Consider the following 114,142-nt stretch of genomic DNA (forward strand, 5'->3'; position numbering starts at 1 on the left):
CCGGACGGCCGACCGTCCTGGGAAGCGGCGACGCCAGATTCGGCGGGGGCTGGGGCCCGGAACGAACGATCCGCGGCGAGGTGCTCCGCCGGCTGCTCACCGACGCGGGGCTAGCGCCCAACCTGGTTCGGCTTCGCCTTGGCGGAGCCAGAATCACGGGCTTGCTGGACCTCGAAGCGTCCACTCTCAACGGCACCCTTGAGCTGACGGGCTGTCATGCGGATGAGGCAATCAACCTTGAGCAGGCCACTGCCCAAGGGGTCTACTTGGAGACCTGCTCGCTCGCCGAGCTCCGTGCGGCACAGCTGCACACCGTGCACAGTCTGACCCTGAGGGACACCTCCTGCGGGCGCATCCGGCTGACCGAGGCCAAGATCGATGGGCGGCTGGTACTGCGCGGGGCCACGGTGGCGCCGGCCGGAGATGTGAAGTACGCCCTTGACCTGGCTGGAGTTTCGATCGGCGCCTACGCCTCGTTCTCCGACCTGACGGTTGCGGGAACCACACATCTCACCGGAGCTCACATTGGTGGCCGGCTCAGCCTCCGAGGAGCACAGCTTCGGAACCGAGGCGGGCAGGCGCTGCTGGCCCTCGATCTGGAGGTGCGGGAGACTGCACTGCTCGACCGGGGATTCGTCTCCGAAGGCAGCGTCGATCTCACCGGCTCGGTCATCGGCGGGTCGCTCGAGCTCAGTGGTGGCACCTTCGAACACGCTGGGGCCACACCCGCGTTGGACCTGGCCAGGATCACCATCAAACAGAACATGCTCTGCCAGGACGGATTCACCGCGCGCGGGCGGGTGCTGCTCGCAGGGGCGACCATCAGCGGGAACCTCATGTGCGACGGCGGCCAGTTCCTCCACCCCTCGGACACGGCGATCGATGCCGCTGGCCTCACCGTCGGGCGGGACGTCTTCCTGAGACGGGCCCAGTGCGAACAGGAGACCGACGGGGCCGCTTTCCTGGCGGAGGGGAAAGTGCTGCTGGCCGACGCCGTCATCCACGGAACCCTCGACTGCCGTGGCGGTACGGTCACGCAGACTGGCACGGGAGAGGCTGCCCTCAACGCCCGGGGAATGAAGGTGACCAGAGACCTCCTGCTCGGCCACGGCTTCAGCGCTGCCGGAAAGGTCGACCTGGTCGGTTCAGAGGTCGGGGGACGCGTTGTTCTCAGCAAGGGTGCGTTCCACAACCCCGGAGGAGTAGCCATCTCCGCTCGGCAACTCATCGTCAGAACCAGTTTGCTGCTGACGGACGATTTTCTCGCACACGGCCAGGTCGACCTGTCGGGCGCCTTCGTCGCCGGGAGACTGGTGGTCGGCGGCAAGATCTACAGCCCGGGCGAGGAGGCGCTGATCCTGGACCGGGTACGAACAGGGCAGGACGTGGAGTTCGAGTCGGGCCTGCTTGTCGAGGGAACGCTCTGCATGCGGATGGCGCAAGCCGGCGCGGGGCTCACAATGAAGTCCCCGAGCCTGAGCCAGGGGCGCGAGGGCCTGGCACTGACTCTGCGGGGAACGGTGATCGAGGGGGCACTAACCCTGGTCTCCATCGAGTCTTTGGAGGGCCGGGTCGATCTGCGCCAAGCGAGAGCCCAGACTCTGATCGACAATCCGAAGTTCTGGCCCGACCGCAACGTGCTGTTGGCGGACTTCATCTACCAGTCCCTCGCTGACATCGACACCCTGGCGGTGGACACGCGGATCAAGTGGCTCACGCCGCCGGATCCGGACGGCTACTCATCTCACACGTATCAGCAGCTCGCATCTGTCTACCGCGCGGCAGGACGGGACGACCGGGCCCGGAAGGTCCTCTACGCCGGCAAGAAGGCGCGCCCGGTGCACGGCTGGGCAAAGGTCGGATCGAAACTGCTGCGCTACACCGTGGGTTACGGCTACTACCCGGCACTCTCACTCGTCGTTCTCGGGCTGGCCGAGATCGCGGGATGGATCTTCTTCTCGTTGCAGCACGAAGCCCTCAGACCTGCCGCCGCGCTCATGTCCGCCTACGGCAGTGCCACGGAGGCCAAGGTCCACTTTCAGCCGTTCCTCTATACCCTCGACCTCCTGCTCCCGGTGGTGAGTCTGGGCCAACGTGGCATGTGGCTCCCCCAGGGAGCCGCCAGCTGGGTGGTCGCGGCACTTACGGTCCTCGGATGGGTACTGGGAGCCGTACTGGCCTATGGACTCGGCACTGCCTTTCAGCGCCGGTCGAGCTGAGCGGCAGGAGCCTCGCTCCGTCTCCAGCCAGAGACGCCCGCACCGGCCGCAACCACGGCCTGGCCGTCACCCGGGTCCGCACCGAGGACGGCCGGGAGCTGGGCGCCACCGAGTCCCTCACCCATATGGGCAGCTACCTCGCCGAGCGGCCCTGACCGAGCACCGGCTACCAGGTCCGCACCCGGGCCGCGACGGCCCGCGCGACCAGGGCGTGCGCCACCAGCGCGGCGCCGATTCCGGCCACCACGCCGAACGCGGTGGTCGGGATCAGGTCCCAGCCGGAGGCGCCGGGGTAGGCGTCCGTCCAGCGGTCGATCCGCAGCGCCGCACCGACCACCGCGCCGGCGGTGACCACGCCGAGCACCGCGAGCCGGGTGGCCCGGCTGTACGCGGGGGCGGGCAGCGGCGCGACCCGCTCGGCGTCGATCAGCCGCAGTTCGCGCACCAGGTACCAGCCGAGCCCGGCCAGCGCGACGGCCGAGGAGCCGTACTGCAGCACCGTGAACAGCGGCTGACCCGCCAGCCGCCACTCCGCCAGGAACGGCAACAGCCGCACCCCCGCCCGGTCGTGGTGGGTGAAGGCGTCCCAGCCGACGTGGGTGGCCGCGCCGATCGCGCAGGACAGCAGCAACCAGCCGGTCTCCCTGGGCAGTTCGGACCGGGGACGCTGCGCGGCGGTCAGCCGGTCGGCCGCCCAGGCCCAGCGCACCGGCAGCAGCGCGACCAGCGGCGCCCGCAGCAGACCGTGCCAGAGCAGCACCAGCAGCGCGGCCAGCAGCACGTCCAGGGTGGGCACGCCCCACCAGGAGTGGGTCTGCTCGCCGAAGCCGTACAGCTCCGGGGCCAGCGAGGCGAGGAAGTAGGGGAGGTCGGGGACGAGCGACCCGGCCACCAGCCCGGAGGCGATCAGTCGGCCTCGGCCTCGCCCCTGGGACAGCAGGGGAAGGATGGCGGCGGGGTGACTGAAGGTGAACGGCACGGCCATACCGTACCCAACTTGCCTGGTCAGCCCAAGGGGTGAAGCCGGATTACCTTGTTCCGGAACAGCCTCCGGAACAGCCGGAGGGCGGGCCGGAGTTCCGGCCCGCCCTCCGTCGGATCAGAAGTTGATCATGTGCCCGGCCAGGCCGTGCACGGCTTCCTTGACGGCCTCGCCCAGGGTCGGGTGGGCGTGCACGTTGCGCGCCACCTCGTGGACGGTCAGGTCCCACTGCTGAGCCAGCGTCAGCTGCGGGAGCAGCTCGGTGACCTCGGGGCCGATCAGGTGGGCGCCGAGCAGCTCGCCGTGCTTGCCGTCGCTGATCACCTTCACGAAGCCGACCGCCTCGCCCAGGCCGTGCGCCTTGCCGTTCGCGGTGAACGGGAACTTCGCCACCTTGACGTCGAAGCCGCGCTCGCGGGCCTGCGCCTCGGTCCAGCCGAAGCTGGCGATCTGCGGCTGGCAGAAGGTGGCGCGCGGGATCATCACGAAGTCGAGCTCCATGGTCTCCGCGCCCGCGATGGTCTCGGCGGCCACCACGCCCATCGCCTCGGCCGCGTGAGCCAGCATCAGCTTCGCCGTCACGTCGCCGATCGCGAAGATGTGCGGCACGTTGGTGCGGCCCCGCGCGTCCACGTCGATCGCGCCGCGCTCGGTCAGCGCGACACCGGTGCGCTCCAGGCCGTAGCCGGTCACCCGGGGCGCGAAGCCGATCGCCTGGAGCACCTTGTCGGCCTCCAGCACCTCCTGCTGCCCGTTCCGCGAGACGGTCACCTTGACCTTGGCCGCCGGGTCGCTGTCGTCGATCCCGTCCACCCGGGTGGAGGTGAGGATCTGGATGCCCAGGCGGCGGTACCGCTTGGCCAGCTCGGCGGAGACCTCGACGTCCTCCAGCGGCACCGGCCGGTCCTGGAACTCGACGATGGTCACCTTGACGCCGTAGTTGTGCAGCACGTACGCGAACTCGACGCCGATCGCACCGGCGCCCGCGATGATGATGCTCTCCGGCAGCGTGTCGGTGAGGATCTGCTCCTCGTACGTCACCACCCGCTCGCTCAGCGAAGTGCCGGGCAGCAGACGGGTGGTGGACCCGGCCGCGATGATGCAGTGGTCGAAGGTCAGCGTCTCGGTGCCGCCCGCCGTGAGCGCCACCGACAGGGTGCGGTCGTCCAGGAAGGTGCCCCGGCCGTTGAACTCGGTGATGCCGTTCTTCTTCATCAGGTAGTGCACGCCGGCCGCCCGGCCGTCGGCCACCTTGCGGCTGCGGCGGTGCGCGACCCCGTAGTCGAAGCTGACCGTGCCGTCGACCTTGATCCCGAAGGTGTCGGCCTCCTGCTGGAAGATGTGCGCCAGCTCGGCGTTGCGCAGCAGCGCCTTGGACGGGATGCAGCCGACGTTCAGACAGACGCCGCCCCAGTACTTCTCCTCGACGACCGCCGCGCGCAGGCCGAGCTGGGCCGCGCGGATCGCTGCGACATAACCACCCGGGCCGGCCCCGAGGACGACGAGATCGAAATGCGTGCTCATGTTTCCTTCTCCGTGCCAAGTGCGTCTGTGAGGGTGAACCGGGTTCGGTGCCAACCCGTGGGGTCAGCCTGACACACCGGCGGTCGGCGCTTGCGGGCCAGGGCCGCCATGATCGCCGCGACTGGATCCGGACCTGCCCGCACCGCTTGTGCAGAGGAGCGGATCGGCGGTACGGACCACCCCCGACTGTGCTGGAGTGGCGCCAACACTTCACGGGGGAAGGACGTTTCCGCATGTCCGAAAACATGTCACGCCGCAACCTGCTGGGCCTCGGCGCCGCCGTCGGCACCAGCGCCCTGCTCGGCGCCACCCTGCTGGGCTCCACCGCGCACGCGGCCGACCGGACCGGCGACCGTTGGCCGGACGAGTTCGCGCTGCCCAACGGCTTCCGGCCCGAGGGCATCGCCATCGACTCCCGAGGCCGGGCCTACTTCGGCTCGCTCGCCGACGGCGCCGTGCACCGGGTCGACCTGGCCACCGGCCGGGGTACGGCGTTCAGCGCCGGACCCGCCGCCGGCACCCCTTCGCTCGGAATGAAGGTGGACGGCCGCGGCCGCCTGTTCGTCGCCGGTGGCCCGGGCGGCGACGCCCGGGTGCTCGACACCAGGACGGGCGAAACACTGGCCTCGTACCGGCTGGCCGCCGGGGACGACACCTTCGTCAACGACGTGGTGCTCACCCCCGAGGCCGCCTGGTTCACCGACTCCTCCCCGGCGGTGCTGTACGGGCTGCCGTTCGGCCCCGGCGGGCGGCTGCCACGCCCTGACCAGGTCGTGCACCTGCCGCTCACCGGCGAGTTCGACCAGGCGCCGGGCACCTTCGGCGCCAACGGCATCGAGACCACCCCCGACGGCTGCGCCCTGCTCGTGGTCAACATGACCACCGGCAGCCTCTTCCGGGTCGACCCGCGCAGCGGGGACGCCCGGAAGGTGGACCTCGGCGGGGAGAGCCTGACCCGGGGCGACGGCCTGCTCCGGCAGGGCCGCGAACTCTTCGTGGTGCGCAACACGATCAACGAGATCGCGGTGCTGCGACTGGACCACACCGGGCGCAGCGGCCGGCTGACCCGCCGGATCACCGACCCGCGGTTCCGGATCCCGACCACCGTCGCGGCCCTCGGCAACCGGCTCTACCTGCCGAACGCCCGCTTCGACACCGAGCCGCTGCCGGGCACCGACTACAACGTGGTCGCCGTCCCGCGCGGCTGACGCCGGGCTAGGCCGGCCCTCGGCCCCGCCCTCGATCCCCGACCCACCGGAGTCACCGGCCGTCCGGCGTAACCCGTGGGCCGGGGATCGGTTGTGCTGGTACGGAGTGCGGGCACCGGTTCCCCGCGGCGAGTCGGCACGGAGGTACATCAGCAGTGAGCAGTGAACGTGGTACCAGGAGCGCCCCGGTGGCGTTCCCGTCCCAGGGCAACGGCAGCGCCGGTCAGCGGGCGGCCGCCCAGATGCTGGGGCTGCGCGACGTGGTGCTCCCGGCGGCGGTGGTGACGGCGGCGGTCGAGCTGCTGGCCGAGCGCCTCGACGACCCCGACCCGGTGACCCGGGAGGCCACCGCGGTGGTGGTGGCCCGGCTGCGGGCGGCGGTCTCCGCCTGACGGGCCGTCCGCTCGTACGTACCCGGGAACGAACCGTCAGGTGCACGAGCCAATCCGACCCCCGGCACGCGGTCAACCCCTGCCCCGCGGCCAGGGGTCACCTGGTCAAGTAGCAGGGGGGCACCCCTCGTTGACTGGGTCGCGTGCCCTTGGCATGGTCGAATGTCACAAGGCGGCAACGGCGACCGGAGGGCTTCCCTCCAGCGCGTCGTACCCGGTCCCGCCCCTCCCTCCCACACCCCCTGTGAAGGAGCGCCGAGCCATGCCCGGAACCAGTCCGGCCTTCTGCGTCCTGGTCGGCCCCGACTACGCAGGCAAGTCCTCGGCGCTGTCCCGGCTGCGGAGATCCGACCTGCCCTGGCGGACCCTCTCGGTCGACGACGACCGCCTCGCCCCCGAGCACGCGCTGCTCGCCCGGCTGCGGCGTGACGTGGTCCGCGAGGTGGCCGGGCAGGCCGGGGCCTGGTCGCCGGACTTCCTGGTCACCATGCTGCAGACCGCCGTCGTCCACCTGCGGGACCGGCTGGCCGAGGACCCGACCGCCCCGGCCGTGATCGACTCGTACTACTACAAGCTGCTCGCCAAGGCCCGGCTGGCCGGCGCGGACGGCAGTGAGCTGCTCGGCTGGTGGCGGTCCTTCCCGCAGCCCCGCCGGGTGCTCTACCTCGACGTGCGGCCCGAGACCGCCTGGCGCCGCAGCCGGGGCGGCGCCGCCCTCAACTGCCTGGAGTACTACGGCGACCGGCCCAGCTGGGACGGCTTCCGCCGTTACCAGAGCGACCTCGCCAAGACGATGCACGACGAGATCTCCCACCTTCCGGTCACCGTGATCGAGCAGCAGGACGACCCGGACCTGACCGCGGAGTCGATACGAAAGGTGCTCGCAGATGAACTCGGCTGAGGCCTGGCAGGACCCCGACCGCCTGCTGCGCTACCGCGAACGCGTCTTCCTGGAGCGGGCCCGGCTGCGCACCGCGCTCGCCGACGCCGACGGTCACCGGCGCCGCGTACTGGCCGACCTTCTGGAGTTCAACTCCGGTACCCAGTACGGAAAGCAGCACGGCTTCGACCGGATCCGCACCCTGGACGACTTCCGCAAGGCCGTCCCGGTGCAGGACTACTCCACCCTCGGCCCGTGGATCGAACGGGCCGCCGCCGGTGAGCCGAACGTACTGACGGCCGATCAGCCCGCCGTGTACTTCACCAGCAGCGGCACCACCGGGGCGCACAAGAAGATCCCGGTCACCCCGCGCTTCATGCGCACCACCTTCTTCCCGTTCTACTTCGCCGCCTGGGCACCGCTGCTCGAACACTTCCCCGACGTGCTGGACCGGCCGGACGCCGTGCTCAACCTGAAGCATGACCCGCTCTCCGCACCGCCCACCACCGGCGACGGCCGGCCCCATGTCGGCGCCAGCCAGGTCGACTTCGGGTCCCGGTTCGGCGAACCGCTGTCGGCGGAGCCCGGCACCGGCGCCCCCTGGGCTACCCTGCCGGTGCACGTCGAGCCCGGGGCGCACCTGGAGCGGATGTACCTGCGACTGCGGCTCGCGGTGGAGAGCGACGTGCGCTGCGTGATCGGGATCAACCCGGCGATGATCGCGGCCCTGCCGTACCAGCTCGACCTGTGGTGGCCGAGGATCGTCCAGGAGGTCGCCGACGGCACCCTGGGCGGCGTGCCACACCGCGCGCCCAACCCCCGCCGGGCGGCCGAACTGGAGCGGCTCGCCGCCCGGCGCGGCACCGTCCGCCCGGGCGACGTCTGGCCGCACCTGCGGGCGCTGTTCTGCTGGACCACCGGGCTCGCCTCGCTCTATCTGCCCAGGCTGCGCGAGGAGTTCGGCGCCGGGGTGACGGCGCTGCCCGCCCCGGTGGCCGCCTCCGAGGGGCCCACCGGCGTGGCCCTGGACCGGCACGGCAGCGCGGGCAGCCTGGTGGTGACCGCCGCCGTCCACGAGTTCGCCGACGCCGACCAGGACCTCGGCCCCGACACCGCCACCCTCGATCCGCGGGAGCTGGAGGTGGGCCGCGACTACCACGTGGTCTTCAGCCACGTCGGCGGCCTGTACCGGTACTCCGTCGGCGACGTGGTCCGGGTGGTCGACCGGGTGGACGGGGTGCCCCGGGTCGAGTACACCGGCCGCAGCACCCGCTCGAACGCGGCCGGTGAACGCCTGCGGGACGGCCAGGTCACCCGGGCACTGGCCGGCGCGCTCGACCGCACCGGCCTGGAGCTGCGCAACGTCGCCTGCCGGGTCAGGACCCAGGACCCCTCTCCCGCCTACGAGTTCGCGATCGCACCGCGCACCCCGTGGAGCACCGAGGAGACCACCCGGTTCGCCGCGCTGCTTGACGAGGGCCTGCGCGCCGAGTCCGCCGACTACCGGGCCGCCAGGTCCGGGCCCGGGCCACGGCTCGGCGACCCGACCGTGCTGCGGCTCGACCCGGACGCCTTCCTGCGGGACTGGCAGCACACCGTCGGCACCGGAATCCGGCCGACCCAGGTGAAGGACCGGCTGTTCCGGCAGGACCCCGAGCAATGGAACCGACTCACCGGCCGCCCGGCCGCCGAAGGGAAGCCCGCATGACCACCGCGCCCGACACCACGTCACCTGACACCGTCTCGGCTGAGGCCACCTCACTCGCCATCGCCGCGCTGGACGCGGTGGAGCGCACCTCGCTGCTGACCGCCGCCCTGCGGGCCACCGAGACCCAGCGCGCCGACCGCCTGTACGAGGACCCGTACGCCGCCGCCCTGGCGGGCGAGACCGGTCTCGGGCTGCTCGCCGCGGTCCGGGCCGCCACCTTCCCGCCCGCCGGGGCGCGGACGGTGCCGAGCACGCCCGACTACAACGCGATCCGCACCCGGTTCTTCGACGACTACCTCCAGGCGGCGGCCGCCGACCCGGAGACCACCCAGATCGTGCTGGCCCCGGCCGGGATGGACTCCCGGGCCTACCGCTTCGACTGGCCGTCCAGGGTGCGCTGGTTCGAGGTGGACCGGCCGGCCGTGCTGGCCTACAAGGAGCAGCAGCTCGGCGAGTTCACCCCGCGCGTCGACCACCGCCGGGTGGCCGTCGACCTGACCTCGCCGGACTGGGAGGAGCAGCTCATCACGGCGGGCTACGACCCGTCCGTCCCGTCCACCTGGCTGCTCGAGGGGCTGCTCTACTACATCCCCGAGGCCGACACCCACCGCATCCTCCAGCGGGTGGCCGCGATCTCCGCGCCCGGCAGCCGGATCGCCGCCGACATCGTCAACGCCGAAGCGCTGACGCACCCTCAAATGAAGGCGCTGCTCGACGTGTTCGCGGGCTGGGGCTGCCCCTGGCTGTTCGGCAGCGACGAGCCCGAGGCGCTGTTCGACACCTACGGGTACACCGCCGAGGCGGTCCAACCCGGCGAGTCCGGTGCCGACTTCGGCCGCTGGCCCGACCCGGTGCCGCCGCGCGAGGAGCGCGGAGTGCGGCGGGTATTCTTCGTCCACGGGAGGCGGAACTGACATGCCGACCGTCGTGATCGCCGGGGCCGGCATCGCGGGCCTGGCCGGCGCGCTGGCCCTGCACGGCACCGGCCACCGGGTCCTGATCCTCGAACGCGGTGACGCGCCGCCCGAGGCGCCGGGGCAGGAACGCCCCACCGTGCCGCAGGCCGTACACTCGCACACCCTCACCTCGCTCGGCCTCCGGGTGCTCCGCGAACGGGCGCCCCGGGTGCTCGACGCGCTGCTCGACGCCGGCGCCCAACTGCTCGACCTGACGGCGGCGTTACCCGCGGCCGCCACCGACTCGGGACCGGAGCCGGGCGACCAGGAGCTGGTCGCGCTGGGCTGTCGCCGCAGCGTCCTGGAACTCGTCCTGTACCGGGCGGTCCGCGCGCTGCCCCGGGTCTCGATCCGGCACCGCAGCACGGTCGAGCGGCTGGAGCTGGACGACCATCGCCGGGTCCGCGCCGTGTTCACCAGCACCGGCGAACGGCTGGCCGCCGACCTGGTGGTGGACGCCACCGGCCGCCGGGCCGCCCACCGGGCCTGGCTGATCGAGGCCCGGATCCCGGCCCCCGACGACCGCACCGCGCCGTCCGGGCTCACCGGCTACACCCGGTTCTACCGCCTGCTCGGCGAGGCACCGGCAGGCCCGCCCAACCGGGGCAACGCGGCGGGCGGCATCTGGGACCACTACGCCGCGGTCCTGCACCCCGCCGACGCCGGGACGTTCTCCGTCGCGCTGGCCACCCTGCCCGGCGACCACGAGCTGGCCGGGCTCCGGACCGAGGCCGGGTTCACCGCGGCCGCCCTGGCCTCGCCCGAACTGGACCGCTGGCTGGCGCCCGGCGTCAGCGCCCCGATCTCCCCCGTCCACGCCATCACCGTCCCGCCCAACTCGCTGCGGTCGGTGGCGCTTTCGAGTCCGGTCGACGGGCTCCACCCGGTCGGTGACGCGGCCTGCCTGACCAACCCGCTGTTCGGCCGGGGCATGTCGCTGGCGCTGGCCCACGCCTTCCGGCTGGCCGATCTGCTCGCCGTCTCCACTGATGCCACCTTGGCGGCCGGTCGACTCACCGAGGAGCTGTACCTCCCCTGGTACGAGCAGTCCGCCGCGGCCGACCAGGCCCGGATCGCCCGCTGGCGGGCCGTCCGGGACGGCGTCGTGCCGCCCGTTCCGCCAGCGCCGTCCGGTACGGGCGTCGGCCTCGCCGAGATCGCGGCGGCCGCCGCCACCGACGGCGTGGTCTGGCGCGGTCTGACCAGAATGCTGATGACGCTGGCCACCCCGGCCGAGGTGCTGGGGGACGAGAAGTTCCTGGCCCGGGTCCGGCAGGTCGCACCGGCCGTTCCTTCGGCTCAGCGGGCGCCGACCCGCGCCGAGCTGGTCCGGCTGGTCGGGGCGGCGGCGACGGGGGCGGGCCGGTGACCGTCGATCTCCTCGCGGCTCCGCCGGCCGCTCCGGCCACCGCGGCCGTCCGCCGACGGGTCCTGCTGGCACCGATCACCATCACGCCGTCCAAGCCGCTGACCCCCAGTCACCTCAAGGGACTGCTCTGGACGGACGTGATGTACCGGGCCACCCGCCCGCTCGCCGACGTGCACTACCGCTACAGCCACACCACCTACCACCCCACCGAACAGACCCTGGGCTTCTGGGAGTTCCTCGACCGCACCCGGGGCGACGCCGACTACCGGAGCCTCACCGAACAGGAGATCGGCGACCACTACGTGGCGTTCCGCGCCGCCGGGCAACGTGCCTCCGCCGGTTCGCTCCGGCCGTACGCCGACGCGGTCGAACAGGGCTGGGTGCATCCCGCCAGCGCCCGGATCCTGGACCTGTGGTCCGAGCAGTACCGGGCGCTCGGCCTGCACGACCCCGGCCTGCGGGCCCACCAGCCGCCGGGCCTCGGCCTGGACGAGATGCTGGCCGGTCTCGAAGCGCGCGGCATGTGCCTGGACCACCGCCGGATCGACGGCCCGGTCCACCTCGACCTGACCCGGCACGGGCTGCCGCTGCGGCAGATCGTCACCCCCGACGGACGGCCCAACTACCTGGCCTGCGCACTGCGCGAACTCGTGCCGCTGGCCGGTGACTTCGACGAGATCGTGCTGCTCTACGACCCCGAGCTCGACCCCGACTACCAACTGCTCGAGCGGGTCCTGACCGCGCTCGGACCGACCGTCCGGCGCGTCCCGGTCGGCCGGGTCCCGATCGACGGCTCGATCCGCTCCGCCCGGCACGGCGGCTGGGGTCACCACCACACCGGTCCGCTGCTCGCCGCCGCGCTGGCCGAGTACGACGAACCCGCCGTCCGGCTCGGGATGCGGCTCTACTTCATCGCCGTCCTCGGGCCCGGGCAGGAGCAGTCCTTCCGCCCCGAGCTGCTCCGCCAGTGCCTGGGCCGGGCCCAACGCCTGCTGGCCACCGGGGAATCCGCCGACCGGGCCGTGCTGGCCGGCCGGCTCGGCCGTCACCGGCGCGACCACACGTACGTCGACCCGTACCGGCTCACCAGCTCGCTGCTCGGCAAGCGCGCCGCCGCGCCCGGCCCGGAGCTGCTCACGGAGGTGTTCCTGTGAGCCCGATCCAGGAGCAACTGCTCGACCAGGCGAGCCGCCGGGTCCGGTCCGCCCGGCCCGACCTGGCCGAACGCTTCGACCTCGGCACCCTGGCCGGCCTGCTGGACGCCCAACAGGCTGTCACTTCATCGGCCGAGGAGACGCTCGTGGTGGCGGTGGTCCACCGCCTCGAACTGGCCGAATGGGCGCGCGCCACCTGCGAGTTCGCCTTCGCCCTCGACCCCGCCGCCGGCGCGCGCTGGCGCCGCTCGTTCACCCGCACCGTCTTCCTCGCGGGCAACCCGGCCAACCTGCGGGAGCGCTTCCGGTTCGCCCACGTGGCCGCGGGCTCCACCGCTGCCTGGACCGCCCCCGGCCCGGGGTCGAGTGCCACCACACTGCGCCGGCTGCTCAAGCTCCTCGACGCCCCGGCCGGGCCACCGGCCCGGCCGGACACCCTGATCCAGCTGCCCGGACCGCCCACCGCCCGCCACCGCGACCTGTACCTGGCCACCGAGGGGTGCACCCTCGCCGAGGCCCTGGTGCACCTCAACCACGTCCTGGTGGAAGCCGTACTGGACGGCCTGCTCTCGCCGGGCGACCGCTTGACACTCCGTCAGGTACCGCGCCTGATCGGCATTTCCACCCCCTTCGCCGCTCTCCGGGTGGTCACCGAACCGCACCACCCCGACCGGCTCAAAGCCGCCGCCGGCCTCACCGAGGAGACTCCCGTTGTCTGAGACGACAACCGCGCCACCGCTCACCCGGACCGTCCGCCTCGGCTACCACGGCTCCGCCGAGGTGGCCCACCGGATCACCGCGCTGGCCGCACTCACCGACGTCGCGGTGGAGTTGAGCCAGTACGACATCGCGGACCCGTTCCGCGGCCTGCGCCAAGGGGAACTCGACGTCGCCATCGTCAAGTTCGGCCTGCGTGAGCCGGATCTGGCGATCAGCCGGGTGCTCGGCTGGGACGCCCGCGCGGTGGTGGTCGGCGCCGAGCACCCGCTCGCCGCTTTTGCCTCCGGCTCCGTCTCGGTGGAGGACGTCGCCGAGTACGAGGCGTTCCACTGCCCGGGCCTGCTGCCCGGCTACGTCTGGGACGAGGTGGTTCCCCCGTACACCCCGGGCGGCCGCCCGATCGTCCGGCGCCACCAGGTCGACGCCATCCCGCAGATGCTGGCGCTGGTCGCCTCCGGCGTCGCCGTCCACCTCTCGCTGGCCTCCCTCGCGGACATCGCGCCGCCCACCATCCGGGTCGTTCCGGTGCACGACCTGCCGCCCGCACCCGTCGCCCTCTGCTGGCACCGTGGCACCGATCTCCCGTTCCACGTCCGGAAGTTCATCACCAGCGCGGAAGCGGAGGCGTCCCGATGAGCACCACCAAACCCCCCGTGGTCCTGCTGCACGCGCTCTCGCTGCACTCCTCGATGTGGGAGCACCACACCGAGGCGCTGCGGGCCAGGGGGCACCAGGTGATCGCCTTCGACCAGCGCGGCTTCGGCTCCGCCCCGCTCGGCACACCGGAGCCCACCCTCGACGTGGTCGCCGACGACCTGGCCCAACTCCTGGACGCCCAGGGCCTGGCGCAGGCCGTACTGGTCGGCTCCTCGATGGGCGCCTATACCGCGATGGCCTTCCTCGCCCGCCACCCCGGCCGCACCGCAGGACTGGCGCTGCTCTCCGCCCGCGCCACCGCCGACAGCCCCGAGGCACTCGCCCAGCGGCTGCAGTTCGCCGCCCTGATCGAGGACGACGCCGCCCGGCCGACCGTCATCGAACGCACCACTCCCCTGCTGGTCGGCCCCGCCGCCCGGGAACAGCAGCCCGACCTGGTGACCCGACTGCTCGCCGACGCCCGCGCCGCCGATCCGCAGGCCCTGGCCTGGGCCCAACGCGCCATCGCCGCACGGCCGGACGCCACCGCCACCCTGCGGGCCACCGACGTGCCCGCCGTGGTGATCGCGGGCGCGGACGACGTACTGGTCGGCCCCGACGAGTCCCGGCACACCGCCGACTCGCTCCCCCAGGGCCACCTGGTCACCGTCCCCGGCGCCGGGCACCTCCAGCCGCTGGAGTCCCCCGCCGCCGTCACGGCTGCCCTGCACGAACTCCTGGACCGGATCGAGGCCGCCGCGTGCTGACCGAGGACCACCAGCGCTGGGGCCACCACTCCTCGACCGGCCTGGGCTTCACCCACCACACCATCGTCGACACCCACTTCCGGGCCTGTCGCGAACCGTACCTCGCCCTGCTCGCCCAAGCCGGCCTGCAACCCGGCTGGCACGTCCTCGACGCGGGCACCGGCACCGGCGACTTCCTGCCCGCGATCGCCCAACTCCTCGGCCCCACCGGGCGGATCACCGCCCTCGACCTGGCCCCCGAGAACGCCTCGCTCGCCGCCTCCCGCTTCCCCTCCTCCCAGCTAGGGCTCCCTCTCGACGTCCGGCAGGGCTCCGTCCTTCAACTCCCCTACCCCGACGACTCCTTCGACGCCGTCTGGTGCTCCAACACCGTCCAGTACCTCGACGACACCGAACTGGCCACCGCCCTGGCCGAGTTCACCCGAGTGGTCCGCCCCGGCGGCCTGATCGCCGTCAAGGACCTCGACGCCCACCTGATCACCGCCCGCCCCAGCGACCCTTACCTCTTCACCGACTTCTTCCGCCTGGCCGGTGCCACCCCCGGCTACGCCCGCCAACTCCTCCGCACCCGCGACCTCTACCGCCACCTCCGCACCGCCGGCCTCACAGCCGTCCACCAACAGGCCGTCCTGATCGAACACCACGCCCCACTCACCCCCGACGCCCACACCTTCTACACCACCGCCTGCACCCAACTCGCCCACCAGGCCAGGGCCCTGGACCTCCCCGAGACCTGGCTCGACTACCTCCGCTCCCCCGAAGACCCCGCCCACCCCCTCAACCACCCCGACGCCTACATCAGCGAGGGCAACGTCCTCGCCACCGGCCGGGTACCCGGCTGAGCTGCACCGTTGAGTCGGGCCGCGTATTCGTCGGTGACGATGCTGCAGGTGCACCAGTCGCACGCCGGGAGCGGGCGGAGACCGTCGCTTAGGGAGGGGGCACCTGGACACGCTCTAAGCGTGGGCGCCGACGGTGATCGTGCCGATGGCGAGAGTGGGCCGGGCCTCGATGACGGTGCCGATGCGCTGGGCCTGTTCATCGAGCTGCTTGTGCTGCCGGGCGGTCAGCTCGCCGAACGGCTCGACAGTGATGGCGACGGTCCTGCCGGTCTTCTTCTGGTGCCAGACTCCCGCCACGACGCCGTCGACCAGGAGCACGGGGTAGTTGCCCGCCTGTCCTCGGGCCAGCGCACGGTCCCATGCCCGGCCGGGAAAGAGCAGTTCCCTGGGCTGCGAACCGACCGCGAAGGCGTCGAAGTGCGGCAACAGCACGACACCCTGAGCCGGGTCGCCGAATTCGGTGTCTCCGTCGGCGACCCAGGCACGGGCACCTTCGAGTGAGACCTCGGTGAGCTCGCTGTTCTCGAACAGGCGGCGCGCCCAGCCCGGAGTGGTGGCCAGCCAGCGGGCGAACTGCTGGGGCGTGGCGGGTCCGTACGCGTGCAGGTAGCGCCCCAGCAGCCAGTCCATCGCGTCCGCGTGCGGTGCGGGAGTGAAGCCGGGCAGCCAGCGGGCGGGGTTGGTGTAGGTGACCTTGCGGCCTCTGTTCGGCCCGAAGCACAGCACCCCCCGATGTGCGGCGATCTCGGTCATCTGCCGCCAACGCGGCCACTTCGTCTGGAAGGCCGGTACGACCGGGTCGACAGCCCAGGAACCGACTCGGTCGCCCAACGCCTCGGTCAACTCGTCGACGGTCAGCTCCGCGTCGGCGAGGATGACCCCGATCGCCGTGACGAGCTCCTCGGTCTGCTCCGCCGTCACCCGCACGTCAGCCGCGAACCGGCTGCCTGCCGTGAGCCCGCCGAGCGCGCCGCACCACCGGGCCAGGTCGGCGGCGGGCAGGAGATGGACCGTGCCGCGGGGGCCGAAGGTCTTGACCAGACTGTGGTCCGACCACAGCGCGTCCAGCACATCCGTGCGCGTCGCGCCGGACAGCCGCAGCCCGATCGACACCTCGGCAGCCGACAAGACCTGCGCGTGCGCGCCGCACATCGCACCTGCGGCGGCGGCCGGACCACCATGCGCCAGCGGCGGCGTCAGCCCATGCCGGCGCAGCCGCCGCCCACACACGTTCCTCCACGTCAGCTCCACGGACAGGTTCCTCCATGCGTCGGTGTTCTCGAAAGAGCCGAAGTAGCCGCCTTGTGGTGTCCTCGGCCAAGCGCGCTCACCAACCACGCTATGCACCATTGCGGACAGCTGGCGTCCTAGATGCTGGCACCTGGACGGGCTAACGCCCCCGGGGCGCCTGCGGGCCACGGAGCGGCAGCATCCGGCTGAGCACGAGGTTGGTGGTCGTGCTGCCGAACTGGGCCAGGGCGTCGACGAGTTCCTCCAGGTGGGACATCGAGGTGGCCGCCACCTTCAGGACGTAGCAGTCGTCGCCGGTGGTGCGCAGGCACTCCAGGATCTCCGGGCGTTCGCCGATCAGGCGGCGCAGCGGTTCGTGCCGGGTTCCGGGGTACTTCAGGCGGATCACGGCGAGCACGGCGTGCCCGGTCCGCTCCAGGTCGACCTCCGCCCGGTAGCCGGTGATCACCTGGGCCGCCTCCAGGCGTCGGACCCGTTCCGTGGTCGCCGAGGCGCTCAGGTTCACCCGGCGGGCCAGCTCGGTGAAGGCGATCCGGCCGTCCTGCTGAACTTCCGTCAGGATCGCCCAGTCCGTCGCGTCAAGACTCTCGGTCATCCGCTCAGATTACCGGTGAATCCACGGGCGAACCGCCGCTGAACAGGCAGGAATCCCTTCTGGCGGCGGACCAGCGCTGGCTAGGCTCGACGGTGTGAAGATCGGCGTGAACGTCCTCAATTTCGGCCCCGGCACCGACCCGGGCGCCCTGCGCAGTTGGGCCCAGACGGTGGAGGGCCTTGGCTTCGACCTGTTGATGGTCTCGGACCACGTGGCCATCACGCCCGACGTCGCCGAGCGCTATCCGGCACCTTTCTACGAACCGTTCACCACCCTCTCCTGGCTGGCCGGCCTGACCACCCGGGTCCGGCTCGGCACGACGGTGCTCATCGCGCCGTACCGGCATCCGCTGCTGACCGCCCGGATGGCGGCCAACCTGGACGAGTTGAGCGGTGGCCGGCTGGTGTTGGGGGTGGGGGTGGGCTGGGCGCGGCAGGAGTTCGCCGCGCTCGGGATCCCGTTCGAGCGGCGTGGCCGGCTGACGGACGATCACCTGCGGGACGTCCGGGCGGCCTGGGCGGACACCGCCTCGTACGGGGACCGCCGGATCCCGGTCTGGGTCGGCGGTAACAGCGACGCGGGGCTGCGCCGGGCCGTACGGCTCGGGGACGCATGGCATCCGCTCCGCTGCACAATGCCGTGGCTGCGCGAAGCGGCCGTCCGACTGGCGGAGTCGGCGGCGGAGCAGCGGCTGCCCGTGCCCGCCCTGGCTCCCCGGATCGCCCTCAGGATCACCCCCGCACCGGTCACCGGGCCGCAACGGCTCGCCGGTGAGGGCACCATCGACCAGATCATGGACGACCTCGACCAGCTGCGGCGGATCGGCGCCGAGACCGTCGTCCTCGACCCGTACCAGGGCGACCCCCGCGAGACCCGACGTCCGCAGACGGCCTGGCAGGCGCTCGCCACGGTGGCCGCCCACCTCGACCCGACGACCCGCACCGGAACGGAGCAGTCATGACCACGCCGGAGGACCACACCCTGCTCCGACGGGCCATCGCCCTCGCGGCCACGGCACGCGAGGGCGGTGACCCGCCGTTCGGGTCACTGCTGGCGGCGCCGGACGGGACGGTGCTGGCGGAGGCGCACAACACCACCCGCACCGACCGCGACATCACCGCGCACCCGGAACTGAAGCTGGCGCGCTGGGCCGCGAGCGAACTGGACCCGGCCACCGCGGCGGAGACCACGATGTACACCAGCTGCCAGCCGTGCGGGATGTGCGAGGCCGTCATCCAACAGGCCGGGCTGCGGCGGGTGGTGTTCGCCCTGTCGAACGATCAGCTCCTGGACATCCGGCCCGGCAGCGGCCGGCTGCCGGTGCCGCAGGACGGCCCCGCGCTGCTCGACGAGGTACGGGCCGTGGTCGAGGGGTACTACAGGTGACGCTCAGGGAGCGATCGGCAGCTGCCGCTTGTGCTCGGTGAGCCGGTAGCGGCGGACGATGATCTCGGCGGCGGCCTCGCCGACCGGCTTGCCCTCCAGGAAGTCGTCGATGTCGTCGTACGTGACGCCGAGCGCGTCCTCGTCGGGCAGGCCCGGGTTCAGGGTCTCCAGGTCGGCGGTCGGGGTCTTCCAGACCAGCTCGGCGGGCGCGCCGAGTGCCTCCCCGAGGGCGCGCACCCGGCGCTTGGTGAGGCCGGTGAGCGGGACCACGTCGGCCGCGCCGTCGCCGAACTTGGTGAAGAAGCCGGAGACCGCCTCGGCGGCGTGGTCGGTGCCCACCACCAGACCGTCGTGCGCGCCCGCCACCGCGTACTGCGCCACCATCCGCTGCCTGGCCTTGATGTTGCCGTGCACGAAGTCCTGGTGGCGCGCGTCGCGGAAGACCGTGCCACCGGCCAGCGCGGCGTCCAGCGCGGCGTCGCCGGCCGCCTTCACGTCGACCGTCAGCACCCGGTCGGGCCGGATGAACTCGAGCGCCAGCTGCGCGTCCTTCTCGTCGGCCTGGATGCCGTACGGCAGCCGCATCGCGAAGAACGTCGCCTCCTGCCCGGCGGCCCGGACCCGCTCGACCGCCAGCTGGCACAGCCGGCCCGCCGTCGTGGAGTCGACGCCGCCGCTGATGCCGAGCACCAGGGAGCGCAGCCCGGTGGAGGTCAACCGCTCGGCGAGGAAGGCCACCCGGCGCTCGATCTCCTGCTGCACGTCGAAGGACGTACCCACCTGGAGATCCCGGGCGATCTCCTGCTGCAGGGAAGTGGACGCCAGGTCGGTCACGGTTGCTCCTAGATCGGGCCCGCGCGGGCGGGGTCGGCACGCACCGCCGGGCCGGGCGGCCCCGGGCGCGTACAGGGACGAAAAGCACTCTAGAGGAAGCCCGCGACGGGCCCGACGACGCCGCCTCACCTGCGCGGCCTCGACTCCCGGGCAAAGTCGGTTGCCCGGTGTCGGCGGCGGCCCTACGGTCGGGGCATGCCGACCGACCCGACGTCCTCTGCCTCCACGGCCCCGCTGCGCGAGCGGCTGCGGGCGGCCCTCCCCGCTGCGATGAAGGCCCGCGACAAGGTGGCGACCAGCGCGCTGCGGTCGGCCCTCGCCGCGATCGAGAACGCCGAGGCGGTCGACGTCCCGGCCGGGGGCGGCGGTTCGGGGTTGGCGATCGAGCGGATCGCCGTGGGCCTGGGCACGGCCGAGGCCGAGCGCCGGGTGCTGACGGAGGCTCGGATCGAGCAGATCGTCCGGGCCGAGATCACCGAACGCGAGGCGGCCGCCGCAGGCTACGACCGCACCGGCCCGGCCGAGCGGGCCGCGCTGCTGCGGGCGGAGATCGCCGTGCTGTCGGCCCAGGTCGGGTAACTCCAAGGCCCCGAGACCTCGAAGGTTTGACGATCACTCACCCCTTCCATCACCCTTTCACTATTCCAATAGTGAAAGGGTACTACTCGGATGCACCCAGCCCGACTCCTCCGCCACCCGACCGCACTGGCCTGGACCCTCGCGGCGGCCTTCGCCGCCGCCTACACCTGCGTCGCCGTCAACCGCCACCGCCGCGGCCTGACCCAGGCCTACGACCTGGGCATCTTCGAGCAGGCGGTCCGCGCGTACGCCCAGGGCAACGCGCCCGTCGTACCGCTCAAGGGGCCCGGCTTCCACCTGCTCGGCGACCACTTCCACCCGCTGCTCGCGGTGCTCGCCCCGGCGTACCGGGTGTTCCCGACCCCCGTCACGCTGCTGGTCGCGCAGGCGTTGCTACTCGCCCTCGCGATCGTCCCGCTGACCCGGTGGGCGTACGAGGTGGGCGGCCCGCGGACCGCACTGGTGGTCGGGTGCGGGGTCGGGGCGTCCTGGGGCATCGTCAACGCAGCTGCCGACGACTTCCACGAAATCGCCTTCGCCGTACCGCTGTTGGCCTTCGCGGCCACCGCCCTCGGTCGGGGCCACCACAGAGCCGCCGCTCTCTGGGCACTGCCGCTGCTGCTGGTCAAGGAGGATCTCGGACTGACCGTCGCCGCCGTCGGCGCACTGCTCGCGCACCGGGCCCGCCGAGCCGGACGCAGCCCAGGAGCGGGGGTCGCGCTGGCCGCCGGCGGGGTGCTCGCCACGCTGCTGACCGTGCTGGTGCTGCTGCCCGCCTTCAACCCGCAGGGCAGCTTCGACTACTGGCACCAGCTCTCGGACGCCGGCCGGGACCGGCCGCTCTGGTCGGCCGCCCTCCATCTCGGCTGGCCTCCGGTCAAGTGGCTGCTGCTCTTCCTGCTCGCGGCCACCGCCGGGTTCCTCGGCCTGCGCTCACCGCTGGTCCTGCTCTGCCTGCCCACCCTCGGGTGGCGGCTCGTCTCCACCAACTCGCACTACTGGGGCGTCAGTTACCACTACAGCGCGGTCCTGATGCCACTGCTGTTCGCCGCCCTGGTGGACGCCCTGCGCCGGGCCGGACCGCTGCGCGCCCGGCGTGCCCTCGCGGTCAGCGCGCTGGTCGCCGTCATCACCCTGCCGCTCTACCCGCTGCACGAGGTCGTGATGCCCGAGGCCTGGAGGACCTCACCTCGACTGGTCGCGACCCGCTCGATGCTGGACCGAATACCGGACGACGCCCGGGTGGCCGCCTCCAACCGGCTGGCGGCGCAGCTGACGGCCCGTACGACGGTGACGCTGGTCTGCCGGGACGACGGACCGGCGCCGGACTGGGTGGCGGTCGACCTGACCGACCCGAGCGTCAAGGCCCCGTGTGCGATCACCGACACCGTCCGGATGCTCGCGACGTACGAAGAGCGGGGCTACCGCCGACTGGTGGAGCGGGACGGCCTGGTCCTGCTGCGCCGCGACTGACCCTCCCCCTGTTCGACTTGACCGCGGCGAAGCGGTCCGCCACTATTCCACTACTTCACTAGTGAAAGGTTGATTAGCGCTTGATCGAGTACCGCATCGAGCGGCGCAGCGGCGTCTCCACTTACCAGCAGATCGTGCAGCAGACCAAACAGGCCCTGCGGCTGGGCCTGTTGCAGCCCGGGGACAAGCTGCCGACCGCCCGCGAGGTGGTCGAGCTCACCGCGATCAATCCCAACACCGTGCTGAAGGCCTACCGCGAGCTGGAACGCGAGGGGCTGGTGGAGCCCCGGCCGGGGCTCGGCACCTTCGTCCGACGTTCGCTCGCCCGGCCGGAGGCGGCTGCCGACGGACCGCTGCGCGCGGGGCTGGTCGGCTGGGTGGACGAGGCCAGGGCCGCCGGACTGGAGCGCGAGGACATCGCCGCGCTGATGGCCTCCGTGCTGGAGCAGCGTTTCGACACCGGGGTGGCCCCGGCCGCAGCACCGAACGAGAACAAGGGGAGGAACGAGTGAACTCGACGGACAGTCAGTCGGCGCAGGGGGGCCTGGCCCTGGAGGCGGTGGGCCTGGGCCTGCAGCACCAGGACGGTTGGGCGTTGCGGAACTGCGCGTTCGAGCTCCCCGTCGGGCGGGTGTGCGGGGTGGTGGGGCCGAACGGGGCGGGCAAGAGCACCCTGCTCGCGCTCGGCGCCCGTCTGCTCACCCCGACCGAGGGCGAACTACGGGTGCTGGGCGAGTCCGGGGACACCCCGGAACTCCGGCCCCGGGTCGGCTTCGTGGCCCAGGACAAGCCGCTCTACCCGAGCTTCACGGTCGCCGAGACCCTGCGACTGGGCCGCGAGCTGAATCCCCGCTGGGACCAGCAGCTCGCCCAACGGATCGTCGATCAGGGCGAATTGAGCGGCAAGGCCCGGATCGGCTCGCTCTCCGGCGGCCAGCGCACCCGGGTCGCCCTGGCGCTGGCGCTCGGCAAGCGGCCCGAACTCCTGCTGCTGGACGAGCCGATGGCCGATCTCGACCCGCTCGCCCGGCACCAGCTGATGGGCACCCTGATGGCGGAGGCGGCCGAGCACGGCACCACCATCGTGCTCTCCTCGCACGTCCTGGCCGAGCTGGACGGGGTGATCGACCACCTGCTGCTGGTCCGGTCCGGCCGGATCATGCTGGCGGGTGAGCTGGACGAGCTGCTGGACGCCCACCTGCTGCTGACCGGCGGCGGCGACCCGGCCCAACTCGCCGGGCACACCGTGGTGGAGAGCCGTTCCACCGGCCGCCGGACCACCGCCCTGGTCCGTACCGGCACCAACACCGACGCCACGGACGCCTGGGAGAGCAGCCGCCCGAGCCTGGAGGACCTGCTGCTCGGCTACCTCCGCTCCCCGTCCCCCGCCGACACCACGACCAGCACGTACAGCGAGGCCGCCGCATGAGCACATCCGTCCTCACCAAGACCGAGCCCGAAGCCGGCCCCGGAGCAGGGCCGAAGCGCACCGCCCCCCGCCCGACCGGCCTGCTCTGGCTGGCCTGGCGGCAGAGCAGGCCGGCCGTCCTCGTCCTGGCGGTCGGGCTGCTGCTCGCGACGGCTGCGCTGCTCGTCACGCATTTCGCCGTCTCCAGCACGGTGGAGACCATGCGCGCGACGAAGTGCTACTCCCCCGGGGCCTGGGACCGGGAGAGCTGCTACGCCCTGGTCCAGAAGGTGGAATGGTCCGCCACCCTGTACCTCGACGTGCTCCAGCCGGCCCTCACCTTCCTGCCGCTGCTGATCGGGATGCTGCTCGGTGCCCCGTTGGTGGCCCAGGAGTTGGAGCGCGGCACGCACCGGCTGGTCTGGGTGCAGTCGGTCACCCCGACCCGCTGGCTGGCCGCCCGGATCGGCGTGCCGATGGTGGCCGTCACCCTGACCACCGGCGCGCTGGCCCTGCTGTCCAGCTGGGTGTGGTGGACGGACATCGTTCACTCGCCGGCGCTGTTCGACCCGCCGTTCCAGGGTTTCACCTACCCGGTGCTGGGGCCGGCACTGCTCACCTGGTCGCTGTTCAGCTTCGCGCTCGGCCTGGCGGTCGGGCTCTGGCGGCGCCGGACCGTTTCCGCCATTCTGCTCACCGGCCTGCTCGGACTGGTCGGCATGGGTGTGATGCGACTGCTCCGGCCCGCCCTGTACCCGGTGCTGAGCGGCTTTCAGCCGTTCGACCGCGTCCACGGCGGCTTCGCCCAGCCGACCAACGCCTGGCTGGTGGAGTCCGGCCCGGTCCTGGCGGACGGCACCCGGCAGGCCACCTTCTGCACCAGGGACTGCGACAGCCTCACGGGCTGGTGGGGCGAGTACCACCCCGCCTCGCACCTGGTGCCGATCCAGCTGATCGAGTCCGGCATCCTGCTGCTGCTCACCGCCGCGCTGGTCACCTGGACGGTCCGCCGGATCGGACGGCCCGACAGCTGACCGAGCGCGGCGGCGGCGGTCAGCCCAGCACCGGGCCCGGGTACGCGAGGGCCAGCCGCTGCCGGACCTCCTCGGCGGTGCAGGTGTACCCCTGACTGCCCGTCGACTCCAGGGCGTAGCCCGCCAGCAGGCAGCCGAGCCGGGCTGCGGCCTCGTCGTCGAGACCGTCGGCGATCCCGGCCACCAGCCCGGCCCGGAACGCGCCGCCCGCGCCGCTGGTCCCGCCGCCGTCCCGCCGCTCGGTCAGCGCCGCCGGCACGGCCACCGAGGGCCGGTCGCCGTAGTCGATCCAGGCCCCGTCCGGGCCCAGGGTGGTGACCCAGCAGCCGACCTGCCGGAGCACCTCGGTGGCCGACCAGCCGGTGTGTTCCAGCAGGTGGGCCCGTTCCCGACGGTTGGTGACCAGGTGGGTGGCGCCCGCGAGCACCGCCTCCGCGCCGAACGCGGCCAGCTCGGCGCTCCGTCCGGTCGGGTCGACCAGGAAGGGCAGCCCGAGCCGTCGGCACTCCGCCGCCCGGCCGGCCATCACCTCGGGATGGGCAGGGCCGAGGAAGACCAGCTCCGCGTCGTCGGCCCAGCCCGGCGGGGCCTCGGTCTCCTCGGCCTGGGCGCCGGGGTGGAAGGAGGAGATCCGGCCGTTGGCCGCGTCCACCGTGCTGGTGAGGCGCGCGGTGGTGAGCCGTTCCGAGACCAGGACCGCCGAGGTGTCGACCCCGACCCGGTCCAGCCGGGCCCGGTAGGTGCCGAAGTCCCGGCCCACCGCGCCGAGCAGCAGCGGCCGGTGGCCCATTCTGGCCAGGCCGTACGCGACGTCGGCGGCCACCCCGCCCTCGTGCACCCCTAAGTCGTCCACCAGGAAGGAGAGCGACAGGTGCGCGAGCTGATCCGGTAACAGCAGGTGGGTGAACTGCCCCGGAAAGGTCATCAGGTCGTCGATCACGATCGGTCCGGTGACGGAAATTCTCATGGGAACCGCCTCGCGAGAGAAGGAAGTTGACGAACTGTCAGAGTACCCACAACACCCAGCCCAGCAGCAGCAGATTCGCCGTTCCCTGCGCGACGGCGCAGGCCAGCGCCGAGCCCGTCCAGGCGCGGCAGACCCCGAGCGCGAGGCCCATCACGAAGACCGACGGGAGCACCCCGCAGATCACCCGGGCGTTGAACGGCTGGAGCCCGTAGTCACCGAGGTGCACCAGCGCCCAGGCGCCCGAGCTGACGGCGATCGCCGCCACCCCGCCGTGCGCCCGCTCGACCGCGCTGTACAGCACGCCCCGGTAGCAGACCTCCTCGACCAGCGGCACCAGCACGCCCATGCAGAGCACCATCGCCACCGCGCCGACCACCGGCGCCCCGGGTGCCAGCTGACGGAACAACTCCGGCACCAGGGCTGCCCAGTTGTCGGTGCCGCGCCCGAACGCCACCCGGGAGACCGCCATCGTGTCGGCGTACGCGAGCACCACCAGCGCGGTGCCCGCCACGGCCGGCCAGGGCCGGAACCGGCGGACCCCGGCGGCCGCCCAGTCCCGCCGGTCCAGCACCAGCAGGGCCAGCGCGCTCAGCCCGACCGAGAGCACCATCAGCGGCAGGGTGAACGCGCCGCCGATCCGGACCGCGGCCAGCACCGCGTACAGCCGCACGGCGGAGTCCACCGGCGCCGCGCGGTGGTGCGTCCGCACCCGGTGCACCGTCCGCCGACGGGTGCTCAGCGGCAGGGGCATCGCGGGCTCACCCGGCCTTCGCCGGGCTCGGACGCCGCCGCAGGGTCGGCATCCACCAGTTGTAGCGGCGGAACAGCAGCAGGGTGGCCGGCACGAACAGCATCCGGATCAGCGTGGCGTCCAGCAGGACGGCCAGGCCGAGGCCGACGCCGTACTCCTGGAGCATGATCGTCGAGGACAGTGCCATGGTGCCCAGACTGCCCGCCATCACCAGCCCGGCCGCGTTGATCACCCGGCCGGTGTCCACCACCGCGCCGATGGTGGCCGCCTCCTGGTCCGCGCCGCCGCGCACCAGGTCGCGGACCCGGGTGACCAGGAAGATCTCGTAGTCCATCCCGAGGCCCATCATCAGCACGGTCAGGAAGATCGGCAGGTCGTCGATGATCGCCCGGTCCAGCCAGAAGTGGAAGATCAGCACCGTCAGACCGATCGCCCAGACGTTGCTCATCATGATGGTGAGGATCAGCCGGATCGGAATCAGCAGCGACCGCAGCGCGATCACCAGCATCACGAAGACGCCGACCGAGACCAGGCCGATCATCTGCCAGAAGCTGTCGGTGAGCGCGGCCCCGTACTGGCGGTCCACCTGGGTGGCGCCGCCGACCTCGAGCCCGCCCACCTCGGTCGCCGCGGCGGCCACCGCCTGCAGCCGGTCCACGGTCTCCACCGCGGCCTCCGAGTACGGCGGGTCGCCGAGCTCGACCACGATCCGCAGACTGCCGTCGTCGGCCAGGTAGTCCCGGCGCAAGTCGGCGGGCAGGGCCGCCACCTGGTCGGCGGGCAGCGGGGTGCCGAACGGCCTGGTCACCGCGTCCACCCGGGCCACGCCCGGGACGGCGGCGATCCGGTCGGTGAGCCCGGTGACCAACCGCTGTCCCTGTTCGGTCAGTTGCCTCCCGGTCACCACGCCGGCGGCCGGCCGCGCGACGATCAGCGTGGGCAGTACGGTCGCGTTGCCCCACTCCTTGGCGATCAGTTCGAAGCCGGCCCGGGAGTCGGTGGCCGGGCTGAGCGCCACCGGGTCGGCGGTGGACCGGTGTTGGGCGGTCAGCACGGCGAACGGGATCGTCACGACGGCGAACACCAGCACGATCGCCACCCGCCGGCGGCGGGCCAGGTCGGCCGCGCGGGCCAGATGGCGCCCGAGCGCGCTCTCGTGCTCCAGGTCGGACAGCGGGCGCCGGCCGAGGGCGAAGAACCGGTCCCCGAGCAGGGTCAGCAGACTGGGCGTCAGGGTCAGCGCGGCCAGCAGCACGATCGGGATGCCGATCAGACCGCCGTAGCCGAGCGGCGGGATCCAGTCCACCGGCGAGAACAGCGTGGCGCCGAAGGCCAGCACCACCGCGACCGCCGCGAGCAGCATGCTCTCCCCCGCGTGCGCGGTGGCGTGCACCGCCGCCTCCCGGGGCGGCCGCCCGGCCAGCCGCTCCTGCCGGTACCGGGAGGAGAGCAGCATGCTGTAGTCCACCCCGGCCCCCAGCATCACGAAGTTCATGATGGTGATGGTGAACTGGGTGAGCGTCACCCCGTGCCCGAGCGCGAACAGCGCGGCCTGCGAGACCGTGGTCGCCAGGCCGATCGCGAGCAGCGTCAGCACGGCGGGCACCAGGGCTCGGAAGAACAGCAGCAGGACCACCAGGATGATCGCGTACGCGACCGTCTCCATCAGGGCGTTGTCGTCCTCGGCCTGCTTGTACGTGTCGTGGATCAGCGCCAGTTCCCCGGTGACGTGGGTGGCCACCCCGGGACCGGCGTTCGCCGCCTCGGCCGACTCCTTGACGGCGGCCCGCAGCCAGTCCACGTCCGGGTCGTGCCCGGCGCCGCCGGTGAAGCTCACCGAGACCAGGGCCGCCCGGCCGTCCTCGGCCACCAGCCGACCGACCGCCTCCGGCGGCACCGGCAGCGGGAAGGCCCGCCAGTCGGCGCCCCGGACGAACTTGCCCGCCAGACCGGTCAGTTCCTGGTCTCCGGCCGCCACGGCCGCCTTGGCGAGCGCGGTCAGCCCGGCCGGGAGCTGACCCGCCGTCACCGCCGCGTCCACCGCCGCGCTCCGCGCCGCCGGATCGGCCGGTACGCCCTGCTGGTCCAGCCGGGCGCGCAGCCCGCGCAGGAAGTCGGCGGTCAGGTCGCGGTACAGCGTGTACGCGGAGGAGGACTGCCGGACGTCACCGGTCCGTACCCGCTCGGCGATCCTGGTGTCCAACTCGGCGAGCAGTGACCGCAGTTCGGAGGAACGGACATCCGGGGCCGCGATCACCACGATGGACTCGCGCTGCGAGCGGTGCGGGAAGGACCGCTCGATCAGCTGGTCGGCACGGGCACTGCTGGTGCCGGGGACGAGCTTGGACGCGCCCTGCTTGGTGAGCACGTCGTTGAGCTGGGAGGCGAACGGGAAGCAGACCGCGATGACCAGCACCCAGACCGCCAGCACGGTCTTCGGACGGGCGGTGAGCAGCCGGGCCATCCGCAGCAGCCGGGACTGCATCGGGCCGTGCGCGGTCTCCGGTGGAGCGGGAGCGATGGTGCCGGTCATGCGCTGCCGACTCCCTTGCGCTGTGCCTCGGAGGAGCCCTGCGCCGCGGTCGAACGCGGGATGCCCGGGCTGCGGCCGGTGACCACCACGAAGGTGTGCCGCAGCTCCAGCGAGCCGTGGCGGGCCACGTGTTCGGCCAGACCGGAGCGGATCAGGTCCAGCGCGTACTGCTCGCGGCTCTGGTCCACGGCATCCTTGAAGCCCGCCGCGGCACCGGAGCGCTGGACCCACTCCAGGGCCGCCTCGGGGGTGTCGGCGGGGAGCACCTGGTGCCCGTCCCGCTGGATGTCGACGGTCAGCCCCGCCTTGGTGAACCAGCGCGCCACGGTGGCGGCGTCCTTCGGCAGGCTGACCCGGATCAGTCCGGTCAGCAGGGACGGGTCGGCGGCGAAGACCTTCTCCAGCTGGGTGATCAGGGTCTTCAGCGCGTCTCCCCTGGTCTCGATCACCACCACCTGACCGCCGGGCCTGAGCACCCGCTTGACCTGCTCCAGCAGCCGGGCCGGCTTGCTGTAGCAGATGGCCCAGCCGATCACCACCAGGTCGGCGCTGGCGGTCGGCCTGGACTGCAGGAACTCCTCCATGTCGCCTTCCTCCAGCGACAGTTCGAGCTCCGGGCTGTACTGGACCTCGGGCTCCACCTTGGCCCGGGCGACCGCGAGCATCCCGGGCGACTTGTCGACCGCCCGCACCGATCCTCTGCCGCCCAGCCGTCGGACGATCTCATGGGTCAAGTGACCGGTTCCGCAGGCGAGTTCGAGTACGTCGTCGCCGGGGGTGATCAGGGCCTCGTCCAGCGCGGCCAGCGAGTGGACCCCCATCACCGGGCTGAAATAGGTGTCGTAGCTGGGGCTCGCGGCGTCGTAGTCGGGGGTGGGGTCCGCGTGCGTGCGGCTGATGGTCAGACGCAGGGCGCGGGCGGCGAGTCCGATGCGACTCATGGCTGGCTCCTTGGCTCGGGTCGGGACACGGTCGGGTGCTGCGAGGTCAGGTGCTGCGAGGTCAGGTGATGCGAGGTCAGGTGCTGCGGGTGTTCAGGTGGTACGGGTCGGAACGCGAGGAGCGAGGTCCGCCTCGCAGGCGGCGGCCGCCAACAGCAGCAGCCCGTACGTGCTGGCCAGCCCGCCGGCCACCGCCGCCGTCAGCGCCGGTGCGGCGGCCCCCGCCACCGCTCCGGCCAGGGCCCCAGCGAGGGCGGCCCGGCCGGCGAACCGGGCGGCGGCTGCCCCGGCGAACACCGCGACGGCGACCACCGGGCCCACCACGAGCGGGCTGTCCAACGCGACCGCGGCCGGCACACCGCAGCCGACCAGCAGCAGACCGACGGCCGACCAGGGCCCGGCGGCCCACGGTGCGGCCGCCCTCGGTGCGGCGGGACGGGACCGCAGGACCAGCAGCAGCGCGACCGCCACCGCGAGGCCGAGCAGCGCCGCCCCGCACCAGGGCCGGTCCGGCGAGCCGGGACCGCCCGGCGTCAGCCCGGCGCCCAGCAGGGTGCCCGCGCTGCCCGCCGCGACGAACGGCCGCAGCAACCCGGCGGGGCCGGGCCGGCCCGCGGTCACGACCGGTGCGGCGCGCTGGCCAGCGCCGGGCCGGCCGCGAGCTCCGCGAGCCCGGCGGTCTCGTCGGAGCCGTCGGGCTCGTCCGCGCCCAGGAACATGTCGGCCTCGGCCGCCAGCGCCTCCAGCACCCGGTCCAGGTGGTCGGTGGTGTGGGTGGCCATGAAGCTCAGCCGGAGCCGGGGCGAGGCGGCGGGCGGCAGCACCGGGTTGGTGTAGACACCCCGGTCCACCAGACGGCGCCACAGCAGCAGCGTCTCCACCACTCCCCTGGTCCGCAGCGGCACCACCGGGGTGCTGCTGGCACCGGAGCTGACGCCCAGTCGGGCCAGGCCGCGCCGGATGTAGTCGGCGTTCTCCTGCGCCCGCTCCGCGCGCCAGGGCTCGGCCCGCAGGATCCGCAGGGCCGCCAGCGCGGCGGCGGCACTGGCCGGGGTGGCGGAGGCGCTGAAGATCAGGCTGCGGGCGTGGTGCTTGAGGAAGTGCACCACCTCCTCGCTGCCGACCACCGCCCCGCCGAGCGAGGCGAGCGACTTGCTGAAGGTCACGGTGATCAGGTCGACCTGGTCGGTGAGGCCGAAGTACGAGGTGGTGCCGCGTCCGCCGTCCAGCACGCCCAGGCCGTGCGCGTCGTCCACCACGATCCGGGCGCCGTACCGCCGGCTGGTCGCCACCAGCTCGGGCAGCGCGCAGAGGTCACCCTCCATCGAGTAGACGCCGTCCACCACCACCAGCCGCCCGGCACCCTCCGGGGCGGCGGCCAGCCGGCGGCCCAGCGCGTCGGCGTCGTTGTGCCGGAACCGGCGGAGCTTGGCGCCGCTCAGCACGCTGCCGTCCACGATCGAGGCGTGGGCGTCGCTGTCGGCGAACACCATGTCGTGCCGGCCGGCCAGCGCGCTGATCACGCCCAGGTTGGCCTGGTACCCCGTGGAGAAGACGGCGGCGGCCGGCTTGCCGTAGAAATCGGCGAGCTCGGCCTCCAGCAGGTCGTGCAGGGCGAGGTTCCCGTTCAGGAAGCGGGAGCCGGTGCAGGAGGTGCCGTACAGGTCCAGTGCCTCGGCCGCGGCCTTCTTGACCCGGGGGTCGGAGGTCAGTCCGAGGTAGTTGTTGGAGCCGCACATGACCAGCTCCTGGTCACCCAGCGTGACCGTGGTGCCCTCGTGGCCGGTCAGCGGCAGGAAGTACGGGTAGAGCCCGGCTGCCATGGCATCACGGGCCGATCTGTAACTCGTCACTTTGGAGAAAATGTCCACCAGAGATCCCTCGGATTCAATGAGCGGAAATTCGGCATGTCGGGCCGGTGTATTTTTCTCGAGCCACAGGAATGACCCGCCCGGGGGCAGCCGGAGGCGGGGCGTGGCGAAATGGCCGACGGGCCGATGGAAGTCCCTCGGGCGGTGGCCTGCGCGGCGCTGCGCGACTCGCCCTGGAGGGCAGGAAGGTGCGGGGGTCGGTCACCGGGATCCCCGGTGCTCCTGACGCCCAGCAGTGAAGCGGTGCTGACGATGGCTCAGTACTGGCCGCGCCGTGGCGCCGGCTGGAGCAGACATCGTGCGGTCCGCATGGTCCGCATGGCTTGCATGATCCCCCGTGGATGACGACAGCGTTCCCCCGACGGCCGACGGAATGCCGGCTGCCGCTTTCGTTCATCGTGCAATTGAATCTTCAGGCGGATCCCCCGGGCATCGAACAATCGCTCCGGGCGGGGCCGAGGAAACGTAAACACGCGCCATTCCGAGCTGTCAACCCATCGTCTCGGGACGAACAATTTCGACCTCGAACGCGCCGCTCCGCTCTGCTAGCATGGGACCGACCGTCTGGACGGTCCGCAACTGTACGAGAGGGAACCACCCGTGCGTGATCAACTGCTCGACGCCGTGGAACGACTGCTGGTGAAGGACGGGGTGGACTCGGTTCGCCTGGACGCGGTGGCCGCCGAGGCCGGCGTCAGCAAGGGCGGGCTGCTGCACCACTTCCCCAACAAGCGGGCGCTGGTCCAGGGCGTGGTCGGGCGGCTGGCCGACCGGTTCGAGGCGGTCCTGCCCGGTCCGGACGCACCGGCCGGTGCCTACTCGCTGGCCTGGCTGGACGCCAGCATCCCGCCCGAGTCACCGGCCGGTGACACCAGCGGCGCCTCCCAGGTACCGGTCGCGCTGCTCGCCGCGGCCGGTGGTCCCGAGGTGCTCGACGTGCTGCGCGAGCGGTACCTCGGCTGGCAGCAGCGGCTGGAGCAGGACGGCCTGAACCCGGCGGTGGCCACCCTGGTCCGGATGGCGGTGGACGGCTGGTGGTCGGCCCGACTGATGGACCTCAGCCCGCCGCACGACGCCCTGCACCGCGAGCTGCGTGAACTTCTGGTGAATCTGATCCGGGACAACGGGGGAGAGACATGACGGCCTATCTGCTGGTGGGTGCCGCCATCGGCGCCGAGGTGACGGCGACGCTGGCACTCCGGGCCTCGCACGGCCTGACCAGGCTCATGCCGAGCCTGGTCGTCGCGGTCGGCTACATCGCGGCCTTCGTGCTGCTGGCCCAGGCCCTCAAATCGCTCAACGTCGGCCCGGTGTACGCGATCTGGTCGGGCCTCGGCACGGTCGGCGCCCTGATCGGCGGGGTGGTCGCGTTCAACGAGCCGATCAAACCCGCCACCGCCGCCGGGGCGGTCCTGGTCGTCCTCGGGGTCGCCGTGATGTACCTGGGCGGCGGCCTCGAACACGAGTGACGGCGGGCCGGCTTCACGACGAGGGAGAGACGGATGAACGCCGACGGACGGATCCTGCGGCTCACCAAGGCGTCGATGGCGGTCACCGACATCGGCTTCCTGCTCTACTGGGCGGTCACCCTGCTCGCGCTGGTGCCCGCCCGGTACGCGTACAAGGACTACGAGAACCCGGTGCTCAGCGCCTGGAACTACTCCTTCGTGCTGCTCGACGTGGCGGCCAGCCTGACCGGCCTGGCCGCCCTCCGGCTCAGCCGCCGGGGCGGCCAGGCCGCGGCCCTGCCACTGATGCTGGTCTCGCTCGCGCTCACCAGCACGGCCGGGTTGCAGGCCATCGCCTTCTGGGCGCTGCGCAACGACTTCTCGCTGACCTGGTGGCTGCCGAACCTGTTCCTGCTGCTCTTCCCGCTCCCCGGCGCGGTCCTGATCATCCGTCAGCTGACGGCCGGCCACGGCAAGCAGGTCTAGGCCCTCTCTTTCGGGTCACGTCGGATAGCGGGCGGCGTTGGGGTGCGTGGCTCGGCGGTGCCGAGGAGGGAGCCTGATGCAGCGCATCGGCGACCGACGAGAAGCCGGCGAAGGGCCCCTCCTGCCCGATGCCGGGCAAGGAGGGCGCGTGCCCCGGCGGCGCCCGCCCGGCGTGATCCGAAAGAGAGGGCCTAACGTCAGGACAGCTCCGCCAGGCCCGCCACCCGGTCGTACGACGGGACCTCGGCCCGCACCGGCCGCCCCGCCCGGACGTCGTCCAGCACACCGAGCGCCGCGCCCAGCGCCGCCCGGTACAGCAGCGACCCCAGGCTGACCCGGCTCACGCCCAGCTCGGCGAGCTCGGGCAGGGTGAGGCCGTTCGGCGAGTGGAGCACGTTCAGCGGGACGTCGATCCCGGCCAGCACCGCCGCGATCTCCGCCCGCTCCGTCAGGCCCGGCACGAACACCCCGTCCGCACCGGCCAGTTGGTAGGCGTCGAGCCGCTGCACGGTCTCGGCCTGCCGACCGCCCAGCCAGTGGGTGTCGGTCCTGGCGTTGACGAACAGCCCCGGCACGGCGGCCTTCACCGCCGCGATCTTCGCGGCGTGCAGGCCGACCGGGGCGAGCGTACCGTCGGCGCGGCCGTCCTCCAGGTTGATGCCCACCGCCCCGGCGGCGGCCAGCTCCCGGGCCAACTCCGCGACCTCGTCCGGGTCTTCGCTGAAACCACCCTCGACGTCCACCGACAGCAGGAACGCGCCACCCCCGAGCCGCCGGGCCAGCCGCAACGTCTCGGCCCGGGTCGCCCCGGTGCCGTCCGGCAGCCCGCTCGCCGCCGCCACCCCGAGACTGGTGGTGCCGATCGCCGGGAAGCCCCGCTCGGCGAAGAGCGCCGCCGAGGCGTGGTCCCAGGCGTTCGGCAGCAGCAGCGGTGCGCCGGCGCGGTGCAGCGCCGCGAAGGCTTCGCACGGCTCAACTTCCTGCTGCGGAGCGAGGATTCCGGCAGCCAGCGCGAGCGCCTGCTCCCGGCCCGGGCAACGCCTCGGCGCACCGCCGAAGGTCAGGGCCGACGGGCCGGACCGGAGCGGGTCGAACCGGTCGGGCTCGGCGAAGAGTCCGGGATCCCGGTTGGCGGCGGCCAGCTCCAGCAGCACCAGATCGCCCTCGGCGACCGGCACCCCGGCAACCAGGGTCGGCCGGACCGCCACCCGCCGCATCACCCGGACCGGCGGGTCGTGCCGCAGCGTCTCGGTGAGCAGCGCCCGCACCGAGCCCGAACCAGCCGGTGCCGTACGGGTGTTGTCGACCAGTGTGCCGGTCGCCTCGAAAGCCTGCAGCAGCAGGCCGATCCGCTGGGCGGCGGTCTCCCGGTCCGCCCCGCCGACCCGGGGCAGCAGCCAGGCCACCGCCGCGTCGGCCGCCGGATCCGCACCGCCGAAGTACGTCCGCGCCGCCGTGCCGACCGCGGCCGCCACCGCGTCGGGCTCGGCCAGGCCCATCACCTCGGCCAGCGCCCGGACGGCCAGCACCCGGGCGTCGCCCTCGGGCCCGGCGGCGGCCGACCGCCGCAGCGCAGCCGGGTCGAGCCGCGCCAACTCGGCCTGTACCAGCGCCCGTCGGCGGGCGTGCTCCGCACCGCTGCTGAACCGGGCCACCGTCGCGCGCAGCCACGCCATCGTGCCGACCGGGCCGGATTCGGCGGGCAGCGGGCCCAGGTGCGGGTCGGCCAGGGCGGCCCGGACGTCGGTGTACCGGTCGAAGCGGTGCTCGGTGCTGTTCATACCCCGCAGGCTAGGGCCGGGACGCTTCGGCCGCCGCCGAACTGTGCCCGGGGCATCATGGAGGCATGTCGCTCGCCGAGATCGCCGGACTGCTCGCGGACCGTACCCGGGCCGCCTTCTGCCTCGCCCTGTTCGACGGCCGGGCCTGGACCGCCGGGGAGCTGGCCCGACACGCGGGGGTCTCCGCCTCCACCGCGAGCGAGCAGCTGTCCCGCCTGATCGCCGGCGGTCTGCTGACCGAGGAGCGCCAGGGCCGCCACCGGTACGTCCGGTTGTCCGGCCCGGCCGCTGCCCAACTGATCGAGAACCTGGCCTCCTTCGCCCCGGACGCCGCCGGCCCGGCCAACCTGCGCGAGTCCACCCGGCTCGGCGCCGAGGCCCGCGCCCGCACCTGCTACGACCACCTGGCCGGACAGCTCGGCGTGAGCGTCGCGACCGCCGCGCTGGACCGCGGGCTGGTCACCGAGGAGGCCGGGCTCGCGGTCACCGAACCGGGCCGCCGCTGGTTCGCCGACCTGGGCATCGACCTGTCGGCGCTGCGCGGCTCCCGTCCGCTGCTGCGCACCTGCCTGGACTGGACCGAGCGCCGCAACCACCTGGCGGGCGCGGCGGGCGCCGCCCTCTGCGCCCGGGCCCTCGACCGGCGCTGGGTCGAACGGATCGGCTCGGGACGGGCGTTGCGGATCACTCCGGAGGGCCGGACGGCCTTCCGGGACCTGCTCGGCCTCGACCTGACCGCCGCCTGACGACCCGACAGCTGGGCGGCCCTTCCCTTTTCCCCTGAGGAACTGCACTGTGGTGACGCGGATCCGTCGGACGGGGTGGGTGGTTTGGGCGATCAGCACGACACACAGAACAGGATCAGCCGGAGCACCATCCACGGCAACGTGTTCATGGGCGGCATCATCACGCTGGTGACGGGCCCGAGACAGCGCCTGCTGGTAGCCGTGGTGTGCGTGCTGGCCCTGCTGGGCGGCGGCACGACGTACTGGGCGCTGCACGCGAGCGAGACGGGCAGCGACCCGGTACTCAGCGCCCGCTACGATCCCGAACACGGTGGTGTCGGCGCGACCGCAGTCGTCCCCAGGGTCGTCAAGCCGGCCGACCTGCCCACCGTCGCCGACTGCGGCGCCGTCCGGACCTGGTCGCACGCGCAGGGCGGTACGGATGTGGGAGCGTCGCCACTCACCGTCTCGATGGTCGGTAACGGCCACACCGTGGCGATCGAGCAGGTGCGGGTGGCCATCGTGGGCGAGCCCCGCGATCCCGTGCCCGGCACGGTCGTGAACTGCAACGAGCAGGGAGTGGGCAAGAAGATCGACATGGGCGTCGACCTGGACTCCAGCAATCCGATCGCGCTGATCGGGGCCGCCGGACCGGTGTCGTTCGCCCCGTACTTCACCGACAAGTACCTCTACCTGGAGAACCAGAAGCCCGAACTCGTCAGCCTCACGGTGCTCGCGGCCCGGCACAGCTACAACTACGTGGTCATGGTTGAGGGCTCGGTCGACGGCAAGCGCCACACCTGGACGCTGAAGGACGGTGATCGCCCGTTCCACATCTCCGGGGTGCGAATGGAACGTGGCACCGAACTGTCGACCCAGGGGAACGGCTGGGAGACCACCTACGGCAGAGGCGCCGGTGAGCGCATCCGTTGCAACCCCTGCGTCGATCAGGACGAACAGCGGATCCCCGGCACCGCGGTCGCCGTCGCTCCGGCTGGTTACTCCTTCACCTCCACACCGGGGGCCGATCCCACGGCGCCACTTGCCCCGCCGAAGGAGCGACCAGCCGCGGTGACGCCGCCGCTGACGGTCGACGAGCACGACGCGGAGTCCATCGCGATCGCCTGGGCGGTCACCTCAGGCAGCTTCGACGCGTCCCGTGGCGACACGGGACCGGCGGCCGTCCTTGGCCGGGTCCGTAGGTATCTGACGCCCGAACTGGCCGCCGCCGGCGGCGGGTTGAACGCGTGCTCGGCGCACGGCTCGGCCTGGCCCGCCGAGCTGACCGCCCACCGGGGCTGGTCGGTGGTCATGCACGCGATCGCGAGACCCGTAGAGGGCCACGAGGGTCCGAGCGACCTCACCGCTGCCAAGGTCGAGCTGGAGGTTCCCGTCAACTGCGCCTACGTCGCGGAGGACGGCTGGTCCCGGATACCCAGAGGGGGGCTCACTGCCCGCCTGCAACTCCAACGCGGGCCCGACGGCCGCTACTTGATCTCCGACATCGGCGAGGTGAAGTACGACTTCCCGGCGCTGACCGACCAGCCTTGACACCCGCCGTCAGGGCAGCTGCTCCAGCTCGATGCCGAAGTGTGTCCGGTACGCGGCCAGCGCGCCGGCCTCGTCGAGCTCCTGCCCGGTCCGCGAACCGTCGGCGGCGGTGCGGATCAGCCTGGTCCCGCTGAGCGTGATCCGGCCACCCTCCGCCAGGCGCGAGCAGGTGACGGAGCGTCGGAAGTGCGAGTCCGGCGAGGTGGCCTGCCACCAGCAGGTCGGCACGAAGTCGGTCAGCTCGTAGGCCCGCTGGTCCAGCCGGTACTGCGGCGCGCCGTTCTGTCGGACGTCGAGCTCGTCGCCGTGCGGGACGATCGTGAACACCCCGGCGGGATCGGCCTGTTCACCGCGCTCGTCCAGCCGCAGCGGCAGCTCGCTGAACCGGCCGAACCCGACGTCCGCCAGCCAGACCTCCCCGTCCAGGTCCACCCGCAGCGCCATGTGGTCGAACGGCGGCCCGATCCGTTCCGGCCCGAACACCCGCGCCGCCAGCAGGGTCACCCGGAAGCCGAGCGCACGCAGCAACTCGGCGAACGCACCGTTGAGTTCGTAGCAGAACCCGCCCCGGTGCCGCTCGGTGATCTTCGCCACCAGCGCACCGGGCTCGAGCACGATCGGCTCCCCCAGCCGCACGCTCAGGTTCTCGAAGGGGACGGCCTCCAGGTGCGCCCGCTGCAGCTCGGCCAACGCCGCCCGGTCGGCCCGGCCGGGTCGCGGCAGGCCGATCCGGGCCAGGTAGGCGGCCACCTGCTCATCGGTCAGGACACTGGGTGCTGAGACATGATCCACACCGCCCATTCCACCCGACCCCACTGACACGAGCAAGTCCCGGCCGGCTCAGCCCTGACGTCCAGCCGGTTCCGGCCGGCCGGGGTGATCCGGGCCCGGAGCGAACGGCGGTCGTGCCGGTCCTGGACCCGCTCCAGTCCGGACCCGCAGCTGCCGCGCGCCGCCCCGGAGATGCCGGGACGGCGCGCGCCAAAGGGCGGACGTCAGTTGGTGATGATGCCCGGGTCCGAGAGGCCGGGCGCGCCGGTCTCGACGTGCCCCGCCAGCCGTCGGACGAAGTCGGCGGTGCCGGCCGCGGTGACCGTGACGTCGTACCAGTTGCGGCAGCCGCTCAGGTCCACCGGGACGGTGACGGTGGCACCCTTGCGGACCGTGACGGTCTGCGGGGTGCCGCCGTAGGCATTGGCCACGGTGAGCCGGGCGTCGGCGGTGGCGGCGTTGGTGAGGGTCAGGTCGAGGTTGCCGGTGGCCGCGTTGTGCCGGGCGGTGACCTCGGGGCCCGCCGTCTTGCCGGGGTTGCGGAAGCGGCGCAGGAAGCCGTTCGGGCCGTGCACCGTCAGATCGGTGACGCCCTTGGAGTACTTGGTGTCCCAGGTGTCGGCGATCGTCTTGCCCGCCTCGGTGGTGTAACTCCACGGCGCGTCCGTGCGGTTGGCCGAGGTGACGTAGAAGTGCGCACCGGCCGCCGCCCCGCCGCTGAAGGTCAGCCGGTACTTCCCAGCGCTGGTGTCCGCCGAACCGTCCACGTACGGCGCGTACTTGAGCGGGCGGGTCGGCCGGCTGCCCGGCTCCTGCTTGGGCATCGTGCCGACCGCGGGGGCGGGCGCCTTGAAGTCGGGGTGCCGGTCCCGGTCGGGCGGGTAGTACCCGGCGGTGGGCGGCAGCGCGACCGGGGCGGTCGAGGTCCGGGCGAAGTCGAAGGCCGCGGTCAGGTCGCCGCAGACCGCCCGCCGCCAGGGCGAGATGTTGGGCTCGGTAACCCCGAAGCGCCGCTCGATGAACCGGATCACCGAGGTGTGGTCGAAGGTCTCCGAGCAGCTGTACCCGCCGGTGCTCCACGGCGAGACCACCAGCATCGGCACCCGGGGGCCGAGACCGTACGGACCGGCCACGTAACCGGTCTTGCCGCCGAAGTAGTCCAGCGCGGTGGAGACCGTGGACAGACCCTGGGCGCTGCCGGACGGCGCGTACGGCGGCACCACGTGGTCGAAGAAGCCGTCGTTCTCGTCGTACGTGATGAACAGCGCGGTCTTCGCCCACACGTCCGGGTTGGAGGTCAGCGCGTCCAGCACCTGGGAGATGTACCAGGCCCCGTAGTTGGCAGGCCAGTTGGCGTGCTCGGAGAACGCCTCGGGCGCGACTATCCAGGACACCTTGGGCAGCCGGCCGGCCTGCACGTCGGCGCGCAGCTGGTCGACGTAGCCCTCGCCCGCCTTGGCGTTCGTGCCGGTGCGGGCCTTGTCGAACAGCGGGTTGCCCGGCTGGGCGTTGCGGTAACTGTTGAAGTACAGCAGCGAGTTGTCGCCGTAGGTGCCCCGGTAGGCGTCGTTGATCCAGCCCCAGGAGCCCGCCGCGTTCAGCCCGTCGCCGATGTCCTGGTAGACCTTCCAGGAGACCCCGGCCGCCTCCAGCCGCTCCGGGTAGGTGGTCCAGCCGTACCCGGCCTCGGCGTTGTTGAGCACCGGGCCGCCGCCCGTGCCGTCGTTGCCGGTGTGGCCCGACCAGAGGTAGTAGCGGTTCGGGTCGGTCGAGCCGATGAACGAGCAGTGGTACGCGTCGCAGACCGTGAACGAGTCGGCGAGCGCGTAGTGGAACGGGATGTCGTCGCGGGTCAGGTACGCCATCGTGGTGGCGGTCTTCGCGGGCACCCACTGGTCGTACTTGCCCTTGTTGAACGCCTGCTGGCCGCCGGCCCAGTCGTGGTTCAGGCCCTGCAGGAACTCCATCCCGAGGTCGTCGCCCGGCGGCCGGAACGGCAGCGTCACCTTGCCGCCGCTCGCCTGGTTCCAGACCGACTTGCCGCTGGGCAGGGTGACCGGACGGGGGTCGCCGAAGCCGCGGACGCCCTTCATCGCACCGAAGTAGTGGTCGAAGGAACGGTTCTCCTGCATCAGGACGACGATGTGCTCGACGTCCTGGATGGTGCCGGTGCTGCCCTGGGCCGGAATGGCGGCGGCCCGGGCGATGCTCTCGGACAGCAGGGTGAGCGCGGACGCGCCACCCGCGAGCTGGAGGAAACGGCGACGGTTGAGTTCAGCCATGGGTGAGTTGACCTCTGCGAGTGAGGGGCGGGCAGTGGGCGACCCCAGAGAAGCGGCTCAGGGGTACCTCCTGGCGGACTTGTCATGTCTGCCCGCCGTACGTCAGGCGAACGCCTCACCCAGTTGTCCGGCCAACTCCGGCTGCGCGACCGTCAGGCCGCGCGACCGTCAGCTCCAGCGGTAGCGGCGGCGCAACGCGTGCACCACCAGGTCGAACCGCGCGCGGTCCAGCGCGCAGGCCTCCCGGCGCATGCCCCGGTCGTGCACCCGCATCACCCGGTCCAGCGCCACCCAGGAGTCGCGCCCCGAGCGGTCCCAGGGGCCCGCGCCGATCGGCACCCAGTCGGCGTCCCGGTCGTGCCCCTTGCTGGAGAGCATGACCGCGAGCAGAGTCCCGCCGGGCTCGCGGGCCACCACCAGCACCGGGCGGTCCTTGCCCCGGCCGTCCCGCTCCTCGTACGGCACCCAGGTCCAGACGATCTCGCCCGGGTCGGGGTCACCGTCGTGGTCCGGGGCGTACTCGGTGTGCACCCGGCCCACCTGGTGGGCTTCGACCTCCACGGTCGCGGACGCGCCGAAGCGGCCCGGGGTCTGCTCGTCCTGCTCGGTCAACTCGGCCATACCCGCAGGCTAGTCACGCCGGTCCTGGCCGTTCAAGCTGTGCGGGACGCGATTCGGGGCCGACCGCCCGGCAGCCGCCGAAAAGGGGTTGGGCGGGGCGTCGGACAGCTGATACGGTCCGGGCAACCGCGAAGCCGCAACCAGGAGGTGAGTCCCGTGTCCGCAGTAACCCATGGGTACTCCCCCAGTCCTTCACGGTTGGGCGACTGACGCAGGCGTCGCCCGGAGTGCCCGAAAGCAGAGCACTCCGAGAGGCAGACACCCATGAACACCACGCAGCCCACCCCCGGCCCGACCGGGCACCCCCTGACGGTCCTTCAGGTCTCCGAACACCAGTGGCACGCCGTGCAGGACGACCGGGTCGTCGGCCGCGCCGACGCCTGGCAGAGGCCCGACGGACGCACCTTCGTCAGCACCGACGCCTGGGACGGCGCGGTCCTCGACCGGCTCACCGCAGCCGCGGCCACCGGCCTGCCGACCCCGCTGTACACCCTGGTCGACGAGAACGACCCCGATCTGTTGGCGAGTTGGCAGCGGGCCGGCTTCACACTCCACCGCCGCGAGTGGCAGTACGCCGTGCCCACCGATCCGAACAGCACGGGGCTGGACGCCCTGCGGCCGCCATCGGACCTGCGCATCCTGCCCGCCGGCCAGGCGGCGGAGGCGCCGCTGCGCGCACTGGACCGCGTGATCCGTGCGGAGGTCGCGGCCGGCGCCGGCTGGCAGACCATGCCGGCCGAGGTCATCCCGCTCCCGGACGGGGTCACCGTGCCGGACCCGTCGAAGTTCGCGGTGGCCGTCCAGGCCGGCCGGTACGTGGGCCTGCTCCGGCTGGCCCCGGTGCCCCGGCAGCCCCGGATCGACCTGATCGCCGTCCGGGCCGACCACCAACGGCAGGGCGTCGCGAGGGCGTTGCTGGCCCAGACGCTCGGCTCACTGCACCGCTCCGGAGTCGCCACGGCGACCGCCGAGGTCAGCGAGTCCAACCACGCCGCACAGCAGCTCTTCGAGCGCATCGGCGCCCGACGGGTCGGCGGGAACCTGGAGTTGGTCCGCCGCTGACACCCCACCAGCTCACCCCACGTCCGAACAGAGTCGAGGAGACCGTATGCCCAAAATTTCCAAGGGAATCGAGATCGACGGCACCATCGTCGAGTGCCTGCGCAACGCCACCTTCAAGGTGGAGCTCCAGAACGGGCACCAGGTGCTCGCCCACATCAGCGGGAAGATCCGCAAGCACCACATCAAGGTCCTGCCGTACGACAAGGTGCTCGTGGAGCTCAGCCCGTACGACCTGACCCGTGGCCGGATCCTGTTCCGCTACCGCTAGCCGTGAGCGGGGCCGTCACCGGCTGAGGTGGCGGCCCCGTCAGTCCCGGACCCAGCCCCGCCGGTGGGCCTGCCAGCCGAGCTGGATCCGGGTGTCGGCCCGGACCAGCGCCATCAGCCGGCTGATCCGGCGCTGGACGGTGCGCAGGCCGAGGCCGAGCTGCTTGGCGACCGCCTGGTCGGTCGCCCCGATCAGCAGCAACGAGAGGATCCGGCGGTCGAGTTCGTCGGGGCTGCCGCCCGGGGCGGGCTCGGCCAGCAGAGCGCCGTCCTCGTCCCGGCCGAGCGGGTGGGCCCACTCCCAGGTCTGCTCGAACAGTGTCACCAGCAGCCGGACCAGCGCGGGGGCGCGCACCGAGAGCACCACCGGCTCGGCGCCGTCCCGGACCTCGGAGAGCGGCACCAGGGCCCGGGCCCGGTCGGCCACGATCAGCTTGCCGGGGACCTTGTCCACCACCCGGACCTGCTGGTCCCGGTCCAGCGCCTCGAACAGGGCCTCCACCGACTCGGGGGTGTCCAGGGCCTGCCGCTCCAGCACCACCCGGTAGTTGACGCCCCGGGCGACCGCGTCGGTCTCCGCGCCGGTCGCGTCGGCCCGGACCACCTGGTGACGGCCCGTCACCAGGGCGAGCAGCTCGGTGGTGGCACCGAGCTGGAGCTGGGCGACCCGGTGGCCGACGGCCGCGTGGCCGGTCACCACCTCGACCAGGTCTCGGCGACTGTGGTCGGCGGCGGCCACCCGGTACGCCTCGGCCAGTGCGGCGGCGGACAGTTCGGCCTCCCGCAGGGCGTGCCGCTGGCCGGTGAGCAGCGCCTCCAGCGCCACCGACGGCGGCGCCGCCGCGAACCGGGCCGAGCCGTCGGCCTGCGGGGCGATCAGCCCTCGGGTCTGCAGCAGCACCAGGGCCAGCCGCGCCTCGGTCACCCCGGTGCCGCAGCCCGCCGCCAACTCCTCGGCGGTGGCGGCACCGTGTGCCACCAGCCGGCTGTAGAGCCGCTCGGCCCGCTCGTCCAGCCCGATCGCCGCCAGCATCGACGCGCCTCCCTCCTGACCCGGCATCAGCCGTCACCGCTTGGCGGGTACCTGCCCAGGCGGTGATCCGCCAGGCACATCATGACCGGTCAGGGCCCCGTTCTGCCAGGCTCACCGGCCAGATCATCGACACCCGAGGAGTGTTCATGGCATTGCCGACCCGCGTCCGTCGGGCGCTGGCGGTCGCGGTCGCCGGTCTGCTCGGCAGCACCGCGCTGACCGCCCCACCCGCCGCCGCAGCGACCGGCCCCGGCCTCACGGGCGCGACCGCGCCCGCGTCCCGGCACACCGTCACCCTGATCACCGGCGAGAAGGCCGACCTGGTCACCGACGCCGCCGGCCGGTCCCGGGTGTCCCTCCAGCCGGACGAACAGGGCCGGATACCCGTCCACTTCACCCGCCAGGTCAACGGCGACCAGTACGTCTTCCCGCAGCGGGCCGCCGCCGCGCTGGCGGCGGGCTCGGTCGACAAGGCGCTGTTCAACATCAGCGCTCTGGTCCGCCAGGGCTACGACGACCAGGGCGCCAAGGCCCTCCCGGTGATCGCGGTCTACCGCGACCAGCAGACCGCCGACCTCAGCGCCCCGGCCCGCAGCCGGGCCGCCGGGGTGAAGTCGCTGAAGGCCGTGCACGGCGTCGCGTACCGCGCCGACAAGGCTGCGGCGAACCGGACCTGGGACACCCTGGTGGACCGGGCCGGCAACGGCCGGGACGGTCTGGCCAAGCTCTGGCTGGATCAGAAGGTCAAGGCCACCCTGGAGTCCGAGACCGGACAGATCGGCGCCCCCGCCGCCTGGGCCCTCGGTCTCGGCGGACAGGGCGTCAAGGTCGCGGTGCTGGACACCGGCATCGACGCCGACCACCCCGACCTGGCCGGCCGGGTGCTGGACGCCCGCAACTTCACCTCCGAAACCACCGGGACCCCCGACACCGACGTCCACGACGCGGTCGGCCACGGCACCTTCGTCGCCTCCGAGATCGCCGGCACCGGCGCCGCGAGCCAGGGTGCCCAGCGCGGCGTGGCCGCCGAGGCCGGGCTGCTGGTCGGCAAAGTGCTGGACGACTACGGCTCCGGCACCGACTCCCAGATCATCGCGGGCATGCAGTGGGCCGTCGACTCCGGCGCCGACGTCGCCTCGATGTCACTCGGCAGCGCCGAACCCACCGACTGCACCGACCCGATGTCGGTGGCCGCGCAGAACCTGGCGAAGAGCTCGAAGACGCTGTTCGTGGTCGCGGCGGGCAACCTCGGGCGGTACCAGTCGGTCTCCTCGCCCGGCTGCGCGCCGGACGTGCTGACCGTCGGCGCCGTCGACTCGGTCGACCGCACCGCCTCGTTCTCCAGCCGGGGTTCGGTCACCGGCGTGCACACCCTCAAGCCGGAGATCGCCGCCCCCGGCGTGGACGTCACCGCGGCCGCGGCCGGCGGCCGGGGCGTGTACGCGTACACCGCGATGTCCGGCACCTCGATGGCCACCCCGCTGGTGGCCGGGGCCGCCGCGCTGCTGAAGCAGCGTCACCCCGACTGGACCGCCGACCGGCTCAAAGCCGCGCTGGTCTCCTCCGCCGACCCGACCCTGGCGGGCGACGTGCAGCAGATCGGCGGCGGCCGGCTCCGGGTCGGCCAGGCCGTCCGGCAGACCGTGCTCGGCTCCCCCGCCGTCGGCTTCGGCCGGTTCGGCTGGCCGCAGGTGAAGGCCGACACCCGCACCGTCCAGCTCCCCTACACCAACACCGGCGACGCGCCGGTCAGGCTCCGGCTGACCGTGCAGCGCACCGACGGTGACGACGACTCGGCGATCGGCTCACGGATCGTCCGGCTCGGCCGGGAAAGCGTGACCGTCCCGGCGGGCGCCACCGTGCAGGTACCGCTCACCCTCGACCCGACCGCCCGGCTGACGGGTGGTCAGTACGGCGACGTCACCGGCCGGGTGCTGGCCACCGACGAGGCCGGGCGCACCGTCTCGACCCCGTTCAACGCCTACGTCGAGCCGGAGACCCTCTCCGTCCGGGTGAAGCTGACCGACCGGGACGGCCGCCCGGCCACCGGCGACACCGGCAGCTCGGTGGACCTGATCGACATCAGCCAGTCCACCGGGCAGCGCGCCGCTCCGGACGCCAACGGTGACATCACCCTGCGGCTGCGCCCCGGCGTCTTCTCGCTCACCGGCTTCGTGGTCACCCCCGACCACCGGGACGCCACCGGTGAGGCCGCCCCGCGCTCGGTGGCCGCGATGGCGATGCCCGAGTTCCGGCTGACCAAGGACACCGTGCTCACCCTGGACGCCCGCAAGGCCGACCGGGTCGAGGTCCGCGCCGACCGCACCGTGCGCACCCTGGACGCCACCCTCGAACTCTCCCGCTGGTGGGGCGACAAGTGGGTGGACGCGATCGGCGCCCGGATCGGCAACGCCCCGGTGGAGCTGTACAGCTGGGGCTCCGGCAAGGCGAGCACCGGCGGCTTCGAGGCCGGCAGCTACCTGCGGCTCGGCGCCCCGCCGGTGGTGTTCACCGGCGCCGGGGTGACCCTGGAACCGAACTACCTGCCGTACGCCGCCGAGGCGCACCTGCCCGCCGCCGGTTCGGCCGGACTGGTGGCCGCCCGCAGCGCCTCCGCCGCCGACCTCGCGGCGGCCGGGGTCACCGGACGGCTGGTGCTGCTGCCGGACGACGGCACCGACGCGAACCAGGTGAGCGCCAACGCCCAGGCGGCCGGAGCGGTCGCGGTGCTGACGTACCGTCCGACGCCGGGCTCGTTCCGGAAGAACGACATCAGCACGCAGGCCCCGGTCTTCCAGATCACCGCCGACCAGGCCGCCGAGCTGACCGCCCGACTGGCCCGGGGCACGGTGACCCTCGACTGGGTCTCCACTCCGGACAGCCCCTACGTCTACAACCTGGCCTTCCACGACGCCCAGCAGGTGCGCGGCAGCCAGCGGCGCACCGTGCGCGACCGCGAGCTGGCCACCGTCACCGAGACCTGGCACTCGCTGGGCGCCGCGACCCACATGTTCGAGTACGCCGACGCGGTCCGGCCATGGAACCCCTACGCGCAGATCCCGGCCTTCCAGGGCCTGGTCGCCGCGCCGCTGACCCGGACCGCGTACTACACCGCCGACGACGGGCAGTGGGCGCACGCGGTGCAGAGCAGCTGGCCGTTCGCCGAGTACCTGACGGACCTCAACCGCTCCTACCGCAAGGGTGAGAGCCGCACCGAGGAGTGGTATCGGGGCGTGCTGCGCCCGACCGCCGGCACCGGCACCGACGGGGCCGCCCGGCTGGTCGGCGAGCGGCAGGGCGACCGGATCGGCGTCGACTTCTCCCGCTCGCTGTGGAACGACGCCGACCCCGACCACACCGGCACCATGTCGAACTTCGGCGACGCCGCCGGGGTGGAGCTGCTGGCCGACGGCACGTCACTCGGCGAGTCCTGGTACGGCCCGTTCAACGTCTGGGAGCTGCCGACCGGCGACGCCCGGTACCTGCTGAGGCTCACTCAGCAGCGGTTCCACCACCGGGACGTCTGGCAGCGGTCGAGCGCGGTGCGGACCGAGTTCTCGTTCCGCTCGCACGGCGATCCGGCCGTGTACTCGCAGGCGCTGCCGCTGCTCTTCCCGTCCTACGACCTGCCGGTGGACGCGGACAACACGGTGGCGGCCGGCCCGCTGCGGATCGGCCTGTCCGCCACCGGCCAGGCCGGATGGACGCCCGGACCGCTCGGCTCGGCCACCCTGGCGTACTCCTACGACGACGGCAGCACCTGGACGCCCGGCACCCTGACCCGTAGTCAGGGCCGGTGGACCGCCGCCGTCGACCACACCGGCGTGGCGGCGGGCACCAAGGTCGCTCTGCGGGTCACCCTGACGGCGGCCGACGGAGTGTCGGTGACCCAGACCGTCGCCGACGCGTACGCGGTGCGGTGAGTCGTCGTCAGTAGCCCGCCGCCCTGATCAGGGCGATCCGCTCCAGGGCTTCCTGGAACGCCTCCGGCATCACCCTGATGCCGGAGGCGTAGGGGTGGTCGATCTGCACCACCAGCCAGATCGAGAACGCGAAGACCCCGCCCACCACCGCTATCGCGACCAGCCCCCGGGCCCCCTTGGGCCAGCCCAGCAGCACCAGGAAGACCACCGACAGCACCGCCGCGCCGGCCAGCGTCAGCAGCAGGAAGGCGGGGGCGCCGTCGTTGGCGGTGGCCGTCCGCACCCGACGCTGCGTCAGCAGCGCGGCCATCGCGTCGTGCGCGTCACCGGCCGCGAGCGCGGGCACCTCGGGCGGCAGGTCCTGGACGATCCGGTGCATCCGGTACGGCGTGCCGAAGGTCCGCACGTCCGTCTCCTCCCGCTCCAGCTGCGCCCACTCCACCTCGATCACCTGGTGCAGGTACGCCTCGGCCTGCTCCCGGAGCTGCCGCCCGGCCGGCTCCGGGAGCCGCTCGGCGGCCAGGTAGACGTCGACGGTGGCCGCCGCCTCGGCGTAGTTGGCCTGCCGCGCGGTGGCCAGCGCCCCGGTCGAACTGACCAGCAGGAACGCCATCGTGACGACGAAGAAGGAGAACACCGCGCCCGCCGCGGTTCCGACGGCGGGCCCGGTGTCCGGCAGGCCCCGACGGTGCAGGACCACATGGCTCAGCCAGGCCAGCAGCGCGGCGGCTCCGGCGGCGGCGAGCGAAACGACCAGCGCGGACAGTGCCATCCGGGCTCCTCGGCGATCGAGCGGTCGGCCCGTCAGACCGCCGAGGCGGCTTCCTCGATCAGGTCGGCGACCGGCCCGGGCAGTGAGGCGAGCGAGGCGTGGCCCGCGCGCAGCTCGACGGTCTTGCGGGTGCCCATCCGCGCGGCCATCCGGCGCTGGTTGTCCGGATGGATCATGTGGTCCTCGGTGGAGACCTGGTACCAGCTGGGCTTGGCCCGCCAGGCCGGGGCGGTGACCTCGTCGCCGAAGGTGGAGGCCAGCGGGGCCTTCTGGGTGACCGCCATCACCAGGGCCTCCTCGGCGCTCAGGTCCTGGCAGAAGCTCTCGTGGAACTTCTCGGGCTTGACCCACAGGTAGCCGTCGGAGTCCGGAGCGAGGTTCTCGAAGGCGGCGGGCGGGAACTCCTGGGTGATCGCTCCGGGGCTCTCCCCGGCGTCGGGGGCGAACGCCGCGACGTAGACCAGGCCGACCACGTTCGGCAGGTCACCGGCCTCGGTGATCACCGCGCCGCCGTACGAGTGGCCCACCAGCAGCACCGGCCCGTCGACCTGACGGACCATCCGGCGGGTGCGTTCGGCGTCCTCCGCGAGCGAGGTCAGCGGGTTCTCCACCGCCCGCAGGTCGGTGAAGCCGCGCCGGTCCAGCTCGACGATCACCTTGGCCCAGTGGGCGGCGCCGCCCCAGAAGCCGTGGACCAGGACGATGGTGGGCTTGACCGACATGCCCTGCCTCCAGGGTGCTCCGGGGAGGCCCGGAGCCGGGCCCCACAACCGTGAGCGACGATACCGACACCTACCGTGACGCGCCCGGCAGTGGCGGCAGCAGCGGGTCATACAGCCAGGCGTGGAACAGCCCGTCCAGCGGCGCGCTCGCGTAGCGGTCGGCGTGCGCGGTGAAGTCGAGCGTGGAGACCACCCCGTGACGGTGCCTCACCGCCCAGTCCTTCACCAGCCGGAAGAAGGCCTCGTCGCCGAGCTCGCAGCGCAGCGCGTGCACGGTGAGCCCGCCGCGCTGGTACAGCCGGTCGTCGAACATCAGCTTCCGGCCCGGGTCGCCGAGCCGCAGGTCCTGCGGCAACCCGGCCAGCAGGGCGTGCGCGGCGGCGGCGTGCTCGGCGGCGGTGCGGCCGCCCGCGTGCTCGGCCCAGATCCACTCGGCGTACTTGGCGAAGCCCTCGTTCAGCCAGATGTGCCGCCAGTCGGCGATCGTGACGCTGTTGCCGAACCACTGGTGGGCCAGCTCGTGCGCGACCAGCCGCTCGGAGGTCCGGCTGCCGTCCAGGTGGTTGGTGCCGAAGGTGGCCAGGCCCTGCGCCTCGACCGGCACGTCGAGCTCCTCGTCGGCCACCACCACCGCGTACTCGCCGAACGGGTAAGGACCGAACAGCTCCTCGAAGTGGTGCATCATCCAGGCCTGCCGGCCGAAGTCGATGGTGAACTCGGGCACCAGCCGGGCCGGCAGGTAGGCGGTCTGCGGCACCGTCCGGTTCGGCCGGGGGGTCGAGGAGCCCTCGATCAGCCGGACGGTCTGGTACTGGCCGATCGAGACCGTCACCAGGTAGCTGGCGGTGGGCGCGGACTGCTCGTACACCCAGGTGGTGCTGGAGGACCGGGTGGTCTTGGTGAGCAGCCGGCCGCTGGCCACCACCGTGTACGGGGACGGGGTGGTGACCGAGATCTGGTAGCTCGCCTTGTCCGCCGGGCGGTCGTTGCACGGGTACCAGGACGAGGCGCCGATCGGCTGACTGGCCACCAGGGCACCGTCCGTCAGTTCCTCCCAGCCCAGGCCGCCCCACTGGCTGCGGACCGGCTTCGGGTTGCCGGTGTAGTGCACCTCGACGGTGAACGCCGCCCCGGCGGCCAGCGCCTTGGCCGGGCGGATCCGCAGCTTGCCCGCCCGGTGGGTGTAGTGCGCGGCCTTGCCGTCCACCAGCACCCGGCCGATCCGGAACTCGGCCAGGTCGAGCGCGAACTCGGCCAGCGCCGCGCCGCCCGCCACCGCGCTCAGCCGGGCCGAGCCGCCCAGGCGGTTGGGCCCTGGCCGGTAGTCCAGCGCGAGTTCGTAGCGGTGCACCCGGTAGCGGGCGTCCCCGTGGGTCGGGAAGTAGGGGTCGACGCCGGGAGGCGGCACCTGCTTGGGACTCACGGGTCGTACGCTCCTGCGTCTGTGCCTGCCGGTCCGTCAGGACTGCCAGGATTCGATCGGGTTGCCCAGCCAGCGGGTGTCGGCCGGGACGGACTCCGCACGCATCACCAGCGAGGCGGGCCCCAGGGTGCTGCGCGCGCCGACGGTGCTGCCGGGCAGCACGATGCCGCCCGGGCCGAGGGTGGCTCCCTCGTGAAGGATCACAGTATCCATCCGCATGATCCGGTCGTGGAAGAGGTGGGTCTGCACGACGCAGCCCCGGTTGACGGTGGCCCCGTCCCCGAGCGTGACCAGGTCCGCCTCGGGCAGCCAGTAGGTCTCGCACCAGACGCCCCGACCGACCTTGGCGCCGAGCGCGCGCAGCCAGAGGTTGAGCACCGGCGTGCCGGGCACCGCGCCGACCAGCCAGGGCACCGCGAGCACCTCGACGAAGGTGTCGGCCAGCTCGTTGCGCCAGACGAAGCCGCTCCACAGCGGGTGCTCGACGGCCCGGAACCGGCCGACCAGCAGCCACTTGGCGGCCGCCGACACCAGACAGGCCACCAGCCCGACGGCCAGCAGCACCACGCCGGAGAGCAGCGCGGCCAGCAGCACCGAACCGGCGGCGGCCAGCTGGGCCAGCCCGGCCAGGGTCAGCGCGCCCAGCGCGGCGGAGGCGAACACCGGCACCAGCCGGCAGACCTCGACCAGGCCCCGGGCCCAGAGCAGCCGGGCCGGCGGGTCGTAGGTCAGGCTCTGGTCGGCGGTGTCGGCCGAGCGGGGCAGCCGCATCGGCGGCATGCCCAGGTACGAGCTGCCCTTCTTGGCCTTCTTCGGCGTGGCCGAGAGCACCCCCACCAGCCCCCGGTCGGGCACCGCCCGGCCGAGCGCGGTCATCCCCGAGTTGCCGAGGAAGGCCCGCTCGCCGATCTCCGCCTCACCGAGCCGCAGCCAGCCGCCGCCCAGTTCGTACGGGGCGATCAGGGTGTCGTCGGCCAGGAAGGCGCCGTCCCCGACGGTGGTCAGGCTGGGCAGCGCGAGCACCGTGGAGACCTCGGCCCGGCTGCCGATCTTCATGCCGAGCGCCCGCAGCCAGTACGGGGTGATCAGGCCCGCGTACAGCGGGAAGAGCGTGCCCCGGGCCAGGTCCATCAGCTGACTGACCGTCCAGGCCTGCCAGCCGATCCGGCCGTGCAGCGGGTGACTGCCCGTCCGCAGACCCAGGCTCAGCAGCCGGACGCCGGCCAGCAGCAGGGTCGCGTACACCAGGCCGTAGGCCAGCGTGGCCGGGACCAGCGCGAGCAGGGCGCCGGTCAGCGCGGTGCCCAGGCTGTCACCGGGGTGCACGAAGCGGCTGACCACGAGCAGCGCGGCCAGCGCGGAGAGCACCGGCAGCAGGCTCAGGCCGAGGCCGCTGGCGCCGTACGCCGCGGCCCAGCGGGCCCGGCGCGGTGGGCGCTGCTTGGGCCAACTGCGCTCCGCCTTGCCGAGTTTGACGGCGGGTGCGCCCGCCCAGCGCTGGCCGGTGGGGATCTGGCCGGTGACGCCCGAGCCGGGTGCGACCTGGGCCCGCTTGCCGACCCGGGCGCCGGGCAGCAGGGTGCTTCGGGTGCCGATCACCGCGCCGGAGCCGACCCTGACCTGGCCGACCTCGAGCCGGTCGCCGTCCAGCCAGTAGCCGGACAGGTCGACCTCGGCCTCGATCGCGCAGCCCCGGCCGAGCCGGAGCAGGCCGGTGACCGGCGGCAGCGAGTGCAGGTCCACCTCGGGGCCGATCCGGGCGCCGAGCGCGCGGCCGTAGCGGACCAGCCAGGCGCCGGACAGCGCGGTGGCGCCGGAGACCTCGGCCAGCCGCTCGGCGGTCCACAGCCGCAGGTGCATGCCGCCGCCGCGCGGGTAGCTGCCGGGGCGCAGGCCGCGCAGCAGCAGCCGGGCGCCGCCGGCCGCGATCGCCAGCCGTCCCGGCGGGCTGAACAGCAGCAGCGCGCCCGCGCCGACCACCCACCAGGAGGCGGTCGGCGCCCACGGGTAGCTGCCGAACCAGGCCAGCGCGTTGCCCAGCGCCAGCAGCCCGACCGTCCAGCGCAGGCCGACCAGGGTGAACAGCGGCAGCAGCAACAGCGTCTGCACCACCTTGGCCCGGGTCGGCACCAGCGCGATGGTGCGGGCGGCGCCGTCGCCCTGGGCGGAGCGCTCCAGGTGCCGGGCCAGCTTGCGCAGGGTGGGCTGCTGGTAGATGTCCAGCACGGCGGCGGCCGGGTACCGGCCGCGCAGCAGGGTGGTCAGCCGGGCCGCGGCCAGGCTGCCGCCGCCGATCGCGAAGAAGTCGTCCTGGGCGCTGCCGACCTGGACCCCGAGGATCTCGGTCCACTGCTCGGCCAGCCAGGCCTCGGTGCCGTAGAGCTGTTCGCCGGGCCCGCCGGTGGTCAGCCCCGGCAGCGGCCAGGGCAGCGCGTCCCGGTCCACCTTGCCGGAGGTCCGGGTCGGCAGGCTCTCCACCGGGGCGAGCAACGGCACCAGGGCGGCCGGGAGTTCGGCCCGCAGCTGCTCGACGGCGGCGGCCTGGTCCCAGCCCTCCTGGGTGACCAGGTAGCCGACCAGCAGCTGGTTGCCGCCCTTGGCGGTCCGGACCGCCGCGGCCGCGCCGGCCACCCCGGGCAGCGCCTGGAGGGCGGCGTCCACCTCGCCGAGCTCGATCCGGCGGCCGCCGAGCTTGATCTGCTCGTCGCCCCGGCCGAGGAAGACCAGCCCCTCGGGGTCGGCCTGCACCAGGTCACCGCTGCGGTAGGCGCGCTCCCAGCCGAGCGACTCCAGCGGGGCGTACTTCTCGGCGTCCTTCTCGGCGTCCAGGTAGCGGGCCAGGCCGACGCCGCCGATCACCAGCTGGCCGGTGCCGCCCATCGGGACGGGCTGCCCGGCCTCGTCCACGACCGCCAGCTCCCAGCCGTCCAGCGGCAGGCCGATCCTGACCGGGCCCTCGCCGGTGAGCAGCGCGCCGCAGGCGACCACGGTGGCCTCGGTCGGCCCGTACGTGTTCCACACCTCACGGCCCTCGGTGACCAGGCGCTGGACCAGTTCGGGCGGGCAGGCCTCACCGCCGAAGATCAGCAGCCGGACCTCGATCAGCGCCTCGGCGGGCCAGAGCGCGGCCAGCGTCGGCACGGTCGAGACCACGGTGATCTCCTGCTCGGCCAGCCAGGGGCCGAGGTCCGCGCCGCCGCGCACCTGCGAGCGCGGGACGGGCACCAGGCAGGCGCCGTAGCGCCACGCCAGCCACATCTCCTCGCAGGAGGCGTCGAAGGCGACCGAGAGCCCGGCCATCACCCGGTCGCCCGGGCCGATCGGCTCGTCCTGCAGGAACATCGCGGCCTCGGCGTCCACGAAGGCGGCGGCGTTCGCGTGCGTGACGGCGACGCCCTTCGGCTTCCCGGTGGAGCCGGAGGTGAAGATGATCCAGGCGTCGTCGGCCGGGGTGGGCCTGACGTTGGGGCGGCCCGTGGTCGGCCGGCCGGTCACGGTGAGCGCGCGCCCGGCGCCTAGCACGGCGGCGACGGCGGCCTCGCCGAAGACCAGCTCGGCCCGCTCGTCCGGGTCCTCGGCGTCCACCGGGACGTACGCGGCACCGGCGGCGAGCACCGCCAGGATGCAGACGTAGAGGTCGTTGCTGCCGGACGGCACCCGGATCCCGACCCGGTCACCGGCCCCGATCCCGGCGGCGGCCAGCCGGCGGCGCACCGTCTCCACCTCGGCGGCCAGCGCCCGGTAGCTCAGCGTGCTGCGGCCGTCGTCGAGAGCGGGCTCCTGCGGGTGCGCCCGGGCGGTGTCCTCCAGCACGTCGAGCAGGGTCCGGGTCGCCGGGGCCTTACCCGCCGAGAACAGCGCTCTCTGGTCCTGCTCGGTGGAGATCTCCGTCGTCACAGCCGTGTGCCCCTCGTCCGTCTCCCCCGTCCATGACCGATGCCAGGCCCTGGGGGGACTGCGCCGCACGCCCCGATCGGACGCCGCGCTCCAGGCCGAAGCGGACAACCCAACCGATGGTAGCCCGGTGTCGAACCCCTTCGAAGGGGCCCCAACTCACCCGACTGGCCCAATCCATCGGATAACTGACGAACCGTCAGTGACGGCAAGCGGCTAAAGGGACCGGAATTGACGGACCGTCAGATGATCTGACGGCCCGTCAGGTCGATTTGGACACTGTGACCCATGCCACATCCTGGCGGGCGTGTCGCCCGCAATGCAGGCCACTCAGGCGCCGGCCCCGTGCGGGAAGGCCCGATCGAGCAGCTCCGACAGACTGCGGCGCTCGGCAGCGGCGAGCTGCGCCAGGCCGGGCAGGCCGGTGATGATCTCGGCCCTGATCCGCCGGACGGCGGCCTCGCCCTCCGGGGTCAGCAGCACCGTCTTGACCCGGCGGTCGGCCGGGTCGGGCTCCCGGCGGAGCAGGCCGCGCGCCTCCAGCCGGTCGACCAGGCCGGTGACGTTGGAGGCGTCGCAGCCGAGCAGCTCGGCGAGGGCCCGCATCGGCATCGGCCGGCTCAGCAAGCTGAGCAGCTTGCCCTGGATCAGGGTGAGGCCCTGACTCCCGGCCACCACGGCGAAGCTCCGGTAGTAGCAGGCGGCGGCGTGGGCGAGCTGCTCCATGAGCAGCTCGGGGCCAGGGCTGGGACCGGGCGCGGGGGCGGTGGTCGGTGCGGTCGGGTTCATGGGCCCAGTCTAGGCCGGATTACTTGACATCCTCAATCATCGAGGTCTACCTTCGATTTATTGCTTGATGAGTTCAACCATCTACCTCATCAAATCTTTCTGCTCTGGAGCACCACCATGAAGGCCATCACGTACCGCACCTACGGCAGCCCCGACGTCCTGGAGTTCGGCGAGGTCCCGCAGCCCAAGCTCGGCCCGGACGCCGTCCTGGTCAAGGTCAAGGCCGCCTCGGTCAACCCGGTGGACTGGAAGATCCAGGCCGGCTACCTGGACAGCGTGATGGACGTGGTCTTCCCGGTCATCCCGGGCTGGGACGTGGCCGGCGTGGTGGAGCAGGTCGGCGTCGCCGTCACCGAGTTCAAGGTCGGCGACGAGGTGATGGGCTACGTACGGGAGGACATGGTCGGCCGGGGCACCTTCGCCGAGTACGTCGCCGCGCCCGTCCGCACCCTCGCCCACAAGCCCGCCGCCCTGGGCTTCGAGGCCGCGGCCGGTCTGCCGCTGGCCGGGCTGACCGCCTACCAGGCGCTCACCAAGGCGCTGGAGGTCAAGCCCGGCGAGACCGTGCTGGTGCACGCGGCGGCCGGCGGCGTCGGCTCGCTCGCGGTCCAGATCGCCACCGCGCTCGGCGCCCGGGTGATCGGCACCGCCAGCGAGCGCAACCACGAGTTCCTGCGCGGCCTGGGCGCCGAGCCGGTCAGCTACGGCGAGGGCCTGGCCGACCGGGTCCGCGCGCTCGCCCCCGACGGCGTGGACGCCGTCCTCGACCTGGTCGGCGGCGACGCCCTGCAGGTCTCCCCCGAGCTGCTCGCCGCCGGCGGCCGGCTGGCCTCGATCGCCGACGGCGCCGTGCTCGCCCTCGGCGGCCGGTACGTCTTCGTCCGGCCCGACACCGCCGACCTCACCGCACTGGCCGAGCTCGCCGACCAGGGCCTGCTGACCGTCGAGGTGGCCGCCACCTTCCCGCTGGAGCAGGCCGCCGACGCCCAGCGGCTCAACGCCGAGGGCCACACGCGCGGCAAGATTGTCGTCACTGTCGCCTGAGACCTCTGACCGGGCGTCAGGGCGGGTCCCACCACCCGCCCTGACGCCCGCCCGACTCCCCCGGAGCACGATCACCATGACCACACCTTCCGCCGCCACCGTGGTGGCCGGTCTGCGCGCCACCTTCGCCACCGGCCGGACCAGGCCCCTCGACTGGCGGCTCAACCAGCTCGCCGCGCTGCGCGCGCTGCTCACCGAGCAGAGCGAGGCGTTCCAGCAGGCCCTGCACACCGACCTGGGCAAGGGCCCGACCGAGGCGTACCGCACCGAGATCGGCTTCACGGTGCGCGAACTCGACCACACCGTCGAGCACCTGAAGCAGTGGCTGGAGCCGAAGGCCGCCGCCGTGCCCGCCGTCTTCCAGCCGGCCGAGGCCCGGGTGGTGCGGGAGCCGCTCGGCGTGGTGCTGGTGATCGCGCCCTGGAACTACCCGCTGCAACTGGCACTCGCCCCGCTGGTCGGGGCCCTCGCGGCCGGCAACACCGTGCTGGTGAAGCCGAGCGAGCTGGCACCCGCCACCTCCGCCACGATGGCCCGGCTGCTGCCGCAGTACCTCGACCCGGAGGCCGTCGCGGTGGTCGAGGGCGCGGTGCCGGAGACCACCGCCCTGCTTGAGCAGCGCTTCGACCACATCTTCTACACCGGCAACGGCGCGGTCGGCCGGATCGTGATGGCCGCCGCCGCCAAGCACCTCACCCCGGTCACCCTGGAGCTCGGCGGCAAGAGCCCGGTCATCGTCGACACCGACGCCGACCTGGCCGTCACCGCCCAACGCCTGGTCCGGGGCAAGTTCCTGAACGCCGGTCAGACCTGCGTCGCCCCGGACTACGTGCTCGCGGTCGGCGACACCGCAGCCGAACTGACGGCCGAGCTGGCAACGGCGGTGCAGGAGATCTACGGTGACGATCCGTCAGCCGACCCGGAGTACGGACGGATCGTCAACACCCGGCACTTCGACCGCCTGACCGCACTGCTCGCCGACGGCCGCACCGTCACCGGCGGCACCCACGACCGGGACGCCCGCTACCTGGCGCCGACCGTGCTGGCCGACGTCTCCCCCGAGGCGCCGGTGATGCGGGCCGAGATCTTCGGCCCGATCCTGCCCGTACTCCCGGTCCCCGACCTGGACGCGGCGATCGCCTTCGTCAACGAGCGCGACAAGCCGCTGGCGCTGTACGCCTTCACCGAGTCCGACCTGACCAAGCAGCGGCTGGCCGAGGAAACCTCCTCCGGCGCCCTGGTGTTCGGCCTGCCGGTCTCCCACCTGGCCGTGCCCGAGCTCCCGTTCGGCGGAGTCGGCGAGAGCGGCATGGGGCGCTACCACGGCGAGTACTCGATCGACACCTTCAGCCACACCAAGGCCGTACTCGACAAGCCCTTGCACTGAGGGCAACCGTTCAACGGCTCGTCCCTGGTGAAGGATCGAACGGGCGGTCACACCTACCCGGCACTGACCGCGATCCGGACCCTGCAGGCGCGGCTCGCCGCCGCCGGCCGGTCGCTGGACGTGCTCTGGGTCGGGACGGCCGACGGCCTGGAGGCGAGGGTGGCGCCGGCCGAAGGGATCCCGTTCGTCTCGGTGGCCACGGGCAAGGTGCGGCGGTCCGCCAACCCCCTGAAGATGATCTCCGCGGCGAACGTGAAGGACATGGGCCGGGTGCCGCTCGGTGCGGCTCAGGCCCGGTCGATCATCGCGGACTTCCGGCCGGACGTGGTGCTGGCGACCGGCGGGTACGTCGCGGTGCCGGTCGGGCTGGCGGCGAAGGTGTGCGGGCGCCCGTTGGTGGTGCACGAGCAGACGGTCCGGCTCGACCTGGCCAACCGGGTGCTGGCCATCGGTGCAGATCAACACGGTGGTGCGGGACATCCTGCCGTGGCTGCTGACCGGTGCCAACGTCATCCACCAGTGCGGCCCGAACAATGTGGCCGACCTGGCCGGCGTCACCGCTGCCCTGCCGCCACAGCTGGCCGCTCGTTATCTGGTGACCGGGTATCTCGGGCCTGAGCTGCCCGACGTCCTGGCGCTCGCCGACGTGGTGATCTCGCGCAGCGGCGCGGGCACGCTGGCCGAGCTGACCGCGCTCGGCAAGGCCGCGGTCTTCATCCCGCTGGCGAGCTCGGCAGGCAACGAGCAGGCACACAACGCCCGCCACCTCCAGGAGGCCGGTGCCGCCGCCGCACTGCTCGGGGACGTCACGCCGCAGGCGCTGCAGGCAGCCCTGGCTCCCTTGTTGGCCGACCCGGTCCGCCGGGCGGAAATGGCGGCACAAGCCCGTACCCAGGGACGACCTGACGCGGCGGAGCGGCTGATCGACGTGCTGCTGTCCGTCGCCGAGCGACGGTAGGCGGTTGACGACGACACGGGCCGCTCGAACAGAAACGGCCCGGGGCGGGTGCCTCGGGCCGTTGCGTAGGGGCTGTCAGCGGGACGAAGTCTGCGTGAGCGGCAGGGTTTCCAGATCGGCACGCGCCTTCACAGCTTGACGGGTCGTCACCTGCTGGATCATCAGGACCGCCAGAGCCGCAGCGACAACGCCGACTACATCTTCATAGAGCGAATAGCCGTATGAGCCTGTCCCGAGCTGAGCGGCAACCGCACCACCGATCGTCTTGGCGAGCCAGGCCACCCACCAGGCGTTGATCAACCACGCCCCGCCAACGGGCGAGTTCGCGCGCCAGATGTCCAGTGCGATCCGGCGCGGAATCCACCACATCGCCCCGGGGATGAACCATGCACCGACGGAAAGTCCCGCCGAATACCTATGTGTTCCGGGTGCAAAGAGCTCGGCATTGAGCCGACAGCGCCGGAACCAGCAGAGGAACACGATGATGGTGGCGATGAACAACGGCATGGAAATCGGTACGAACTGCGTGAAGAAATGTGACCGGGTGCCGCCGGCAACCGCCACGGCGAGCTGCCCGGCGGTCTGGACAACGATCAGCGCCTGCGCGGCCAAGGCCAGGCGCCTGGGATCGGCTACCGGCCCGCCATGGGCCAGGGCGCGCGGACGCGGCTCGTCACTACCGGCTTCAGCGTTCACTACAGGCCCCTGCCAAACACACCTGCGGTGCTGGTCACGCGCAGAGTCGCCTGAAGAATAGGGGCACGTGTTCGAACTGTCCACGCGCCAACCTGCCGGACGGCACCGCCCGCCTGGCCACCGAGCCCCGTTGAGCGCGCGTCCCGTGACGGCGGGCGGAGTCCGAGGGCAACCAAGCCCGCACCTCGCTCGTCCTCCCCTGTGAGGGACAAGCCGAGGAGGCAGGTCATGAGACGCCTGATCGCACTTCCCATGGTGGCCGTACTGCTGGGCGGCGGGGTGGCCGCGGCCGCTCCCGCCGCACCGGCCGTCACCACCGCCGCCGTTTCGTGTCCGACCGGCTGGGGCAGTCTGCCCGAGGACCGGACGGCGCCCGACGCCCGCTCGCTGGTGAACGTCCGGACGGGCGCCCACCCCTGCTTCGACCGGATCGTCCTGGACGTTCCGGGCAGTTCGGCCGGCCACCCGGTCGGGTACCACGTCCGCTACGTCGACACGCTGTACCAGGACGGCTCCGGACAGCCGATACCGGTGCGCGGCGGAGCGCTGATCGAGATCGTCGCCCAGGCGCCGTCCTACGACGTCACCACCGGCACCGCGACCTACCCCGGCCGGGCCGGGCAGCCGCTGCCCGGGGTGGACCTGACGGGCTACCGCACCTTCGTGGAGGCGAAGTTCGCCTCCAGCTTCGAGGGGCAGACCCAGCTCGGGCTGGGGGTCCGGGCCCGGCTGCCGTTCCGGGTGTTCCAGCTGGACGGCCGGCTGGTCGTCGACGTGGCGCACAGCTGGACCGCCACCGCCTGAGCCGCAGCGTGACCGGCCGTCAGCTGCGGCCGGTCACATAGCCGCCGTCCACCCGCAGCACGTGCCCGGTGACGAAGCCCGCCGTCGCGAGGTAGCGCACCGCCTCGGCGATCTCCGAGACCTCGCCGACCCGGTTCAGCAGCGCCAGGCCGCCGTAGGCGTCCACCTCGCTGCCCTCGTGCAGCGGCGTCCGGACGATGCCCGGGGCCACCAGGTTGACCCGGATGCCGTCGGCGGCCAGTTCGGCGGCCAGACCGACCGTCAGGGCGTGCACACCGGCCTTGCTGACGATCGGGGCCGTGCACGGGAAACCGGCGATCGCGTGCTCCACCAGTACGGTGCCGATGTTGACGATGCTGCCGCCACCGCCCTGCCGGCGCAGCTGCCGGACCACCGCCTGGGTGGTCAGATAGGTGCCCTTGAGGTTGCCCGCGAGGAAACCGTCCAGCTCCTCCTCGGTGACCTCGGTGAACGGCTTCGCCGCGAACGTGCCCGCGTTGTTGACCAGCACGTCCACCCGGCCGAACCGCTCCACCGCCGTACGCACCAGGGCCTCGCCGGTCGCCGCGTCGCCGATGCCGCCGCTGACGGTGGCCACCCGCTCCCCCGCGCCGAGCTGCGCGGCCGCCTTGGCCAGCCGCTCCGGGTCGCGTCCGTTGAGCACCACGTTGGCGCCCTCCGCCAGGAAGGCGCGGGCGATGTCGAGGCCGATGCCGCTGGACGAGCCGGTAACGATGATCGTACTGGTTTCAGACATGGTTGATCCTTCGTCAGGTTTTCGCTGGGGTGATACGAGAACCGTACGAACACCTGAGCCATAACTCCACGACCGATTCCCAAGTCAGTCATAATCCCTTGTTATGGACGTCGATCTGCGTGACCTCGAACTCCTCGACACCGTGGCCGCCACCGGCACCCTGACCGCCGCCGCCGAGCTGCTGTTCGTCAGCCAACCCGCGCTGAGCCAGCGGCTGACCAGGCTGGAGGGTCGGCTGGGCACCCAGCTGTTCGACCGTCAGGGGCGCGGGCTGGTGCCGAACGCGGCCGGTCAGCGGATGCTGCTGGCGGCCCGTCAGGTGCGGGCCGAGATCGACTCCGCCACCCGGGACCTGCGGGAGATGCGGGACGGCCGGGACCGCCGGGTACGGCTGGCGGTGCAGTGCAGCACCACCTTCCAGTGGCTGCCGCCGGTGATCCAGGGCTTCCGCGCGCGGTGCCCCGGTGCCGAGGTGCGGATCGAGTCGCTGCCCGCCGACACCCTGATCACCGCGCTGCTGGAGGACCGCCTCGACGTCGCGCTGATCACCAAGCCCGACCCGCAGATGGACCGGCTCCAGCTGACCGCGCTGTTCGACGACGAGATGGTCGCGGTGGTCCCGGCCGACCACCCCTGGGCCGCCCTCCCGCACCTGACGGCCCGGGACTTCGACGACGCGCACCTGGTGCTCTACGACCTCTACGACCCGAACCGGGTGCCCAGTACCCCGCTCCCGATTCCGCACGGTGCCAGGCCCGCCCGGATCACCACCATGCCGGTCATCACCGACCTCCTGATCGAGATGGTGGCCGGCGGTCAGGGCGCCACCGTCCTGCCCCGCTGGGTGGCCTCGCCGTACGTCGGCTCGCACGGCCTGGCGCTGATCCGGGTCGGCGTCGAGCCGACCATCCGCACCTGGTACTGCGCCACCCGCCCCGGCGTCCGGCCCGCCCTGGTCGAGGCCCTGGCCGCCGAGCTGACCCGGCAGTTGCTCCGCTAGCACGGCCGGCGGCGACCACCACAGCAGTGATCGCCGCCAACCGTCCTACCGGGTCGCGCCCTTCGTCGACACCGCCACGTACTGCACCCGCATCGGGTGCCCCGGCTCGGTGGCCGGGGTGACCGCTCCGCCGAGGGCGGTCGGGAGGTTACCGCCGACCGCCACGTTCAGGATCAGGAACAGGCCGTGGTGCACCGCCTTGTCCCAGGTCGCGGGGTCCATCTGAGCGGCCGTCACCCGGTGGTACTCGCGGCCGTCCAGGTACCAGCGCACCTGCTCCGCACCGGCGGTGAAGTCGACCTCGACCGCGTAGGTGTGGAAGGACTTCCGGCAGTCGGTGCACGGCTTGTCCCCCGAACCCAGGCCCTTCGGCTCCTGGCAGGGGCCCCCGTCCAGGGTGCCGCAGTGCATCGTGCCGAACACCGAGTCCCGGCCGTTGACGTGCTCCATCACGTCCAGCTCGCCGATCGCGGGCCAGCCCGTGTAGCCGTCCCGCAGCCCGGCCCCGAGGGTCCAGAAGGCGGGCCAGTACCCGGCCGCGGCCGGGCCCGTGACGTCCGGCAGCGCGATCGAGGCCTCGATCCGCATCACCCCGCCGGGCGGCGGGGTCAGGTCGGAGCGCCTGGACTCGATCCGGCCCGAGCTCCACCGGCCGTTCTCCCGGGTGGGCACGATCTCCAGTGCGCCCTGACCGTCGAGCCGGACGTTGGCGGCGGAGTCGGTCATCGTCTCGATCTCACCCGTACCCCACTGCGGGGCCGGGCAGCCGGGGTAGCAAGTCCCCAGGTCGTACTGCCAGTTGGCGGCCGACGGGCGACTGCCGGCCGGGCCTTCGAAATCGTCCCGGAGCAGCTGGGTCCAGCCGTCGGCCCCGGGGGTGCCACGGGCGGGCAGTGCGCCGGACTCGGTCAGCAGCCGCTCCAGCCGGGCCGTGAGCACGATCGCCGCGACATTGGTCAGGTGCGCGTCGTCCCGGTAGAGCAGGATCCGCTCCAGTACGGCCGGGCAACTGCGGTCCCCGCCGGGGCAGATAACCGAGTTGACCTCCACCGACCGCAGGTCCGGCAGCCGGCCGGCCGCGATCGCCTGCGCCAGCGGGTCGGGCCACTGCGCCTGGTCGCGGCCGAAGGCGCAGGCCGCCGGGTCCTCGGTGTGACCGGAGACGCAGGCCGGGATGTCCATGCCGGGGACCGGGGTGTCCTGGAGGTAGACGATCGGCACGCCCAGCGCGCGCAGCGGCTTGAGCGTCTTCTCCCAGGCGGCCAGCAGGAGTTGCCGGTCGTCGGTGTAGCGGTTGAGCGAGGAGACCACGATCAGCCGGGGCTTGGGCCCCTGCTGCAGCCGGGTCAGGGCGGCCGCCCGCCAGCTGTCGCACTCCCGGTAGGTCCGGCCCAACTGCGGGTTGATGACCGTGAGTTCCGGCAGCGGGCAGCCCTGCTTGACCAACTCCTCCAGCGCCCACTGCCGTTCGGCCGCGATCGCGAGCAGCGGGGAGAACCACTGACCGGCGTGCGAGTCGCCGAGCAGCACGATCCGGTCCGGGCTGGTGGTGGCGCCGAACAGGCAGGCCGGGCTGGTGACGGCGGTCGGGGCCACCTCGCACTCGCCGTCCGGCGGGAAGTCCTTGCGCGCCTGGGCCGCGTCCGGGACCACCGGACCGCCCTTCAGTGCTGCGCCGGTCTTCGCCAGCAGTGAGGTCCCGTCGGCCGCGCCGGGCGGCAGGCCGAGGGTGTCCACCGGTGCGGCGGGGCCGAGCAGCCGGAGCGTCCCGGTGCCGACCACCAGGGCCAGCACCACCGGGACGACCATCGCCGCGAGGCCCAACGAGAGCCCGCGCCTGGGTAGTTCGGAGAGGATGTGACTGCGCCGGAGCGGCTGCTCGACCCAGTGCAGCGCCGCCATCGCGGGCAGCGCGGCGGCGGCCGTCAGGGCCACCTTCACCGGCCAGTCGAGCGCCCCGAACCTGGCCTCGACCAGCACCAGCACCGGCCAGTGCCAGAGGTAGAGGTTGTAGGAGAGCCGCCCGATCGCCCGGGGCCCCCGGGCCGACAGCAGCCGGTCCACCCCGTACCGGGTGGCGGGCACCGGGGTGACGCCGCTCCGGTCGGGGGTGCCCGCCAGGATCACGGCGGCGGTGGCCAGGGTCGGCACCAGCGCCGCGTACCCGGGGTAGGGGGTGGTCGCGTCGTAGGCCACGGCGGTCCAGCCGATCGCCAGGAGTCCGGCCCAGCCGCAGACCACCCGGAGCGGACGCGGGCCGGGCAGCTTGTGCCAGGGCAGCAGCGCGAGCAGCGCCCCGATCCCGAACTGCCAGATCCGGGACGGCGTCCCGAGGTAGGCGAGCGAGACCGAGCTGTGCGTCCAGTACAGCGAGAGGCCGAAGGAGCCGACCGTCACCACCCCGGCCAGCAGCGCCACCGTCGAGCGCACCGCCCGGCCGCGCCGGGCCGCCCGGGCGGCGAAGAAGACGATCGCGGCCAGCAGCGGGGCCCAGCCGAGGTAGAACTGCTCCTCCACCGCGAGCGACCAGAAGTGCAGCAGTGGGCTGTGCTCCCGCCCGGCCGCCAGGTAGTCGGTCTGCTGGGCGACGAAGCGCCAGTTGCCGACCGACAGGGCGGCGGCCAGCACGTCGTACTCGAGGTCGGTGCGCCGCAGCGGGACGGTCAGCCAGGCGCCCGCCAGGGCGACCGTGCCGAGCACCAGCGCGGCCGAGGGCAGCAGTCGGCGGGCCCGGCGGGAGAAGAACTCCCCCAGCCGGATCCGGCCGGTGGTGATCGCCTCGCGGACCAGCAGACTGGTGATCAGGTAGCCGGAGATGACGAAGAAGACGTCCACGCCGACGAATCCGCCGGCCAGGCCGGGGACGGAGGCGTGGAAGGCGAGCACCGCGAGCACGGCCACGGCGCGCAGGCCCTCGATGTCGGGGCGGAACCCCTTGGGCGTCCGCTTCGAGGGAGCGGGCGCGGACGGACCGGGAATGGTGTAGGTCTCCGGACGCAGGTCCGGAACCACGGTCGAGGACATCGGTGTGACGACCTTTCAGCCCAGCCAGGGCAGCATCGGGCTGACCCAGCCGGAGGCGAGCAGAGCGGTGAGCACGAGGACGGCGGTGGCGGCCAGCGCCTCCGGCCAGCGGCGCGGCAGCATGCCGTTGGCGGCCCGCGCGGCGGCCCGCGCCTCGGCCCGAGCGGGATCGGCGGGGCGCAGTTCGCCGATCAGGTCCCGGATCAGCGGGATGCCGATCTGGCACTGCACGGCGAGGTAGAGCCCGAGGCCCCAGTTCGGGGCGACTCCGTTGCGGGCGACGGCCAGGGCCAGACCGACCCCGGCCGCGCCGACCGAGGCGCAGAGCCAGACCAGCGAGACCACGACCACCTGGCGGGCCAGCCCGCCCGGCTTCGCCCGGCCGGCGCCGGTGGGCACCCAGGCCGCGCTGCGGCCGCGCAGGGTGTGCCAGAAGGCGGCTCCCGCGGCCACGCTCATCAGCACGTTGGAGCGGATCACCTCGACCCGCCAGCGGGTCCGGCTGATCCGGGGCAGCAGGACGTGCCAGAGCCAGAGCGGCGCGAGCAGCGGCAGCACGTGCCAGGGCCGGATCTGGTCCGGGTACCAGAACATCATCACCAGCGGCGGCAGCGGTGCCGCGAAGATGTTCACCGCCGTGGCCAGGTAGCCGACGATGCCCTCGTAGAAGCACAGCCGCATCCGCCAGGGCGCCCGGATCCGCTTGAGCTCGGGCGTGCTGAGCAGGTGCAGGTTGCCCATCGCCCAGCGGTACTGCTGGTTGACGAAGGAGGCCAGGTTGTCCGGCGAGGTGCCCTTGGCGACCAGCACCGGGACGTACAGGGTGCGGAACCCCTGGGCGTACAGGGCGAGTCCGGTGAACAGGTCCTCGCTGTGCTCCAGCTTGGCGAAGCCGTCGGCCGCGTCGATCGCGGTCCGCCGGTAGACGGCGTTGCTGCCGCAGCAGATGGCGGCGTCACTGGCGTCCCGGGACGGCTGGATCCAGCGGAAGAACCACTCCTGGGCCGAACCGGCGGCGCGCTGGATCCAGCCCATCGTCTCGTCGGTGTCGAAGCACTGCGGGCTCTGCACGATGCCGATCCTGGCGTCGGCGAAGTACGGCACCAGGTGGCGCAGGAAGTCCGGCCGGGGCGCGAAGTCGGCGTCCAGGATGGCGATGTACTCCGCCGAGCTCAGGGTGAGCGCGTGGTTCAGGTTGCCGGCCTTCTTGAGGTGGCCACGGTTAGGCCGGACCACGTACTCGTAGCCGAACTCGGCTGCCAGGCCCGCCACTTCGGTCCGGTCGCCGTCGTCCAGCACCCAGACGGTCAGCGCGCCCGGCCAGTCGATCGCGGCGACCGCGCGGTAGGCGTTCTCCAGTACGTCCAGCGGCTCGCCGCAGGTCGGCAAGTACAGGTCCACGGTGGGCAGTTCGGCCGGGTGCCAGGCGTTCACCAGCACCTCGTGGGACTGCCTGGTCAGCCGGCGCTGGCGCAGGCTGTTGACCGAGGAGAGCGCGAGCGCGACCAGGTTGAGGCCGAGCACCGCCAGGAAGGCCCAGAGGGCCGGGGTGCGCAGCGAGAAAGTGAGCATGGTCGCCGCGGTGAACACGAAGGCCAGCGAGGTGCAGATCAGCACCCAGCGGCGTTGCGGCCCGAAATACCAGTAGAGCTCCTGATCGGAAGGAGGTTGAGGAAGGTGATGCACAGTCATGAGGCCCCCACAGCCGCGTCTCTGACAGCAGACTGGGGTCACAGTAGCGCAATTGGTATAGACCATTGGACCATGACCAAGGGGTGGATGGTCCGCCCGGCCGGAGTGCCCACGGCCGGTGATCATTCGAGCGGCTCGCCGGTCCATGGCGGATATCAGCAGGTCATCGCCGGATTAACAGTCCGCCAACTTCCGCCCGGACGGCCTCCCGGGCCCGTCCGGCCACCACCGCCGTTCGCATGCCGTGCATCTCACGACGGCAGACGTTCATCCAACCGCCGCCGGACGAAACACGACGGCCCGCCCACCCGGGCGGGTGAGCGGGCCGAGAGGTGACGGCTGATCAGTAGGGCTGGACCAGGACGTGCGCCGCGCCGGGGATGCCGACCTTCAGCAGCTCGTCCTCCTCGGGGGTGGTCGGGGTGCCGGTCTCCTGCTTGAGCACCGCTCGCGAGATGTTCTGCACCCACATCGCGCGCGGGCGGCGGCGGGCCTCCCAGGCGGCGAGCGCGGCCGGGACGTCCTCGGCCGCGTCCAGGGACTGCGCCAGCACCAACGCGTCCTCGACCGCCATCGCCGCGCCCTGGGCGATGTGCGGGGTGGAGGCGTGCGCCGCGTCACCGGCGAGCACCACCCGGCCCACGGACCAGGGCTCCTCGACCGTCACCTGGGAGATCCGCGAGTAGACCACCGCGGCCGGGTCGGTGACCCGGGTGAGCGCCTCGGCGACCGGCCCGCCGAAGGCGGCGAGCCGCTCGGCCAGCTGCTGGTGCGCCCGCTCCGGGTCCGGCCGGAAGTCCTCGGACTCGGCGAACACCGCGCCCAGGTACATCAGTTCCTCGGTGATCGGGGTGAGCAGCGCCTTCGCGGTCCGGTCACCGGTGCTCATCACCACGCCCCGCACCTCGCTCTGCCGGGGCACGGTGACCCGCCAGTTGGCGAAGCCGGTGTACTCGGGCGCGTAACGCTCGCCGTACAGCCGCTGCCGCAGCGGGGAGCCGATGCCGTCGAAGCCGACCACCAGGTCCCAGCGGGCGGTGCTGCCGTCGGACAGCGTGACCTCCACGCCCTCTCCGTCGTCGGCCAGTTCGGTGATGGTGGTGCCGAAGCCGATCTCGGCCCCGGCCGCGACGGCGGCCGCGCCGAGCACCGCGGCCAGGGCGGGGCGCGGGATGCCGTTGCAGGCCGGGGCGTCGGCCATCCGGGGCTGCGGGATCTTGGCCAGGGTGTTGCCGACCGGGTCGTTGATGGTCAGGGTGTCCCACTCGAAGCCCGCCGCCAGGCAGTCGTCGAGGACACCGAGCTCGCGCATCACGTGCAGCGCGTTGGAGGGCTGGATGATCCCGACGCCGAGGGCGTCCAGCTCGCCGCGCAGCTCGGCGACGCGGACCAGGTGGCCACGCTGGGCGAGCGCGGTGGCCAGGGTGAGGCCGCCGATGCCGCCGCCGTGGATCAGGACGCGCAGGGGTGTTGCCATGTCAGGTCTCTCCGGGGGAGGTCGGGCAGCCCGGCGGGTGCCGGGCCTGAGGGGCGGTCAGCCGACGAGGGCGGGGGCCATCAAGTGGTCGACCAGGGCCAGCAGCGCGTCCCGGCCGAAGGCCCGCTCGCGGACGTCACCGATCAGCAGCGGGATCCCCGGGTCGAGGTCGAGGGCGGCCCTGATCTCCTGCGCGGTGCGGGTGTTCCGGCCGTGGAAGCAGTTGATCGCGACCACGAACGGGATGCCCCGGCTCTCGAAGAAGTCGATCGAGGCGAAGCTGCTCTCCAGCCGCCGGGTGTCGGCGATCACCACACCGCCGAGCGCCCCGTTGACCAGGTCGTTCCACATGAACCAGAACCGCTCCTGGCCCGGCGTGCCGAACAGGTAGACCACCAGCTCGGGGCTGATCGTGATCCGGCCGAAGTCCAGGGCCACCGTGGTGGTGTCCTTCTGCCCGACGCCCGAGAGGTCGTCCACCCCCTCCCCGGCCCGGGTCAGGTACTCCTCGGTCCGCAGCGGGGCGACCTCGCTGACCGCGCCGACCATGGTGGTCTTGCCCACGCCGAAGCCGCCCGCGATCAGGATCTTCACGGCGGCCTGGGCCACCTGGCTGTCTGTCATCTCACTCACAGGGTGTCGCGACGGGCCGCGCGGCGGGGGCCGGCGGCCGGTCGGTGGGGCGGGAAGTGAAAGGGGGTCAGAACCACGATCAGAGCCGCCGCAGGCCCTCGCGTACGGCGGTGAGCAGTCCGAGGTCCGCCCGGCCGCCGACCGCGACCGCGAGCGGCGCCCGCGCGAGCAGCAACCCCTGGGCGACCAGGTCGGCGACCAGGATCTTCGCCAGCGAGACCGGCAGCCGCAGTTCGGCGGCCACCTCGGCCAGCGCCGCGGAACGCCGGCAGCGCTCCAGCACCACCCGGTGCTCGGGCTGCAGCCCGCGCGCCGACGGCCGGGCCGGGGCGCCGAACTCCTCGCCCGGCTCCCGGACCGTGGTCAGCACCGTGATCAGGCTGAAGTCGTCCCGCTCCGGGGCCGTCCGGCCCCGGGTCACGGTGTACGGACGCACCATCGAGTCGGCCGCGTCCTCCTCGGCCTCCTCGGCCACCGGCTCCCGGTACCACTGCGGTGGCCGGGTCACCCCCGACCACCACCACGGGCCCCGAAGGCGTCGAAGTCGCCGCGTTGCGGCGTGCTGAGCTTCTGGCCGACCTGCTGCACCAGCTTGTGCATGGCCAGCGACATCACCTCGGCGTCGACGTCCTGAGAGGCCGTCACCGCCAGGTGGGTGCCCTGGCCGGCGGTGATGACGAACAGCCACAACTCGGCCAGTTCGACGATGACCTGGTGCACCGGGCCGCCGTCGAAGAGCTGGCCGACACCGCGGGCCAGGCTCTGCTGCCCGGTGGCGATGGCGGCCAGGCGCTCCGCGTCCGCGCGCTCGACGGTCCGCGAGTGGCTGACCACCAGGCCGTCGTCGGAGAGCAGGACGGCGTTTCTGGTCCCGGACACCGAGTCCACGAGGCCGTCGAGCAGCCAGTCGAGATCCTGGTGGGTGGCGGTGGTGCGCGTCATGACCGGTCTTCCGTCGTAGGGATGGGCAGATCCTGCCCGGGGAGTTCCTGCCCGGGGGGATCGAGCGGCGCCGCCGGGTTCTCCCGGGCGGCCCTGGACCGGCGCTGGAACGCTCCGATCGCCGCTCCGGCCCGTCGGGGGGCCGGTCGGAGCAGCGGGTTCTCGTCCCAACGGGGCGGCTTCGGGCGGCTGTTCGGCTCCTCCGGCGCGAGCCGCAGCTCGTCCACCAGGCTGGCCTGACGGACCCGGCGGGGCAGCGGCGGCTCGGCCTCCGGCTCACCGGAGAGCCCGGACTGCTGCTGGTACGGCAGCCCGCTGTAGCCGTGCTCGACCGGCGGGAACGGGTCGGCGGCCGGGAACGGGTCCGCGGCGGGGAACGGCACGGCCGGCGGGAACGGGTCCGGCTGCGGGAACGGGTCGCCGTACAGCTCGGCCCGGTACGGCCCGTCCTGCCTCGACTCCGGCCCGCCGTACGGCAGTTCGGCCACCGGCCGGTACGCCTCACGGCCGCCCTGCCCGCCCCGGGGCAGCTCGGGCGCGGTCGCCCTGGCCAGCGCCTCGCCCCGCGCGCGGGTCGGCAGCACCTCGGCGGACGTGGTGTCCGGCACCGGGTACACGCCGGGCGCCGCGACCAGCAGGGTGTCCGGCAGCAGCAGGATCGCCCGGGTGCCGCCGAACGCCGACTGCCGGAACTCGACCCGCAGCCCGTGCTGGGCGGCCAGCCGGGCGATCACGTGGAAGCCGAGCCGGATGTCCTCGGTCCTGGCCAGCACGTCCAGCCGCGGCGGATGGCTCATCAGCTCGTTGGCCGCGGCCAGTTGCTCCTCGTCCATGCCGAGCCCGCGGTCCTCGACCTCGATCGCCAATCCCCGGCCGACCGCGCCGGCCCGGACCTCCACCGGAGTGGGCGGCGGCGAGAAGGTCAGCGCGTTCTCGACCAGCTCGGCGACCACGTGCGCGACCGGGCCGACCGCCCGCTCGGACAGCCAGGGGCTGCCGTCCAGGTCGAGCACCACCCGGGTGTAGTCCTGCACCTCACCCTGGGCGGCGCGCAGCACGTCCAGCACCGGGACCGGCTTCCGCCAGCGCCGGTGCGGGGTGCCACCGGCCAGGATGACCAGGTTCTCCTCGTAGCGGCGCAGCCGGGCGGTCAGGTGGTCGAGGTCGAACAGGCCCTCCAGCACCTCCGGGTCCTCGTGCCGCCGCTCCAGCTCGTCCAGCTTGCGCAGCTGCTGACCGATCAGCAGCTGGGTGCGGCGGGCGATCCGCTGCAGCAGCTTCTCGAAGCCGCGGTGCTGGTCGGCCTGCCGGACGGCCGCCGCGATCGCACTGGCGCGGGCCAGGTTGAGCGCGTGGCCGAGCCGGGCCAGCTCGTCCCCGGCGCCCCGCGGCTCCTGCTCGATGGCGGCCGCCTCGGCCTGCGCGTCGATCTGCTCGCCCTGGGCCAGCCGTTCCACCACCTCGGGCAGGCTGCGCTCCAACTGCTCGGCCTGCTCCTGGAGTTCGGTGATCCGGCGGCGCATCGAGCGGGTCAGCCGCCAGGTGGTGACGATCACCGCGATGACCGCGAACAGGCCGATCACGCTCGTGAGCACCACGGTCAGCAGCAGGTGGGTGATGGAGCCGAGACCGACCTCGACCACCCCACTGGTCCGGCTCTCCATCAGGGCGACCAGCTTGGGCGTCAGCTGGTCCATCGCCTGACGCCACTTCTGCTGGTTCGGCGCCAGCGCCACGGTGCCGGCGCCGTCGGCGGCGGTGGGCTTCAGCAGGGACTGCTCGACCTCGGTCTTCGCCTGCCAGGCCGGGCTGTTGACGATCTCCTGCCACATCGCCGTCTCACCCGGCGTCAGATAGGGGACCACCTCGGTGCCGTACCGGAACGGCTGCTCGTGCAGCGCCTGCTGGACCTGCTGGTAGTCCTGGACGGAGAGCCGTCCGGCCGGCCAGCCACGGGCCAGCAGCGCGTCCGAACGGGAGATCATCTCCTTGCCCCAGAACAGGGCGACCAGCGGCTGGGAGATCGTGGTGACCTTGCCGTCGTCGACGTGGCTGAGGGCGCCGAACAGCCGCAGGTCGACCGCGATCAGATCGGTGTAGTAGCGGTAGACGGTCGCCTGCCGGTCGGCCGCGCCGCCCTCGTCCACGGCGGCCCGCTGGGAGTCGAGCTGCCCCATCGCCTGCCGGGCCTGGAGCACCGCTTCGCGCACCTCGGCGGGCGCGTCGTCGGCGGTGACGCCGGACAGCTTCTGGAAGGTGCTGATCGCCTCGTCCGTCTTGCGCCGCTGCTCGCGCAGCTGGTCCCGTACGGTGCCGGGCCGGGCGATCGACTCGGCGCTGAGCCGGCGCTCCTCCTGCAGGTTGTAGTACACGATGTTGGACGGCTGGCCGGCCTGCTGGGCCAACTGCCCCTGGGCGGCCATCCGCTGGAAGTTGACGAAGGTCTCGCCCGTGGTCGCCGCCCAGAGGGCGGCGAGCGCGAGACCGGGGACGATGGCCAGGATCAGCAGTGCGGACCGCAGCGAGAGCCGGGGGCGGCGGCCGGACCGGCCACCTCGCCGAGCGGCTGTGGGGGGCGACGGCTCGGCCGCCTCCCCCTGCTTCGTTGGGGCGATCCGCCGAGACGCACGCGCGCGCAGGGCATTCTCCTTGGAGGCGGCGGCGGTCTCGGAGGACCGACCTTGTCCGGTTCGAACGGTGACGGATGGATATTAGTCATATCGAATAACAACCACGAAACCTCGGACCGAAGTTCACGGGCCGTCACATCCCGGCCACCTCCCGTTCACCCACCCGCCGGGCCCACCCTCCCGCTCCCCCAACGGCCTTCGGGCATCGGCCGCCTCGACGCCCGCCCTCAGCCGCCGTCACGGGGAGTGGCCGCCGCGGCCCGGGCGAGCAGCCCGTCCACCCGAACCGACTTCGCCAACGTACGAAGCAGAACGGTCACATTCGGTCTCTTGTGGTCCTTTGCCCCGGCGGCCGACCCGGCTCCGTAATCATGATCCTCAGAAGCCGTCGGACGGTCTGGGGGGATCAAACTCAGTGGCTGCTACGCCGCGCATCACGCTGCCGTCCCACGGCCAGCGGCGCTGACGCACGACACGACCCGTACGAAGAAGCGGCCGGCCCCCGCCAGGGGTCGGCCGGTTCGTCCTGCGCGCCTTGGCAGTGAACTCGCGCCCCGGCAGGCCCGGCGGGCGCCATTCCTCGAGGAGTAGTCATGCCCGATCTGGAAGCACCACCCGCACCGCAGCTGAGCCTGTCCACGCGGGCCGCCAGGCAGCTGGCCACCACCACCAAGTCCGAACCGCAGATGCAGGGCATCACCTCCCGCAACCTGCTGCGGGCCATGCCCTGGGTGGACGTCACCGCCGGCACCTACCGGGTCAACCGGCGGCTCACCCTGCGGACCGGCGCCGGCCGGGTGCTCTTCGTCCAGCAGGGTGCCGACCAAGTCCGGGTCGTCCCGGCCTCGTTGGACGCACTCCCGGCCCTGCGCGACTACCCCGACCAGGACGTGCTCGGCGAGATCGCCGCCCGGTTCGAGCCCCGGCACATCCGGCCCGGTGACCTGCTCGCCGAGCAGGGGCAGCCGGTCGAGGCGGTCTTCCTGATCGCCCACGGCCGACTGGAGCGGATCGTCGCCGGGAAGTACGGCGAGGCCCAGCTGCTGGGCGTCCTCACCGACGGCGCCCACCTGGGCGACGAGGCCCACCTGAACCCCGGGGCCGCCTGGTCGGCCACCCTCCGGGCGGCCACCGACGCCACCGTCCTGGCCCTGCCCTGGGCCGCGTACCGGGAGATCCTGGACCGCACCCCCTCCCTGCAGGCGCACGCCGACGCCTTCCGGGCCCGCGCGAAGCGCGCCGTCAACCGCAAGGGCGAGGCCGAGATCGAGCTGAGCTCCGGCCACCACGGCGAGCCGCCGCTCCCCACCACCTTCGTCGACTACGAACTCGCGCCCCGCGAGTACGAGTTGTCGCTCGCTCAGACCGTGCTCCAGGTCCACACCCGGGTCGCCGACCTGTACAACGACCCGATGGACCAGCTGCAGCAGCAGCTGCGGCTGACCGTGGAGGAGCTGCGCGAGCGGCAGGAGTACGAGATCGTCAACAACCGCGAGTTCGGCCTGCTGCACAACGCCGCCTACGAGCAGCGGATCTCCACCCGCAGCGGCCCGCCCACCCCCGACGACCTCGACCAGCTGCTCGCCATGCGCCGCTCCACCCACGCCTTCTTCGCCCACCCGAAGGTGATCGCCGCGTTCTTCGCCGAGTGCAACAGCCGTGGCCTGTACCCCGATTCGGCCGAGGTCAACGGACGCCAGGTGCTGGCCTGGCGAAACGTTCCGTTCTACCCCTGCTCCAAGATCCCGGTCTCCGACACCCACACCTCCACCATCATGGCGATGCGCTTCGGCGAGAAGGAGCAGGGCGTGATCGGCCTGCGGCCGAAGGAGCTGCCCGAGGAGGTGGAGTCCGGGCTGAACGTCCGCTTCATGGGCATGAACCAACAGGCCGTCATGCGCTACCTGGTCACCGCGTACTTCTCCGCCGCCGTGCTGGTCCCCGACGCGCTCGGACTGCTCGAGAACTGCCAGATCGGGGCGGCGGCGTGATCGGGCCCACCGACCTGCAGCGCCTCCTGCGCGGCCCGAGCGGCCTGGGCACCCAGAGCCTCTACCTGACCCAACTCCCGGCGGACGCACCGGAGCCGGAGCCGGCCGCGCAGGGCCGTCCGGCGCCCGGGGACCCGGTCCCCGGCCTGTACCACCACCCGGTCGCCGAGCCCGACCCCGACCGGGTCGAGGAGGTCAGCCGGCGGATCAAGACCTGGGCCGTGGAGGAGGTCCAGCTCTTCCCGCCGGAGTGGGAGGACCAGTTCGACGGCTTCGCGCTCGGCAGCTACATGACGACCTGTCACCCCGACGCGCCCACCGTCGACCATCTGATGATCGCCACCCGCCTGATGGCCGCCGAGAACGTCCTCGACGACACCTACTGCGAGGACCACGGCGGCTCCCCCGTCGGCCTCGGCGGGCGCCTGCTGCTCGCGCACACCGCCCTCGACGAGCTGCACACCACCCCCGAGTACCGGCCCGCCTGGGCGGAATCCCTGCAGGCCGACGCCCCCCGCCGGGCCTACCACTCCGCGATGCGGTACTTCACCGAGGCCGCCACCGCGTCCCAGGCCGACCGCTACCGGCACGACATGGCCCGGCTGCACATGGGCTACCTCGCCGAGGCCGCCTGGAGCCAGACCGAGTACGTCCCGCAGGTGTGGGAGTACCTGGCGATGCGTCAGTTCAACAACTTCCGGCCCTGCCCCACGCTCACCGACACCATCGGCGGCTACGAGCTGGCCGCCGACCTGCACGCCCTGCCGGCCCTGCAGCGCGTCATCGCGCTCGCGGCCAACGCGACCACCGTGATGAACGACCTCTACTCGTACACCAAGGAACTCGACAGCCCCGGCCTGCACCTCAACCTGCCCGTGGTGCTCGCCCAGCAGGAGCAGCTCACCGACCGCGAGGCGTACCTCAAGGCCGTCCGGATCCACAACGACCTGATGCACGCCTTCGAGGCCGAATCCGCCACCCTCGCCGCCTCCTTCCCCGCCCCGACGCTGCTGCGCTACCTGCGCGGCTTCGCGGTGTGGGTCGACGGAAACCACCACTGGCACCGCACCAACACCTACCGCTACACCCTGCCCGACTTCTGGTAGCCCGACCCCCGGCAGCTCAACTTCCGGCAATCCAACTTCTGGTAGCTCAAGAGGAGAACCCCCATGACCACCACCGTTCCCAACGCCGCCATCCCCGCTCCCGCCACCAGCTACCAGGGCGACATCGCCCGCTACTGGGACCACGAGGCCCGCCCCGTCAATCTGCGCCTCGGCGACGTCGACGGCCTCTACCACCACCACTACGGCATCGGCGACGTCGACCACGCCGCCCTGGAGGCCGGCCCGGAGAGCGAGCGCGAGGAGCGGCTCGTCACCGAGCTGCACCGCCTGGAGTCCGCCCAGACCGACGTCCTGCTGGACCACCTCGGTCCGATCCGCGCCGACGACACCCTGGTCGACGCCGGCTGCGGCCGCGGCGGCTCCATGGTGATGGCTCATCAGCGCTTCAACTGCACCGTCGAGGGCGTCACCCTCTCCGCCAAGCAGGCCGACTTCGGCAACCAGCGGGCCCGCGACCTCGGCATCGACCACGCGGTCCGCTCCCGGGTCGCCAACATGCTCAACATGCCGTTCGAGACCGGCCAGGCCGCCGCTTCCTGGAACAACGAGTCCAGCATGTACGTGGACCTCGAGGACCTGTTCGCCGAGCACGCCCGGGTGCTCGCCGTCGGCGGCCGCTACGTGACCATCACCGGCTGCTGGAACCCGGTCTACGGCCAGCCGTCCAAGTGGGTCTCCCAGATCAACGCCCACTTCGAGTGCAACATCCACTCCCGCCGCGAGTACCTCCGCGCGATGGCCGACAACCGCCTGGTCCCGCAGACCATCATCGACCTCACCCCCACCACCCTGCCCTACTGGGAGCTGCGCGCCACCTCCTCCCTCGTCACCGGCATCGAGGAGGCCTTCATCAACTCCTACAAGGACGGCTCCTTCCAGTACCTCCTGATCGCGGCCGACCGGGTCTGATCAGACAGCCGTGGCCCGCTCCCCGTCATCGGGGAGCGGGCCTCCGGCGTTCAACGTCAGCGCTGAAGCGCCGAGTTGAGCGTCTGCCACAGGGGCTTGGTGCTGTAGGGCAGCATGTCCTCGGCGTAGTACCACCAGAAGCAGCCGCCGACGTAGTACGGCAGGTCGAGCTTCAGGCCGTAGTAGTAGTTCAGCATCGACTGCGCCGCCGCCTGCGTGCCGCTGGTGGCGGCGTCGGGCAGGCCGACCTCACCGAAGCCCAGCTTGGCGTTCGGGTAGAGGGTGTGCAGCTGCTGGAAGTACGAGGTCCAAGTGGCCGCGCTGGGACGGATGTTGTTGCACTGGCCCTCGTAGTAGCTGAGCGTCACGTAGTCCAGGCCGTTGCGCATGTCCTCCGGCACGTACTGCTTGGTGAACGCCAGCGGGTCGAGCTCCGACGGGCCGTTGCCGCAGCCGATGTCGTAGTAGAGGGTCAGCGCGCTGCGCTTGCCGGCCGCCTCGACCTGGCGGTAGGCGTCGGTGATCTTGGTCGAGACGTCGCCGTAGCTGCCCAGCCAGTTCCCGTTCACCTCGTTGCCGACCTCCCAGAGGTCCACCTGGTTGCCGAAGGCGTTCAGGTACTGGGCGACCCGGTCGTGGTACGCCTGGGCCGAGATGTTCTTGACGTACTCGGAGTCCAGGATCTCGCCCATCAGGTAGCTGACCGGCTGGAGCTGGTTGACCGCCGAGGTGTACGAGCTGGGGCTCTCGGTCTCGTCGAAGACGATCCGGGTGGTCGGCATGTGCGCCAGGTGCCTCGACGAGTCCACGATCGCGGCGAGGTTCGACACGTCGTCGACGGTGACGCCGTACAGCGGGTCCGGCAGCGCGCGCATACCGGCGGGGGGCGCGGTGGTGGGCGACGGGGTCGGCGTGGGCGTCGCGGTCGGCGTGGGCGTGGGCACCGGGGTGGGTGTCGCCGTGGGCGTGGGGCTCACCGTCGGGGTCGGGGTGGGGCTCGGCGTGGGGGCAGGCGTCGGCGTGGGCGCCGGGGTGGGCGTCGGGGCCGGGGCCGGGGCCGTGCCCACGGTCAGGGTGTGCGTGGGGAGGTTGTGCCAGCGGCCGTCCAGGCCCCGCCAGCGGCCGAACTCCGTGTACGTACCGGCCGGCAGGCTCCGCGCGCCGGTGGTGATCGTCACACCGCTCGGGCAGATCTGGACGTTCCGGGCCGCGTTCGGGAAGTCGAGACGCTGGCCCGCCGCGTTGCGGACGGCGACCCCGACGGTGTCCGCCGTGAAGCAGCGCGAGGAGTGCACGGTGAGCGAGGCCGTGACCGAGGGGCCGGCGACGGCCGGAGCCGGGCTGATCCGGTCCTCGACGACGCTTGGGCCGCTGGCGGAGGCCTGGGTACTGACGAGGAGGGGGATGGCGAGCAGGCCGGCTGCGGCGACCGCGCCGACCCGTACGTGGGTGGCAGAAATGCGCATGGACAGGTCCTCTGCGACGCCTGCGAGGTGAGCTGTCGGGTTCGGGCCTGAGGTCGGCCCGGCCGCCTGTGGGAGCGGCTTCACCCCGAGCCTGCAGCCTCCGCGTACGCGCGGGCGGACGGGGGCAGCAGGCAACTGACCTGGTTCCCCCGCTCCCGTCCGTATCGGTGCTCGAGTGACCGCCGACGGGTGGACGGGATTCGGCGTCCCACCGGCGAGGCCCGCACGGAGCGGGCGACTCGAAGAGGCTAACAGCCGCCCCGACGCGTACAAGACAACGAGCGGCGCTGTAGCGCAGCTCACAGACGCCCTCCGACGTCACCTGGTACTGCCGCGATCCGCGCAGCGCCTGCGGGGTGCTGCGCGTTGCCACGCAGCACCCCGCATCAACCGACCGTCACCAGTCCGAGTTGGTCGCCCCCAGACTCAGCAGGACCTGGTCGAAGGTGTTGCCGTCGTTGTCGTCGGTGTACGAGATCGCGAGCGCGCCGAACGGAGAGGAAGCCACCGCGACCTGCTCCTGCCGACCGGCCGTGACCTGACTGACGGACTGGGCCGGCAGCCGGCCGGCGAAGGTGCCGTCGGGGTTGAGGCCCCGGGCCCAGACCGCCGGATCGGTGCCGGCGACGCTCCAGCCCACCACGGCGTCGCGCTGGTCGTCGATGCCGACAGTGGGGTTGCCGGCTCCGGCGACGCTGGAGATCTCGACCTCGGCCGAACCGGCGGTGCCGGTCGCGGTGAACGACCGGGCCCAGACGCCACGGGTGCCGGTGTGATCGGACTCCCAGGCCACCGCGAAGTCGCCGTTGAAGTCGGCGGCCACTGCCGGGCGTTGCTGTTGCCCGCCGCCGAGGCTGTTGGCACTGCGGCGGGTGAGTGCGACAGTGCCGTTCGCCTTGGCCAGCTTCACCAGACCGATCTGGTAGAAGCCGTTGCCGTCGGTGTCCTCGTCCCAGACCACGACGGCGTCACCCGAGGCGGAGGTCGCGACGTCGGGGTTGTGGTGCGCGCCGCCGGCCGCGTTGACCGTCACCTCGTACGCCTTCGTCGTGGTCCCCGTGAACCCGGCTGCCTTCACCGTCGCCGCCGCGGTGCCCTGGATGTCCTCCCACACCACGGAGAACGCGACCGCGGTGGCGCTGCCCGGCGCGCCGTCCGGATCGACCGCGACGCGCGGATGGATCTGCTGGCCGCCGGCGCTCGCGTTGGCCTGACCGGAGCCGAGGACCGCACCGGCCGGGGAGAGCACCCGGTAGGTGATGTTGTAGAGCCCGTTGCCGTCCGGGTCCTCCGCCCACACGACGACGGCGTTGCCCCGGTCGTCGAGCCCCACGTCGGGCTGGAGATGCCGCCAGGCCACGCCCGCCGTCCCACCGGCCGAGAGCTTCTGCTCGTAGGCCGAGACGCCGTTACGGTACATCCGCACCCAAACGTCGCTGTGCGCGTTGTCGCCCGGGTTGGTCGAGTCGCGGTCGTCCTCCCAGACCACCGCGACGTCGCCGAGGCGGTTGGCCGCGACCTGGGCGGAGTCCTGGTCACCGGTGGAGTCGCTGTTCGCGGTCACCCAGGACGAGGGCCCCGCCGCCGAAGCCGGAGTGACCAGGGCGAGGACCGCGGCGAAACCGGCGACGGCCGCGCCGAGTACGGAGAGCCTACGCATCGGCCAACCCCGGCTGTCCGTCGTGGATGACAAAGGTCCGGGCGGTGGTCGCCGCCGCGCCGTGCTCGGTCACCGTCGCCACCGACCGGAAGTCGGCGGTGAGTTGGGACGGCGTGATGTGCGTACGGACGTAGCCGCGCTGGTTGGAGTAGAAGCGCAGATGCGGGTTGAGCGATCCGTTCGGGATCGTCGTGGTGGTGCTTCCGTTGCCGCCGCTGGTGATCGAGGTGCAGACGAGCTCGGAGCCGATGGTCGCCGACGACGGATCGGCGTAGTCGGCCTTGAGGTCGTTGCCCCAGGACGCGTGCACGTCGCCGGTGAGGACGACCGGGTTGCGTACGGCCCGGTCGATGATGCCCTGCTGGATCCGCGCCCGGCTGGCCCGGTACCCGTCCCAGGCGTCCATGTTCATCGCACCGGAGGAGTTCACGTTCCGGGCGAAGAACACCTGCTGCCCGATCAGGTCCCAGGTACCCAGGCGCTGGCCGAGCCCGTCCAGCAGCCAGGACTCCTGGGCCGCGCCGGTGATCGAACGGTTCGTCAGATCGGCGTCGGCGCAGACCTTCGTCCCGTCGCCGCAGGCCTGGTCGTCGCGGAACTGACGGGTGTCGAGCATGTGGAACGTGGCGAGCGTGCCCCAGCGGACCCGGCGGTAGAGCTGGATGCTGTTGCCGGCGGGCGTCGCGGCGGCCCGCAGCGGCATGTTCTCGAAGTAGGCCTGGTACGCGGCGGTGCGCCGCGCGGTCCACTGAGCGGCCGTCAGCACGGGGCTGCTGTCGGCGCGGACCATGTTGGCGTAGTTGTTCTCCACCTCGTGGTCGTCCGGCACCACCAGCCACGGCGCGATCGCGTGCGCGGCCTGCAGGTCCGGGTCGGTGCGGTAGAGCGCGTAGCGGCGGCGGTAGTCGGCCAGCGAGACGATCTCGCTGCCGAGGTGCTGGCGCACACCGCCGGTGCCGGCGCCACCCTCGTAGATGTAGTCGCCCAGGTGCAGGATCAGGTCGGGGCGGTCGTCGGCCATCCGCCGGTAGGCGGTGTAGTAGCCGCTCTCGTAGTGGGCGCAGGAGGCGAACGCCATCGTGAAGTCCCGCCCGACGGTGCCGATCGCCGGCGCGGTACGGGTCCGGCCCACCGGGGAGATGAACCCCTGGGCCCGGAACCGGTAGTAGTACTCCGCGTCCGGCGCGAGTCCACCCGCCAGCACGTGCACCGAGTGGGCCTGGGCATAACGGGCGGTGACCGTACCGGAGTTGACCAGGGTGGTGAAGTTCTGGCTGGTCGACACCTGCCAGTCGACGGCGACGTCGGCGTTGGGCATGCCGCCCTGACCGTCCGCGTTCGTCGGCGTGGGAGCCAGCCGCGTCCAGAGCACCACGCTGCTGTCGTCCGGTTCCCCGGAGGCGACACCGAGCATGAAGGGGAAGGGAGTGGCGGCGGCGGCCGACGGCTGGGCCAGCGCCCCGAGTTGGAGCGAGGCGGCGCCCGCGGTGGTGAGCCCGCCTAGGATGAATATTCGGCGACTGAGGTTGCTCATGGCCGGTCATCATCGTGGACCCAGATGAACTCCCGCCCTTACGAGGGGGGCGGTCAAGTGACTTGGCAGCGACGCGACTTGACGAGTGTCCGCCTGTTCCGACGGCTACCGCACGAAGGTGATCGGGTACCGGGACGTACCGCCGTCGAGCAGGTGGTCGTCACACCCCTTCAGGAAGCGGTCGAAGAAGGAGCCCACCAACGCCCGGTCCGCCGCCAACGCCCGGCGCGGGTCGACCGTCCCGACCACCGCGGCCAGCGTCGCGGCCGGCACCCGCCCGGCCAACTGCGGCAGCAGCGCCTCTGCGTCGGTGAACGAGGCGTGCTCGGAACCGACCAGTGTGACATCGGCCTTCCAACCCCGCTGGTGCTGCCAGAACGACACCCACGACGGTTCGCCGTGCACATCGCCGGCCTCGCGGCCCGAGCTGCCCATCAGCAGGAACGGCCGGTCCAGTCCGTGCAGCGCAACCTCGCTCAGGTTGGTGCCGTCGGGCCGCACGCTGTACTCGAGAGTGCCGTCCATGTTGACGCCCGCCTTGATCCGCGGATCGCCGTACATCATGTTCGCCGTGGTGAACCCGCCCGCGGAGTGCCCGAACATCCCGATCCGGTCCAGGTCCATGCCCTCGGCCAGCCGGCCCGGCAGGCTCGTCAACCGGCCCAGCACCAGCCCGATGTCGGCCTGCCGCGCGGCCATCAGCTTCGAGAAGAACGCCAGCGTCGTACCGTCCTGGTACGCCTGGGCCCACGCCGCCAGCACCGTCGCGTTCCCGACCACCCGACCGTCCGGGAACTGCGTCGCCGGCGCCTCCCCGGTGTGGTCGACGGTGACCACCACATAGCCGCGCGAAGCGAGATCCTCGACCAGCGACACGTTCCAGTCCCGCGAATCCCCGGCCCCGGGCGAGTACAGCACGACCGGGAAGCGGCCGGGCGCCATCGCGGCGTCCTGCACCGAATGCGTCCTGGTCGCCGCCCAGTTCACCAGACCGGCGGGCAGCTGATTGCCCTCCTCGACCGCCGCACCGACCGCCGTGGCCACCGCCGCCGGCAGCTGACTCGTGAACGGCCGACCACCGGTGTGCACCGCCGGGTAGATGACACTGACCATCAGCTCGCGATAGGACCGGCCGGGCACCCACGGATCCGCGCGCCCGTCGTCGACGAGCCGGAAGACCGACTCCCCGGTGGCGTAACGCCCTTGTGGCGCGGGGAGCGTGAGCGTCAGCCCCTTGGAGAGCTCGGACAACAGCGCCGGTGCGGTGTGCGAGGCGGTCCCGGCCGAAGCCGGCACCGCGGTCGACACGGCAAGGCCGCCAACGACGATTCCGACCACAGCAGCGGCGACGAAACGAGAGCTGCGCACGGAAGGCTCCTTCGGAGAGGGCGTTCGGACACCCCGATCCTCGCAAGGCACCATCTCATCAGCCATCGTGCTACCCGGCGTCTCCCCCTTCGAGGAAGCCACACCCCCGCACGGTGGCTAACCCCCGAACGGTCCCCAGCCCGGGAGTGACGCTACGTCAGCCACTCGCCGTCGACCATCAGATCCCGTCCTGCCATCTCGTTGACCTCGCGCCAAGCCTGGATCAGTTCCGGCCGGATGCGGAAGTACGGGTAGTTGCGCCCCTTCCGGGGGTCGAACCCGGTCTTGGCCGCGAACGCGTCGGCGACCTCGTCGGTGATCCCGTCGGCGACCACCGCGGACCCTTCGATCAGGACCACGTCGCGGGTCGGCCCGATCGTGAGTCGGACCCGGCCGCCGGCCTGGAGATTACGGGCCGTGGGGTTGCCGGCCGACGTCGAGATCAACAGCGTCTCGCCGTCCCAGAGGAACGACAGCGGCACCAGATACGGCGTACCCGCTCGGTCGGCGGTGGCCACCCAGGCATCGACGTCTTCGTCGAGGCGGCGTCGGGTGTCCTGCGTGCGCTGCGCGAGCGTTCGAGGCGGGGCGGTCATGCGTCTGTTCTCCTGATTTTGATACGGGTGAAGAAGGTCGGCCACGCGGTGCCGTCGTCGAGATTAGCGAGTCGTCACTTCTGTCGGCCGGGCGGGAGCCCGCAGGAGGTCTCGCCAGTAGGCGGGCCAATTGGCCAGCGCGAGGACGCCCATGATGATGAGGTGGGTCGGCGCGGCCCAACTCTCCGCCGCCGGGTCATGGTTGACGATGTGGGTGGTGGCCGCGCCGGTGAGCACGAACATCAGCGTCACGGCGCCCAGAAAGCGTGCTCGCTTGTCGGGGATCACCAACAGGACGGCGGCCGCACCTTCCAGCGCACCAACCACGAAACGCATCCAGGCCGGGTAACCCCAATCGACGAACTTCGCGGAGTACGCCGAGCTGAACATCGTGTCGCCCGGCCAGTACTTGGTCACGGCGCCCAGCGCGAACTCAAAGGCCAGGAACCAGTACAGACCGGTCATGATTCGCTTCGACAACACTTGTCCCTCCAGAAGGAATTGGGCACGGTCAGGCCTCCGCGCGGCGATGGCGATGCCGCGCGGAGTCTTTGCTTTCTGCTGGGTCAGCCCCGCAGGGTGGCGATGGCCTTCTCGATCCGCCGCTGCCGCGTCTCGGGCTTCTTCGCGCTCTCGACGGCGCGCACGTGCTCGCGCTTGTGGCTGTACGCAAGGTTGTCGTACGCGGCGCGGGCGACCGGGTCGTCGTCCAGGGCCCGGGCGAAGTCCGGGGGTTCGACGACGACGCGCGGTTCGGTGTCGAGTTCCAGCTCGACCTCGACCTCCTCGCCGATCGCGACATCCGCGGCCTGCCGGTTGGCGTTGCTGAGGCCGATCAGGTGGCGGCCGCGCAGGATGGCGACCCGGCTCTGCCAGGAATGCCCGTTGACCGTGATCGTCACCGGCGGCCGCGCGCCCCCGCCGAGCGCTGCCACCACCTCGGGCGGAACCTCCAGGCCCCGCATGGGCTCGGGTGGCTCGACGTGGGACCGAAACTTCATAATCTTTCTCCTGCCTGTTCTGTGCGGTACGAGATCGCGGCTACTCGGCGTAGGACTGGTCAGTTGCCTCCCAGGCGAACCCGTCCGAGTCGGTGAAGGCATCGGCGGTGCCACCGAGGACGATGCGGTGCGAACCGGTGCCCTCGACGGGGACGCCAAGGTCCTTGGCCAGGGCGCGGCGCTTGTACAGCGCCAGCGTGACGGAGCCGGACTGGCCGGGGGCGAACTCGGTGTACTTGCCACCGAAGCTCTTGGCCACGACCAGACCCTGGCCGACATAGAACTGCTTGGTGGCCTTCACGTCCTCGACGCCGATCAGCAGGACGACCTGGTCGATCTCGCGGGTGGCGGGCCCGGTGTCCTTCTTCGCCGAGGTCGCGATCTTCCAGATCGTCCCGTCCGGGGCCTGGAGGACGCCGCTGTATCCCCACAGCGACTTCGCGGCAGGCTTCAACACCGTGGCGCCGGCGTCCACGGCCGCGCCGAAGAAGCTGTCGACGGTGGCCGGCCCGGAAACCGTGAGCGCCAGGGTGAAGCCGCGGAATCCGGTGGAGTGCGCCTCGGACGCCCGAAGGCGTACGTGCGTGTCCACGCCGAAGGCGCGGTAGAAGCGGCGAGCCGCCTCGAGGTCGGCCACCTCGAGGGTGACGGACGCGAGGGACGTGTGGGCTGCGGTGGAAGCGGTGGTTGCCATGACCATCACGCTAGGGGCTGGACGGCGGCCGGGGCTTCTCGATTCCTGACCGGTCTTGCGAACGGCCTGTCTCCCCGCAGGGGGAGACAGGCCGTCCACTCGCCGCTCAGCTCTCGCGGTGCGCCCGGCGGCTGCGCTACGAGGCCGACCAACTGCGGCAGCAGCGTGCCGACCTCACCGTGAGTGGTCGCCTGGGCCGTAGGTGGATCGGGGCTCAGTACGCCGTTCCGTCGGCGCGCTGGCCGGGCGAGCGGGGCAGCGAGCTGATGGTGTCGTGCTTGACCCAGCTGCCGGTCGCCGAACCGTCAGGGCTTCGGTTGATGGACACCCCGTCGGAGTTGGCCTGGCTTGAGGAGTAGCTCATCGACTGGACCGTCGCTCCGGCCGAATCCCGCAGGATCACCTGGTCACCGCTGTTGGACAGGTTGAGGCCGCCGGTGCCGGCTGCCACCGCCACGATGCCACCGGGGATTGCGGAGGCCGCGCCGAACACGGTGATCGCCTTGCCGGGCTGCAGCGTCGTACCGGCCGCGAACGTGTGCCGCACCGCCGACCCGTCCGCGACGGTCCAGCCGGCGATGCTGACGGCCGTGCCACCGGTGTTCACGATCTCGATGGCCTCACCGGCGGTGCTGCTTCCCGGTTCGTTGGCCAGCACCTCGTTGATGATGACGTTGGCGGGTCCGCCGCCACCGCCGAGGACGAAGTCGTAGCGAGCCAGCACCGGGTAGTGGTCGCTGGTCGTCGTCGCGTAGTTCGGGACATAGGCCTGCGGCTGGAAGGCGGTCGCCGAACCGGCGACGTACTTCGCCTGCACCTCGTTGGTGGTGAGCTGGTGGTCGATGAAGTCCGGATAGCCCGCCGTCGACGGCACGCCGGCCAGCGACAGGGCCCGGGTCGGGAACGTGTAACGCGCCGGGTCGTTCACGAAGTTGGCGTAGGGCGAAGCCTTCCCGGGTGCGATGGAGGTGTCGACGTCGTCGTTCCAGTCACCGATGACGAAGACGTTCTGCGTGGGGTAGGTCGTGTCGAGGTAGGACTTGAGGGCCTGCGACGCGGGGTTGCGCAGGTTCCACGCATCCTGGGTGGCCCCGGACTTCGCGTGCAGGACGATGAAGACCAGGTCCCGGGTGACACCGTCGAACGTGCCGCGCAACGTGAACTCCACCGGCGGGCGGCCGGCGAAGTTGCTGTTCTGGTTGGCCAGGACGACCTTCGCGCTCACCAGGGTGGCCATGCTGGAGCGCCACACGAGGGCGACCTTCTGCTCGGTGTCACCGAAGTCCGAGTAGTACTGCGCACCGTTCGTCACGATCGGGTCGTTGGCCACGACCCCGGTGTACCCGGGCAGGCCCGCCACGAGCGTGTCGAACGCCGAGGTGCTGACGACCTCGGAGAGGCCCCACACGTCCATGTCGAGGCCCGCCTTGACATCGTGGACGTTCTGCTGCTGAAGCGCCTCGTCGGTCGGGCCGAAGTCCGGCGCGCCGAACCACTCGACGTTCCAGTTACCGACGTCGAGCTGCGTCGGCGATCCCTGCGACGGAATCGAGGCGGCGGCATTCGCCGCAGGGACGGTGGTGAGCGTTGCCAGCGTCACGGCGGCGGCCAAAACCCCTATGAGCGCGCGGAGCCTGAGTTTCATCGACAGGAGACCCTTCCGAGTTGGCGTTCGGAACCGGCCCGCAACCATGCCGTTGGCGGGCTGGGGGAAGTGTCCCGGCCCGGCCCTCAGGCGTACACCGCGCATGCAGCCACGTGTGGGTGAACATTCGACTGCCGGGCCGATCGACTGCCGGCCGCCATGCGGGTTTCGCACCGGGCCTCCGGCCCGGGGCGCTAGCAGAGCGGGTGCCGCCGGCGGCGGGCTCGGGAGGGTGACGGCCCTTCAGCTGATCACCGTTCAGGTGATGCGGCAGCGACGCGACACGAACGGGTGAAGCAGGCCGTGTCGCCGCCGGCGGACCGGGGGCGGTGGAACACTGATGGTGCACGAAACACCGGTAACCCAGGGTGATTTGGCAAGGTCACCCGCCGGTTCCCGGAACTTCTTCGCGTGCGTGCCGGGCTGACTCAGGTCGCACGGTTTCGGCCCGCACCAGGACCTTGAAGCGCCCCTATGAGAGGAACCCTGTGGCCATCGGATCTCGGCTGCCGCGCGGCTTCGCCGCCGTGAGCACCGTCCTGCTCTCCCTCGCCGCCGTCCCGTTGACGGCGTCCAGCGCCTCGGCCGCGACTCCCATCTGCCTGAGTGGCAAGCTCCAGTACGACTACCAGTCCGCCGAAGCCGGCCGGGGCAAGCCCACGCTGACCAAGCCGGTCCGCAACGCGAACATCCAGCTGTGGGGCAAGGAGAAGTCCACCGACGCCCCGCGCCAGCTCACCGCCGACTACCAGTACACCGCCGTCGCCGACGGCGGCTTCAACCTCTGTTACACCCCCACCACGACAGCTGCGATGAGCAGCATGTGGGTGCGGTTCAGCGCCGAGAGCACCCGGTTGTGGAAGGTCAGCGACACCACCGGCACCGCCTACACCTACGACTCGCCCGTCCAGAGCAACGTCGCCGCCGGCACGGCCCTGGGCACCCTCAAGCCGTCCAACGCGCGGGCCTGGCACGCCTTCGACACTCTCAACCTCCTGTGGTGGGCGCGCAACAACCCCGTCAGCTACTGCTGGTCCAGCCACGAGGCGAACAACGCCTGCACCGAACTCAACGTCCGGTGGACGGCCAACTCGGCCGACGGCCCGTCCTACGACCTGGCCAACACCGTCCACCTCGCCGCCACCGACCCCGACTCCGAGCACACCGTGCTCCACGAGGCCGGCCACTTCTTCCAACACCGCCTGTACAACGGACAGTTCCCGGTGGTAACCGGCTGCAATCCGCACTTCATCGACCAGGCGAGCTCCGCCAGCTGCTCCTGGACCGAGGCGTTCGCCGACGCCGCAGCCGCCTACCTCCTGAAGGACTACCGCTACGTGTGGCCCGACGGCGGCAGCCAGAGCTTCGCCTACACCACCGGCTGGCACACCGGGGACCAGGTCCAGGGCAACGTGGACGGCGCACTGCTGGACCTGTGGAACAACCTCGACGGCGGATGGGACCGCACCATCAGCATGCTGACGGCACGTCAGCCCGCCACCTTCGCCGACTACTTCAAGACCGGGCGGCCCACCGCCAACCCCGTGCTCGCCACCACCGGCAGCGCACTCACCTACCTGGCCGCCCACGCCATCGACTACGGCCCCACGATCGTGGGCGACGGCCGGACCCACGCCCTCACCAACGGCGGCGGCCTGGCCCTGGAACGCTCCGACCAGTGCGGCGCCTCCGGCAGTTCCCCCGCCGTCCTCGCCACTTACGACGCCACCCGCGCCAAGCAGCGGTGGACGCTGCGGGCGGAGGCGAACGGCACCACGAAGCTCATCGACGGATGCCCGGACGCGCTCGTGCTGACCGCGCCCACCACCTCCGGCGGCCAGGCCACCCTACGGGCCGTCAACTCCTCCAACCCGTGGCAGGACTGGAAGGTCACCCAGAACAGCAGCGGCACCTACACGATCACCAACCCGGCGACCGGCTACTCCCTCGACAGCGCCCCCGTCACCCCCGGCGCCGCCGTCACCGCCAACCCGACCGGCAACGCCAACACCCAGAACTGGGCCGCCCTCAACTGACCACACCCGGCCCCACCAGGTTCTCGACGTCATCAAGACCGAGAGCTGATCGGTGGCCAGCGACCCGACAGCAGGCGGAGCCGGTCGGCCTACCGACCGGCTCCGCCCGCGGCCGTCCCATCGGTGTTCGACTTCCCGCACGAAGGCCCACCGTCACGACGAATCAGCTCTGGGCGAGGTTCTTGTTGGCGAAGTCCCAGTTCACGACGTTCCAGAACGCGTCGAGGTACTTCGCGCGCGCGTTGCGATAGTCGATGTAGTAGGCGTGCTCCCACACGTCGACCACCAGGATCGGCTTCGCGTCGGTGGTGAGCGGCGTCTCGGCGTTGCTGGTGGTGACGATGGCGAGGGTGCCGTCGGTCTGCTTGACCAGCCAGGTCCAGCCGGAGCCGAAGGCACCGGTCGCGCGCTTGGTGAACTCCTGCTTGAAGGTGTCGAAGGAACCCCACTTCGCGATGATCGCGTCCTTGACAGCGCCGTCGGCCTCGCCGCCGCCGTTCGGTGACAGGGAGTGCCAGTAGAAGGTGTGGTTCCAGTGCTGTGCGGCGTTGTCGAAGAGGGGGCCCGACGACTTCGCGATGATTTCTTCGAGCGTCTTGCTCTCGTTCTCGGTGCCCTTGGTCAAGTTGTTCAGATTCGTCACGTAGGTCAAGTGGTGCTTGCCCCAGTGGAAGTCGAGCGTCTCCGACGAGATGTGCGGAGCGAGTGCGTCCTTGGAGTAGGGCAGCTCCGGGAGGGTGAACGAGCCCATGTTCGGTCCTTCGATCGTAGGAGGCCAGCTCTGCTTGCCGGATCGCTCCGACCAGCACAGCCGATCATGACATGACCGAACGAGCTCAACTCTCCTATCCGGAAAGCCGGTTGTGTCCCGCCTCCCTCCGTTACCATCCCGCCCGTCGAAGCCAGTTGGCGGGCTGGTCGTCGAACGACTTGCCGGCCAGCACGCCGCACTCGGTCCGCTCGGTCAGGGAGTGCTCGCCCTGACGGGTCGTCTGCGTGGCGAGGAAGTTGTGGCCGGTGTACGCGTACGACTTCTCCGCACCCGAAGAGCTCCGGTGCCTCCTGTCGAGACCTTTCACTGGTCGGCCGACATCATCAGCAACAGGCCGCAAACGCTCCACTTCACCTTCGCGATCCTCACCCGCGACGGTCAGGTGGCCGGGTACTGCGCCTGGGACCCGTACGTTTTGCTCAAGGGCTGAGCGGAGTCCGGGGCGAGCGGGACAGGGCGGGCCGGCCCACTCACGACCGGCCGCCGCCCGCGCCGGTGGCCGGCGGGCTGGGGGCCAGGAGGTTCAATGTCGTGCCTGCCGGTTCACACAAACCGGTTCGACGAACGCTCAGTGGCGGGTGGTGGGCCGGTCGTCGTAGTCGGTGGTGCCGGCGTCAAGCAGCGAGGTCCCGGCGGAGTGCTTCATGTGGGCCGGGGCCAGCAGGCGCAGCACGTGATAGCCCGTCAGCACGATCAGGGTGCCGAGGGCGATGCCGCTGAGTTCGAAGGTGTCGGTGAAGGTGAGGGTGACGTTGCCGATGCCGATGATGACGCCCGCCGCGACCGGTACGAGGTGCAGGGGGTTGGCCAGGTCGACCCGGTTGTTGACCCAGATCTGGGCGCCGAGCAGGCCGATCATCCCGTACAGCACCACCGTGATCCCGCCGAGCACTCCCCCGGGAATCGCGGCGACCACCGCACCGAACTTCGGGCAGAGGCCGAACAGGATCGCGAAGCCGGCCGCACACCAGTAGGCCGCCGTCGAGTACACCCGGGTCGCGGCCATCACGCCGATGTTCTCCGCGTACGTGGTGGTAGCCGGGCCGCCGACCGCCGTCGACATCACGGTGGCGGCGCCGTCGGCCATGATCGCCACACCCATCCGGTCGTCCAGCTGATCACCCGTCATCTCGCCCACCGCCTTCACGTGCCCGGCGTTCTCCGCGATCAGCGCCACCACCACCGGCAGGGCCACCAGTACCGCCGACAGCGAGAAGCTGGGCGCGTGCAGCGTCGGCAGGCCGATCCAGTCCGCGCTGCCCACACCCGACAGGTCGAGGCGCCAGTGGTCCGTCACCACACCCGCGCCGTTCGCCGAATGGATCCGCCCGAAGACCCGGTCCAGCCCCCACGAGATCCCGTACCCGAACACCAGCCCGAGGAAGATCGCGATCCTCGACCAGAACCCCCGCAACGCCACCAGCGCGAACCCGGTGAAGAACATCGTCAGCAGCGCCGTCCACTGATCCTGCGGCCAGTACGTCCCGGCGGCCACCGGCGCCAGGTTGAAACCGATCAGCATCACCACCGCACCGGTCACCACCGGCGGCAGTACGGCGTGGATGACCCGCGCCCCCAGCGCCTGCACCGCCGCACCGCACGCCGCCAGCACCGCGCCCACCACCAGCAGCGCCCCGGTCAGCGTCGCCGCGTCACCGCCCTGCGTCTTGATCACCGCCGCCACCCCGACGAACGACAGGCTGCTCCCCAGGTACGACGGAATCCGACCCCCCGTCACCAACAGGAAGAAGACGGTCGCCACCCCGGACACCATCACCGCGAGGTTCGGGTCAAGACCCATCAACACCGGCGCCACGAACGTCGCCCCGAACATCGCCACCACGTGCTGCGCCCCGAGCCCGACCGTCCGCCCCCAGGACAGTCGCTCCTCCGGCCGCACCACCGCCCCGGGCCGCGGACTCCGGCCGTCCCCGTGCAGCGTCCACCCGAAGCCCGCCATGGTCATACTCCTCCTCCGCAGGTGCCCGAACGCGGGCAGAACAGAGGATCAGCTGATCACGCCCCCGCACCCACGCCAAACCCACCACACCGGACGGGTGCTGAGCGAAACCGGTGGTGTCCCACCTCGGGGCCCACCGGGTTGCCCTCGTTTCACCGCTTCCGTGGCTACGGTCGTCTCATGACAGATGCACGAGCGTGGCTCCGGACCAACAACGGCGTACTCCTGCGAGCGGACCGGATCATCGCGGTCCAGGTGGCCCAGGGCCGGCTGGAGGTCATGATCGACGGCCCCGACCAGTACGCCCACCGCCACGAGGTCGCCCACGGGGACAGCGAGCAGTGGATCGCCGACGCCCCCGCCGAACTCGTCGCCACCCTCGAACGGGTCCGTACCGGCCTCACCCCGGACCTCACCGCCATCGTCGTCACCGTCACCGACGAGACCCCCGACTCCACCGTCGTCCACTTCGAGCAGACCAGGCACCACCTCGACGGCAGCTCCGACAGCCCGGAGCTCTGACTTCAGCCCGCAGGGTCGAGCCATCTCGGCGACCGCACCCCCGGGCCACCCCACTCCTGACCACCCGCCAGAAGCCTGTGCGGTACGCCGTGCTGACGTCCGCTTCGACCCGTGCGCGCGGTCCTGGGTCCCGAACTGGGAGGTCGCCGGGCTGCCTCCCTACCGGAACTCATCGGGGACCTGGCTGGTCCTCTCCATCCACGCTGCGTCCCCCGGCCAGCCGCCGTACCGCCTCGTCGATGTTCTCGCCGGTCTGCTCCGTCTCCTCCATGTAGAGCCGCCCCCACACCACGGATCCGGCGTGGACGCCCATGACGGTCACCCCTCTCATGTCGAGCGGGGACCCGTCCAGCCGGGTGCCGTGCCAGTGCCACTCGGCCCACTCGACGCCTTCGGTCACCGCCGTCCTCAGCAGGTCCGCCCGGATGTCGGGCACCTCGTGGAAGAACGCGGACCAGTTCGTCCGCACCTGCTCCCGGCCGCTGAACTCCCGGGCCGGGTGGGCAGGTTGGGTGCTCTGGTAACCGGAGGCGAAGCACGAGGTGAACGCGTCCGGATCGTGCGCGTTGATCGCCTGACGAAGCCGCTCGGCCAGCACTGCCGTCTCCCTTGCTCGGTCGCCCTGACTCGGACAGGCCGCTACGCCCGTGCTGCCCAGCCTCGGGGCCGCCGATATCAACCGCTATCGCAGTGCGCCATTGGCGGGACGGGCCGGGGCCGGACCGAACCTGCCCGGGGCCGGCTCGGCGGGCCCTGCCATGATCGGATCATGCCGCTCAAGGTCGCAGTCCTCGCCTCGCACACCGGAACCAACCTCCGCGCGCTGACCAGCGCGGCCGGGCAGCCCGGATGCGAGTTCACGATCGCCCTGGTCATCAGCAACAACAGCACGTCCGGTGCCCTGACCCACGCCCGCGAACTCGGAATACCCACCGTTCACCTCTCCGGCCGCACCCACCCCGATCCGGCCGAGCTGGACCGGGCCATGTTCGACGCCCTGCACGAGCACCGCATCGAACTGGTCGTCACCGCCGGCTACATGAAGAAGATCGGCCCGGCCACGCTGGACGCCTTCACCCACCGCATCCTCAACGTCCACCCCTCCCTCCTGCCCCGGCACGGCGGACCGGGCATGCACGGCCTGCGCGTCCACGAGAGTGTCCTCGCCTCGGGCGACACGGTCTCCGGCGCCTCCGTGCACCACGTCACCGCCGAATACGACGAGGGACCGGTCATCGCCCGCCACCAGGTCCCGGTCCTCCCGGGCGACACCGCCGAGACCCTGGCCGAACGAGTGCTCGGCGCCGAGCACGTCCTCCTGCCGGCCACCCTCCAGGCACTCGCCATCGACCACATCGACCAGGCCGGCTGAGTGAGGGTCAACCCGCGTCCACAGCTGCCTGACCCGTAACCGCGACCCTCACCGAGGCGCTGCCGGCCGGTCTGCTGCCCGCGGTGAGCACCGGTCTGGGCGTGACCGAGTCCCGCGCCGGACTGCTGATCACCGTGTACGCACTGGCCGCCGCCGTCACCGCGATACCGATGACGGCCTGAACCCTGATCGTGCCCCCCGCACCCTGCTGCTGGCCCTCCTGCTCGGCTTCGCCGCCACCAACGCGGTGACGGCGGTGTCCGGGAACTTCGCCCTGACGCTGGCTGACGGCCGCGCTCGCCCGCCGCGACGGCTTCCCCTCCCCCGCCCGCCTGCGCGAACGCGACGCCGCGTAAGAGGGACAGTGGGGCCTCCTGGACAGCCTTCGGGCCCCAGGAGAGCCCGCTCCGCAGGACACCCGCCACCATCACCGTCTGCCACGTCCCTGACACGTAATTCGTTTGACCTGACCATGCGTCAACGCTGCACTGTGGCGGGACACCACGAGCCGTGGTGCCGCCATCCCGGGGAGACAGCAGCAGCGATGGAAATCCGTTCCACGACCGACCAGGACCTCGACCTCTTCGTCGACACGCTCCACACCGCGTTCGGCCGCTTCCCGGAGACTCCGGCCGAGGGCGGCACCGGGGTCTGGTGGTCGGCGTTCGAGATGGACCGCAACCTGTTCGCCGTGACGGCGGACGGGCGTCCGGTCGGCACCGTCGGCGCGTACTCCTTCGAGCTCACCCTCCCCGGTGGGATCCTCGCCCCGGCCGCCGGGGTGACCGCCGTCGGCGTGCTGCCCTCGCACCGACGCCAGGGCGTGCTCAGCGCGATGATGCGGCATCAGCTCACCGAGCTGCGGGCCCGCGGGGAGTTCCTCTCCGTCCTGCTGGCGTCCGAGGCCACGATCTACGGCAGGTTCGGCTACGGTCCCGCGACCTACACGTCCCGCCTGACGGTGCCTCGCCACCAGGCCGCCTTCGACCTTCCCCGGGCGGGCGCGGCAGTCGGCGCGGACACCGGTTCGGTCGAGGTGCTGCGCCGCGCCGAGTGCGGCGAGCTCCTGGAGGAGGTCTACGACCGCTACCGCCGCGCGCAGCCCGGCGCGCTGTCCCGGCCGCACCGCTGGTGGGCCGCGGGCGCGGGGCAGGCCCCGATCTCTCCGGCGCCACGCTACGTCGCCGTCCACCGGGACACCGAGGGTGTTCCGGACGGGTACGCGAGCTACTCGCTCGGCGATCCCGACATCTTGACGGTCGACGAGACCATCACCACCGACGATGCCGTCTTCACGGCCCTGGCCCGGTTCCTGCTCGGGCACGACCTGGTCTCCAAGGTCGTGTTCAAGCACGTCCCGCCCGGGCACCCGCTGCGCTGGCAGCTCGCGGACTTCCGGGCCGGCCAGGTCGGCGACGACGGCGACTGGCTCTGGGTACGGCTGCTGGACGTCCCGCGTGCGCTGACCGCGCGCGGCTGGTTCACGGACGGCGAGCTCGTCCTCGACGTCGACGACCCGTTCCTGGGCGAGCGCGGCCGCCACCTGCTGACCGTCCGGGACGGCAAGGCCGACTGCGTCCCGACCGACCGGGAGCCCGACCTCTCCCTGGACGTACGCGACCTCGGCTCGCTCTACCTCGGCGGCACCACCCCGAGCACCCTGGTGCGCGCCGGACACGTCCGGGCCCACCACCCGGGCGCGGCCGCGCTCGCCGACGCCCTGTTCCGCGCCGAGCGCGAGCCGCACTGCCTGCACTGGTTCTGAAACGATGGGCGCAGTCCGGAGGGAAGACAGGAAGGCTGGGCCCATGGTTTCGGTAGTGCAGAACGTGGCGATCGACTGCGCGGACGCCTACGGGTTGGCCCGGTTCTGGAGCGAGGTGACGGGCCGTCCGATGGATCCGGACGCCGGACCGGGTGACCGGGAGACCCAGGTGCTGCTGGCGGAGGGCCCGGTGCTGTACTTCAACCAGGTGCCCGAGCCCAAGACGGTCAAGAACCGGATCCATCTGTGTCTGCGCCCCGAGACCTCGCGCGACCAGGAGGTGGACCGGCTGCTCGGGCTCGGTGCCACGCTCGTAGCCGACCGCCGGAATCCCGACGGTTCGGGCTGGGCGGTCCTTGCCGATCCCGAGGGCAACGAGTTCTGCGTCCTGCGCAGCGACTCCGACCGCGCCGCCATGGATTCCTGACGCCCGGTCAGGCGGGCTGCGGTCCGCGGTCACAGATCAGGGCGGCGACGGCGGCGACCGGGGGCCAGGTCCACTGACCGGCCCGGGCGAGCAGGAAGCTGCGGCGGGTGCCGGCCTGCGGGTCGAGGCGGCGGAAGGCCACGTCCGTACGGTCGCGCTCGATGCCGGACTCGGCCAGCAGCGCCACCCCCAGGCCCGCGCCGACCAGGCTGTTCACCAGGTGCAGGCTGTCCATCCGGTGCGGGATCCGGGGCACGAAACCGGCCATCGCGCACACCCGGTGCACCAGCTCGTCGTCGTCCGAGCCACGGGAGTTGGCGATCCAGCCGGTCTCGGCGAAGGCGGCGAGCTCCGACAGCGCGACCGGCCGGTCCGCGTCCTGGTGGCCGGCCGGTACGGCCAGGTACAGCGGCTGCTCCTCGAACAGCCGGGCGCTCAGTTCCGACGGCCACGGGTGCGGCACCAGGCTGTAGTCGTACACCACGCCGAGATCGGCCTCGCCGGACCGCAGCAGCTCGGCGGTGCCCTCCGGCTCGTGCTCGGACAGCTCCAGCTCCACCCGCGGATGGAGCCGCCGTAGTCGGGCCGCCATCGGCAGGACGACCGGCTCCACCGCCGTGTAGAAGCTGGCCAGCCGCACCCGGCCGGCCGGGTCCGCGCCGCCGCGCAGCTCGGCCGTCGCCTCCTCCACCGCCGCCAGGATCCCCACCGCGCGCTCCACCAGCCGCGCACCGGCGGGCGTCAGCCGCACCCGGCGGCCGACCGGCCGCAGCAGCGGCACGCCGACCTCCTGCTCCAGCACCGCCATGTGTTTGGAGATCGCCGAGGTCCCGTACCCGGTGTGGTCGGCCACGGCCGCCATCGTGCCGAGCCGGTCCAGCTCGACCAGCAGGCGGAGCCGGGTGAGGTCAGGCAGTCGGCCGAAGGGTTCCATGAGGCAATCGTCCACCAATAGTGGCTGATCGGTCCACCAATAAACCGTGGACGGAAACAGCCGGCGGGAGATCAAATGGCCGGGTGACCGCATCGACCTCAACCTCGTCCCCCACCTCCACGCGCCAGGCCGTCGGGACACCCGTCCGGCGGCCGGTGCCCGGCGCGGTCCTCGTACTCGCCGCGATGGCCGTCCTGCACACCGGCAGCGCGCTCGCCACCGAACTCTTCGACTCCATCGGCCCGGCCGGCACCACCTGGCTGCGGATCGCGTTCGCCGCGGTCGTCCTGCTCGCCTGGACCGGCCGCTCGCTCGGGCCCGCGCTGCGCGCCGCGTCCCGGCGGGACCTGATCGCCACCGCGCTGCTCGGCGCCGTCAGCGCCGCGCTGATGCTGCTGTTCTCCGAGGCGACCGCCCGCGTACCGCTCGGCACCGCCACCGCGCTCGAGTTCCTCGGCCCGCTCGCCGTCGCCGTCGCCGCCTCCAAGCGCCGCTCCGAACTCGGCTGGCTCGCGCTCGCCGCGGTCGGCGTCCTGCTGCTCACCTCGCCCTGGACCGGGGCGGTCAGCGGCGCCGGCGTCCTGTTCGGACTGGCCGCAGCCGCCTGCTGGGCGCTGTACGTGATCGGCACCGCCCACGTCGGCAGCCGGTTCACCGCCCGGCACGGCCTGGCCCTCTCGCTCACCGTCGCCGCCGTGGTCAGCGCACCGTTCGGCGCGCCGGCGGTCGCCGCCGACTTCGACTGGGGCGTGATCGCCGCCGCGGCGGGCATCGCGGTCCTGATGCCGCTGCTGCCCTTCCTGCTGGAGATGACGGCCCTTCAGCGGATCGGCAAGACCACCTACGGCACCCTGGTCGGCCTCGAACCGGCCATCAGCCTGCTGGCCGGGCTCATCCTCATCTCCCAGATCCCGACCGCCGTCCAGGTCTGCGGCACCGTCCTGGTGGTCGCCGCCGGCATCGGCGCGGCCCGACGAACACGGTGACGGCCCGTCAGACGCTACTCGGTACCGGCTCCGGCGCCGCCGCGCGCGGGAGCAGCAGGGGAGTCGCCAGCAGCAGCACGCCCGCCAGGCCGATCGCCGTACCCGGGCCGAGCAGGCCGCCCAGTACGCCCCAGAGGGCGGTGAGCAGTGCGGTGGCGGCCTTGGTCGTCACCGCCCAGGCGGACAGCGTGCGGGCGACCCGGTCGGTCGGGGTGCGCTCGAGGCGGTAGGTGGCGTGGACGGGGTTGAAGACCCCGCAGCAGAAGATCAGCCCGAGTTCGACGCCCATCACCAGCAGCAGCCCTCCGCTGCCCGGCCCCACGAAGGCCAGGCCGACGGGCCAGAGCGCGCGCAGCGCCCCGGTCACGACCAGCACCCGGTACTGTCCGAACCGGGTGACGAACCGTCGGGCCAGCCGCGAACCGAGCAGCCCGCCGATCGACGGCACGGCGAAGGCGAGGCCGTACTGCCACGGTGTGAACCCGAGCCGGCCGAGCATCAGCACGGCCAGCAGCGGCTGAGTGGCCATCACCAGCCCGTTGAACAGCGCGGTGTTGAAGAACAGCGGACGCAGCGTCGGGTCGGCAAGGAGGTACCGCCAGCCGTCCAGCAGGTCCCCGGCCCGCAGCCGCGGGGCCTCCCGGCGCGCGGGCGGCGGCTCGTACCCGCGCGTCGCGCGCAGGCCCAGGGCCGAGAGCAGGTAGCTGACCGCGTCGGCCGCCACCGTCGCCACCGGGCCGAGGAGTCCGATCGCCGCGCCGCCCAGCGGCGGTCCGATGATCGTGGTCGTCCAGGCCGTGGACTCGAACCGGGCGTTGGCGACGAGCAGGTCCTCGGCCGGCAGCAAGGTCTTCAGGTACGCGCCGGAGGCGGCCCGGAAGGTGATGTCGGCCGCCGCGACGACCACCAGGACCAGCAGGAGCTGGAGGAAGGTGAGCATGCCCAGCGCGAACCCGACCGGGATCGTCAGCAACGCCGCGCACCGCACCAGGTCCATCGCGATCAGCACCGGCAGCTTGCGGCGGAACTCCACCCACGGACCGAGCGGCACCGCCACGGCCGCGCCCACCGCGGCCCCCACGGAGGAGAGCGCGGCCACCTCGGCCGGTCCCGCGTGCAGCACCTGGATGGCGATCAGCGGGAACGCGCCGAAGGCCAGCCAGGTGCCAAGCGCACTGGTCCCGTACGCGCCCCAGAGCCACCCGAACCGCCGGCCCAGCCGGTGACCGCTCCTCATACCGATGCCCCTCGCCGCTCACCCGCACAACCGATCCGCGATCGGCAGCAAGCAAAGCGAGTGCCCTCACCTGGGGTCAAACAACCTCGGAGCCATCAGCTACAACCAACGGTTGTTCCCCTAGGGTGTCGGCATGGATCTCGACACCGTCCGGACCTTCGTCGCCGTCGCCGACGCGGGGCAGTTCCAGCAGGCCGCCGCCGAGCTGACGGTCACCCAGCAGGCCGTCTCCAAGCGCGTCGCCGCGCTGGAGCGCACCCTCGGCGTGCGGCTGTTCACCCGCACCCCGCGCGGCGCCGGGCTCACCATCGACGGGCAGGCGTTCCTGCCCCACGCCCGCGAGCTGCTGCGCGTCGCCGAGCGCGCGGTCGCGTCCGTGCGCACCGGCCGGCGTCCGCTGCGGGTCGACGTGATCGCCTCGCGCGTCGCGCCGTCGGGACTGCTGCGCGGCTTCCATCGCGCGTACCCCGACATCGAGCTCGACGTGGTGATGCTGTTCGACGTCGAGACGGCCGTCGCCGCCATCCGGTCCGGTGAGATCGACGCGTCCTTCCGTGCCGTCGGCGTGCCGGGACGGCCCCTGCCCGAGGACATCGAGTCCGTCCGGGTGCTCGACGAACCGCTCCAGCTCCTCACCGGCCCCGCCCATGCGCTGGCGGGCGCCCGGTCGGTGCCCCTGGCTCAGCTCGCCGGGCACCGGATCTGGATGCCCGGCATCGTCCCCGGGACCGAGTGGGCCGCCTACTACGACGACCTGGTCGCCGAGTTCGGCCTCACCATCGAGGCGACCGGCCCCAACTTCGGCTCCGACGCCCTCCTCGACACCATCGCCGACACCCCGGCCCTGGCCACCTTCATGGGCGAGCACACCCGGCTGGTCTGGCCCGCCGGCCACGGCCTGCGCCGCATCACGGTGACCGACCCGACCCCCGTCTACCCGCACTCGCTGCTCTGGCACCGCGACAACCCCCACCCGGCGCTGACCACCCTCCGCACCCATCTCACCGCCCCGGCGAACGGCCACGACGTCCCCGGAACCTGGACGCCGGGCTGGGTCGCCCCGTAGCCGATCCCCCGTCAGGCCGGCAGCCGCTCCTCGAACCACGCCGCCACCTGGGGCAGCGCGAGCCGCCGCGAGGGCGAGTGCTCGACCGTGCCGACGTCCGTCAGGGTCACCTGCGCGCCGTGCTCGGTCAGCGCCTGTGCGCAGTGCTGCGCATTGGACAGGGCCACGTCGCGGTCGCCGCTCGCCGCGTACACCCGGACCGGCACGCGCGGCGCCCAGTCGCAGCTGGAGTCGCTCGCCTCGAAGGCGGCGAGCAGGCCGCCGGTGGGGTGCAGCGCCCAGTCGATGCCGTGCGGGGTGAGCAGCTGCTGCGGGGTGTCCGGCAGGCTCTGGAGGATCTCGCTGTCCGAGTGGGTGCCGTCGAACAGGGCCTCCACGGCCTGGTCGTACGGGGCCTGGAAGAGTTCTGACGGTGTGTCGTACAGGTGGTGCAGCCGGTTCATCGCGGTGAGCCAGTACGCGAAGTAGTAGACGGCGACCTTGGGGTGCAGCGTGCCGTCCAGACCGGCCGGCGCCTCCGCGTCCCGGGTGGCGTACGGGCCGCTCACCGGTGCCAGTGAGCCGAGCCGGAAGTGCCGGTCGGCGCCGGACTGCAGGGCCCGGCCGAGCGCCATCGCGGCCGGACCGCCCTGGGAGAACCCGGTGACCTGCACGCGCGGGTCGAGCCGGTGGCCCTGACTGTGCGCCACCGACCGGGCGGCCCGCAGCAGGTCGACCGACGCCGTGACCTCGGAGGCCAGGTCGCCGTACGGGTGCGGACCCGGGCCGAGCCCGAGGCCCAGGTAGTCCGGGGCGGCCACGGCGTACCCCGCGGCCGCGAACAGCGCCGAGTCCCCGTGTACCGCCGGGTTGACGGAGGGTGCCTGGGCCCGGGCCGCCATGGTCCCGTGCTCGTACACCACCACCCGCAGGTCGTCCCGGCCCCGCTCCGGCAGGCTGACCAGGCCACTCGCGGTGGTGAGGCGGCCGTGCTCGTCCGGGGTGCGGTAGACCACCCGGTAGTGCGTCACCCCGTAGCGCGCAGCCCGGGCCGGGTAACCCCTCCCGGCCGCCTGGTCGGCGGCGGCCTGCGGGGAGAGCTGCTCGACGGTCTCGACCGATACCAGGGTGCCGCGCCAATTCCCGGGCGCGGTCGATTCGTTGTCCCCGGGAGCGGCCAGGGCCGGACCGGTGGCGGCGGCCAGGACCGTCACCAGAGCGGCGCCGGTGGCGGCAAGTCGGCGTGTTTTCAGGCTGGTTGCATTGGTCTTCATGGGAACCACCCTGCCCCGACGGCCTCCTGATGATCAATCAGGGACCACCCTGGCCCACCCCTGAGCCGCCTCCTCCGCCCGGCGGACGACGACATCGAGCCCGCCCGCTCAGATCCCGCCTGCGGACCCGTACCGACCACGGTGTTAGCATCCGCCGAGTCCGAACGGAAGATCGAAAAGGCGAGGCCCCCATGCAGGACAGTGGCACGAGAGCCGCGCGGCGCCGCAAGCTCACCATCGGTGCGGCAGGCGGGCTGTGCCTGGTGGCGCTCGCCGGTGGCGCCGGGCTGCTCCTGTCGAACTCGCACCACTCCGCACCGACCGGCGCCGGGAGCGCCCCAAGCCCCTCGGCCACTCCCACACCGGGTGAGCCGGCCCCGGCGAGTCCCACGCCGTCCGTACTCGTAGTGTCGGCTGACAGCCCATCACCCTCGGAGACAGCACCAGCGAGCAGCAGCCCGGCCGTCGCCCCGAGCACGACACCGCCCGCCGCCACCAGAACGGCCGCCCCTCGGCCATCCGCGAAGCCGGCCACCAAGCTGCAGACCAGCATCCCGCCGCGACCGGCCCTCACCCTCCCGGTGCCACCGACGTCCTGCCCGCCGTGGCAGATGGCCTCCTGGGACGGCTGCCACCCGCTGGGCCCGGTCGTCACGATGCCGTACCCGTCCCCTTCACGCTGAGCGCTCGGACGGCCGCTTCACAGGCTGCATCGTCCGGAGGGTAGGCCGAAGAGCCAGTGCTGCCCATCCGGTGCGGGTGGCAAGGTACCGGCGATCAACTGCGCCATCGCCTCGCCCAGTTCGACCAGCGGGGCGGCAGCGATGTGCCCGGCACCGCGCACGTGAAGGGTCAATCCGTCCAGGACATCCCAGCCGGCCACCTCGCCGGAGCTGACCCCACCCCGTGCGGTCAGCCGCGAGCCGGCCTGCTGGACCCAGGACAGCAGCTCCGTCCGCTGGTCGGCGCCGAACTCGTCCAGCACCACCGCGAAGTCGCTCGCGAGCGCGGCGTTGACGCGCATCCGCTGGATCAGCTCACTCCGCCAGGAGGGCTGATCGTCCTCAGCTGATGCCTCGGCAACCTCGATCGCTTCGGCGAAGAGGACCCCGAGAGCGACGTCGTAGGCCAAGAACTGCTCGTCACCGAAGCAGACAACCGTCGTACTGCTCATTCCGTCTGCTCCTCGGCGGCCGGCGAGTATTCGGTCCGAGATTTCCAGCCCGCCGCCACCGAGGGCAAACCCATTGTTCAGCGACCCCACCTCACTACCGGAGCGGTCCGCACTCATCGATCAACACGGTCGGCGCCGACAGGAACACGTCGGCGTCAGCAGGGCCGTAGGCGACGTTGAACGTATCCAGCCAGTACGACCAGTCCCGGATCCCCGCCGCACTGCTGAAGCGGTAGTTCAGCTGCCACCGGACCCACTGCTGCGGAAGGAGACGCACAGCCGGAGGCCTGCGAGGCCGAGGCGGCAGGCCGAACAACGGATCCACCCGGGGCAGCACGCGCAGCCGGCCGTCAGCTTCGCGGAGGCCGAGGGCGACACCGCGCAGCGCCTCCCAGCTCTCGCACGGCTGGAAACCACCCTCCTCCCGCATGCGTACGACGTGCACAGCCGACACCCGGTCCTTCGGCACGACGAAGCCGGCCGGGGCCGCGTTCCTGCGTGCAGCTGCTTCCCCACCCCGGGACTGCTTCGTCCAGGACGTTCTGACCCACTGAACCGTGATCTCCAAAGTACCGACCTCCGCGCCGAGGCTAGCGTGGGTCCGCCACCTGGAACGTCGGCCCCCGATCAGCTGCGGGGCGGCCGGGTCGGGCGGAGAGTGGAGGTATGGCTCTTCCGAACTACGGGGTCGCGATCGGTACCTTGCACGACTTCACCCGCGACCCGATACATGACTTCGGCCAGTGGTACCACGGGCACCTGTTCCTGGACACGCCCGTCGGTGTCTACCAGTCCGCGCTCGACGTGGATGCGCCCGGCAGTGTGGGGGTCAGCTACCGCTTGGTGGACGACCTGCGCAGTGCCGACATCGCCGCGCTCCGGGTCCGGCCGGACGGCTTCCATCACTTGCCCTCCTCGCCCACCTCCGGCGCGCTCGACTACGTCCGGAGCCCGCTGCTGCGCAACCGTCTCTGGTTCGAGTGGCTGGCCGCCGTGACCGACCGGGCCCACCAGGTGATCGCCCCGCATCCGCCGGGCAGCCCGATGTTCGGCCCCGATCTGGCCGACCGCCTGGCCACGTCGGTGCAGGGGCTGCGCCGCCGGATCACCGGGCTCGGGGGGCTCGACTGGGCCCGCCCGCACCTGCGGTTCTTCCCGTGGATCGCCAGTGACGGCGACAACGCCCTGGACGTGCTGGTCCCGCACCTCGAGGCCGCCTCCCGGATCTACGTGTTCGGGCAGAGCTTCACCACCGGACTCGGCGTACACGACGTCCACCTCAACCAGGGTGACCCGGTGGGCAGTCAGTGGTACGTCACCAACGGCATCTGGCAGGACGGCGCGGTGATGTGCGAGCGCCCCGACGGCCAAGTGGTGGTCTGGCAGATCAAGTTCAACACCCAGACCCTCCACACCGACGATGCCGGGCATCCCCGCTGACCGGCGCTACCGCAGCAGCCACTTCCTGGTCAGTTCCATGACCTCCGCCCGGCTGAGGCTGCCGTGGTCGGCGGCGATGAAGTGGTAGCCGACCCGCAGCGAGAAGCTGATCATGCAGCGGACCTCGACGTCCTCCGGGTCGGGGCAGAAAGAGCCGTACAGCGAGCGCAGGTACGCCATCCGCCGGTTGTCGACGCGGCGGAGCCGCTCCGCCACCGCCTCGTCACGCCGGGCCCAGTCGCGGATCGCCAGGTCGGCCGCGACGCTCGTGGTCGGCCCGCCGCCGGACGCGGCGATCGCGAACAGCCGCTCCAGCCTGGCCCTGGCATCCCCGCCGCCGCTCTCGACCTGCGCGATCACCGCCTCGGTGACCTCGCGCTCCCAGGTGTCGAGCATCTCGGTGAGCAGCGCGTCCCGGTTGCCGAAGTACCCGTAGAAGCCGCCCTTGCTGACGCCGAGCGCCTGCGCCAACGGCTCGATCCGGACGGCCTCGGGGCCGCCGGCGGCGAGCGCCCGCAGCCCCTCCTCGATCCACTTGCCGCGTGGAGTGCGGATCGTCGCGCCCATGGTGTGTCGTCGTCCCTCACGCCCGGTCGATCTGTACGGAGCCGTACAGATCGGTGCTAGCCTCCATCTATACGGCATCGTACAGATAGGGGCCACTCATGAGACTCCCCCGTACCGCGTACACCTCCCGCCCGTGGCGGATCCACGAGCTCACCCACGACTTCCTGGTCGAGGACGTCTGGGCGCTGCCGACGCCGGGCGGTCCCGACGACCTCGCGCGGCTGGTGCGCCAGTTCGCGGACGGCGACGGGTCGGCCGTCTCCTCCCCGGTGCCGCGGCTGCTCTTCGCGGTCCGCTGGAAGCTCGGGGCGCTGCTCGGCTGGGACAAGGCCGACGCCGGTCTCGGCACCCGGGTGCGGACGCTGCGGGACCGGCTGCCCGCGGACCTCCACGAGGGTCCGCGCGGGCCCGACCTCCGGTCGCTGCCGTTCACCTCCGTCTACCAGACGCACGACGAGTGGGCGGCCGAGAGCGCCAACCGGACCATGCACGGAGTGCTGCACATCGGCTGGGTCCCGGACGGGGCCGGCCGCTACCGCGGCCAGATGACCGTCCTGGTCAAGCCGAACGGGCTGTTCGGCGCCGTCTACATGGCCGGCATCAAGCCGTTCCGGTACCTGGGGGTGTACCCGGTCATGCTCCGGGCGATCGGACGCAAGTGGCAGGAGACTGCGGCCGAGAACACGCGGCCCTGAGCGCGTCGCGCTACCGGCCGCCCGCGCCGTCCAGCAGTTCCAGGACCGGTGCCAGTCCGGCCGGGCGCTGATCGACCGGCAGGTGGTCGACGAACTGCACCGGGCAGCCCAGCGCCGTCGCGCCACCGTCCTTCGTACGGTCGTCGCCGACCATCAACACGTCCGCCGCTGCCAGGCCGAGAGCGTCGCAGGCCACCCGGAAGATCTCCGGTTCGGGCTTCTGGACGCCCACCTCGAAGGAGAGCAGGTAGGCGTCGACCAGCTCGTCCAGGCCGTACGCGCGGAAGACCGGCCGCAGGTCCCAGCCGATGTTGCTCACCACGGCCACCGGGATCCCCCGGCTGCGCAGTTCACGCAGCGTCGGCTCGACGTCCGGGTAGGGCTGCCAGGCGGCGGGCGTCATGTGGCGGTCGTAGAGCGCCCGTTCCAGCTCCGAGGTGGCCAGACCGGCCTCCCGGAGCAGCCCGGTGTAGGCGGCGCGGTGCTGATCGGCACTCAGGTCCCGCTCGTGCCACAGCACTTCGAGGTGCGCGGGCACCCGCAGCGGCTCCGCTCCGCCGGGCAGCGCCCCGTACTCCGTCAGCCGCCGCGCCCAGTCCGCGAACTCCTCGTCGGCCAGCGGCAGTCCGGCCTCGGCCAGGATCGCCGCGAGCCACTCCTCGGTGGACTCGATGCGGAACAGGGTGCCGGAGAAGTCGAACATCACGCCCTTGATCATGCGGCGATCATAGGACCGCCAGGCCGACTGGCACGAGCTCTCGGGCCTCGCGCTCCGCGACGGCCCGTCAGGCCTTCTTGACCACGCTCGACTTCAGCTGCATCGGCCCGAAGCCGTCCACCTTGCAGTCGATGTCGTGGCCGTCCACCCCGTCGACCAGCCGGATGTTGCGGACCTTGGTGCCCGCCTTGATCCCGGACGGGCTGCCCTTGACCTTGAGGGCCTTGACCACGGTCACGGTGTCGCCGTCGGCGAGCACGTTGCCGACCGCGTCCTTCACCACCCGGTCACCGGCGGCGGCGCCCGCGTCGGCAGCGGCCTCGTCGCGGGCCCACTCGTGGCCGCACTCCGGACAGACCATCAGGGCGTCCATCTCGTAGGTGTACTCACCGGAGCACTTCGGGCACACGGGCAGGTTCTCGCTCATGTGACCAGAATATCCGAGGCCGGCCTCCCCCTCGGCCATCGAAACCGCAGGTGGGAGCCGCCCCGGGCGGGGCCGAACGCCCAATGGCAGGATCTTGCAGGAACTGGTCATTGCAGCCGCCGCACCGACGGGAAAGGCTGAGGCCATGAACCCCGCACCCACCGCCCTGGCGCACCTGGTCGTGATCCCGGTCTTCCCCGGCGTCAACGCCCTGGACGTGACCGGACCGGCCGAGGTGTTCACGCTGGCCGGCCAGCTGCTGCCGCCGGGGCGGGCCGGGTACGAGGTGCGGGTGCTCGCCGAGCGGCCGGGCCCGGTGCCGACCTCCTCCAGCATTCCGCTGTATGCCGGGGAGTCGCTCCGAGAGCGACCGGAGCGACCCGACACGCTGCTCGTACCAGGGCGGGTGGACGTGGGCCCGGACGGTCCGGTGCCCCGGGTGGACGCGGTGGTGGTGCAGTGGCTGCGCGAGGTCGGGCCCCAGGCCGGACGGGTGGCGTCGGTCTGCGCGGGCGCGCACCTGACGGCCGCGGCCGGACTGCTGGACGGTCACCGCGCCACCACGCACTGGGCCACCGCCGCACGGCTGGCCGCCGACCACCCGGAGGTCGAGGTCGAGGCGGACCCGATCTTCGTCCGCTCGGGCCGGATCTGGAGCAGCGCGGGCATGACCGCCTCACTGGACCTGGCCCTGGCGCTGGTGGCCGAGGACCACGGCCACGACCTCGCCCTGCGGGTCGCCCGGATCATGGTGATGTACCTTCAACGACCGGGCAGCCAGAGCCAGTTCAGCGTCCCACTGTCCCAGCAGGCCGGTACCCGCGAAGACGTCGGCGAGCTGCGCCGGTGGATCGGCGAGCACCCTGACGGCGACCTGTCCGTGCCCGCGCTGGCGTCCCGGCTCGCGCTGAGCGAACGTCACTTCGCGCGGGTCTTCCAGACCGAGACCGGTACGACGCCGGGAGCGTTCGTCGAGCAGACCCGGCTGGAGACGGCGCGCCGACTGCTGGAGCGGACCGACCACCTGCTGGAGGAGGTCAGCCGCCGCTCCGGCTTCGGCTCGGTCGAGACCCTGCACCGCGTCTTCCGTGACCGCCTCGGCACCAGCCCGGGCGAGTACCGGCGCTGCTTCCCGGCGGCCCGCTGAACCCCCTCTGACCCACTCCCCGGCGCCGAGGCGCCGGTCGTCCCCGCATGCCCAGAACGAGGAGAACCGGCCTTGAAGATCACTGTCACGCACATCGGCACCGCGACCACCCTGCTGGAGATCGGCGGTCTGCTCCTGCTCACCGACCCGGCCTTCGACCCCGCCCCGGCGGAGTACCGGCGCGGCCCGGTCGTCCTGCGCAGCACCGCGGGTCCCGTCCTGTCGCCGACCGAACTCCCGTCGTTCGACGCGGTGTTGCTCAGCCACGACGAGCACCCCGACAACCTGGACGCCACCGGCCGCGCCCTGCTGGCGGACCACCCCGTGTTCACCACCGTCAGCGGCGCCGGCCGGCTCGGCGGGCAGGCCGTGGGCCTGGCCCCGTGGGAGACCCGCACGCTGACGGTCGGGGAGCACAGTCTGCGGATCACCGGCACCCCCTGCCAGCACGGCCCGGTGGGCGACGTGACCGGCTACGTGATCGAGGTGCCGGGCGAGGAGGAGGCCGTCTACGTCTCGGGGGACACCGTCTACTTTCCCGAACTGGACGAGATCGGCAGGCGGTTCACGATCGGCACCGCCGTGCTGCACCTGGGGGCCGCCCGGGTCACGGGCTTCGGCGACGACCTGATCACGATGGACGGGGCGCAGGCCGCCGCGCTCACCCGCTCGCTCGGCGCCCGGCGGGTCGTGCCGGTCCACTACACCTCGTGGGAGCACTTCACCGAGGGCCGGGCGGAGGTCGACGCCCGGTTCGCCGAGGCCGGGCTGGCGGACCGTCTGCACTGGCTGACCCCCGGCCTCCCGGAGCTGGTGGGCGGCGACACCGTACGGCCGGTCAGCAGCTGACGATCCGTCCGCCCACCCGCCCGGTCAGCCCACCGGAACCCGGTCCCGCTTCCCCGCCGTCGCCGCCGCGGGGGGCGCGGGAAGGTGGGCGCCCTCGATGTCGACGTCGGGCACCAGGCGGTCGAGGGCCCGGGGCAGCCACCAGGCGCGGCGGCCGAGCAGCGCCATCGCGGCGGGCACCAGCGCCATCCGGACCACGAAGGCGTCGATCAGCACGCCGAAGGCCAGCGCGAAGCCGATCGACTTGATGATCGGGTCGTGGTTGAAGACGAAGCCGCCGAAGACCGCGACCATGATCAGCGCGGCGGCGGAGACCACCCGCCCGCTCCGGGCCACGCCGTGCACGATGGCGGCGGCCGCGTCCCCGGTGTGCTCGTGGTGCTCGCGCATCCGGCTGACCAGGAAGACCTCGTAGTCCATCGCCAGCCCGAACAGCACGCCGATCAGCAGCACCGGCAGGAAGGCGGTGACCGGTCCGGCCGAGGGGATGTCGAGCAGACCGTTGAGGTGGCCCTGCTGGAACACCCAGACGGTGACGCCGAGCGAGGCGGCGATCGAGAGCAGGAAGCCGAGTGCGGCCTTGACCGGGACCAGCAGCGACCGGAAGGCGATGGTCAGCAGGATCAGGGCCAGGATCACGATGATGGCGACGAACAGCGGCAGTGCGTCGGAGAGCTTGTTCGAGACGTCGATCGCGGCGGCGGTGGCACCGGCGATGTAGAGGGTGCCACCGGTCCGGTCGACGGCGGGCGCGTTCTCCCGCAGGCGGTGCACCAGGTCGGTGGTGGCCTGGGCGTCGGGGCCGGTCCTGGGCACCACCGCGATCACGGCGAGGTTGCCGCCGGGATTGGTGACCGGCGGGGCGACCGCCGCCACGCCGGGATCGGCGGCCAGCTTCTTGCCCAACTCCCCAACCGTGGCGGCCCGTTGGTCGGCGGCGATGCCGCTGGTGTCGACCACCGCGGCCAGCGTGGCGTTGAAGCCGGGGCCGAAGCCCTCGGTCAGCAGCCGGTAGCTGCGGTGCTGGGTGCTGTCGGCCGGCTGGGAGGCGTAGCTCGGCAGCCCGAGGCGCAGGTCGCGGGCCGGCAGGGCCAGGGCCAGCAGGCCGATCACGCCGACCAGCAGGACCACCAGCGGCCGCCGGGTGACGAGCCGGGCCCAGGCCAGGCTCCAGGCGGCGGGCTTACGGGCGGGGCCCTCGGACGTACCAGCGGTGCGCGGACGGCGGGCCTTGGGCCGCAGCCGCTCGCCGAGCAGGCTCAGCACGGCGGGCACCAGGCTGACGGCGACCAGCACCGCGAGCAGTACGGTGCCGGCGGCGGCCAGGCCCATCACGGTCAGGAACGGGATGCCGGTGACCGCGAGCGCGGCCAGCGCGATGATCACGGTCGCTCCGGCGAAGACCACCGAACTGCCGGCTGTCGCCACCGCCCGCGCGATCGAGTCGTCGAGGTCGGCCTCGGGGTCGGCGAGCTGCTCCCGGTGGCGGGCGATGATGAACAGCGCGTAGTCGATGCCCACCGCCAGACCGATCATCAGGGCGAGCACGGTGGCGGTGTTGGTCATCTCCAGGAAGCGGGAGGCGAACTGAACGCCCAGCACACCGATCAGCACGCCGACGGCGGCGGTCAGCAACGGGAGTCCGGCCGCCACCAGCGAGCCGAGGGCGAGCGCCAGGATGACGAAGGCCAGCACCACGCCGACCACCTCCGCCGGGCCGCCGACCTCGGTCTTGGGCTGCATGGCTGAGCCGCCGAACTCGACTGCCAGTCCGGCGGATCGGGCCGGGTCCATGGCACGCGAGAGGGCGTCCTTGGCGGTCTGCGGCACCTCGTCGGCCGCCACGCCGAACCGGACGTCGGCGTAGCCGATCCGCCCGTCCGCCGATATCGCCCCGCCGTGGGCCGGGTCCAGGACGGCCACCACGCCCGGCAGTTGGGCGGCGGTCCGCAGGCCGTCGGCGATCGCCGCTCCGGCCGCGGGCCCGGTCAGCGTGCCGCCCTCGGGAGCCGCGAACACCACCCGGGCCACCCCGCCCGCCGCGGCCGGGAACTGAGCCTCCAACAGGTCCTGGGCCTGCTGGGACTCGATCCCAGGCACCGAGAACGCGGTGCTCGGCTTGCCGTGCAGGGTGATCCCGAGGCCGCCGACCACGGCGAGCAGCAGCAGCCAGACGGCCACCACCCGGCCCCGTCGGCGGATCGCCCAGCGCCCCCATGCGTACAGGCGTGACGCCATGTCGATGCCCCTCTCTCGTCCCGGCGGCCACCCCCACGGGCCACCGTCTCACTACACTCTAAGGCAGAATTGCAGTCGAGTGTAATTTAGCCGTCGCTGGTAAGATGCGGCCATGACCACTGACGGCCTGCGGACGACGGACGGCCTCCGGGAGCGCAGCAAGGCCCGGCGCCGGGAGGCGATCGTGCGGGCCGCGTACGAGCTGTTCGCCGAGCGGGGCTTCGAGGCGACCACGATCGCCGACATCGCCGAGGCGGCCGAGGTCTCGCCGCGGACGGTCACGCTGTACTTCCCGTCCAAGCTGGAACTGGCACTGTCCCAGTTCGAGTCCTTCGCCGACCGGCTGGCCACCGCACTGCGGCAGCGGCCGCCGGGCTGGACCATTCTGGACGCGCTGGAGCACTGGCTGCGCCACGAGTTCGCCGACCGCAGCGACCTCGACGAGCTCACCGACCGGATGCTCGACGCCAATCCCCAGCTCGAGGCGGCCGGCAGTCTCCGGCTGGCCGAGGTGATCCAGGACGGCGCCCGGATGTTCGCCGAGGAGCGCGGCAGCGCACCCGACGCCTTCGGCCCCCGGATGGCCGCGGCAGCGGCGGCGGCGATGGTCAGCGAGCTCTGCCACCACCCGCAGGAGGCGAACATCGACACCGCGATGGCCTTCCTGCGCGCCGGGGCCGCCACCCTGCCCTGACGCCGACTCGAGTGACGCGCTGACGGGTGACGCGCTGACGTCCGGTCAGGCCTTGAGGTAGGCCAGCACCGCCAGCACCCGGCGGTGGCCGCTGTCGCTCTGCGGCAGGTCGAGCTTGAGGAAGATGTTGCCGATGTGCTTGCTGACCGAGCGTTCGGTGATGAACAGCGTCCCGGCGATGGTCGGGTTGTCGAGGCCCTGCGCCATCAGGCCGAGCACCTCGCGTTCGCGCTGGGTCAGCGTGTCCAGCGGGTCGTGACGGCTCATCAGCTGGGAGATCACCTCGGGGTCCAGCGCGGTACCGCCCGCGGCCACCCGCTCCAGCGCCTCGCGGAACTCCTCGACCCGGGCGACCCGGTCCTTGAGCAGGTAGCCGACGCCCGCCACCCCCTGGGCCAGCAGCTCGGCGGCATAGCTCTCCTCGACGTACTGGGAGAGCACCAGCACGGGCAGCCCGGGCAGCAGCCGACGGGCCTCGATCGCCGCCCGCAGGCCCTCGTCGCGGAAGCCGGGCGGCAGCCGTACGTCCAGCACCGCCACGTCGGGACGGTGCTCCAGCAGCGCGGGCAGCACCTCGGGGCCGCTGCCGACCACCGCGACCACCTCGTGACCGACGGTCTCCAGCAGCAGGACCAGGCCCTCCCGGAGCAGGACGTTGTCCTCGGCCATCACGATCCGCACGGCAGTACCACCTCGAGTGTCGTTCCGGCCCCGACGGGGCTGTCGATCCGGGTCGTTCCGTCCAGCGCGGCGACCCGCCGCCGGACGCCGGCCAGGCCGCTGCCCGCCTGCGGGTCGGCCCCGCCGCGGCCGTCGTCCCGGACCGTGATGCGCAGGCTGCGGCCGGCCTGCCGGAGCGACACCTCCGCCCGGGTCGCGCCGCTGTGCCGGGCAATGTTGGTGAGGGCCTCGGCGACCACGAAGTACGCGGCGGCCTCGACGGCGGCGGGCGGGCGCCGGGGCAGGTCCGGGAGGTCCAGGGCCACCGGGATCGGGCGGCCCGCCGCGAGCGAGCGGATCGCGCCGTTCAGCCCCCGGTCGGACAGGATCGGCGGGTGGATGCCCCGGATCACCGTACGGAGCTGGGTGAGCGCCTCCTCCACGCCGGTGCGGGCGTCCAGGAACAGCTTCCGCGAGGCGTCCGGGTCCTGCTCGAACACCCGGTCGGCGAGGCCCAACCGGAGGGCCACCGCGACGAGTTGGGCCTGCGTGCCGTCGTGCAGGTCCCGTTCGATCCGGCGCAGCTCGGCACCGTGCGCCTCCAGCGCCTCGGCCCGGGAGACGGTCAGCTCCTCGATCCGGCGGCCGGCGTCGGCCCTGGAGGTGGACAGCAGGGCGGCGGCCAGCCGGGCCTGCAGTCGCATGCCGATCGGGGCCAGCGCGTACAACAGCCCTGTGCAGAGCAGGATCTGAGCCGCCGTCAGGCCGATCGCCCGGGGCCAGTCGGTGACCGGGACGCCGAGCATGTCGATCGCACCGGGCGGGGCCGCCCACCACCACAGCGGCACGGTGAGCGCGACGGCGACGCTCAGGCAGAGCCCCAGCACCAGGGTGCCGACCACCGTCCCGAGCAAGCCGTGCACCAGCATCCAGCTGATGTCCCGCCAGGTGCCGGCATCCCGGATCAGCCGCGAGGACCGGTACATCAGGTCGCCCTCGACCGGCGGGTAGTCGCCCGGCACCGGCCGGCCGAGCACCTGCCCGGCGCGCCGCCGCTCGACGTCGGCCAGTCGGCGCAGCGGCCGGACGGCGGCCGGCAGCACCGGCAGCCCGAACATGGTGAGCAGCACCAGTGGCAGCAGAACGTAGCCGGCCAGCGCGGGAACGGCGGTGAGCAGCCCACCCACGAGGTGGACCGTCGCGCGCCGCGCCCCTGCCTTCAGCTTCATGATTCCCAACCGTACGGCAGGCAAAGTCGCACGTCACGGGGGCCCTCCCCACCTGAGGGGTGTAGCGCGCTACACCCCGGATCGGGGGGTCTGTCCCGCTGCCCGCGACCCCTGCTCCTGACTACGTTCGGTAGCGAGCCGAAGAACGAAGAACTGCGAGGAGCGGGGCAGCATGCAAACGACGACGATCCAGGCGACACCGTTCGCCGTGTCGATGGACCAGGTCGGCAAGGACTACGGCAAGGTCGCCGCGCTGGACGGGGTGAGCTGGGGATTCCGTCGGGGCAGTTTCACCGCGATCATGGGGCAGTCCGGGTCCGGCAAGAGCACCTTCCTGCACTGCGCCTCCGGCCTGGACCGGCCGACCAGGGGCACGGTGCGGCTCGGTGACATCGACCTGGCCGGGCTGAAGGAGGCCGAGCTGACCCGGCTGCGCCGGGAGCGGATCGGCTTCGTCTTCCAGGGCTACAACCTGGTGCCGTCGATGGACGTCCGACGCAACATCACCCTGCCGCTGTTCCTCGGCGGCCGGAAGGCCGACGAAGGCTGGCTGGAGGAAGTGGTGCACCGGGTCGGCATGGCGGACCGGCTGCACCACCGGCCGTCCGAGCTGTCCGGCGGGCAGCAGCAGCGGGTGGCGGTGGCGCGGGCGCTGGTCACCCGGCCGGAGATCATCTTCGCGGACGAGCCCACCGCCGCGCTCGACCCCCGCTCGGCCGGGCACGTGCTGCGGCTGCTGCGCGAGGCGGTCGACCAGACCGGCCAGACCATCGTGCTGGTCACCCACGACCCGGCCGCTGCGGCCTGGGCCGACAGCGTGGTCTTCCTCGGCGCGGGCCGGATCGTCGACGAGCTGGTCGCGCCCACCGCCGAGGCCGTGCTGCACCGCTGGGACACGCTGTGAGGCGCGGGATCGCCGCCGGGGTGGCGGCGGCGCTGATGTTCGCCGCCATGCTGGTCGGTTCGTTCGGGGTCCTGCTGGAGTCGGGGCTGCGGGCGCACGGCCAACTCGACCGGTACGCGGGGGCGGTGGCCGTGGTGGCCCGGTCCCAGAGCGTCTCGCACACCACCGGTAGTGGGGAGTCGAAACAGACCGAGACCCGTCCGCTGACCGAGCGGGCCCGGATCCCCGACGCCGAGGCCGAGGCCGCCAGGCTGCGGGCGGTGCCCGGGGTGACCGGCGTGGTCAAGGACGTCTCGGTCCCGGTGGTCGACGACCGGGGGCGGCAACTGACCGGCCACGGCTGGGAGTCCGCCGCACTGACCGGCGCCCCGCTCGGCTCGGGACGCGCGCCCGTCGGCGACCGCCAGGTCGTCCTGCCCGCCACCGATGGGGCCACGGTCGGCGCCACCGTCCAGCTGCAGACCGACGGCGGGCCGCAGCCGTTCACCGTCTCCGGGCTGGTGAACGGGGGCGGCGACGTCTACTTCAGCCAGTCGTACGCCGCCGCGCTCAGCGGCCACCCCGGCAGCGCGGACGCGCTGGTGGTGCTCGGTGGGCCCGGCACCTCGGTGGCGGCGCTGCAGCAGGCCGCCCCCGACCGGGTGGTGGCCACCGGGGCGGCCCGGGGCGACGTGGAGCACCCGGCCGTCCCCGCCGCCCGGGCGGATCTGATCGGCATCTGCGGGTCCATCGGCGGCGTCGCCCTGATGGTCACGCTGCTGGTGGTGACCTCGCTGCTGGAGATGTCGGTCCGGGACCGGGTCCGCGAGCTCGCGGTGATGCGCGCCGTCGGTGCGACGCCCCGTCAGGTGCGCCGGCTGATCGTCCGGGGCACGCTGAAGGTCGCGGTGCCGGCCGCCGCCGTCGGCGGGGTGCTTTCGCTGGGCAGCGGGGCGCTGCTGCACCGGCTGATGACCAGTCGGGGCGGGCTGCCCCCGGAGCTGGCCCTGACGCCGGGTCCGCTGCCGGTGGTCGGCGGGATGCTGGTCACGGTGCTCGCCGCCGTCGGCGCGGCCTGGCTGGCCGCGCGGCGGGTCTCCCGGATCCGTCCGGTGGAGGCGCTCGGCGAGGCCGCCACCGAGCCGACCCGGCTGCCGCGCTGGCGGATGGTCACCGGTCTGGTGTTCCTGGTGCTGGGTCTGGCGATGGCCGCGGTGGCGTTCACCCTCGGCGGGCAGGCGGCGGTGGCCGCGATGAGCGGCCTGGTGATGTCACTGATCTGGGCCACCGCGCTGCTCGGGCCGTGGATCGCCCGGGGCGGGATCCGGCTGCTCAGCATGCCGCTGCGGCTGGTCTCCCCGGTCTCCGGGCGGCTCGCCTCGGACGGGGCGCGGGCAGCGGCGGTCCGGATGGCGACGGTGATCACGCCGATCGCGCTGGCGGTCTCGTTCGGCGCCGGCCAGCTGTTCGTGCAGACCTCCGTGGTGAACGCCACCCGGGTCCAGGCCACCGTCGGGCTGCGCGCC

At 72.3% G+C, this 114,142-nt stretch carries 103 protein-coding genes, 2 pseudogenes and 1 riboswitch (2 of these 106 cut by a window edge); of the genes and pseudogenes, 51 read left to right on the plus strand and 54 right to left on the minus strand.

All coding sequences use genetic code 11. The features are described 5' to 3' along the window. Positions 1-2,219 carry the 3' portion of a hypothetical protein gene (locus tag F4556_RS02910; RefSeq protein ID WP_184911387.1) on the plus strand. The gene continues 67 nt to the left of window position 1, outside the view, so the window shows 2,219 of its 2,286 coding nt (coding positions 68-2,286); its start codon lies off the left edge, out of view; its stop codon occupies positions 2,217-2,219. A 32-nt stretch (positions 2,220-2,251) separates the two neighbouring features. After that, positions 2,252-2,374 (plus strand): annotated as a pseudogene (locus F4556_RS02915) (methionyl-tRNA formyltransferase); the annotation flags it as partial. An 11-nt stretch (positions 2,375-2,385) separates the two neighbouring features. On the opposite strand, the gene F4556_RS02920 reads toward F4556_RS02915, so the two are convergent. Both F4556_RS02920 and lpdA read right to left on the minus strand, forming a co-directional pair. Further along, on the minus strand, positions 2,386-3,198 hold the full coding sequence (locus tag F4556_RS02920; RefSeq protein ID WP_184911388.1) for a DUF4184 family protein: 813 nt from the start codon (positions 3,196-3,198) through the stop codon (positions 2,386-2,388). A gap of 120 nt (positions 3,199-3,318) precedes the next feature. Then, on the minus strand, positions 3,319-4,725 hold the full coding sequence (gene lpdA, locus F4556_RS02925) for a dihydrolipoyl dehydrogenase (protein ID WP_184911389.1): 1,407 nt from the start codon (positions 4,723-4,725) through the stop codon (positions 3,319-3,321). A 233-nt stretch (positions 4,726-4,958) separates the two neighbouring features. Here lpdA and F4556_RS02930 point away from each other — a divergent pair, with 233 nt between their 5' ends. From F4556_RS02930 to F4556_RS02980, 11 genes are all read left to right on the plus strand, one after another. Continuing rightward, positions 4,959-5,933: an SMP-30/gluconolactonase/LRE family protein gene (locus tag F4556_RS02930; RefSeq protein ID WP_184911390.1), complete on the plus strand. Its 975-nt coding sequence runs from the start codon at positions 4,959-4,961 to the stop codon at positions 5,931-5,933. A gap of 188 nt (positions 5,934-6,121) precedes the next feature. Continuing rightward, positions 6,122-6,325 (plus strand): hypothetical protein, encoded by a 204-nt coding sequence (locus F4556_RS02935; RefSeq protein WP_184911391.1) that lies wholly within the window; start codon positions 6,122-6,124, stop codon positions 6,323-6,325. Between the two features lie 262 nt (positions 6,326-6,587). Beyond that, positions 6,588-7,226: a hypothetical protein gene (locus tag F4556_RS02940; RefSeq protein ID WP_184911392.1), complete on the plus strand. Its 639-nt coding sequence runs from the start codon at positions 6,588-6,590 to the stop codon at positions 7,224-7,226. Continuing rightward, positions 7,213-8,913, plus strand: coding sequence for a GH3 family acyl-acid amido synthetase (locus F4556_RS02945; protein ID WP_184911394.1), 1,701 nt, complete (start codon positions 7,213-7,215; stop codon positions 8,911-8,913). The genes F4556_RS02940 and F4556_RS02945 overlap by 14 nt, the downstream gene beginning before the upstream one ends. After that, on the plus strand, positions 8,910-9,827 hold the full coding sequence (locus tag F4556_RS02950) for a class I SAM-dependent methyltransferase (protein ID WP_184911395.1): 918 nt from the start codon (positions 8,910-8,912) through the stop codon (positions 9,825-9,827). The genes F4556_RS02945 and F4556_RS02950 overlap by 4 nt, the downstream gene beginning before the upstream one ends. Before the next feature lies 1 nt (position 9,828). After that, positions 9,829-11,238, plus strand: coding sequence for an NAD(P)/FAD-dependent oxidoreductase (locus F4556_RS02955; protein ID WP_184911396.1), 1,410 nt, complete (start codon positions 9,829-9,831; stop codon positions 11,236-11,238). Continuing rightward, on the plus strand, positions 11,235-12,392 hold the full coding sequence (locus F4556_RS02960) for a hypothetical protein (protein ID WP_184911397.1): 1,158 nt from the start codon (positions 11,235-11,237) through the stop codon (positions 12,390-12,392). The genes F4556_RS02955 and F4556_RS02960 overlap by 4 nt, the downstream gene beginning before the upstream one ends. Further along, positions 12,389-13,111: a DUF6182 family protein gene (locus F4556_RS02965; RefSeq protein ID WP_184911398.1), complete on the plus strand. Its 723-nt coding sequence runs from the start codon at positions 12,389-12,391 to the stop codon at positions 13,109-13,111. Before F4556_RS02960 ends, F4556_RS02965 begins: the two co-directional genes overlap by 4 nt. Beyond that, on the plus strand, positions 13,104-13,748 hold the full coding sequence (locus F4556_RS02970) for a LysR substrate-binding domain-containing protein (RefSeq protein WP_184911399.1): 645 nt from the start codon (positions 13,104-13,106) through the stop codon (positions 13,746-13,748). The genes F4556_RS02965 and F4556_RS02970 overlap by 8 nt, the downstream gene beginning before the upstream one ends. Further along, the gene (locus tag F4556_RS02975; RefSeq protein ID WP_184911400.1) at positions 13,745-14,515 is read left to right on the plus strand and encodes an alpha/beta fold hydrolase; all 771 of its coding nucleotides are present in this window, start codon (positions 13,745-13,747) and stop codon (positions 14,513-14,515) included. Before F4556_RS02970 ends, F4556_RS02975 begins: the two co-directional genes overlap by 4 nt. After that, on the plus strand, positions 14,509-15,357 hold the full coding sequence (locus F4556_RS02980) for a class I SAM-dependent methyltransferase (protein WP_184911401.1): 849 nt from the start codon (positions 14,509-14,511) through the stop codon (positions 15,355-15,357). The genes F4556_RS02975 and F4556_RS02980 overlap by 7 nt, the downstream gene beginning before the upstream one ends. 114 nt (positions 15,358-15,471) lie before the next feature. On the opposite strand, the gene F4556_RS02985 is transcribed toward F4556_RS02980, so the two are convergent. Both F4556_RS02985 and F4556_RS02990 read right to left on the minus strand, forming a co-directional pair. Beyond that, entirely contained in the window at positions 15,472-16,614 is a 1,143-nt protein-coding gene (locus F4556_RS02985) for a winged helix DNA-binding domain-containing protein (RefSeq protein ID WP_376775775.1), read from the minus strand. Between the two features lie 133 nt (positions 16,615-16,747). Next, complete coding sequence (locus F4556_RS02990) at positions 16,748-17,203, minus strand: Lrp/AsnC family transcriptional regulator (RefSeq protein WP_184911402.1); 456 nt, start codon at positions 17,201-17,203, stop codon at positions 16,748-16,750. Positions 17,204-17,297: 94 nt separating this feature from the next. Here F4556_RS02990 and F4556_RS02995 point away from each other — a divergent pair, with 94 nt between their 5' ends. After that, positions 17,298-18,164, plus strand: a complete 867-nt coding sequence (locus F4556_RS02995) for an LLM class flavin-dependent oxidoreductase (RefSeq protein WP_184911403.1) — start codon at positions 17,298-17,300, stop codon at positions 18,162-18,164. Then, positions 18,161-18,589, plus strand: coding sequence for a nucleoside deaminase (locus F4556_RS03000; protein ID WP_184911404.1), 429 nt, complete (start codon positions 18,161-18,163; stop codon positions 18,587-18,589). Before F4556_RS02995 ends, F4556_RS03000 begins: the two co-directional genes overlap by 4 nt. 3 nt (positions 18,590-18,592) lie before the next feature. Here F4556_RS03000 and nadE read toward each other — a convergent pair whose 3' ends face one another. Then, positions 18,593-19,423, minus strand: coding sequence for an NAD(+) synthase (gene nadE, locus F4556_RS03005; protein WP_184911405.1), 831 nt, complete (start codon positions 19,421-19,423; stop codon positions 18,593-18,595). Between the two features lie 195 nt (positions 19,424-19,618). Between nadE and F4556_RS03010 the strand changes: the two genes are divergently transcribed. The 5 genes from F4556_RS03010 (at position 19,619) to F4556_RS03030 (ending at position 23,917) form a co-directional block, all read left to right on the plus strand. Further along, positions 19,619-20,002 (plus strand): GatB/YqeY domain-containing protein, encoded by a 384-nt coding sequence (locus tag F4556_RS03010; RefSeq protein WP_184911406.1) that lies wholly within the window; start codon positions 19,619-19,621, stop codon positions 20,000-20,002. 90 nt (positions 20,003-20,092) lie between these two features. Next, entirely contained in the window at positions 20,093-21,475 is a 1,383-nt protein-coding gene (locus F4556_RS03015; protein WP_184911407.1) for a DUF2079 domain-containing protein, read from the plus strand. Positions 21,476-21,555: 80 nt separating this feature from the next. Continuing rightward, a complete protein-coding gene (locus F4556_RS03020; RefSeq protein WP_184911408.1) occupies positions 21,556-21,987 on the plus strand; it encodes a GntR family transcriptional regulator in 432 nt (143 codons plus the stop codon). Further along, positions 21,984-22,904, plus strand: a complete 921-nt coding sequence (locus tag F4556_RS03025; protein WP_313068124.1) for an ABC transporter ATP-binding protein — start codon at positions 21,984-21,986, stop codon at positions 22,902-22,904. The genes F4556_RS03020 and F4556_RS03025 overlap by 4 nt, the downstream gene beginning before the upstream one ends. Further along, positions 22,901-23,917 carry an ABC-2 membrane transporter-related protein gene (locus F4556_RS03030; protein WP_184911409.1) on the plus strand — a complete coding sequence of 339 codons (1,017 nt, stop codon included), beginning with the start codon at positions 22,901-22,903 and terminating at the stop codon, positions 23,915-23,917. Before F4556_RS03025 ends, F4556_RS03030 begins: the two co-directional genes overlap by 4 nt. A 19-nt stretch (positions 23,918-23,936) precedes the next feature. Here the strand turns inward: F4556_RS03030 and F4556_RS03035 are convergent, their stop codons facing one another. The 6 genes from F4556_RS03035 to F4556_RS03060 all read right to left on the minus strand — a co-directional run bounded on the left by F4556_RS03035 (position 23,937) and on the right by F4556_RS03060 (position 30,932). Beyond that, complete coding sequence (locus tag F4556_RS03035) at positions 23,937-24,884, minus strand: PfkB family carbohydrate kinase (protein WP_184911410.1); 948 nt, start codon at positions 24,882-24,884, stop codon at positions 23,937-23,939. 37 nt (positions 24,885-24,921) lie between these two features. Continuing rightward, on the minus strand, positions 24,922-25,635 hold the full coding sequence (locus F4556_RS03040) for a CPBP family intramembrane glutamic endopeptidase (RefSeq protein ID WP_184911411.1): 714 nt from the start codon (positions 25,633-25,635) through the stop codon (positions 24,922-24,924). Positions 25,636-25,642: 7 nt separating this feature from the next. Beyond that, positions 25,643-28,168: an MMPL family transporter gene (locus F4556_RS03045; RefSeq protein ID WP_184911412.1), complete on the minus strand. Its 2,526-nt coding sequence runs from the start codon at positions 28,166-28,168 to the stop codon at positions 25,643-25,645. Next, entirely contained in the window at positions 28,165-29,109 is a 945-nt protein-coding gene (locus F4556_RS03050; RefSeq protein WP_184911413.1) for a class I SAM-dependent methyltransferase, read from the minus strand. Before F4556_RS03050 ends, F4556_RS03045 begins: the two co-directional genes overlap by 4 nt. Positions 29,110-29,202: 93 nt before the next feature. Continuing rightward, positions 29,203-29,730, minus strand: coding sequence for a hypothetical protein (locus F4556_RS03055; protein ID WP_184911414.1), 528 nt, complete (start codon positions 29,728-29,730; stop codon positions 29,203-29,205). Then, positions 29,727-30,932: an aminotransferase class I/II-fold pyridoxal phosphate-dependent enzyme gene (locus F4556_RS03060; protein WP_221503516.1), complete on the minus strand. Its 1,206-nt coding sequence runs from the start codon at positions 30,930-30,932 to the stop codon at positions 29,727-29,729. Before F4556_RS03060 ends, F4556_RS03055 begins: the two co-directional genes overlap by 4 nt. Positions 30,933-31,580: 648 nt before the next feature. Between F4556_RS03060 and F4556_RS03065 the strand changes: the two genes are divergently transcribed. From F4556_RS03065 to F4556_RS03075, 3 genes are read left to right on the plus strand one after another with little or no spacing between them, the layout of a single operon-like run. Then, on the plus strand, positions 31,581-32,120 hold the full coding sequence (locus tag F4556_RS03065) for a TetR/AcrR family transcriptional regulator (protein ID WP_184911416.1): 540 nt from the start codon (positions 31,581-31,583) through the stop codon (positions 32,118-32,120). Then, positions 32,117-32,449 (plus strand): DMT family transporter, encoded by a 333-nt coding sequence (locus F4556_RS03070; RefSeq protein WP_184911417.1) that lies wholly within the window; start codon positions 32,117-32,119, stop codon positions 32,447-32,449. The genes F4556_RS03065 and F4556_RS03070 overlap by 4 nt, the downstream gene beginning before the upstream one ends. A 33-nt stretch (positions 32,450-32,482) precedes the next feature. Next, positions 32,483-32,914 (plus strand): DUF5360 family protein, encoded by a 432-nt coding sequence (locus F4556_RS03075; protein ID WP_184911418.1) that lies wholly within the window; start codon positions 32,483-32,485, stop codon positions 32,912-32,914. A 197-nt stretch (positions 32,915-33,111) separates the two neighbouring features. Here F4556_RS03075 and F4556_RS03080 read toward each other — a convergent pair whose 3' ends face one another. Next, positions 33,112-34,695, minus strand: a complete 1,584-nt coding sequence (locus F4556_RS03080) for a cytochrome P450 (protein ID WP_184911419.1) — start codon at positions 34,693-34,695, stop codon at positions 33,112-33,114. A gap of 65 nt (positions 34,696-34,760) precedes the next feature. Between F4556_RS03080 and F4556_RS03085 the strand changes: the two genes are divergently transcribed. Continuing rightward, entirely contained in the window at positions 34,761-35,441 is a 681-nt protein-coding gene (locus F4556_RS03085) for an ArsR/SmtB family transcription factor (RefSeq protein ID WP_184911420.1), read from the plus strand. 84 nt (positions 35,442-35,525) lie between these two features. Further along, positions 35,526-36,971: a hypothetical protein gene (locus F4556_RS03090; protein WP_184911421.1), complete on the plus strand. Its 1,446-nt coding sequence runs from the start codon at positions 35,526-35,528 to the stop codon at positions 36,969-36,971. 9 nt (positions 36,972-36,980) lie between these two features. On the opposite strand, the gene F4556_RS03095 is transcribed toward F4556_RS03090, so the two are convergent. The 3 genes from F4556_RS03095 to F4556_RS03105 form a co-directional block, all read right to left on the minus strand. Beyond that, the gene (locus F4556_RS03095; RefSeq protein ID WP_184911422.1) at positions 36,981-37,772 is read right to left on the minus strand and encodes an arylamine N-acetyltransferase family protein; all 792 of its coding nucleotides are present in this window, start codon (positions 37,770-37,772) and stop codon (positions 36,981-36,983) included. A gap of 194 nt (positions 37,773-37,966) precedes the next feature. Further along, complete coding sequence (locus F4556_RS03100; RefSeq protein WP_184911424.1) at positions 37,967-40,024, minus strand: phosphocholine-specific phospholipase C; 2,058 nt, start codon at positions 40,022-40,024, stop codon at positions 37,967-37,969. 168 nt (positions 40,025-40,192) lie between these two features. Next, on the minus strand, positions 40,193-40,645 hold the full coding sequence (locus F4556_RS03105; protein WP_184911425.1) for a type II toxin-antitoxin system PemK/MazF family toxin: 453 nt from the start codon (positions 40,643-40,645) through the stop codon (positions 40,193-40,195). A gap of 264 nt (positions 40,646-40,909) precedes the next feature. Between F4556_RS03105 and F4556_RS03110 the strand changes: the two genes are divergently transcribed. Together F4556_RS03110 and infA are read left to right on the plus strand one after the other, a co-directional pair. Beyond that, a complete protein-coding gene (locus tag F4556_RS03110) occupies positions 40,910-41,707 on the plus strand; it encodes a GNAT family N-acetyltransferase (RefSeq protein WP_184911426.1) in 798 nt (265 codons plus the stop codon). Between the two features lie 46 nt (positions 41,708-41,753). Further along, positions 41,754-41,975 (plus strand): translation initiation factor IF-1, encoded by a 222-nt coding sequence (gene infA / locus F4556_RS03115; RefSeq protein ID WP_184911428.1) that lies wholly within the window; start codon positions 41,754-41,756, stop codon positions 41,973-41,975. A gap of 39 nt (positions 41,976-42,014) precedes the next feature. Here the strand turns inward: infA and F4556_RS03120 are convergent, their stop codons facing one another. Further along, positions 42,015-43,034: a helix-turn-helix transcriptional regulator gene (locus F4556_RS03120; RefSeq protein WP_246510956.1), complete on the minus strand. Its 1,020-nt coding sequence runs from the start codon at positions 43,032-43,034 to the stop codon at positions 42,015-42,017. 119 nt (positions 43,035-43,153) lie between these two features. Here F4556_RS03120 and F4556_RS03125 point away from each other — a divergent pair, with 119 nt between their 5' ends. Continuing rightward, a complete protein-coding gene (locus tag F4556_RS03125; protein WP_184911429.1) occupies positions 43,154-46,930 on the plus strand; it encodes a S8 family serine peptidase in 3,777 nt (1,258 codons plus the stop codon). A gap of 7 nt (positions 46,931-46,937) precedes the next feature. Here the strand turns inward: F4556_RS03125 and F4556_RS03130 are convergent, their stop codons facing one another. From F4556_RS03130 to F4556_RS03150, 5 genes are all read right to left on the minus strand, one after another. After that, on the minus strand, positions 46,938-47,702 hold the full coding sequence (locus F4556_RS03130) for a bestrophin-like domain (RefSeq protein ID WP_184911431.1): 765 nt from the start codon (positions 47,700-47,702) through the stop codon (positions 46,938-46,940). A gap of 32 nt (positions 47,703-47,734) precedes the next feature. After that, positions 47,735-48,424: an alpha/beta hydrolase gene (locus F4556_RS03135; RefSeq protein ID WP_184911432.1), complete on the minus strand. Its 690-nt coding sequence runs from the start codon at positions 48,422-48,424 to the stop codon at positions 47,735-47,737. A gap of 70 nt (positions 48,425-48,494) precedes the next feature. Then, the gene (locus F4556_RS03140; RefSeq protein ID WP_184911433.1) at positions 48,495-49,847 is read right to left on the minus strand and encodes a M1 family metallopeptidase; all 1,353 of its coding nucleotides are present in this window, start codon (positions 49,845-49,847) and stop codon (positions 48,495-48,497) included. 36 nt (positions 49,848-49,883) lie between these two features. Further along, the gene (locus F4556_RS03145) at positions 49,884-53,744 is read right to left on the minus strand and encodes a Pls/PosA family non-ribosomal peptide synthetase (protein WP_184911435.1); all 3,861 of its coding nucleotides are present in this window, start codon (positions 53,742-53,744) and stop codon (positions 49,884-49,886) included. A gap of 327 nt (positions 53,745-54,071) precedes the next feature. After that, positions 54,072-54,530, minus strand: coding sequence for a MarR family winged helix-turn-helix transcriptional regulator (locus F4556_RS03150; RefSeq protein WP_246510957.1), 459 nt, complete (start codon positions 54,528-54,530; stop codon positions 54,072-54,074). Positions 54,531-54,647: 117 nt separating this feature from the next. On the opposite strand from F4556_RS03150, the gene F4556_RS03155 reads away from it, so the two are divergent. From F4556_RS03155 to F4556_RS03165, 3 genes and pseudogenes are all read left to right on the plus strand, one after another. Next, a complete protein-coding gene (locus tag F4556_RS03155) occupies positions 54,648-55,574 on the plus strand; it encodes an NADP-dependent oxidoreductase (RefSeq protein ID WP_184911436.1) in 927 nt (308 codons plus the stop codon). A gap of 76 nt (positions 55,575-55,650) precedes the next feature. Continuing rightward, positions 55,651-56,961, plus strand: a complete 1,311-nt coding sequence (locus tag F4556_RS03160; protein ID WP_184911437.1) for an aldehyde dehydrogenase family protein — start codon at positions 55,651-55,653, stop codon at positions 56,959-56,961. Between the two features lie 24 nt (positions 56,962-56,985). After that, a pseudogene (locus tag F4556_RS03165) lies at positions 56,986-57,919 on the plus strand (UDP-N-acetylglucosamine--N-acetylmuramyl-(pentapeptide) pyrophosphoryl-undecaprenol N-acetylglucosamine transferase). Positions 57,920-57,994: 75 nt separating this feature from the next. Here F4556_RS03165 and F4556_RS03170 read toward each other — a convergent pair. After that, positions 57,995-58,615, minus strand: a complete 621-nt coding sequence (locus F4556_RS03170; protein WP_184911438.1) for a DUF4328 domain-containing protein — start codon at positions 58,613-58,615, stop codon at positions 57,995-57,997. A gap of 228 nt (positions 58,616-58,843) precedes the next feature. Between F4556_RS03170 and F4556_RS03175 the strand changes: the two genes are divergently transcribed. Further along, positions 58,844-59,419 carry an AMIN-like domain-containing (lipo)protein gene (locus tag F4556_RS03175; RefSeq protein ID WP_184911440.1) on the plus strand — a complete coding sequence of 192 codons (576 nt, stop codon included), beginning with the start codon at positions 58,844-58,846 and terminating at the stop codon, positions 59,417-59,419. 19 nt (positions 59,420-59,438) lie between these two features. Here the strand turns inward: F4556_RS03175 and F4556_RS03180 are convergent, their stop codons facing one another. After that, positions 59,439-60,176, minus strand: coding sequence for an SDR family NAD(P)-dependent oxidoreductase (locus F4556_RS03180; RefSeq protein ID WP_184911441.1), 738 nt, complete (start codon positions 60,174-60,176; stop codon positions 59,439-59,441). 103 nt (positions 60,177-60,279) lie between these two features. Between F4556_RS03180 and F4556_RS03185 the strand changes: the two genes are divergently transcribed. Continuing rightward, positions 60,280-61,176: a LysR family transcriptional regulator gene (locus F4556_RS03185; protein WP_184911443.1), complete on the plus strand. Its 897-nt coding sequence runs from the start codon at positions 60,280-60,282 to the stop codon at positions 61,174-61,176. 45 nt (positions 61,177-61,221) lie between these two features. On the opposite strand, the gene F4556_RS03190 is transcribed toward F4556_RS03185, so the two are convergent. The 7 genes from F4556_RS03190 to F4556_RS03220 form a co-directional block, all read right to left on the minus strand. Beyond that, entirely contained in the window at positions 61,222-64,200 is a 2,979-nt protein-coding gene (locus F4556_RS03190; protein WP_184911444.1) for an acyltransferase family protein, read from the minus strand. Positions 64,201-64,215: 15 nt separating this feature from the next. Continuing rightward, on the minus strand, positions 64,216-65,892 hold the full coding sequence (locus F4556_RS03195) for a glycosyltransferase family 2 protein (protein WP_184911445.1): 1,677 nt from the start codon (positions 65,890-65,892) through the stop codon (positions 64,216-64,218). Between the two features lie 343 nt (positions 65,893-66,235). Further along, on the minus strand, positions 66,236-67,369 hold the full coding sequence (locus F4556_RS03200) for an FAD-dependent monooxygenase (RefSeq protein ID WP_184911447.1): 1,134 nt from the start codon (positions 67,367-67,369) through the stop codon (positions 66,236-66,238). A 57-nt stretch (positions 67,370-67,426) separates the two neighbouring features. Next, the gene (locus tag F4556_RS03205; RefSeq protein WP_184911448.1) at positions 67,427-67,993 is read right to left on the minus strand and encodes a GTP-binding protein; all 567 of its coding nucleotides are present in this window, start codon (positions 67,991-67,993) and stop codon (positions 67,427-67,429) included. 88 nt (positions 67,994-68,081) lie between these two features. After that, a complete protein-coding gene (locus F4556_RS03210) occupies positions 68,082-68,510 on the minus strand; it encodes a DUF742 domain-containing protein (protein WP_376775649.1) in 429 nt (142 codons plus the stop codon). Then, positions 68,507-68,944 (minus strand): roadblock/LC7 domain-containing protein, encoded by a 438-nt coding sequence (locus F4556_RS03215; RefSeq protein ID WP_184911449.1) that lies wholly within the window; start codon positions 68,942-68,944, stop codon positions 68,507-68,509. The genes F4556_RS03210 and F4556_RS03215 overlap by 4 nt, the downstream gene beginning before the upstream one ends. Then, entirely contained in the window at positions 68,941-71,367 is a 2,427-nt protein-coding gene (locus F4556_RS03220) for a nitrate- and nitrite sensing domain-containing protein (RefSeq protein WP_246510958.1), read from the minus strand. The genes F4556_RS03215 and F4556_RS03220 overlap by 4 nt, the downstream gene beginning before the upstream one ends. Positions 71,368-72,167: 800 nt before the next feature. Between F4556_RS03220 and F4556_RS03225 the strand changes: the two genes are divergently transcribed. From F4556_RS03225 to F4556_RS03235, 3 genes are all read left to right on the plus strand, one after another. Continuing rightward, complete coding sequence (locus F4556_RS03225) at positions 72,168-73,565, plus strand: family 2B encapsulin nanocompartment shell protein (protein WP_184911451.1); 1,398 nt, start codon at positions 72,168-72,170, stop codon at positions 73,563-73,565. Then, a complete protein-coding gene (locus tag F4556_RS03230; protein ID WP_512699289.1) occupies positions 73,562-74,671 on the plus strand; it encodes a family 2 encapsulin nanocompartment cargo protein terpene cyclase in 1,110 nt (369 codons plus the stop codon). Before F4556_RS03225 ends, F4556_RS03230 begins: the two co-directional genes overlap by 4 nt. A 63-nt stretch (positions 74,672-74,734) precedes the next feature. Continuing rightward, positions 74,735-75,601: a geranyl diphosphate 2-C-methyltransferase gene (locus tag F4556_RS03235; RefSeq protein ID WP_184911452.1), complete on the plus strand. Its 867-nt coding sequence runs from the start codon at positions 74,735-74,737 to the stop codon at positions 75,599-75,601. 56 nt (positions 75,602-75,657) lie between these two features. On the opposite strand, the gene F4556_RS37525 is transcribed toward F4556_RS03235, so the two are convergent. The 9 genes from F4556_RS37525 to F4556_RS03280 all read right to left on the minus strand — a co-directional run bounded on the left by F4556_RS37525 (position 75,658) and on the right by F4556_RS03280 (position 85,520). Continuing rightward, on the minus strand, positions 75,658-77,067 hold the full coding sequence (locus F4556_RS37525) for a glycoside hydrolase 5 family protein (RefSeq protein WP_221503517.1): 1,410 nt from the start codon (positions 77,065-77,067) through the stop codon (positions 75,658-75,660). 2 nt (positions 77,068-77,069) lie between these two features. Then, positions 77,070-77,247, minus strand: a riboswitch (cyclic di-AMP (ydaO/yuaA leader). 217 nt (positions 77,248-77,464) lie between these two features. Next, on the minus strand, positions 77,465-78,727 hold the full coding sequence (locus F4556_RS03245) for a hypothetical protein (RefSeq protein ID WP_184911453.1): 1,263 nt from the start codon (positions 78,725-78,727) through the stop codon (positions 77,465-77,467). Beyond that, positions 78,720-80,261, minus strand: a complete 1,542-nt coding sequence (locus tag F4556_RS03250) for an alkaline phosphatase D family protein (RefSeq protein WP_184911454.1) — start codon at positions 80,259-80,261, stop codon at positions 78,720-78,722. Before F4556_RS03250 ends, F4556_RS03245 begins: the two co-directional genes overlap by 8 nt. Before the next feature lie 105 nt (positions 80,262-80,366). After that, positions 80,367-81,629 (minus strand): alpha/beta hydrolase family protein, encoded by a 1,263-nt coding sequence (locus F4556_RS03255; protein WP_184911456.1) that lies wholly within the window; start codon positions 81,627-81,629, stop codon positions 80,367-80,369. 152 nt (positions 81,630-81,781) lie between these two features. Then, on the minus strand, positions 81,782-82,225 hold the full coding sequence (locus tag F4556_RS03260; protein ID WP_184911457.1) for a pyridoxamine 5'-phosphate oxidase family protein: 444 nt from the start codon (positions 82,223-82,225) through the stop codon (positions 81,782-81,784). Between the two features lie 63 nt (positions 82,226-82,288). Continuing rightward, a complete protein-coding gene (locus F4556_RS03265; RefSeq protein WP_184911458.1) occupies positions 82,289-82,690 on the minus strand; it encodes a DoxX family protein in 402 nt (133 codons plus the stop codon). A gap of 101 nt (positions 82,691-82,791) precedes the next feature. Next, on the minus strand, positions 82,792-83,226 hold the full coding sequence (locus F4556_RS03270; protein WP_184911459.1) for a YdeI/OmpD-associated family protein: 435 nt from the start codon (positions 83,224-83,226) through the stop codon (positions 82,792-82,794). 40 nt (positions 83,227-83,266) lie between these two features. After that, on the minus strand, positions 83,267-83,926 hold the full coding sequence (locus tag F4556_RS03275; RefSeq protein ID WP_184911461.1) for a VOC family protein: 660 nt from the start codon (positions 83,924-83,926) through the stop codon (positions 83,267-83,269). A 208-nt stretch (positions 83,927-84,134) separates the two neighbouring features. Next, entirely contained in the window at positions 84,135-85,520 is a 1,386-nt protein-coding gene (locus F4556_RS03280; protein ID WP_313068126.1) for a lamin tail domain-containing protein, read from the minus strand. Between the two features lie 533 nt (positions 85,521-86,053). Between F4556_RS03280 and F4556_RS39335 the strand changes: the two genes are divergently transcribed. Further along, a complete protein-coding gene (locus F4556_RS39335) occupies positions 86,054-87,601 on the plus strand; it encodes an RICIN domain-containing protein (RefSeq protein WP_184911463.1) in 1,548 nt (515 codons plus the stop codon). Between the two features lie 163 nt (positions 87,602-87,764). Here F4556_RS39335 and F4556_RS03290 read toward each other — a convergent pair whose 3' ends face one another. Both F4556_RS03290 and F4556_RS03295 read right to left on the minus strand, forming a co-directional pair. Next, entirely contained in the window at positions 87,765-88,352 is a 588-nt protein-coding gene (locus F4556_RS03290; protein ID WP_184911465.1) for a superoxide dismutase, read from the minus strand. 130 nt (positions 88,353-88,482) lie between these two features. Next, positions 88,483-88,680, minus strand: a complete 198-nt coding sequence (locus F4556_RS03295; RefSeq protein ID WP_184925801.1) for a hypothetical protein — start codon at positions 88,678-88,680, stop codon at positions 88,483-88,485. On the opposite strand from F4556_RS03295, the gene F4556_RS39690 reads away from it, so the two are divergent. Continuing rightward, on the plus strand, positions 88,657-88,803 hold the full coding sequence (locus F4556_RS39690) for an AidA/PixA family protein (RefSeq protein ID WP_184911466.1): 147 nt from the start codon (positions 88,657-88,659) through the stop codon (positions 88,801-88,803). The genes F4556_RS03295 and F4556_RS39690 overlap by 24 nt on opposite strands. 138 nt (positions 88,804-88,941) lie before the next feature. Here the strand turns inward: F4556_RS39690 and F4556_RS03305 are convergent, their stop codons facing one another. Then, positions 88,942-90,333 (minus strand): uracil-xanthine permease family protein, encoded by a 1,392-nt coding sequence (locus F4556_RS03305; RefSeq protein ID WP_184911468.1) that lies wholly within the window; start codon positions 90,331-90,333, stop codon positions 88,942-88,944. A 180-nt stretch (positions 90,334-90,513) separates the two neighbouring features. On the opposite strand from F4556_RS03305, the gene F4556_RS03310 reads away from it, so the two are divergent. After that, on the plus strand, positions 90,514-90,855 hold the full coding sequence (locus F4556_RS03310; protein ID WP_184911469.1) for a hypothetical protein: 342 nt from the start codon (positions 90,514-90,516) through the stop codon (positions 90,853-90,855). 169 nt (positions 90,856-91,024) lie between these two features. On the opposite strand, the gene F4556_RS03315 is transcribed toward F4556_RS03310, so the two are convergent. Then, a complete protein-coding gene (locus F4556_RS03315) occupies positions 91,025-91,453 on the minus strand; it encodes a nuclear transport factor 2 family protein (RefSeq protein ID WP_184911470.1) in 429 nt (142 codons plus the stop codon). 171 nt (positions 91,454-91,624) lie between these two features. Between F4556_RS03315 and purN the strand changes: the two genes are divergently transcribed. The 3 genes from purN (at position 91,625) to F4556_RS03330 (ending at position 94,419) form a co-directional block, all read left to right on the plus strand. After that, the gene (gene purN / locus F4556_RS03320) at positions 91,625-92,227 is read left to right on the plus strand and encodes a phosphoribosylglycinamide formyltransferase (RefSeq protein WP_184911472.1); all 603 of its coding nucleotides are present in this window, start codon (positions 91,625-91,627) and stop codon (positions 92,225-92,227) included. 544 nt (positions 92,228-92,771) lie between these two features. Next, a complete protein-coding gene (locus F4556_RS03325) occupies positions 92,772-93,992 on the plus strand; it encodes a GNAT family N-acetyltransferase (RefSeq protein WP_184911473.1) in 1,221 nt (406 codons plus the stop codon). A gap of 43 nt (positions 93,993-94,035) precedes the next feature. After that, the gene (locus F4556_RS03330; protein WP_184911474.1) at positions 94,036-94,419 is read left to right on the plus strand and encodes a VOC family protein; all 384 of its coding nucleotides are present in this window, start codon (positions 94,036-94,038) and stop codon (positions 94,417-94,419) included. A gap of 7 nt (positions 94,420-94,426) precedes the next feature. Here F4556_RS03330 and F4556_RS03335 read toward each other — a convergent pair whose 3' ends face one another. Next, positions 94,427-95,353, minus strand: coding sequence for a LysR family transcriptional regulator (locus tag F4556_RS03335; protein ID WP_184911475.1), 927 nt, complete (start codon positions 95,351-95,353; stop codon positions 94,427-94,429). Between the two features lie 83 nt (positions 95,354-95,436). Here F4556_RS03335 and F4556_RS03340 point away from each other — a divergent pair, with 83 nt between their 5' ends. Further along, positions 95,437-96,339 (plus strand): EamA family transporter, encoded by a 903-nt coding sequence (locus F4556_RS03340; protein WP_313068128.1) that lies wholly within the window; start codon positions 95,437-95,439, stop codon positions 96,337-96,339. Positions 96,340-96,346: 7 nt separating this feature from the next. On the opposite strand, the gene F4556_RS03345 is transcribed toward F4556_RS03340, so the two are convergent. Then, positions 96,347-97,576: an MFS transporter gene (locus tag F4556_RS03345; protein WP_184911477.1), complete on the minus strand. Its 1,230-nt coding sequence runs from the start codon at positions 97,574-97,576 to the stop codon at positions 96,347-96,349. 133 nt (positions 97,577-97,709) lie between these two features. Between F4556_RS03345 and F4556_RS03350 the strand changes: the two genes are divergently transcribed. Beyond that, on the plus strand, positions 97,710-98,642 hold the full coding sequence (locus F4556_RS03350) for a LysR family transcriptional regulator (RefSeq protein ID WP_184911478.1): 933 nt from the start codon (positions 97,710-97,712) through the stop codon (positions 98,640-98,642). 11 nt (positions 98,643-98,653) lie between these two features. Here F4556_RS03350 and F4556_RS03355 read toward each other — a convergent pair whose 3' ends face one another. The 3 genes from F4556_RS03355 to F4556_RS03365 form a co-directional block, all read right to left on the minus strand. Further along, the gene (locus tag F4556_RS03355) at positions 98,654-99,895 is read right to left on the minus strand and encodes a lipase family protein (RefSeq protein WP_184911480.1); all 1,242 of its coding nucleotides are present in this window, start codon (positions 99,893-99,895) and stop codon (positions 98,654-98,656) included. Between the two features lie 700 nt (positions 99,896-100,595). After that, entirely contained in the window at positions 100,596-101,069 is a 474-nt protein-coding gene (locus tag F4556_RS03360; protein ID WP_184911481.1) for a hypothetical protein, read from the minus strand. A 94-nt stretch (positions 101,070-101,163) separates the two neighbouring features. Continuing rightward, on the minus strand, positions 101,164-101,637 hold the full coding sequence (locus F4556_RS03365; RefSeq protein ID WP_184911482.1) for a hypothetical protein: 474 nt from the start codon (positions 101,635-101,637) through the stop codon (positions 101,164-101,166). A 98-nt stretch (positions 101,638-101,735) separates the two neighbouring features. Here F4556_RS03365 and F4556_RS03370 point away from each other — a divergent pair, with 98 nt between their 5' ends. Further along, complete coding sequence (locus F4556_RS03370; RefSeq protein ID WP_184911484.1) at positions 101,736-102,509, plus strand: DUF2278 family protein; 774 nt, start codon at positions 101,736-101,738, stop codon at positions 102,507-102,509. Positions 102,510-102,515: 6 nt separating this feature from the next. On the opposite strand, the gene F4556_RS03375 is transcribed toward F4556_RS03370, so the two are convergent. Continuing rightward, the gene (locus tag F4556_RS03375; protein ID WP_184911485.1) at positions 102,516-103,076 is read right to left on the minus strand and encodes a TetR/AcrR family transcriptional regulator; all 561 of its coding nucleotides are present in this window, start codon (positions 103,074-103,076) and stop codon (positions 102,516-102,518) included. A gap of 98 nt (positions 103,077-103,174) precedes the next feature. Between F4556_RS03375 and F4556_RS03380 the strand changes: the two genes are divergently transcribed. Next, on the plus strand, positions 103,175-103,771 hold the full coding sequence (locus tag F4556_RS03380) for a DUF2867 domain-containing protein (protein WP_184911487.1): 597 nt from the start codon (positions 103,175-103,177) through the stop codon (positions 103,769-103,771). Between the two features lie 10 nt (positions 103,772-103,781). Here F4556_RS03380 and F4556_RS03385 read toward each other — a convergent pair whose 3' ends face one another. Together F4556_RS03385 and F4556_RS03390 are read right to left on the minus strand one after the other, a co-directional pair. Next, entirely contained in the window at positions 103,782-104,489 is a 708-nt protein-coding gene (locus F4556_RS03385; RefSeq protein ID WP_184911488.1) for an HAD family hydrolase, read from the minus strand. A gap of 67 nt (positions 104,490-104,556) precedes the next feature. After that, positions 104,557-104,916 carry a zinc ribbon domain-containing protein YjdM gene (locus F4556_RS03390; protein ID WP_184911490.1) on the minus strand — a complete coding sequence of 120 codons (360 nt, stop codon included), beginning with the start codon at positions 104,914-104,916 and terminating at the stop codon, positions 104,557-104,559. Between the two features lie 145 nt (positions 104,917-105,061). Here F4556_RS03390 and F4556_RS03395 point away from each other — a divergent pair, with 145 nt between their 5' ends. Continuing rightward, entirely contained in the window at positions 105,062-106,063 is a 1,002-nt protein-coding gene (locus F4556_RS03395) for a GlxA family transcriptional regulator (protein ID WP_184911491.1), read from the plus strand. A 72-nt stretch (positions 106,064-106,135) separates the two neighbouring features. Then, on the plus strand, positions 106,136-106,912 hold the full coding sequence (locus F4556_RS03400) for an MBL fold metallo-hydrolase (RefSeq protein ID WP_184911492.1): 777 nt from the start codon (positions 106,136-106,138) through the stop codon (positions 106,910-106,912). Between the two features lie 24 nt (positions 106,913-106,936). On the opposite strand, the gene F4556_RS03405 is transcribed toward F4556_RS03400, so the two are convergent. Next, positions 106,937-109,150: an MMPL family transporter gene (locus tag F4556_RS03405; protein ID WP_184911494.1), complete on the minus strand. Its 2,214-nt coding sequence runs from the start codon at positions 109,148-109,150 to the stop codon at positions 106,937-106,939. A 112-nt stretch (positions 109,151-109,262) separates the two neighbouring features. On the opposite strand from F4556_RS03405, the gene F4556_RS38925 reads away from it, so the two are divergent. Further along, the gene (locus tag F4556_RS38925) at positions 109,263-109,844 is read left to right on the plus strand and encodes a TetR family transcriptional regulator (protein WP_184911495.1); all 582 of its coding nucleotides are present in this window, start codon (positions 109,263-109,265) and stop codon (positions 109,842-109,844) included. 45 nt (positions 109,845-109,889) lie between these two features. On the opposite strand, the gene F4556_RS03415 is transcribed toward F4556_RS38925, so the two are convergent. Continuing rightward, the gene (locus tag F4556_RS03415; RefSeq protein ID WP_184911496.1) at positions 109,890-110,525 is read right to left on the minus strand and encodes a LuxR C-terminal-related transcriptional regulator; all 636 of its coding nucleotides are present in this window, start codon (positions 110,523-110,525) and stop codon (positions 109,890-109,892) included. Then, the gene (locus F4556_RS03420; RefSeq protein WP_184911497.1) at positions 110,513-111,733 is read right to left on the minus strand and encodes a sensor histidine kinase; all 1,221 of its coding nucleotides are present in this window, start codon (positions 111,731-111,733) and stop codon (positions 110,513-110,515) included. The genes F4556_RS03415 and F4556_RS03420 overlap by 13 nt, the downstream gene beginning before the upstream one ends. 172 nt (positions 111,734-111,905) lie before the next feature. Here F4556_RS03420 and F4556_RS03425 point away from each other — a divergent pair, with 172 nt between their 5' ends. Both F4556_RS03425 and F4556_RS03430 read left to right on the plus strand, forming a co-directional pair. After that, positions 111,906-112,637, plus strand: a complete 732-nt coding sequence (locus F4556_RS03425) for an ABC transporter ATP-binding protein (RefSeq protein WP_184911499.1) — start codon at positions 111,906-111,908, stop codon at positions 112,635-112,637. Then, positions 112,634-114,142, plus strand: the 5' portion of a protein-coding gene (locus F4556_RS03430; protein ID WP_184911500.1) for an ABC transporter permease. Its footprint extends 909 nt past the window's final position; 1,509 of the gene's 2,418 nt are visible here — the first part of the coding sequence; the start codon lies at positions 112,634-112,636; the stop codon falls past the right edge of the window. Before F4556_RS03425 ends, F4556_RS03430 begins: the two co-directional genes overlap by 4 nt.

Origin of the sequence: Kitasatospora gansuensis, assembly GCF_014203705.1 — a bacterium.
GTDB classification, from domain to species: Bacteria; Actinomycetota; Actinomycetes; order Streptomycetales; family Streptomycetaceae; genus Kitasatospora; species Kitasatospora gansuensis.

Coding starts and splice junctions, on each gene's coding strand:
- F4556_RS38925 (WP_184911495.1), top strand. CDS start 109,263: ATGACCACTGACGGCCTGCGGACGACGGACGGCCTCCGGGAGCGCAGC.
- F4556_RS03000 (WP_184911404.1), top strand. CDS start 18,161: ATGACCACGCCGGAGGACCACACCCTGCTCCGACGGGCCATCGCCCTC.
- F4556_RS03100 (WP_184911424.1), bottom strand. CDS start 40,024: ATGGCTGAACTCAACCGTCGCCGTTTCCTCCAGCTCGCGGGTGGCGCG.
- F4556_RS03060 (WP_221503516.1), bottom strand. CDS start 30,932: ATGGCAGCCGGGCTCTACCCGTACTTCCTGCCGCTGACCGGCCACGAG.
- F4556_RS03225 (WP_184911451.1), top strand. CDS start 72,168: ATGCCCGATCTGGAAGCACCACCCGCACCGCAGCTGAGCCTGTCCACG.
- F4556_RS37525 (WP_221503517.1), bottom strand. CDS start 77,067: ATGCGCATTTCTGCCACCCACGTACGGGTCGGCGCGGTCGCCGCAGCC.
- F4556_RS03335 (WP_184911475.1), bottom strand. CDS start 95,353: ATGGAACCCTTCGGCCGACTGCCTGACCTCACCCGGCTCCGCCTGCTG.
- lpdA (WP_184911389.1), bottom strand. CDS start 4,725: ATGAGCACGCATTTCGATCTCGTCGTCCTCGGGGCCGGCCCGGGTGGT.
- F4556_RS02945 (WP_184911394.1), top strand. CDS start 7,213: ATGAACTCGGCTGAGGCCTGGCAGGACCCCGACCGCCTGCTGCGCTAC.
- F4556_RS03080 (WP_184911419.1), bottom strand. CDS start 34,695: ATGAACAGCACCGAGCACCGCTTCGACCGGTACACCGACGTCCGGGCC.
- F4556_RS03125 (WP_184911429.1), top strand. CDS start 43,154: ATGGCATTGCCGACCCGCGTCCGTCGGGCGCTGGCGGTCGCGGTCGCC.
- F4556_RS03030 (WP_184911409.1), top strand. CDS start 22,901: ATGAGCACATCCGTCCTCACCAAGACCGAGCCCGAAGCCGGCCCCGGA.
- F4556_RS03270 (WP_184911459.1), bottom strand. CDS start 83,226: ATGAAGTTTCGGTCCCACGTCGAGCCACCCGAGCCCATGCGGGGCCTG.
- F4556_RS03405 (WP_184911494.1), bottom strand. CDS start 109,150: ATGGCGTCACGCCTGTACGCATGGGGGCGCTGGGCGATCCGCCGACGG.
- F4556_RS03310 (WP_184911469.1), top strand. CDS start 90,514: ATGACAGATGCACGAGCGTGGCTCCGGACCAACAACGGCGTACTCCTG.
- F4556_RS03235 (WP_184911452.1), top strand. CDS start 74,735: ATGACCACCACCGTTCCCAACGCCGCCATCCCCGCTCCCGCCACCAGC.
- F4556_RS03385 (WP_184911488.1), bottom strand. CDS start 104,489: ATGATCAAGGGCGTGATGTTCGACTTCTCCGGCACCCTGTTCCGCATC.
- F4556_RS03265 (WP_184911458.1), bottom strand. CDS start 82,690: ATGACCGGTCTGTACTGGTTCCTGGCCTTTGAGTTCGCGCTGGGCGCC.
- F4556_RS03250 (WP_184911454.1), bottom strand. CDS start 80,261: ATGAGCAACCTCAGTCGCCGAATATTCATCCTAGGCGGGCTCACCACC.
- F4556_RS03220 (WP_246510958.1), bottom strand. CDS start 71,367: ATGGCCGCCCAGGGGCAGTTGGCCCAGCAGGCCGGCCAGCCGTCCAAC.
- F4556_RS03180 (WP_184911441.1), bottom strand. CDS start 60,176: ATGTCTGAAACCAGTACGATCATCGTTACCGGCTCGTCCAGCGGCATC.
- F4556_RS03155 (WP_184911436.1), top strand. CDS start 54,648: ATGAAGGCCATCACGTACCGCACCTACGGCAGCCCCGACGTCCTGGAG.
- F4556_RS03105 (WP_184911425.1), bottom strand. CDS start 40,645: ATGGCCGAGTTGACCGAGCAGGACGAGCAGACCCCGGGCCGCTTCGGC.
- F4556_RS03200 (WP_184911447.1), bottom strand. CDS start 67,369: ATGGCAACACCCCTGCGCGTCCTGATCCACGGCGGCGGCATCGGCGGC.
- F4556_RS03120 (WP_246510956.1), bottom strand. CDS start 43,034: ATGCCGGGTCAGGAGGGAGGCGCGTCGATGCTGGCGGCGATCGGGCTG.
- F4556_RS03050 (WP_184911413.1), bottom strand. CDS start 29,109: ATGAGTCGCATCGGACTCGCCGCCCGCGCCCTGCGTCTGACCATCAGC.
- F4556_RS03275 (WP_184911461.1), bottom strand. CDS start 83,926: ATGGTCATGGCAACCACCGCTTCCACCGCAGCCCACACGTCCCTCGCG.
- F4556_RS03085 (WP_184911420.1), top strand. CDS start 34,761: ATGTCGCTCGCCGAGATCGCCGGACTGCTCGCGGACCGTACCCGGGCC.
- F4556_RS02930 (WP_184911390.1), top strand. CDS start 4,959: ATGTCCGAAAACATGTCACGCCGCAACCTGCTGGGCCTCGGCGCCGCC.
- F4556_RS02990 (WP_184911402.1), bottom strand. CDS start 17,203: ATGACCGAGAGTCTTGACGCGACGGACTGGGCGATCCTGACGGAAGTT.
- F4556_RS03150 (WP_246510957.1), bottom strand. CDS start 54,530: ATGAACCCGACCGCACCGACCACCGCCCCCGCGCCCGGTCCCAGCCCT.
- F4556_RS03075 (WP_184911418.1), top strand. CDS start 32,483: ATGAACGCCGACGGACGGATCCTGCGGCTCACCAAGGCGTCGATGGCG.
- F4556_RS03135 (WP_184911432.1), bottom strand. CDS start 48,424: ATGTCGGTCAAGCCCACCATCGTCCTGGTCCACGGCTTCTGGGGCGGC.
- F4556_RS03035 (WP_184911410.1), bottom strand. CDS start 24,884: ATGAGAATTTCCGTCACCGGACCGATCGTGATCGACGACCTGATGACC.
- F4556_RS03325 (WP_184911473.1), top strand. CDS start 92,772: ATGGAAATCCGTTCCACGACCGACCAGGACCTCGACCTCTTCGTCGAC.
- F4556_RS03215 (WP_184911449.1), bottom strand. CDS start 68,944: ATGACGCGCACCACCGCCACCCACCAGGATCTCGACTGGCTGCTCGAC.
- F4556_RS03375 (WP_184911485.1), bottom strand. CDS start 103,076: ATGGGCGCGACGATCCGCACTCCACGCGGCAAGTGGATCGAGGAGGGG.
- purN (WP_184911472.1), top strand. CDS start 91,625: ATGCCGCTCAAGGTCGCAGTCCTCGCCTCGCACACCGGAACCAACCTC.
- F4556_RS03370 (WP_184911484.1), top strand. CDS start 101,736: ATGGCTCTTCCGAACTACGGGGTCGCGATCGGTACCTTGCACGACTTC.
- F4556_RS03175 (WP_184911440.1), top strand. CDS start 58,844: ATGAGACGCCTGATCGCACTTCCCATGGTGGCCGTACTGCTGGGCGGC.
- F4556_RS03330 (WP_184911474.1), top strand. CDS start 94,036: ATGGTTTCGGTAGTGCAGAACGTGGCGATCGACTGCGCGGACGCCTAC.
- F4556_RS03305 (WP_184911468.1), bottom strand. CDS start 90,333: ATGGCGGGCTTCGGGTGGACGCTGCACGGGGACGGCCGGAGTCCGCGG.
- F4556_RS03205 (WP_184911448.1), bottom strand. CDS start 67,993: ATGACAGACAGCCAGGTGGCCCAGGCCGCCGTGAAGATCCTGATCGCG.
- F4556_RS03160 (WP_184911437.1), top strand. CDS start 55,651: ATGACCACACCTTCCGCCGCCACCGTGGTGGCCGGTCTGCGCGCCACC.
- F4556_RS03350 (WP_184911478.1), top strand. CDS start 97,710: ATGGATCTCGACACCGTCCGGACCTTCGTCGCCGTCGCCGACGCGGGG.
- F4556_RS03130 (WP_184911431.1), bottom strand. CDS start 47,702: ATGGCACTGTCCGCGCTGGTCGTTTCGCTCGCCGCCGCCGGAGCCGCC.
- F4556_RS03040 (WP_184911411.1), bottom strand. CDS start 25,635: ATGCCCCTGCCGCTGAGCACCCGTCGGCGGACGGTGCACCGGGTGCGG.
- F4556_RS03110 (WP_184911426.1), top strand. CDS start 40,910: ATGAACACCACGCAGCCCACCCCCGGCCCGACCGGGCACCCCCTGACG.
- F4556_RS03245 (WP_184911453.1), bottom strand. CDS start 78,727: ATGCGTAGGCTCTCCGTACTCGGCGCGGCCGTCGCCGGTTTCGCCGCG.
- F4556_RS03360 (WP_184911481.1), bottom strand. CDS start 101,069: ATGAGCAGTACGACGGTTGTCTGCTTCGGTGACGAGCAGTTCTTGGCC.
- F4556_RS03015 (WP_184911407.1), top strand. CDS start 20,093: ATGCACCCAGCCCGACTCCTCCGCCACCCGACCGCACTGGCCTGGACC.
- F4556_RS02975 (WP_184911400.1), top strand. CDS start 13,745: ATGAGCACCACCAAACCCCCCGTGGTCCTGCTGCACGCGCTCTCGCTG.
- F4556_RS03290 (WP_184911465.1), bottom strand. CDS start 88,352: ATGGGCTCGTTCACCCTCCCGGAGCTGCCCTACTCCAAGGACGCACTC.
- F4556_RS03420 (WP_184911497.1), bottom strand. CDS start 111,733: ATGAAGCTGAAGGCAGGGGCGCGGCGCGCGACGGTCCACCTCGTGGGT.
- F4556_RS03345 (WP_184911477.1), bottom strand. CDS start 97,576: ATGAGGAGCGGTCACCGGCTGGGCCGGCGGTTCGGGTGGCTCTGGGGC.
- F4556_RS03425 (WP_184911499.1), top strand. CDS start 111,906: ATGCAAACGACGACGATCCAGGCGACACCGTTCGCCGTGTCGATGGAC.
- F4556_RS03010 (WP_184911406.1), top strand. CDS start 19,619: ATGCCGACCGACCCGACGTCCTCTGCCTCCACGGCCCCGCTGCGCGAG.
- F4556_RS03260 (WP_184911457.1), bottom strand. CDS start 82,225: ATGACCGCCCCGCCTCGAACGCTCGCGCAGCGCACGCAGGACACCCGA.
- F4556_RS03190 (WP_184911444.1), bottom strand. CDS start 64,200: ATGTCCTCGACCGTGGTTCCGGACCTGCGTCCGGAGACCTACACCATT.
- F4556_RS03070 (WP_184911417.1), top strand. CDS start 32,117: ATGACGGCCTATCTGCTGGTGGGTGCCGCCATCGGCGCCGAGGTGACG.
- F4556_RS03380 (WP_184911487.1), top strand. CDS start 103,175: ATGAGACTCCCCCGTACCGCGTACACCTCCCGCCCGTGGCGGATCCAC.
- F4556_RS03355 (WP_184911480.1), bottom strand. CDS start 99,895: ATGAAGACCAATGCAACCAGCCTGAAAACACGCCGACTTGCCGCCACC.
- F4556_RS02950 (WP_184911395.1), top strand. CDS start 8,910: ATGACCACCGCGCCCGACACCACGTCACCTGACACCGTCTCGGCTGAG.
- F4556_RS03185 (WP_184911443.1), top strand. CDS start 60,280: ATGGACGTCGATCTGCGTGACCTCGAACTCCTCGACACCGTGGCCGCC.
- F4556_RS03390 (WP_184911490.1), bottom strand. CDS start 104,916: ATGAGCGAGAACCTGCCCGTGTGCCCGAAGTGCTCCGGTGAGTACACC.
- F4556_RS03195 (WP_184911445.1), bottom strand. CDS start 65,892: ATGACTGTGCATCACCTTCCTCAACCTCCTTCCGATCAGGAGCTCTAC.
- F4556_RS02955 (WP_184911396.1), top strand. CDS start 9,829: ATGCCGACCGTCGTGATCGCCGGGGCCGGCATCGCGGGCCTGGCCGGC.
- infA (WP_184911428.1), top strand. CDS start 41,754: ATGCCCAAAATTTCCAAGGGAATCGAGATCGACGGCACCATCGTCGAG.
- F4556_RS02940 (WP_184911392.1), top strand. CDS start 6,588: ATGCCCGGAACCAGTCCGGCCTTCTGCGTCCTGGTCGGCCCCGACTAC.
- F4556_RS03045 (WP_184911412.1), bottom strand. CDS start 28,168: ATGACCGGCACCATCGCTCCCGCTCCACCGGAGACCGCGCACGGCCCG.
- F4556_RS03095 (WP_184911422.1), bottom strand. CDS start 37,772: ATGGGCGGTGTGGATCATGTCTCAGCACCCAGTGTCCTGACCGATGAG.
- F4556_RS03395 (WP_184911491.1), top strand. CDS start 105,062: ATGAACCCCGCACCCACCGCCCTGGCGCACCTGGTCGTGATCCCGGTC.